Raw genomic sequence first — 111,821 nt, 5'->3', positions numbered from 1 at the left:
TTCGGCAACGCGTAACGCGCCTGCGTGTGCGTCGTCGCGACGACGAGATGGCCGTTGTCCTGATCCGCGAACTGGCGCGCGACGCGCCGCAGATTCTCGGCATCGAGCAGCATGCGCTCGATCAGCTGATGCACTTCCTTGCCCGGCTCGGTCAGTCCCGTCAGACGCTTGCCGCGGCGGATGAAGATATCGACGCCGAGTTCGTCCTCGAGATCCTTGATCTGCTTCGACACGCCCGACTGCGACGTGTAAAGGACGTTGGCGACCTCCGTCAGATTCATGTTCTGACGCACGGCCTCGCGCACGAAGCGCAACTGCTGGAAGTTCATGTCAGCCTCTTTGATTTTTATGATGTCACTGCGCGGGAAACACTCGCAACGCGCGTGGAACGGCGGTCACGCCATCGCCGATATCGAGCCTGAGCGCGCGCCACGCCTCGCGATCCAGTTCTGCCTCGATCACGCCGCCCGCGTTGCCTTCGAGCTCGACGCGCACCGAGCCGCCCAGCGTCACGACGCGCCGCACGCCCACCACGATGCCGTCGCGATGCGTGCCGTCGGCGGGATACAGTGCGAGATCATGCGGACGCACGTACGCGAGCGCCCGCCCGCTGAAATGCGCCTGAGCCGCGATCGGGCTCGCGGCGCCATCGGCGATGAAGCCGTTCGCGTTCACTTCGCCCTGCAGCCGGTTCGCGGCGCCGAGAAACTCGTAGACGAAGGACGTCTGCGGATGATCGTACACGTCTTGCGGACTGCCCACCTGCTCCACGCGGCCATGATTCATCACGACGATGCGATCCGCCACTTCGAGCGCCTCTTCCTGGTCGTGCGTGACGAAGAGCGTCGAGATATGCAGATCGTCGTGCAGCCGGCGCAGCCAGCTGCGCAGTTCCTTGCGCACTTTGGCGTCGAGCGCGCCGAACGGCTCGTCGAGCAGCAGCACTTTCGGCTCGACGGCAAGCGCCCGCGCCAGCGCAATACGCTGCCGCTGTCCGCCTGACAGTTCCGACGGAAAACGCTCCGCGAGCCAGTCGAGTTGCACGAGCTTCAGCAGCTCATGCACTTTCTCGCGAATCTTCGCTTCGCTCGGACGCTCGCGGCGCGGCTTCACGCGCAAGCCGAACGCGACGTTCTCGAACACGGTCATGTGCCGGAACAGCGCGTAATGCTGGAACACGAAGCCGACCTGACGCTCGCGCGCGCCGACCGCCGCGACGTCTTCGCCGTGCAGCACGACCTGTCCCGCATCGGCGAATTCGAGACCCGCGATCACGCGCAAGAGCGTGGTCTTGCCGCAGCCCGAAGGCCCGAGCAGCGCGACGAGTTCGCCCGCCGGAAAGTCGAGCGACACGTTGTCGAGCGCGGTGAAATCGCCGAAGCGTTTTTGCAGATTGCGAACGATGATGCTCATGATGTTTATCGGCCTCTCAATTCTGTGCGGTGGCTTTTGCGGCGGTCAATGCTTGCGTCATGCGGCGCTCCGCGAGAAGTTTCAGCGCGAGCGTCACGAGCGCGAGCAGCGCCAGCAGCGACGCCACCGCGAACGCAGCCGAGAAGTTGTATTCGTTGTAGAGAATTTCGACGTGCAGCGGCATCGTGTCCGTCTGCCCGCGGATGTGCCCGGACACCACCGACACCGCGCCGAACTCGCCCATCGCGCGCGCGTTGCAGAGAATCACGCCGTAGAGCAGGCCCCACTTCACGTTGGGCAGCGTCACGCGCCGGAAGATCTGCCATCCCGATGCGCCGAGCACGTGCGCCGCTTCCTCTTCGTCGTTGCCTTGCGCCTGCATCAGCGGAATCAGTTCGCGCGCGACGAACGGAAACGTGACGAAGATCGTCGCGAGCACGATGCCGGGCACCGCGAAGATGATCTGCACGTCGTGCGCGGCGAGCCACGGGCTGAACCATCCTTGCGCGCCGAACATCAGCACGTAGACGAGACCCGAGATGACCGGCGACACCGAGAACGGCAAGTCGATGAGCGTCGTCAGGAGCGCCTTGCCGCGAAACTCGAACTTCGCGATCGCCCACGACGCCGCCAGTCCGAAGACGACATTCAGCGGCACGGCGATCGCGGCGGTGATCAGCGTGAGCTTGATCGCGGACCACGCGTCGGGATCCTTCAGCGACTCGAAGTAATAGTCGATGCCCTTGGCGAACGCCTGCACGAACACCGCGACGAGCGGCACGACGAGAAAGAACGCGAGAAACGCGAGTGCGATACCGGTCAGGAGCCATCGCACGGCGCGCGGCTCGGTGACGGGATTGAGGCCGTGCGCGTCGCGCTGTGTCGTCGTCTGCAATGGAAGCACCTTGCTCATGCCGTTTCTCCCGCTGCCAGGGAGACGTTGACCGGCGCCGCGCCCGTCTTGCTCGTGCGGCGCTGCAGCCACCATTGCAGCGTGTTGATCAACAGAAGCATGAGGAACGACACGCACAGCATCACGACGGCGAGCGCGGTCGCGCCGGCATAGTCGTACTGTTCGAGCTTCGTGATGATGAGCAGCGACGTGATCTCCGACTTCATCGGCACGTTGCCCGCGATGAAAATCACCGAGCCGTATTCGCCCAACGCGCGCGCGAACGCGAGTGCGAAGCCCGTCAGCAGCGCCGGAAAGAGCGACGGCAGCACGACGCGCCGGAACGTGAGCCAGCGCGTCGCGCCGAGGCACGCGGCGGCTTCTTCCTGCTCGCGCTCGAAGTCTTCGAGCACGGGCTGCACGGTACGCACGACGAACGGCAGGCCGATGAACGTCAGCGCGACGAGCACGCCGAGCGGCGTGAACGCGACCTTGATGCCGAGCGGCGCGAGATATTGCCCGATCCAGCCATTGCCCGCGTAGACCGCGGCGAGCGAAATGCCGGCGACCGACGTCGGCAGCGCGAACGGCAGGTCGACCATCGCATCGACGATGCGCTTGAACGGGAACGTGTAGCGCACGAGCACCCACGCGACGAGAAAACCGAACACCGCGTTGATGAGCGCGCCGCCGAGCGCCGCGCCGAACGTCAGCCGATACGATGCGAGCACGCGCGGCGACGTCACCGCGCGCACGAACTGCGCCCAGTCGAGCGTCGCCGTCTTAGCGAAGGTGGCGGCAAGCGGAATCAGCACCACGAGGCTCAGATAAGCCACCGTGATGCCGAGTGTCAGGCCGAAACCGGGTAGCGCGCTCGGTTTCCTGAATGTGAGAGTCGTCATCCTTGAATCATCCTTTTTGCGCGCGGGGTGGGCGCGCGTTGCTGCTTCGGGCGCGCGGCGTCTTGAACGCGCCGCGTCGCCGGTTGACGCTTATTGCGGCTGATAGATCGAATCGAACACGCCGCCATCCGCGAAATGCGTCTTCTGCGCCTTGGTCCAGCCGCCGAAGGTGTCGTCGATGGTATAGAGCTTCAGCTTCGGAAACTGCTTCGTCAGATCGGCGGGCACCTTGTCCGAACGCGGCCGATAGAAATTGCGCGCGGCGATCTGCTGCCCTTCGTCGCTATACAGATACTTGAGATACGCTTCGGCGAGCTTGCGCGTGCCGTGTTTGTCGACGACCTTGTCGACCACCGCGACCGGCGGCTCCGCCAGAATGCTCACGGACGGCACCACGATCTCGAACTTGTCCGGACCGAATTCCTTCAGGGACAGGAACGCCTCGTTTTCCCACGCGATGAGCACGTCGCCCTGACCGCGCTGCACGAAGCTCGTCGTCGCGCCGCGCGCGCCGGAATCCAGCACGCCGGCGTTCTTGTAGAGCTTCGTCACGAACTCCTTGGCGGTCTGCTCGTTGCCGCCCGGCTTGTGCTGCGCGTACGCCCACGCCGCGAGGTAGTTCCAGCGCGCGCCGCCCGATGTCTTCGGATTCGGCGTGACGATCGACACGCCCGGCTTCGTCAGATCGTCCCAGTCCTTGATGTGCTTCGGATTGCCCTTGCGCACGAGAAACACGATCGTCGACGTGTACGGCGATGCGTTGTCCGGCAGGCGCTTCTGCCAGTCCGCGCCGACGAGTCCCTTGCCCGCGAGCGCGTCGATGTCATAAGCGAGCGCGAGCGTAACGACGTCCGCCTGCAGTCCGTCGATGACCGCGCGCGCCTGGCCGCCCGACCCGCCATGCGACTGCTTGAAGGTTACGGTCTCGCCCGTCTCCGCCTTCCACTTTTTCGCGAAAGCCTGATTGAAGTCCTGATACAGCTCGCGGGTCGGGTCGTAGGAAACGTTCAGAAACGACGTATCCGCCTGCGCCGGCGCCGTCATGATCAAACCCGCCGCGCCAAGCGTCGCCGCAGCAAGAAGCCGTCGCAATCCCGTGTTGATGCTTTGCATTCCCCGTTCTCCGTCTTATCGAATTGACGGAATGAGTCTAACGAGGCCTCTATATGATTGAAAATAATCGTTATTCACTTTTTTATACGTAAAACTGCTAAGAACGATATTCCTGGATGGAAGAAGCGCCGGCGGGCGCGATTCGACGGTGCGGAGGCTTCGTGGCCGCGAACTTAAAGTAAAGCTTGAAAAGCGCCAAATACTGTATAAAAATACAGTCACCTGTCCATTCATACAGTGCATCAGGGGCTCGAGCCAGTGACCAAAACATCAAAACTTACCGCGCGGCAGCAGCAGGTGTTCGAACTCATCCAGCGCGCGATCGACCGCACGGGCTTTCCGCCCACGCGCGCCGAGATCGCGGCGGAGCTCGGCTTCAGTTCGGCCAATTCCGCCGAGGAGCACCTCAGGGCGCTGGCCCGCAAGGGCGTCATCGAGCTGGCGGCGGGTTCGTCGCGCGGCATCCGGCTGCTCGGCGATGCATCTCGCATCGATCGGTCCGAGGAGCTGCCGCATCAGTTCACGCTGCCGCATCAGAGCATCATGCAATTGTCTCTGCCGCTCGTCGGCCGGGTCGCGGCGGGGAGTCCTATCCTCGCGCAAGAGCACATCTCGCAGCACTATGCGTGTGACCCCGCGCTCTTCTCCAGCAAGCCGGACTATCTGTTGAAGGTGCGCGGCCTCTCGATGCGCGACGCAGGCATTCTCGACGGCGATCTTCTCGCCGTGCAAAAGCGCAACGAAGCGAAAGACGGACAGATCGTCGTCGCGCGTCTTGGCGACGACGTCACGGTCAAGCGCTGGAAACGGCGCGCGGACGGCGTCGAACTGATCGCCGAAAACCCCGAGTATGAAAACATCTTCGTGCGCGCCGGCAGCGGCGATTTCGCGCTTGAAGGCATTGCCGTCGGGCTGATCCGCTCCGGCGAGTTCTGATGTTGGCCCGCGAACGGGCAAGGCACGAAAGTCGAAGCACATTACTTTCGCACCGAGACACGAAATGTCTCATTGACATCGCAAGATAGCCTCACCAACCGCTTTCGACACCTGATTCAGGCGTCTCACAACACAACAAGCATGACGGCCACCGCGCGCGGTGCGCCGCGGTGCGTCCTATCGTCTGGAGAGTCATCATGGAACGTTTTGCCCGTCTGCTGCCCTTCCGTCAATTCGGCCGCCTGCGCCATCTGCGCACGCTGATCGCCTGCGGCATGCCGCGCGCCGAAGCCACGCCCGATCTCTTCAACGAAATGCCCGCGTTGCCGTCCCGTCAGCCGGCCTTCGCTCGCGTTTCCCTCAACAGCACGGTGCACGCCGAGGCCGAGCAGCGCGCGCCAGTGCGCGTGTATCGCGGGCAATCGCGCGTGATTCTGGTGGGCAAGATCGACGAGGTTTCGCGCATGATCGACCGCTGCATCGCCGAGGAAAATGCCGGGCTGGCCGGCGGAATCCTCGCCTGAATGGAACGCCATCGCACGCACGACGTGAATTCACGGGATTTAACCGGCGCCCGCGCGGTCAATCCGTAATTCACGTTTTGCAAGAGGCTTGGCCCAAGCATGTCCCGCACTACCCGTTCTATTGTCGTTACGCTCGTCGTCCTCGTTATCGTCGCGGTGCTCGGTTTCGTTTACGCATCGCCTTACATCGCACTCGATCGCGTGAAGCGCGCGGCCGATGCGCGCGATGCGCAAACCGTCAACGAATACGTCGATTTTCCGGCGTTGCGCGCGAGCCTCAAGGACCAGATCGCGGCGCTGCTCACGCGTCGCGTGGATATTCAAAAGAGCGGGAATCCGCTCGCGATCATCGGTGCGATGATCGGCGCGGCGCTCGTCGGTCCGCTGGTGGATTCGTATGCCACACCGGACGGCGTCGCGGCGATTCTGAACGGCATCCCGCCGCGCGGCGATCCGGGCGAGCGTCCGCCGCAAGCTGGCGACGGCGCACCAGCGAATGCGGGGAATGGGCCCGCGTCCGGCGTCACGACCGCACGGCAGCCGCCGAAAGAGCCACCTCAGACGACGGCGGGTTATCGAAGCCTGAACACGTTCGTCGTCACGTATCAACACGGCGCCGGCGATGCGCGATACTCCGCGATCTTCCACCGCAACGGGCTCGTGTCGTGGAAGCTCGTCGCGGTCGATCTCAACGGTTGACGCGTCAAGCGTCGCGGTTCACGCTTCGCACCGCATCACGCCCCGGCTTCGGCCTTGACGGGCTTCGCCGCGTACGCCGCTTCGTCTTCCGCTTCGGCCGATTCACCGGCCTGACAGACGGCAACCAGGATGCTGCACTTCACGCGATCCAGCAGCGGCGTGTTGCCCGCGCCCATCCACCAGCGCGCGAGGCCGCTGCGGCAGCGATGCCCGACGACGACGAGATCGACCTGAAGGCTGTCGGCGAGCGCCGCGATTTCGTCGATCGGATGGCCGAACGCGAAATGTCCCTGTGCCTGAAGGCCACGCTCGCGCAGCCATTCGACGCCCTCTTGCAGGATGTCGCGCGCGGCCTCTTCGAAGCGTCCGCAGGCCATGTCGGTTAGCAGTCCGGCGCTCTGCGCGATGCTCGAGCGCATATCCACCACCGCGAGCACATGCGTCTCCGCATTCAGGTCGAGCGCGAGATTGGCGCCCTGACGCAGTGCCTTGCGGCCTTCTCTGGAGCCGTCGTAGCACAGCAGGATTTTTCGGTAGCTCTCCATCTTGACCTCCCTGGCCAACGTGCCGTTGAGCGCGACTTGCCCGCGGCGTTGATTCATCATCGTGCGTCGTCCCATGGGAGACAACGCTGGAAAACGCTTACCGGCGCGAACACGCTAGCTCGCACCGTGCCAGAACCACAAAAACGTCGACGGACAAGCCTCTGGCACTTTCGGCCGGAACCGGTTCGACGCGCCCCGCACCGGTTTGACACGCGCGCGCAGCATGCGGTTGCACGCCAAGCGCCGCCTTGGTGCAATGGATTACACTAGCCCGCTGGATTTCCCTCATCCGGCTTTCCCTGCGCACAGATGCATGACTGATCAATCTTTGCAACAAAGCGCTACACGCGACGCCGATGGAAACCGCGCACCCGCCATCGAATTCAGCGAAGTAAGGAAGCACTACGGCGAGCGCACGGTCGTCGACGGCCTGTCGTTCGATGTGCGGCCCGGCGAATGCTTCGGACTGCTCGGACCGAACGGCGCGGGCAAGACGACGACGCTCAAGATGCTGCTCGGCATCACTTCGCCCGATAGCGGCGCGATCCGTCTCGTCGGCGAGCCGGTGCCCGCGCGCGCCCGATTCGCCCGCGAGCGTGTGGGCGTCGTACCGCAGTTCGACAATCTCGATCCCGATTTCACTGTCCGCGAAAATCTGACGGTGTTCGGCCGCTACTTCGGCCTGACGGGCGCGCGCATGGATGCGCTCGTACCGTCGCTCCTGGAGTTCGCGCGGCTGGAGAGCAAGGCCGATGCGCGCGTCGGCGAGTTGTCGGGCGGCATGAAGCGGCGTCTCACGCTCGCGCGCGCGCTCGTCAACGATCCCGATGTGCTCGTGATGGACGAACCGACCACCGGGCTCGATCCGCAAGCGCGGCATCTGATCTGGGAGCGTCTGCGCTCGCTGCTTGCGCGCGGCAAGACCATTCTGCTGACGACGCATTTCATGGAAGAAGCCGAGCGTCTCTGCGATCGCCTGTGCGTGATCGAGGAGGGCCGCAAGATCGCCGAAGGACGGCCGCGCGAGCTGATCGAATCGGTGATCGGCTCGGACGTGATCGAAATCTACGGACCCGATCCGCAAGCGCTCGCCGCCGAGCTTGCGCCGCTCGTCGCGCGCATGGAAGTGAGCGGCGAGACGCTCTTTTGCTACGTCGACGATCCGCAGCCCGTGCATGCGCGCGTGAAGGGCCGCGCGGACGTGCGCTATCTGCATCGTCCGGCGAATCTCGAAGATGTTTTCCTGCGTCTCACCGGACGTGAGATGGTGGACTGAGCCAATGGATACGCTCGAACGATCCCGCATCGACAAACAGCGCGAGCCGAAGCGCGCACAAAACCTCACGCCGCTTTCCAGCGCGTTGCCCGCGAACGCCACGCACTGGATGTCCGTGTGGCGGCGCAACTATCTCGTCTGGAAGAAACTCGCGATCGCCTCGATGATCGGCAATCTCGCCGATCCGATGATCTACCTCTTCGGCCTCGGCCTCGGTCTGGGCCTGATGGTCGGGCACGTCGACGGCGTGTCGTATATCGCGTTCCTCGCGGCGGGCACGGCGGCGTCGAGCGTGATGATGTCCGCGAGCTTCGAATCGATGTACTCCGGCTTCTCGCGCATGCACGTTCAGCGCACCTGGGAAGCGATCATGCACACGCCGCTCACGCTCGGCGATATCGTGCTTGGCGAGATCGTCTGGGCCGCGAGCAAGTCGGTGCTGTCGGGCGTGGCGATCATGATCGTCGCGGGCGCGCTCGGCTATGCGAGCTTTCCGTCGATGCTGATCGCGTTGCCGGTCATCGTGCTGACAGGACTCGCGTTCGCCAGCACGGCGATGGTCGTCACCGCGCTGGCGCCGAGCTACGACTTCTTCATGTTCTATCAGACGCTCGCGCTCACGCCGATGCTCCTGCTCTCCGGCGTCTTCTTTCCCATCGCGCAACTGCCCGCGATCGCGCAACACGTCACGCAGGTCTTGCCGCTGTATCACGCGGTGGAGCTGATCCGTCCGGCGATGCTCGGCCGCCCGTTCGACGGCTTCGCGCTGCATGCGCTCGTGCTCTGCGCGTATGCGGTCGTGCCGTTCTTCCTGTGCGCGTGGCTTTTCAGGCGGCGCATGATGAAATGAAAGACGGCGATGGACTTCGAAAGCCCATCGCCGTTTTGACATCGCCGAAAAGGAAAGCGCGCTACTTCACCGGAAACTCGTGATGCCCGCCGAAGCCGAAGCGCATCGCGGACAACATGCGTTCCGGGAACGATTCGGCATCGCGCGAACGGAACCGCGTGTACAGCGCCGCCGACAGCACTTGCGCCGGCACCGCTTCCTCGATTGCCGCTTCGATCGTCCATCGTCCTTCGCCGCTGTCCGCGACTTCGGTGGAATAGCGGTCGAGCGAGCCGTCGCCCGCGAGCGCGCCCGCGGTCAGATCGAGCAGCCACGACGACACCACGCTGCCGCGACGCCACACTTCCGCGATATCGGCGAGATCGAGCGAGTAACGCTCGTTCTCCGGCAGTTCCGTCGAGTCCTTGCGCTCGAGCACGTGAAAGCCTTCGGCATAGGCCTGCATCAGTCCGTATTCGATGCCGTTGTGCACCATCTTGACGAAATGCCCCGACCCGACCGGCCCGCAGTGCATGTAGCCGTTCTCGACGCGCGCATCGCGTCCTTCGCGGCCCGGCGTCGCGGGAATGTCGCCGCGTCCCGGCGCGAGCGTCGCGAGAATCGGATCGATGCGGCGCACGACCGGCTCGTCGCCGCCGATCATCATGCAGTAGCCGCGCGTCAGGCCCCACACGCCGCCCGACGTGCCGACGTCGACGTAATGGATGCCCTGCTCGCGCAACTGCGCGGCGCGGCGGATATCGTCCTTGTAGAAGCTGTTGCCGCCGTCGATGATCACGTCGTCCGCGCCGAGGATCTTGTGCAGATCGTTGAGCGTGTCTTCGGTGATTTTCCCCGCCGGCAGCATCAGCCAGACGACGCGCGGCGCGGTCAGTTTCGCGACGAGATCGCCGAGATCCTTCGCGCCCGTCGCGCCTTCGCTCGCGAGCGCTTCGGTGGCCTCCGGATTGTGGTCGTACACGACGCACGTATGTCCGCCGCGCATGAGCCGCCGCCCGATGTTGCCGCCCATGCGCCCCAGTCCCACGATGCCGATCTGCATGATGGTCACTCCTTCCCGTTGGATTTCACGCGTTCGATCTGCTTCTTCGCGGCGTCGTAGACCGCTTCGGGCGTGAAGCCGAACTTCGTCTTCAGCGCCTTCAATGGCGCGGATGCGCCGAACGTGTGCATGACGATCTGCGATCCGAGGCGGCCGACGTAGCGGTCCCACCCGAGCGTCGCGGCCTGCTCGACGCACACGCGCGCATGCACGTCCGGCGGCAGCACCGATTCCTTGTACGCGAGATCCTGCTTCTCGAAGATGTCCCACGACGGCATCGACACGACGCGCGCCGCGACGCCTTCGCTTGTCAGCTTCTCGTACGCCTCGACGCAAAGCGACACTTCGCTGCCCGTCGCGAGCAGCAGCACCTCGGGCTTCTTGCCGCCTTCGGTATCGGCGAGCACGTAGGCGCCGCGCTTCACGCCTTCGGCGGACGCGTATTTCTTGCGGTCGAACGTCGGCAGCGGCTGGCGCGTCAGCACGATGCACGACGGCTCCTTCGGATGCGTCAGCGCGACGCGCCACGCTTCTGCGACTTCGTTCGCGTCGGCGGGACGCAGCGTGCACAGGCCCGGCACGCCGCGCAGCGAGGCGAGCTGCTCGATCGGCTGATGCGTCGGACCGTCTTCGCCGACGCCGATCGAATCGTGCGTGAACACGTAGATCACCGGCACTTCCATGATCGCGGACAGGCGGATCGGCGGCTTCATGTAGTCGCTGAAAATCAGGAACGTCGATCCGTACGGACGCAAGCCCGACAGCGCGAGGCCGTTGCAGACCGCGCCCATGCCGTGCTCGCGAATGCCGAAGTGCAGATTGCGTCCGCCGTAGCTGTCGTGCTCGAAGCTGCCCGCGCCTTCGAACTTCAGATTCGTCTTCGTCGATGGTGACAGGTCTGCCGCGCCGCCGATCAGCCAAGGCACGCGCGGCGCAATCGCATTCAGCACCTTGCCGGACGAATCGCGCGTCGCGAGGCCCTTGGCGTCCGCCTCGAAGGTCGGGATGTCCGCGTCCCAGTTGTCGGGAAGCTTGCCTTCGAGCATCTGCCACGCTTCTTTCGCGAGTTCCGGATTGGCCTTCTCGTAGGCGTCGAAGCGCTGCTTCCACTCGGCGTGCAGCTTCTTGCCGCGCGCGCCCATGCCGTCGGCGAAGTGCTGCATGACGCCGTCGGGCACGTAGAACTGCTTGTCCTCCGGCCAGCCGTAGAACTTCTTCGCGAGCTTGACCTCTTCCTCCCCGAGCGCCTCGCCGTGCGCGCTCGCGGTGTTCTGCTTGTTCGGCGCGCCCCAGCCGATGATGCTTTTCACGACGATCAGCGTCGGCTTGTCGGTGTGCGACTTCGCCTTGTTGATGGCCGCTTCGAGCGCGTCCGCGTCGTTGGCGTCGTCGACGTGCAGCGTGTGCCAGTTGTAGCCGTGAAAGCGCGCTTCCACGTCGTCGCTGTAGGCGAGCTCCGTATGGCCTTCGATGGTGATGGTGTTGCTGTCGTAGATCCAGATGAGATTCGACAGCCGCAGATGCCCCGCGAGCGACGCCGCTTCGTGCGACACGCCTTCCATCATGTCGCCGTCGCCGCACAGTGCGTAGACGCGGTAATCGAAGAGCTTGTCGTCGCCCTTGTTGAAGCGGCTCTCCTTCCAGCGCGCGGCCATCGCCATGCCCACGCTGTTGCCGAGGCCCTGGCCGAGCGGTCCGGTCGTCGTCTCGACGCCCGTTGTCATGCGGTATTCCGGATGGCCCGGCGTCTTGCTGTCGAGCTGGCGGAACTGCTTGATATCGTCAATCGACACGGCGGGCTTGCCGGTCGGCTTGCCGTCGCCGTCGAACTCCTTCACGCCGGCAAGATGCAACAGCGAGTACAGCAGCATCGACGCATGCCCGACCGACAGCACGAAGCGGTCGCGATTCGGCCATAGCGGCGCGTCGGGATCGTAACGAAGATGGTTCTGCCACAGATGGAACGCGACCGGCGCGAGCGCCATCGGCGTGCCGGGGTGGCCGGAATTGGCCTTCTGCACGGCGTCCATCGAGAGCGTGCGGATGGTGTCGATCGTGAGGCGATCGAGATCTTTGGCCTGAGGTGTTGCTTGAGACATGAGCGACGACTCCTTTGCGAAGAGCGCGCTGTGGCGAGGGGCGCCGCAGCGGGCAACCAGGACCATCGAGCAAGTGCAGTGCCTTACGAAAAGTACCGCACCGCGAATGACACGGGAGCGCGCCGCGAATCCTCGGGTGCGGGATTCGGGCGGCGTTACGGCAGAGTACGGGCCAAAAATTAGGCCGGTATTACAGAGCGATAAACGACGGGCACGCGAACGTCAATGCTGACACATTCGCGGCAAAGGCATGCAATTCTTCGCCAAATGCTTGAGCCGGCGAAGGAAATCAGGGCGCCGGATTCGGCTGACGCTCGTGCAGCGCGTCGATTCCGGCCAGGATTTCGTCCGACAGTTCGATGTTCACGCTACCGATGTTCTCCTTCAACTGCGGCATCGACGTCGCGCCGATCAGCGTACTCGTCGTGAACGGGCGCGTGTTGACGTACGCGAGCGCGAGTTGCGTCGGCGTGAGTCCGTGGCGTTTCGCCAGTTCGACGTACGACGTGATCGCCGCGATCGCCTGCGGCTTGCTGTAGCGCTGGAAACGCTCGAACAGCGTGATGCGCGCGCCCGCCGGACGCGCCCCGCCCTCGTACTTGCCCGACAGCCAGCCGAACGCGAGCGGCGAATACGCGAGCAGCCCGACGCCTTCCTTGTGCGTGAACTCCGACAGCCCGAGCTCGTAAGTGCGATTCACGAGGCTGTACGGATTCTGAATGCTGACGATTTTCGGCAGCCCCGCCGTTTCGGCCGCGCGCAGGAATTGCGCGACACCCCACGGCGTTTCGTTCGACACGCCCACATGACGGATCTTGCCCGCCTTCACGAGATCGGCGAGCGCCGCGAGCGTTTCCTCGATCGGCACCGTGTATTCATCGTCGATATAGGGATAGCTGGATCGGCCGAACGTCATCGTGCTGCGATCGGGCCAATGCAGCTGATACAGATCGACGTAATCCGTTTGCAGGCGCTTCAGGCTGCCGTCGATGGCTTCGTTCAGATTCTTGCGATCGAACTGGTTGCCCGCGCCGCGGATATGCCGCGGATTGTGCGGCTGGCGCGCGGGCCCGGCGATTTTCGTCGCAAGGACGATATCGGCGCGCTTCGCCGGATGCTTCGCGAGCCACGTACCGATGTATTCCTCCGTGCGGCCCTGCGTCTCGGGGCGCGGCGGCACCGGATACATCTCGGCGGCGTCGATGAGATTCACGCCTTGGGCGAGCGCGTAATCGATCTGCTCGTGCGCTTCGCTTTCGGTGTTCTGCTCGCCCCAGGTCATGGTGCCGAGCCCGATCAGGCTGACGTCGATACCCGAATCGCCGAGTTTCCGAAACTTCATTGCTCATTCCTCTTGTTGACGAGTTGTTTGCGCGCTGTGGGGAGACCGTAGGCGCTTTGTCGGACAGGCTGCCTGGCTGATTTTCCGGCAATCGCAAAACCTACCATAGGCGCGAAAGCTCTGCTCTCGCGGCTAGAATGGCAAGCTTCCAACCCGTCAGGCAGGAGCACGCAACCGATGCCGTTAGCACGCGATCGCGAGACAAAAGGCTCGTCGCTCATCGTCATGCTCGTCGCGGCGACCTTCTTCATGGAGAACCTCGACGGCACGATCATCGCCACCGCCTTGCCGCAGATGGCGCGCTCGTTCAACGTGCATCCCGCCGACATGAGCCTCGGCATCACGGCGTATCTGCTGACGCTCGCCGTGTTCATCCCGATTTCCGGCTGGGCCGCCGACCGCTTCGGCCTGCGCACCGTGTTCGCGAGCGCGATCGCGGTGTTCACGGCCGCGTCCGTGCTGTGCGCGACGACCTCGACCTTGCCCGCGTTCGCCGCCGCGCGCGTGTTGCAGGGCATCGGCGGCGCGATGATGGTGCCCGTCGGGCGCCTGGCCGTCTTGCGCGCGACGCCCAAGGAGGGCCTGATGCGCGCCATCGCGATCATCACGTGGCCGGGTCTCGTCGCGCCGGTGATCGGCCCGCCGCTCGGCGGCTTCATCACGACGTATTCTTCGTGGCGCTGGATCTTCTATCTCAACGTGCCCCTCGGGCTGATCGGCTTGCTGCTGACGCTGCGCTACATCGGCAACGAACGCGAGGATGCGACGCGGCGCTTCGACTTGCCGGGCTTCGCGCTGTGCGGCATCGCGTGCACGACGCTGCTCTACGCGATGGAACTGATCGGACGCAGCGACGTGGACTGGCGCTTCGTCGGCGCGCTGGTGGCGGTAGGCGTCGTCGCGGGCATCGCGTCGTGGCGGCATCTGCGGCGCGCGGCGCATCCGGTCGTGGATCTGTCGGCGCTGAAGGTGAAGACCTTTGCCGTGGCGATGGGCGGCGGCTCGCTCTTTCGGATCGCGATCAGCGCCGCGCCGTTCCTGCTGCCGCTGATGTTCCAGGTCGGCTTCGGCATGAACGCGTTCGATTCGGGCCTGCTCACGCTCGCGGTGTTCGCGGGCAATCTGTCGATGAAGCTCGTCACGACGCCCGTGATGCGTCGGTTCGGCTTCCGGCCGGTGCTGATCGTAAACGGCGTGCTCGCCGCGCTCTCGCTTGCCGCGATGAGCCTGCTGACGCCCTCGACGCCCACGTTCGTGATCGTCGCCGTGCTGTTCGCGAGCGGCCTGTCGCGTTCGCTGCAGTTTACGGCGCTCAACACGCTGTCCTTCGCCGACGTGCCGAAAGCGCAGATGAGCGGCGCGTCGGCGCTATCGAGCACGCTCTTCCAGATGACGATGGGCATCGGCGTGGCGGCCGGCGCAATCGCGCTGCGCATCGGCGAATGGATCCACGGCCACGATGCCCATTCCATCGGACCGGAGGATTTCAGCGTCGCGTTTCTGATCGTCGGGTTCGTGGGGCTCGTCGGCGTCGTCGATCTGTTCGGGCTCGCGAAGGACGCCGGCGCGCTCGTTTCCGGGCATCGCAAGCCGAAGGCGTGAAGGTTTTATGACGGAAAGGCTCAAGCCTTCGCCGCGCCTGCCGTAATCCGCGGTATGAACTCGCACACGCTCGACGCCCTCTCCGCCCTGACCGAAACGGTTGCCGTCCTCCGCCACGCGCGCGGCCTGAAGAATCCGCACGATTTCCCCGACGGCACGCCCGAGCGGCAACTCACCGCCGACGCCTTCGCCGAAGATTTTCTCCGCGCCCTCGATGCCGAACCGAGCATCGGCGCGTGGTGGCGCATCTAATCGAAGCGTCACAACGGCAAGGTCGCGGCATCTATTACCGACGTCCGCGCGATCTGATTCCCCGAATCGGCAAATTCTGAGTCAAGTCTTCCTATTTGGCGAAACGTTTGCGCGCGGCTATCAAGTCGCGCCCGTGCGCGCCGACAACTCGCATATCGCCATGACCCAATCAGGAGATGCCAGTGAAGTGGGCAGCGTTACTTTTTGCCATCGCCGTCGCGCTCGCCGTGACCGGCTGCGCGCCGATGCCGGCCGCCAATACGGCTCAGATCGAAAAACCGGCGGCTTCCGCCGAGATCATCCGCTTCGAGATTCCCGCTGACGCGCTCGGCGCCCGCGACCCGCAACTCACGGCGATCCTCGCCAAAGCGGGCGCGCTCGCCGCCGCTCAAAAGCAGCCGACGACCATTCTCGTCACCGCGCTCGCGCAGGACTTTCCCTATCTCAATCAGGCGATCTGGAAAGGCATTCCCGCGCGACATGCGGTCAAGCTCAGTCTCGAAAACCTGACCGCCGGCGCGCGCCAGCCGTACAGCGTGTCCATCAAGCCGACGCAGGGAGGCTGACGCGATGCGCCCATTTCTCATCCTCGCGACTGCGCTGTTTTCGATGCACGCCGCCGCCGGTCCGTTCGACGTGAGCGCGCCCGCGTCCGTGCAAACGCTCGCGGCGCTCGGACCTGCCGCGCAGAAGGTCTATCCGCCGCTGCCGACGCTCGCGATGCTTCCGCCTTCCAGCGGCGAAGAAGACGATGCGCCTGCCAAATCCGCGAGCAAGAAAGCGAAGAAAACGCGCCGCGTCGCCGATTGCAAATGCAACGGACCCGAGCCGCGTCTCGTGGTGTCGGACGAGTCGCGCACGTATATGAAAGACGTCGAGCGTCGCATCGACATCGCGCTCGCGCCGTAATCGAAGGAGCCACGTTCCATGTTCCGTCCGATTTGCGCGGCGCTGGCCGCCTGCGCGCTGCTCGCCGCGTCGCTCGCGCCGCGCGCCGCTCACGCCGACGATTGCTTCGAACAGGCCGGCGCCTATCAGGGCGTCAATCCGCTTGTGCTGCGCGCGGTCGCCTGGCGCGAATCGAAAGGCGACGCCGCCGCGCTCAACCGCAACGCCAACGGCTCGATCGATATCGGCCAACTGCAGATCAACTCGATCCATTTTCCCGATCTCGCGCGTCAGGGCATTCCGCATCGCGCGCTCGCCGATCCGTGCGTCAACGTGTTCGTCGCCGCCTGGCTGCTCAAGCAGAAGATGGTGAAGCACGGCAACACATGGCGCGCGATCGGCGCGTATCACTCCGAATCGCCCAAACATCGCGACGCCTACGCGCGCAGCATCCAGCAGATTCTCGTCAACTGGGGCGAGTTGCAGCCCGAGATGCGTTGAGGGTGCAACTCGGCCATCGGCTCAAAGCTGGCTCATGCCGCCGTCGATGATGATCTCCGTGCCGACGATGAAACCCGATTCCGGCGACGCCAAATGCAGCACCGTCGCCGCCACTTCGCTCGACTTGCCGAAGCGGCCGAGCGGAATCTGGCTTTGAAGCTGCGCGGCGGCTTCATCGATGAGGCCGAGCTTGTCGTGGAGCGGCGTCGAGACCGGACCGGGACTCACGACGTTCACGCGCGCGCCGCGCGGCAGCAATTCCGCCGACAGCGTCTTTGCGAGCGACACGAGCGCCGCCTTGCTCGACGCATAGACCGATGACATCGGCATGCCGATATGCGCGTTGATCGAACCGTTCAGCACGATCGACGCGCCTTCGTTCAGCAAGGGCACGAGCGACTGGATCTGGAAGTACGGTCCTTTCACGTTGATCGCGAAGGTTTCGTCCCACGCTTTTTCGTCGATGTCCGTGAACGGCCCGAAGGTGGCGACGCCCGCGTTCACGAAGATCGCATCGAGCCGGATGTTCGCATCGGTCAATGCTTGCGCCAGTTCGCGCGCAGCGCTTACCGTGCCCGCCACGTTGCGGATCGCGATGGCGTTCGCGCCGAGCGACTCGCGTGCCGTCGCGAGCGCGCTTTCATCGCGGCCGGTGATGACGACGCGCGCGCCTTCCGCAGCAAATGCCTGCGCTGCCGCGAGACCGATGCCGCTGTTGCCGCCAGTGATCAGAACTGTCTTGCCTTCGAAGCGTTTCATGACGTTCTCCTTGTGAACGTTGCAGGGTGTGAAGGCATTATGGTCGGGCGTGCGCCCTTTTCCGTACGACGCGGCCGGCGCACTCGTTCGATATCGTCGAACGAGTTTTTTGTCTGAGTGAGGCGCCCCACAGATGCGCCTTGAAGCGAACGCGATCGCCTCCTAGAGTTACGCAGTTCCTTCCCGACAGGAGGCGCATCATGCAAGACGCGCAACGCGGCGCACAGCCCAATCCCGAGCGGCTGCTGCAAATGGGGATGGCGTTCTGGGCGTCGAAGACGCTGCTTTCGGCGGTCGAACTCGGTGTGTTCACGCAACTGGCGACCGGCCCGCGAACGGCCGACGATCTCGTGCAGGCGCTGGCACTGCATCCGCGCGGCGCGCTGGATTTCCTCGATACGCTCGTCGCGCTCAACCTGCTCTCGCGCGAGGGCGGCTTCTACGCGAACGCCGACGACGCCGATTTCTTCCTGGATCGCAACAAGCCTTCATATGTCGGCGGATTGCTGGAAATGGCGAACGCGCGCCTCTATCCGTTCTGGGGTTCGCTCACGGAGGCGCTGCGCACCGGCCTGCCGCAGAACGAATCGAAGCACGGTGGCAACGTCTTCGAGACGCTCTATAGCGACCCGGCACGTCTGCGCGGCTTTCTCCAGGCGATGAGCGGCGTCAGCATGGGCGCGGCGCACGCGATCGCGCGACAGTTCCCGTGGAGCGAGTACCGCACGTTCATCGATATCGGCGCGGCGCAGGGCGCGTTGCCGGTGCAGGTGGCGCTTGCGCATCCGCATCTGACGGGCGGCGGCTTCGATCTGCCGGTGGTGGGTCCGGTCTTCGACGCGTACGTCGCCGCGCACGGACTCCAAGACCGGCTGCGCTTTTATCCCGGCGATTTCTTCAAGGAGCCGTGCCCGTCGGCGGATGTGCTCGTGATGGGGCACATCCTGCACGACTGGGATCTGCCGCAGAAGCTCGAACTGCTCGCGAAGTGTCATGCGGCGTTGCCGGCGGGCGGCGCGTTGATCGTGTACGACGCGATCATCGACGATGAGCGCCGTCAGAATGCCTTCGGGCTTCTGATGAGCCTCAACATGCTGATCGAAACGCCCGGCGGCTTCGACTACACCGGCGCGCAATGCTGCGCGTGGATGCGGCAAGCGGGATTCGCGACGGCGCGCGTCGAACCGCTCGTCGGCGCGGAGTCGATGGTGATCGCGACGAAGTGAGCGGGCCGCGCGCCTGAACGCTTCGTCAGCGGTCGTTCGACATGCCTTTCAGGCGATCGTTGCCGGCGTCGCGGGCGGCGTCGGCGGTGGAGAAATTCTCTTCGGAAACCAGCGCGCGCTTGACCTCGCGCGCCGCGAAATCGACGAGCGTGATGACCCAGACGAAACCGCCCGCCTGCTCCGCGGTCTGCACGAATGCGCGCAGATCGCCTTCATTCGACGATGCCATACCGACCTCCTCGTTCAAGTTGATGCGCCCTGCCGGCCGCGCGAGACGCGTATCGACCGGCGATGCGATGCGTCGGCTGAACGGGCGCTAACGGGCGGCAGCCGGCCGCCTTCAGGCTTCGAAATCGAGACCGCCGAAGAGCACCGACGGTTCCGCCTGCGAGCGCGTCGCGAGATCGACCTCGCGCGCGCCCTGCCACGCGTCGAGCTTCGCGCCGATGGCGTCGAGATAACGCAGGAATCGAGCCTCGCCGCCCGCGCCCATCAGCCGTTCGATCTCGTCGTCGTCCCAGGTCAGAAATACGTTCAGCGGATACGGATAAACGCGCCGATGTTCATCGCCCTGTCGCGGTGCACGTTCGGCGCTGACATGCAGACGCGTCGGCACGGCCGGGCTCTCGTAGCCGAGAATGTCGACGCGCACGCCGTGATCGACGACGCGCGTCACACGTTCCACGATGCGCGGCATGAATTCGGTTTCGAACCGGAGCGCCTGTTGCCGGTTCAACGGGCTTCTCCGCGAGCGCTCGACTGCATCAACGGCATCGTCAGACGGCGGGCAAGTCTTCGAGCGATTTCTCGATCTGACCGTCCTGCACGCGCGCTTCGATGCCGATGTGTCCGTTCGTGTAAGGCAGCGCGCTGACTTTCGGGCCGAGGAAGGCGCGGCCGCCGAGTTTGAAGAGCGTGCGGACTTCCTTGCCGCTCTTGATGGCGTCCACGACCTGCTGGACATCCACGATGGTGGTGGGCGCGGCCCAGTCGTTCGTGGCCGGATCGAAACTGCCCCAGCGCACGCTGGTCACGCGGTCGTTGACCCAGCGCACACCGTCGATCGCCAAAGTAGCCATGTCTGCCTCCGATGCCGTCGTTGGGGTGATCTCGAAATCCTAGCATTGTTGGACGAAGGCGGCTGACGTTTGCGCGGGCGAAACGGTCAGCCGGCGCGAACAAACTGCCGCGCTGCGGTAAAATCGCGGATTCCCCTTGAAATTCAAGCGGTTCGCATGAAGGTGCGGCCGCCGTCGCCCATGTCAGCCGTATCGAAGATCAGTCCCCGCCGCGTCTCCGTCGCACCTATGATGGATTGGACCGACCGCCATTGCCGGTCCCTGCATCGGCTGGTATCGCGTCATACGTGGCTCTACACGGAGATGGTGACGACGGGCGCGCTGCTCTACGGCGATGTCGCGCGGCATCTCGCGTTCACACCCGCCGAAGCGCCCGTTGCGCTGCAGCTCGGCGGCAGCGAGCCGGCCGATCTCGCGAAAAGCGCGAAGCTCGGCGAGCAATGGGGCTACGACGAGATCAACCTGAATTGCGGCTGCCCTTCCGAGCGCGTGCAGCGCGGCGCGTTCGGCGCTTGTCTGATGAAGGAGCCGCAGCTCGTCGCGGATTGCGTGAAAGCGATGCGCGACGCGGTGTCGATTCCGGTAACGGTCAAGCATCGCATCGGCGTCGACACCGTCGAGGAATATGAGTTCGTGCGCGATTTCGTCGGCACGATCGCCGATGCCGGCTGCGAAGTGTTCATCGTGCACGCGCGCAACGCGATCCTCAAAGGCTTGAGCCCGAAGGAGAATCGCGAGATTCCGCCGCTCAAGTACGAATATGCGTATCGGTTGAAGCGCGACTTTCCGCAACTTGAGATTTCGATCAACGGCGGCATCAAGACGCTCGATGAAGTCGAGGAGCATCTCAAGCACGTCGACGGCGTGATGCTCGGGCGCGAGGCTTATCACAATCCGTACGTGCTCGCCGGCGTCGACACGCGCTTTTACGGTGCGAATACGCCGGTTCCGTCGCGCGAAGAAATCGAGGCGGGACTCATCGACTATGCACGCGGCGAACTGACGCGCGGCACGTATCTCGGCGCGGTGACGCGGCATGCGCTCGGGCTGTATCGCGGCGTGGCCGGCGCGCGCGGATGGCGTCGCGTACTGTCCGACAATCGCCGTCTCGCGAAGGGCGATCTGACGATTTTCGATGAAGCGCGGGCTCACCTACGCGAGGCGGTGGAAGCGCTCGATGCATGATGCGTGGCCGTCGGAAAAAGATGCTAAAAGGGACTAGGCAAGCGCAATCATTGTTCGTATAATCTCGCTTCTTGATTGCTGCAGCGGTTTTGAAGCAGTCGAGATCGCGGTAACAGTGGTGGCTGTAGCTCAGTTGGTAGAGTCCAGGATTGTGATTCCTGTCGTCGTGGGTTCGAGTCCCATCAGCCACCCCACCGAGAATTCATGCAAAAAGCCCAGTCGAATGACTGGGCTTTTTGCTTTGCGGCTTCTGATTCGGACGGCCCTCGGGCACGCGCCGTGCACATCGAAAGTCTCCCCTTGGCGGAGACTCATCATGTCCCGACATCACCTCGCAACAGCCGCCCTTCTCCTCGCCACGACCTTCGCGACCCAAGCCCAGACCGCGCGCCCCGACGAGAGTGCCTCAATGGTCAAGCCGCCGGGCGCACCCGGCGCGCCGTCCGCGAGCGCCACCCGCCCCGACAATCCCGACAACATGCCGGTGAAGCGCCCGAATCCGCCGCAGAACAGCGATCGCATGCTGCATCACAGCCCCGCGAGCGACGCGATCGCGAAATAACCCGCAACGGCCCCGAACCCGCGCTGGAAGCACGCGCGACGCCACTATAATGGCGCTCGTCACGATAATCGGAGCCTACCGCGTGCTCATGCTCCAAGCGGTCTAGCCAATGCAAAAAGTCATTCTGCCGTTCGTTTCCGGTTTTCTCGCCGCACTCTTTTTTCGCGAATCGACCCTGGCGCTGTTGCACGCAGCGGGTCTCGTCGATCCGGCCGGCTTTTCCACCGCACCGTTTGTTCCGCTCGGCATCCCGGAATTCATCGCGAATGCGCTGTGGAGTTCGATCTTCGGCGTGCTGATGGCGTGGCTGCTGCGCGTCGCGCCCGAGCGCAGCGCGCCCTGGATCGGCGCACTCGTGTTCGGCGGCATCGTGCTGACGGCCGTCGGCGTATTCGTCATCGATCCGGCCCGCGGCATCTGGCCGAGCGGCAACATGCTGCCGCGTCTCGCGCCGAACTTCATCGCCAATGCGATCTGGGGCTGGGGCGCGCTCGTCTTCATGCGCGCGTTCATGGCGGGTCACGAGCCGCACTGACCCGCCGCCGGAAACGAAAGCGGCCCGCGCGGGCCGCTTTTCACAGCGTCAGTCCTTCAACAGCCGCAGCGGATGCGCCGCGGGCGTCCACGCGCTTTCGAACATGCGATCGACATCGGCGGCGTTCACATCCTCGGCGCGCGCGATCTTCCAGCGCGGCTCGTTGTCCTTGTCCACGATGCGCGCGCGGATGCCTTCCAGCACATCGCCGCGCTCGAACATCGTGCGCGTCAGATCGAGATCGCGGCGCAGCGTCTCGGCCATCGTCGAGAATTTCGCGCGATCGACCTGCTGCAACGCTACATCGACGGACAGCGGCGAGCGCTCGCGCAGCTCGGCGGCCGTGCGTTTCGCCCAGTCGTTGCCGATGTCCGCCTCGCGTTCGAGCGACGCGAGGATCGACGCGCCGTTGCCCGCCGCGAAGTGCTTGTCGATCATCGTGCGCGCGGCGGCCAGTTCGCCCTTCTCGGGAATCGGCGCGACCTTGTACTTCGTCGTTTCGTTCTGCACGAAGCGCACGATCTCGACGCCATCGAGAAAACGCTGATGCCTGAGCGATTCGATGAGGCCCGGCAGCGCGCCGTCGTCGAGATAAGCGTCCGCCATGCGGGCGTACAGCGCGTCCGCGGCGGAAAGGCTCGCGCCCGTCGCCGCGAGATAACGGCCGATCGCCCCGGGCGCGCGCGCGAGGAACCAGCTCACGCCGACATCGGGAAAGAGACCGATGCGCGTCTCGGGCATCGCCATCTTCGTCGATTGCGTGACGACGCGCAGGCCGCCCGTGTGATGCGCGCCCTGCGAGATGCCCATGCCGCCGCCCATCACGACGCCGTTCACGACCGCGACATACGGCTTCGGGAACGTGAAGATCGCGTGATTGAGCTTGTATTCGTCGGTGAAGAACGCGTCGATCGCCGCCCGGTCGCCCGCCTGCGCGGACTCGTACAGAAAGCGGATATCGCCGCCCGCGCAAAACGCGCGCACGTGCGGGCTATAGACGATGACGGCGCGGATCGCCTGATCGTGGCGCCACGCGCGCAAAGCCTCGCTGATCGCGCGCAGCATCGGCGGGGTCAACGCGTTGAGTGCCTTCGGACGATCGAGCGCAATGAAGCCGATGCCGTTGGCGGTGTCGATACGGATGTCTTCGGTGGTCATCGTGTTGAAGTGTCGGGTCGATTCGCTGAGACGAATCGAGGTTCGGTTCGGTTGGCCGGCGCGAACCACGCGTCGAGCGACAACTCGACGAGCGTCGTGGCCGGCGTCTCGGGCAGCGCCGCGCCGGTCAGCTTCAGCGCGACGATGCCATGCAGATTCGCCCACAGGCCTTCCGCGCACGCGAGCGGCGCGGCGTGCGCGGGCAGCCGGTCGGCGGCACGCAATTCGGCGAACGCGTCCGCGATCAGCGAAAGCGTCGCCGCGCCTTGCTCCGCCGCGTGATCGTCGCCTTTACGCTGGGCCTCGGCGACTGCCTGCGCGGAATCCGTGTGCTCCATGAACATCAGCCGATACGTCTCGGGCTCGGCCAGCCCGAATTCGACATACGCGCGGCCCATCGCGTTCAGGCGCGCGGCCGGATCTGCAATCGATGTATGGGCGAGGAACGCGTCGCGCAGACTCGCGTGCCCTTCCACGCGCAACGCCCGCGCGATATCGCCACGGCTCTTGAAGTGAAGATAGAGCGCGGCGGGCGAATAATCGATCGCCTCGGCCAGCTTTCTCATCGATAGCGATGCAAAGCCTTCGCGCTTCACGATCTCGCGCGAGACCTCGAGTATGCGCTCGCGCAGCGCCTCGCGCTGCTCGCGTCTTTGCTCCGTGCGGCGCTCTTGCGAACCCATGCGAGGCATTGTCGGCACCGCCTCTTTCGAAGTCAAATTGCGACGCGCGGGCGCGCGCTCAGACGGTCATCTTGCCGTCGTCGTCCCGTCGCGAAGCCGCGCGATAAAGCGGCTCGTCCGAGTCGCGCAGCACGACCGACGCGAACACGATGCACAGCGCAAGAATCAGCACACCAACGGCTGCCCAGATGAGCCATAGCGCATTGGACTCGACAAGTGAGTGAAGAAAGGATTGAAGCATGACGACCCCGCGCGATTTTTATATTTGACCGCCCAAGCGCATGGCGTTGAGCAAGTAATGTGCCGAGCGAATCGCATCGCGTGCGGCGAATAGATGGATGGTACTCCGTTGCGCGATCACGCGGAAGGAGGCGCGGCGTGTCCCGCGCGAATAAAGAGGCGGCGCGATGCAGGTCTTACATCGCGCCGTGTAAGAGATGAACGAAGGTGCGTCAGACGGTGACGCGCCCCGGCGGAAAGTGTCCGCTTTTCAGGAGCACGGGCATGCCGTTGGTCACGCGCAGATGCTCCCGCGCGACCGCTTCGATGCGCGTGCGGCCCGCATCGAATGCGTCGATCCAGCCGGCGCTGTCATAGGTCTGCGCGCCGAAGTGATCTTCGAGCGCTTCGACCGAAATGGCGCACGGCACGCGCCGGCCATCTACGATTGCGGCGAACTCGACGGTCAGGTTGGAATCGCGGTAATCGGGCGCGTCCGGAAGGAATCGGATATTCATGATTGTCTCGTTGCTGAAGACGTTCAAGCGCTGAAATCACTTCTATCGCTGCGTTCGATGCGGGTCCGCTCGCGGCGCCGCGAACGATCGCACGAATCGATTCGGCGACTATGGTACTCGCGCTCGCGCCGCGCGGTCCAGCGCCGCGCCGCTCATGCCGCAAGCACGGATTCGTCGACATCGACGACGAGCAGCGAGCTTGCAAGCGGATCGGCATAGTTGAAGTCGAGCAGCCGGCTCATTTCGCGCACGCGGTCGCACACGCGTTGACGCGCATCCAGCGACAGATGCGGATAGTCGCGCAACACTTGCGCGTCGAATCGGTAATGCACGCCCCACGCGACATTGCCCGGATGATTCGCGACGCCGCCCGTGCGCCAGCTCACGAAAAGCGCCGGCGTCGGCTCCGCGCCGATTTCCGCGACGTCCGCGCCGCTCGGAAACAGATCGATCAGGCTGTTCGCGACGTCGTACAGCACGGTATGTCGAAGATGAACGGGGCGCATTACGTCGATTGCAGCAAGCGGTCGATGTATTCGCGCGCGGCCTGCTCGACGTGTGCGAGCGCCTCGTCTTCGGTTGCGAAGCGCCGCTCGGGACCGAGATCGACGAGCGCTTCGAAACGATGGACATCGTCCGGGCCGCCGCGCGCGAGGCTCACCGAGCCGACATAGATCGGCGCTTCACCGTCGTTTTCGCCGTGCGACTGCACGAGCCGCGCCGAAGCGCTGATGTAATACCCACGATATGGCCCCGTGACTCGTTCTGCCATGGTTTTGCCTCCGTTCAATTGGCCGCGCATGCGCCGGTTTTCGCCGATATCGGCGGCAATTTCAACCGAAACGCCAGATGAATAAGGCGCGCGATCCGGAAAATAGTTCATCGGGCGGCTTGACGCGCATACGGGCGCTCTCACGGTTTGATCGCAAGCATCGCGCCCGCGCGGGTTGCGCTAACAACCGCTTACGTGTCGCGTAAGGCGCGTATGGGACAATGCGTCTCTCAAAAAACGCGCCCTCGCCGCGAAGCTCGAGGCACTGCGGCGCGCATCGCAATTCGCTCTCACGAGGTAAAGATGAAGGAATCCGGTCGGCGCTTGCGCCGTATCTCCGCACGCGTCGCGACGCTCGGCGCTGTCGTCGCGATCTCGGCTCTCGGCGCGTGCGCGTCGTCGAACGAAGCATCGCTCATCAATCTGCCCGATGGACAGACCGGCTACGCGGTCAACTGCAGCGGCGCCGACGCCGGATCGAGCTGGGCGAGCTGCTACGTGCTCGCCGGCAAGAAATGCGGCGCGACCGGTTACGACATCGTGTCGAAGGACAACGAGGAAGGCGGCCCGACCGGCGGCGGCATCAGCAACGTGGTCTCCGCGAACGTCAAGAACCGTTCGATGATCGTGCGTTGCAAGTAAAGCGCATCAATGCGCGCTCATCTTCGAGAAGGCGTTGAGCACGACCACGCCGGCGACGATGAGACCCATGCCGAGCATCGCGGGCAGATCGGGCGTCTGTTTGAAGAGCAGCGCTGCGACGAGCGTGATGAGCACGATGCCCGCGCCCGACCACACCGCATACACGATGCCGACCGGCAACGCGCGCAGCGTCAGCGACAGCAGATAGAACGACAACCCGTATCCGGCTACGACGATCGCAGCGGGCAGCGCGCGCGTGAAGCCATCGGAGGCGCGCAGCGCGGAAGTCGCGATGACTTCAGCGACGATCGCGATGGCGAGAAGCACATAAGCGGTTGAGCGCATCGGCGTCGGGGCTCTCTTTTAGTCGCGTCCGAGAGACAGGTCGCCGAAGTTCTGGCCGAGCACGGCGCATAGTGCTTCGACCACAAGCTGATGGTCGTCGCGCTGCGGAAGTCCCGACACCGCGACGGAACCGATCACGCCCGCGCCCTGCACGCGCAGCGGGAATGCGCCGCCGTGCGTCGCGAACGCTTTGGGATCGAGCGTGTACTTGTCCGCGAGCGTCGTGCCGGCCTGTTGCAGCGTGAGGCCGATCGCATACGAACTGCGGCGGAAATGCTCGACGGTGCGCGACTTGCGCTCGACCCAGCGCGCGTTGTCGGGTGTGGTGTTGTCGAGCGCTGCGTAGAAAAGCTGGCGCCCGAAGGTACGCACATCGATGACGATGGCCGCATCGCGCGCCAGCGCCATCTCGCGCAATTGCGAACCGATTTGCCACGCGTGTTCCGAGTGAAATTGCGGGAACACGAGCGTGTGCTCCTGATGCGCGACGGCTTGCAGAACGTGGGGAATGTCCATGGACGGGTCCTTTGGCGTGCTTGAAGCGAAGATGGTGGGTGTGGAGGAGATTTTCGCACGCGTGGGGGAAGGCGCGATGTCTGCGTTGGTCGTGAAGGAGTGGAAATGCGACTTGGGGTTTGGAAGTCGAGGACGACGTTGATGCGAAAAGCCTGACTGACCAGGCTGATTGCGACCCCTGAAACCGAACGCGACGGACACTGCCTGCGCGACAGCGAATGTGTCGTCTGCGAGCATTGCGGACACAGCGGGTTTCTCAGCCACCTACGACCGACGCCTTGTTTGTCTCGCGCAGCATCGTGACCATCAGTTCTTCCGTGAATCGGCTCTGCTTCATGACTTCCATATCTCGGTTGGAAGCCATTTCTCAGTTTCGGTTGGCCCAAACTCACCAGGCAAGGCAACGAAATCAGGTTATACGGTAATGCGATCAGGCTCACGTTTCGACAGCGGCTCGACATCGCTCAGAATCAGCGCCGGCATCGCTCACTTCATGAAGTTGCAATGCTCGCGCGTAGCGGGCTACAGCGGGCCAGCCGAATTCGTCTGCCTGAGCATGCAGTTGGCGAGTTAAGGATCACTCTTCCGAGAGGCGCTCCGAAAGTTGTCATTTCGAAAGCAACCCGCCGGCGCTCGTCGAGATCGAACTTGCGCTCGCCTTGGCGCTTGTGAGCGCGTCGGTTGCCGTGTTGACGCTCTGCGCCGCCGCTTTGCTCGCGGCGGCGGCTCCCGAGACACTCGACGCCGCCGACGCGGCAGCCGCCCCGGCGTTCGATACGGACTGCTGCGGCGCATCGCGTTTCACGGCTTTCGGATCCGCACCTTCGAGCACGAGCAGATTGCTCTGCACACTGATTCTCACCGGATCGGTGTCCTTCCACTGCTTCTTCGGAATCAACAGCTTCCACACGCCGTTGCTGCTCGGCGAGCGGAAGAACGCCACTACGCCAACGTGCTCGGCGTCCTTCTGCATCGGCTCGGCAACGCTCGCGCTCGCGCCCGGGCGCAGCACGACGTCCTTGGTGGCGACGAGATCCGTCTTGAGCAGTTCGAGATCGGCGTTCTGCAACTGGACGTATTCGAGTTGCGCGAAGGTCTTCGAATCCTTGAGCTGATAGAACCGCACCACCGTCGAAAGCGGCTGGCCGGTCGCGTTCTCGTTCAACGCGGCGCGACCGTTCAGTTCCACGTTCATCGACTTGACTTGCGTGGTGAAGAGCCACTCGGCTGCGCTTACCGTGCTGTCCTTCGTGGCCTGCCACGCGCCGCAGCCGGCGATCGAGAGCAGACTGGCCGTGGCGAGTGCGGTCGTTGCGCTTCGCATCAGGCGGCCCGTAATGGAAGCATTCGAGTTGTAGTGATGCATGGTCGGTCCTGCCCTGCTTGATTTATTCGGCTGCGCCATCCCAGCGCCCCAGATGCACGCGCGTAGTGCGCGCAGGCTCGTCCGTCGGGGCCGAGCGGTCGAACAGTTGCGTCGTCAATCCCAGACTGGTTTGCTTCGGCTTCAGCACCGGATCGGGCATCAATTCGGGCCGAACGTGCATCTCCAGATGCGCCTCGGCCTCGTAGCCCAGATAGAAGCGCAACAGCGCCATCACCTCCCGATGCGCATGCCCGCCTGGCGTCAGATCGAGCACCGTCTCGCGTGTATCCGGCGTGATGATCACGCGTACCGCGTTCGAGCGATCGTAGAACCCGCGCCCCAGCAGACACTGCTCGCCGAGGGCCGCCGGTTCATAGTCGTTGACCTCGCGCCAGACCGGATGGAACTCCTCGACCGCAATCGACGCGTCCGGCACCGCGTGCTGCAGCACGCCAGCGAGCCCTTCCGCCGTGCGTGTCTTCTGCGCGGTGATGCCCAGCATCGACATCAGCTTGCGCGGATCGATTCTTGATGGGACCGCATGCGGCTTCGCGCTGAATCCCAGCCCGGCGAAGCTCAAAAGACACCGCGACACCGCATCGCTGCCGCCCTCACGATAGCCGACCGGATAGCGATACTTGCGCCACACGCGATAGTGCTGCGTCAGAATGCGGTGGTGGAATAGATCCAGAAACGCCGAGAGCGGCTCGGCGCCATCGCGGTTCTGCGCCACCTCGTCGACGAAGTAAGACGGCATACGTGCGTCCACGCCGTAAAGGCCAAGGAAGGTCGTGCGTACGGTCGGCGGTGCATCAGGGTGGTCGTCGTCATATTCGACGCTATCGATCTCACGGCTCGGAAAACCAAGCCGTCCACGCGAACGGAACCGCACCGGCTCGGTCATCGGTGAATCGGTCGTACCGATGGGTGCGGCATCGGGTGCGGCCAGCTCGATCAGCTCGCAAAAACGATAGAAGTTCATCCGTGCCGCTTCATCGAGCAGCGTTTGCAGCAGCGTTCGCTCGGCCCCAGGATTCATTGCGCCAAATACCTTCTCCGGCGCGTTCAAAACGGCGCTCCTTCGCCCTTCGTCTCCGGCCACTCGATGCGCGCGCCCGACGGCTGGGAGATGACGACCAGCTTCGTATAGAGATTCAGCGTCGCGTAGAGCGCAAGGAAGCGATTCAGCATGCCGCCGAACATGTCCAGATCTCCGTCGCCCGCGAAGCGCGTGCTGTCGAGTGTCACGCTCACTTCGACCCCGCGCATCAGTCCACCCTTGACGAGCTTTCGTAGCGGACGATGGCGCACGTCCGTGATCGCATCGATACGCCGGCGATTGAGTTCGCCCTCGGTCCAGTCATAGAGCCCGAGCGAGCCACGCAGAATTTCCGCGTTGAGCAGCGAGAGGTAATTCGGCGCGAGATGCGACAGCACTCGCCACTGGAAGCGATCGCCTGTTGGCGGATACACCGGCAATGTCGGCGCAGTCAGGTTGCGCACCGCGCCCACGTTCGTAAAACCGCCACGCATGCGCGTGATACCCGCCTCGCGCAGCGCCTTGCGCGGCAGCATGCCGTTGGTGCCCGTCACCGTCACCGAAAGCGTCTCCTTCGGCAACGTCTGCGCTTTCTCCCAAGCCTGGCCGCCCAATACGAGCCACGTATCGAAGCGACCGGAGGGGCCGCGCCGCATGCGCGTGTGGAAATAGCGCTCCGGAAGCTCGTGCCGAAGCATCCCGCCGCGATGCTTGAACGCCGCGAACGGCGCATATTCGAAGCGCCGGCCCTTCTCGAAGCCTTCGACGGTATCGACTGAATAGATGTCGACGAGCGACCCATACTGCTCGCGCGCCCGTACGCGGTATTCCGTGTCGAATTGCGTGACCGTAACGGGGTCGGCCGCAATTGGAAACAGGTTGATGACCGGCGTGCAGTACAGCCGAACGTTCTCTTCGGTGAAGCGCATGTCGTCGGGATAGGGTTTGTCCAGCACCACTTCGACATCGAACGAGAATGCCGACTTCGGGATCGCCGCCATGTCGAGCCCCAGCAAATCGACGAACATGAACTTCTCGGGGAACGTGAAGTATTCGAGCAGCAGTTGATAGCCGCCAAACGCGTTATCGGCCTTCGGCCACAGGCGCTCGTCGGTGGCGAAGCCCGCTGGTGCAAGGCGCAAGCCTTCCATCGATTGGGGCATGCCCGGACGCTCTTCCGGGAACCCTGGCACGCGAAACTGCAAGGCGATCGGTTTCGCGGTCAACGCCGCATATAGCGCGTGCGCCACCGGGCGGTCCGCGTTCAGGTAGAAGCGCAGCCGTGGCACGCGCAGGCGGTCGCGCTGCGTTTGCGGCTGGATCGCGAAACGAAAGCGAATGACCGAGCGGCCATCCTCACGCGCATAGGCGCCGGCTTCTGAAAGCGTCAGCGGATATAGATCGACCGGCTGCGTGGTGCGATAGACGCATTCGATTTGCGCCTCGTCGGTCCCGTTCAGGCCGGTGGCGATCGGATCGGATGTCGCTTCGAGCCCAGCTTCGACGACTTCGTGCTTTTGCATCGCGCCCGCGTTTGGAGTGAGCTCCAAAATCGACAACGAAGGGATCATCCGAAGATAGTGCGGCCAAAGCATGCTGACCAAGCCTTCGGTGAGTTCCGGCAGTTCATCGTCGAGCTTGTGACGCAAGCGGCCCATCAGGAACGCGAAGCCTTCGAACAGGCGTTCGACGTGCGGATCGCGCTCGCCGATGCGGTCGATATCGAGTTCTCGTGCGCGATCGGGAAACGCCCGGGCGAATTCCTTGCCTGCCTCGCGCAGATAACGCATTTCCGCTTCGTAATAGCGCAGGATTTCGTTGTCCTTGGTCGGGGACGACATCGTGGTGATTTCCTTGTTCTTCTTAAGTCAGCGCCACCGCGCGGGCGCGTCGATTGTGGTCAGATCGGCAGTGAGGCTGTCGATGCGCCGACGACATCACTTTGTGGGCATCCTTGCGGTTGAAACGGCTCTTGGGAATGCGCAGCAGATGGTGTTTCGCTTCGAACGCCAGTGCCGGCTCCCAGCGGTTGATCTGGAAACGTTCGATGTCTGCATCGAGTGCGCCGAGCAGATGCAGCGCCGTGTCGGCGCGCTCCGCTCGCTCGCCGTATTCGACGACGTCGATGTCGCATCGTTCTCGGATGGTGACTCAATGCGACCTTCGAAACGCCCGAACAAAGGCGCGAGCACCGGACGCGCATCTTCCGGCCACGACTCGATGCGGTCGGTGATCAACGCCAGCGCCGACAGCGCGCGTTCGAGCAGCGGCCCGTTGAATCCCTGCACGGCATCGAGCCGATCGGCGAAGGTGCTGCCGCACAGCCATTCGAACGCCGCACGACGCGAACCGGCGCGCGCGGGCAAGAGCGTGTCGTCGAAACGCTCGACCAGCGCCGCGAGCATTTCGAAACCGGCGGCGAGGCCTTCCGCGCCCTCGCGGCGCAGACGGCCATAGACGTAATACACCGCGAACCGCACATCCTTCGCGCGGGACTTGATGAGCCACTCAGCCGCGTCGATGATCAGCGCGTCATCGACATTCGAGAGCTTGGCGACTTCATCCTTGATGGCGAGAAAATCGTCGTCGTAACCGGGGTAGTCACCGACGGGCGCATCGGCGCGAATCGGCAGGAGCCAGTCGTCCCATTGCGGCAGCGCTTCGATCGCGCGATCGGACGGCTTGCGTGCGCCGAACAGCGCGTTGAGTAGATGGGTGAACATAAGAAATCAATGTGTGGATTGACCGCTTTTGCCAAGCGTATCGGCGAATCAGCGTGGGGCCACCGGAGCAAGGTCCGGACGCTCGAATTTATAGCGTTCCTCGGCCATTGGGTAACGGCGTTTCAGCTTGCTTGGCCGCCTCGATCGCGGCCTTGGGCAGCGGCGGCGGGCCATCGGTCTTCGTATTGCGCCCGGCCGTCTCGCGCTTCACGAAGATGCGCGTGGGCAACGTGAAGCCGCGCAGATCCAGCAGCTCCAGCGGCCCCTTGCCCACATCCGTGCGCAGCATGTAGGTGAGCGGATACGCCATGTCGGCGGGCGCCGGTGCAGATGGGCCGTGCGCGTTGAGCGCGTCCTGATCGATTGCTTCGTTCGTCTTCGCAAACTTGGTGCGCGTGTCCTCGAATTGCGCCTTCGCCTGCCACGTCACCTGATACGTCGCCGTGTCGATCGGCTCGACATGCGCGCGCTCCAGCATTCGAACGAACGCCCAGCGACCGGCAAATTCGAAGCGCTTGTTGGTGCCCGCCGTTTCGGTTTGCCACTCCAGACGCGTGCCGGCGCTTTGCGGGTCGCTCGTCGGCCACGCCATGCCGCTCCACGTTTCCATCTGGTTGTAGTAATGCAGCTTTTGCGCGTCGATCGTGAGCAGCGTATCGGTGATGCCCGGGGTCGGCACTGGCTTCAGTTCGAACCGGTACGACGGCTCGCCCTGAGCGAGCAGATGGGCCGCGATGCGTTGCAGCGTATTGATCGCCTTCAGGAACGCCGGATCGACGGCGCGTGCGGCGCTGCTTGTACCGGTGGCGGCTGGCACCGGCACCCATTGGTCGCCCTGTAACTGGATCACGCCCGCGAGTTGCGTGGCGAGGAACGTGTCGATGAGCCCGCCTTGCGGACGCAGAAAACGCGCGAGTTCCGGCAGCGAGGCGTCGTTGACGGTACTCGCGAACGGATAGCGTCCCGCGAACGAGCGGTTCCAGTTTGCGACGATGGTGTCGTTCCACGCATCGTTCAGACTGGCCTGTGCCGGTTCGAGCACGGTTTGCGTCGCTTGCGACACGGGGCGCACGAATAACTCCGCGCCCATGCCAGCCCATTGCTCGCCGAGACTCGCAGCGATCAGTTGCGCGTAGGCGAGCGTGTCGGCCAGATCCGAACCCTTGCCGAGAAGGAGCGACTGCGCCACCTGTCGCGCCTGCTCGTCGGAGTCGGGGCTGTCGCTGATCTGTTGCAGCTTCAGGCGCAGGCTCGTGATGCGTTCGGTGAAGCGTTCCAGGCTCAGGTCGCTACGGGCACTTGCGCTAACGTTTGCGTTCGATTGCGCAACGAGGCGCAGCACCGGACCGAACGTTGAGCCCAAGGGTCCCGCCGGATCGGGTTTGGCGGCTTGCGGGGCGTCGTCCTTCTTGCCGAGGATGTTCTGCGCCTTGTTCACCAGCGTATCCGAGAGCGAGTCGCGCTGTGCGCCTGCCCCGCCCTGATAGTCGAGCGCCTTCATCAACGCGATCAGGGGCGACTGACGGGCATCGGCGATCAGCTTCAGTTGGCTGATGGCTGCGGGCAACGTCGTCGCCGAATCACAGCGCAGGCTGTTCATGAACGACTGCCAGTGCTCGGCGTAGTCGGCGAAATAACGGGCGCGCAAGGCGGTGCGCAGCGCTTCGGGCGTTTGCGCCGATGATGTCATGTTGCCCTGGCTGACATGGCCCAACACCCAATCGCCCGCCACGCCGTTGTGTTTGCGGTTGGGGTTTCGGGTTGTATGCGCCCTCGTGATCAATTCCGCTGAATCCAATGCATGCCTTCGCGAACCCCTTAGGCGCACTCCCAGACCGTACCGGCACCGTACCGTCGCCGTTGTCACACGCAGGCGCAATCTTGAATGTCTTGCGGACCGCAAAACTCGGCGACGACTTGGTACGGCCGGCCACGATTTCAATGGTGCCGATCCGGTCATCTGTTGCAGCCGATTTATCCATTGGATCGTACTGGTCGTCGTCAAGATAGGAATCCCCTCTTTTCCACAATGAAGGCTTGCGCGGACTGGTCCATTCCACGTCACCCCAAGTCTTGTGCTGCTTGTCGTCACCATAAAAGGCGTAGGTACAGCGGTGATAGCGCCGACTGATCGCAGTGTGAAACTCGCGAACGACTGAAGTTACAAGGGTGCAAAAACTGATCCAGTCCGTCTCGATGCTCTTCTTTGCGGTGTCGAGCGGATTGATGAGTTGATCATCGATCAGCCCCCACCACTCTCGACGCTTCAGGTAAATATCAGAATAAGGATCGCCAGACATGGGCAGCGATGGCACCGGGCGCCCGCCATCGCGAATCTTCAACCATCCGTTTCCATATTCCGGGCTAGGCAACAACTGCAGTGCGCCCGGTGACTGAGCAAACACTGCGGTGATTTCCTCAGCGGTCGCTCCGAGCACACGGCTCGAAATCGCGCCAACAACAGTGCCATCTGACTCCGTACCGGATTTCACTCGCTTGTAGGCAGTTGCCGAACCGGTCGCAGGCATGACGCCGTGAACGATGCCGAGAATTTTCTCGCTGTAACCGAAGAACTCGGAGCAATGACGAGCGACTAACCCGCCCATTGAGTGCGTCACAACTATAACCTTATCGCAACGCCCATGATCTCGATAGACTGCCATGATCCTGTCGATCGCATCTCCTAAAGCACGAGATGCAAGGTCATTCGACTTCAGCCAGTTGTAACCCACCGCATGCACAGGAAACCGGTACCGATATGAAAGTCCGATTTCGGCGTCGGTAAGTTTCTCCAGTCCTTGCGCGATAACCATGTCCCTGAGACTGGCGCGCAGTCCGCTCTGGCCATGATCGGTACCGGGATGACAATCATCCAGAGCGTTTTGAAGCCAGACGAGCCAATCACCATAGCTCTTCTTGGAGACCGTCCCCCATCCTCGCCTCTTCATCTCGACAGCAGAAAGTGAGGTACCCTCCGGAAGTTCGCCACCCTCGTACACCTGCGTTTGATTGGGATCGAGTTTCTGTTTGCGATACGATGCGTTCTTGTATGACCATGACACCATCGCTGCTGAGCTATTGACCACCCAGACCGGCTCCCCCTTAAGGTTGCACAGATTGCTTCCCATGATGCCGGGTACAAAAATCACCGGAATGATCCGATTCGGCACCATAACGCAAACTGCGATGCTATCGTCGGAGGGCGACGTGACCGATGCGTAGTGTACCGAGCCGTCGTCGGCAATCTTGGGCGGGATTATGCGTTCAACAGTTGTCATACGGACTCACTTTTTGCTTCTGTATGTTCATGATGTGGTTCGACTATTTCGTGGCAGTCGATCAATCCGGATCAATGCGTAATCGCATGCCATCCACGAAAAGACTTTTTTGCAAGCCGGTCTTACCCTCCGAATCCGTCACGCCCGATATCACGCTTCCATCTTCCCGAATGATGGAAAATTTCTGATTTTGAACTGGCTTATTGTCGAACGGCCACTTGAGCACGAACTGTTCGTCAAAGTTGGCGTGCTTCCACGCATTCATTGACTGTGCGAGCGATGATGGACCTTGGCGGCTGAATGCAGCGGATTTAATCGTTCTGTCACCGCGTGTGCCGTCCTCGATACCGGTCGATGACAACCGAATATATGAACCGCCACATTTGAGCAGTAGTTCCTGCTTGGCTTCGATAGTGACGCGACCTTTTATGCTCGTCACCGTCATGTCTTGGTCTGCACTTAGACGCATATCATCGCTCAACGCACTGATCTCGACCTTGCCACTGGCAGCAAACAGTTTTGCGCCAAGCTTTTGCGCGAATATAGATACCGCTTCTCCCGCGGCAACCGTGAAGCGCTTGAGCACGCTGAAATCTGCGTGCCCGCCCGCCGTGCCGATTAGGTTCTCAGCGGCGCTCATTTGCAAATCGGCGCCTGACGTTAACGCCATACCGGCGGGTGCGCTGACCAAGATTCCAGCCCGTTTGAGTGCCGTGAGAATGTTGTGCAGTAGCGCTTTCTGTCGATCATAGTCGGCGGCGATTGCTTGAGCAGCCGCTGCGACTGACGCCAGAGCTTCGCTTTGCTGCAGGGCCTCTTGAAGCAGACCCCGTGCGGCTTGCATATCGAGTTGTTGCCCACCCCCGCCCGGTTGGTCGTCCGCGCTGATGAACAAACCTTTACCCCCACGAATTGCGCCGTAGCCCGAGCTTCTAAGCTCAAACCCCTCCCCGCGCTTCTCGAGCTTTGAATCGACGAGATACCCCAGACTAAGCTGCGACTTGCCCGAGTGCTCGGTGCTGAGCTTGATGCCCTCCTCTCCAGCCCAGTCTTCCATCCGCAGCTTGTTATTGCTCTGCGTGCGGATGACATTGCGCGACAGCCATCTGCGGTCATTCGTGATGTGATCGACCGCCTGACTGTTGTGATGGAAGCCCAATAGCTCTGGCTTGTCCGGATCGCCGTCCCGGAAGCCGATTACCACCTCGGTATCGTCCAGCCCGGGAAAGTGAAACCCTGTCTGCAACGCGCCCGCGAACGGCTTGGCGAGACGCAACGGCACACTTTCACCGCCTTTGGGCCACTCGTCGAAATCCACATCGAAACGGACCGTGTAGTAGCCGGCGGCCGTCAAATACGCATATTTGTATTTGTCAGGACTTGTCACGCGACCGCTGAGCGTACCCGCAATCTTCGGCCACTTCGATTCGTCGATCTTCAAACGGAAACGTCGGCTAGCCGGAATCGCCTTGAAGGTATTGCTATACGCCTTGTCTCGCGCACCGCCATGCGTCACTTCGACGACCACTAGGCCGTCTTCCGCATCCGGCAACTCGGCATCCGTACGGAAGACACGTCCGCAGCGAAGCTCCTGCACATTGCTCCGGCCTTCGAATACCACCTGCCAGCAAATCGCTTCCTCGTGATACAACTGCGCCTTGCGCTGGGCTTCCGCCTGATCGAGATGCGCCGTGCCGTAGATATAGGGCTTGCCATACGTGGTCGGATCCTGTGGCGCTACGTTCTCCTCCGCCTTGAATCGTTCCCAGGCCTTGTCCGGGTTATAGTCTGCGACGACCATCGCTTGCGGCACGACGAATGTGCGGCACGCCAGTTCGTACACCGACTCAATCGACGCTTCCATACCCGCGTTCTCCCGATACGGGACAGCGCGATCGGGATCGTAAATGTAGTGATCGATGTCATCCGCAAAGACGATTCGATCGCCGTACTCAGTTTCCTCTACATACAAGTAGATGCCCCACTTCGTCATGAGCATCTGGAGGTACGCCAGGTCATCCTGAGCATACTGAAAGCGGAACAGCGTCTGTGGATACACGCCCCGCAACCGAAAAAGGTACTGGTGCGGTTTGAACTTGTGACGAACCAAGATCGCCTCGAGGATTTGAGGGATCGTCTTGTGCTGATAGATTTTGGTGTCGCGAATGCCCTGCAGGCGCGCGAGATGAGATTTGACAACAATCTCATAGCTCACGAAGTCGTTTGTCGTCTTGATCTTTGAGAATGACGAGATGAACCCAGACCACTTACGCGTGGTACCGTCATCGGCGGTCAGCGAAAAGCTCGCCTCCTGGTTCAGATAGTCGCGACGGGAAATGGCACGGGGGTGGGAGACGAGGACCGTCAAGACCACTGGCTCGCCCATCTTCTCCGAGATATGATGCGCCGTCACTGACAGGAGCGCCGCACTGTCTGCGCTCGGCACTTCAAGGTGCTGCGACTGACGCCCCGTCACCAGGCTCGTGATCCGCTCTGCTGCGTCCAATAAGCTGGACATGGTCATACACTCCTTTCTCTGCAATGCTATCGATGCTTGCCAGAAAGCAAGCGGTGATCAGTCTTCGCATGGATGCGCCATTGGCATCGGACCATAGCTCATTGGCAATCGATCTGTAAGGAGGAAATGTCTTAGTTATCCGTATTCCTGATCTTTCTCAAAGCGCGATAGCTTCTCACGTTCGGACGTGATATACGTTGCCGCCTCATCGAATTAACGGCACGCGGTCTCGCCTCTAGGGCGATTGCTCTCGTTACCGCGCTTAAAGCATATTCAAGCATGTTGGTGCATATTCCGTCCGATTCTCGACACCTCACTTCGCACGCGGTCATTGACGCGTCCGATCGATCTGCCTCCGCGCCGCAGCGATCATCCGAATTGCACATCGACATGGAGATCGCGAGTGTCGATCAACGGCTCGGCGATCAACTCGATGCGATCCTGCATCACCCCGACTTCCAGCGGCTCGAAGCGGCCTGGCGGGGCTTGAAGTTTCTGGTCGACCACACAGACTTTCGCAAGAATGTGCACATCGAAGTGCTCGACGTCGACAAGGAAACGCTGCGGCGGGATTTCGAAGACGCACCCGACGTCGTTCAGAGCGGCCTGTTCCGACACACCTACACCGAGGAATACGACACACCGGGGGGCCAGCCGATCGCTGCTCTGATCTCAAACTACGCATTCGATCGCAGCCCGCAGGATATGGCGCTGTTGCGCGACATTTCGAAAGTGTCCGCCGCCGCACACATGCCGTTCATCGGCGGGGTGTCGCCTGAATTCTTCGGCAAGGCATCAATGGAAGATGTCGTCGCAATTCGCGACCTGCGCGGCCATTTCGAACGCGCCGAATATTTTCGATGGAACAGTCTGCGCAAGACGGACGATGCGCGTTATCTGGGTCTGACGCTGCCGCGCTTTCTGGCGCGTCTTCCGTACGGTGCTGATACGACACCGGTGCGCTCATTCAACTACACCGAGGCGGTGAACCATTCGAATGGCGCCGGATATCTCTGGGCGAACGCGTCGTTCGCTTTCGCCACCAATCTCGTGCGAAGCTTCGTGCGCAACGGCTGGTGCATCCAGATCCGCGGGCCGCGCGCGGGCGGGATCGTCGAGAACCTGCCCACGCAACTGTACGCGCTCGGCGCCGGCAATCTCGCCAAGATTCGCACCGATGCACTCGTGCCCGAGACGCGTGAGTTCGAGTTCGCTCATATCGGTCTGATCGCGCTGTCGCATTTCCAAAATCACGATGACGCGTGCTTCTACTCCGCGCACTCCGTTCAGAAGCCCGAGGACTTCGACACCAAGGAAGCGAGCGCCAACAGCCGCGTCAATGCCCGCTTGCCTTACATCTTTCTGCTCTCGCGAATCGCGCATCATCTGAAGATGATCCAGCGCGAGAACATCGGTACGACCAAGGACCGGCGGCTGCTGGAGCTCGAGCTCAACACCTGGGTCAAGACGCTCGTCACCGAAATGACCGCGCCTGGCGACGACTTGCAGGCCTCGCACCCGCTGCGCGAGGCGCGCGTGGAGGTGGAAGACATCGAGGACAACCCGGGGTTCTTTCGCATGAAGCTCTTTATCGTGCCGCATTTCCAGATCGAGGGCATGGACATCGGTCTCTCGCTCACTTCGCAGATGCCCAGGGCGAAGAATTGAACCCGTTCAATCCGGCGGAAGCGTGTCGAAACGCGCTCCCGGCGACAACAAGACCTTCAACCTTATGAAAATAACGAGACCCCTATGGGCACAAGGCGTCTTTATGACGCCGCAGCACTTCCAGCAACAAGCGTTGTGGGAGCAGTTCGCGAACGCGCGCATCGCCGAGATGGCGAGCCCCGATCCTTGGGGCGTGATCGACGTGGCAGTCGACAAACAGGCGCTGGGCATCGATCGTGTGCAGTTCACCAAGCTGGTACTGCGCTTGCCCGATGGGACGCTCATCGACAGCGAGACGTCCGACTGGCTCCCGGCCGCGCGCAGTCTCGATGACGTCGGCTCGCAATACGATGCGATAACGGTGCTCGCGGGTGTGGCGCTCGTCGATGCGCAAGGCGGCAACTGCATCGAGCCTGGGGCGAAACCCGCCCGGCCACGCCGGTTCGTGCGGGAGTATCTGCACGTCGCTGATTTGTACGGCGAAGGTAAGGAAGAAATCAGCGTCGAACGCCACGCCGTCTCGTTGCTGTTCGATTTCGAGGCGGGCGGCGATTACGTGACGTGCCCGGTTGCGCGCTTTATCCGCAATGCGCAGGGACGCTTCGAACTCGATGCGGCCTTCGTGCCGCCGTGCCTGTTCTTGTCGGCCAATACGATGTTGACGACACGCATGAAGCGCCTGTCGGAAATCCTCAGCGCGAAGAGCGCGAGCCTGGCGGTGCGCCGGCGCGAACGTTCGGACCAGATCGCCGACTACGCGGTCGCCGACGTCTCGCTCTTCTGGCTGCTGCACAGCGTGAACTCGTCCTGGCCGGAACTCGCGCGGCTGGTGCAGGCACCGAATCAGCATCCGGAGCGGCTCTATGCGCTGCTTTCGCGGCTGGCGGGTTCGCTTCTGACTTTCTCCACGACGGAGACGTTGCAGGCGCTCCCCGCCTACGACCATCGCGCACCGGAGCCCGTGTTCGCGGAGTTGGAGTCGCTCATTCGCAATTTGCTCGATACGGTCATCCCATCGCGCGTGGTGCCGATCGCACTAGAGCGCGTGCGCGGCACGGTCTGGACCGGCCAGATCGAAGACGAGCGGCTCGTCGAGGATGCGGATTACTACCTCTCGGTGCAGGCCGCGCTGCCCGCTCATGCACTCATCGAGCAGTTCCCGAGACTCTGCAAGGCGGGCGCGCCCGATGAAGTCGAACAGATCGTCAATTCGGCGCTCTCCGGCATTCCGATCAAACCTATGGCGCGTCTGCCCGCGGCGATTCCGGTACGCATCGAGAACCAGTACTTCGCGCTCGATGCATCGCACCCGGCTTTCAAACGCATGATCGATGCGCGCGCGTGTCGGTTCTACGTCCCCGCCTCAATTCCCGATGTTTCGCTCGAACTTTATGCGGTGCTACCGACGTGAACAGCATGACATTGAATGTCGACATCGATCTGCTGCCGGTGGCGCTGCGCGACACGGCGCTCACGGTCGCGGATTTTGCCGACGAAAGCATAGAGAAGTCTGCGGACGATTTGAAAACGACGTGCAAAGCTCAAATCGATGCCCTGACTGCCGAACTCAAAGCACGAGGGTATCCGCAAGACGTGATCGAGGACGCCCGATACGCCCAGTGCGCGCTGCTCGACGAAGCGGCCTTGAACAGTCTAAGAGGCGATGAACGCGAGGACTGGGAACGCCGACCGTTGCAGTTGGAGAAGTTCGAGACCAACGATGCCGGCGAAGAACTCGTGCGGCGAATCCGAGAGCGGCTGCGAGACCCCAGGCCGGTGCTTGCGCTGCTCGCGATCTTCGGCGCGGTGCTGGATCTCGGTTTCACGGGGAGACTCGCCCTCGAAGGCGACGACGCGAAAATTCGCCTCCGACGGGCCATCGATGCTCAGCTTCGTGTCGAGCAGAGGCAGCAGAAGGATGATGGCTCCGTCATCGTCAAAGCGCCAATTATGCGTGCGTGGACGCAGCGAATCTCTCCGCTCGCCGGCATCGCAGTCGCTTGCGTAGTGGTCGGGCTGATCTGGTTTGGAATCAATGCGTGGCTGGATGCGTCCGTTGCCCGCATGACGCAATGAAAGGAGCGCAGGCATGAAACACGAGGTCAAACGATGATGCGCGCGGGACCCGGCCTCTTCGAGCGGATCACCGGACACTTCGCGGACGGAACGGCGATCATCGATCACTCGCCCGAAGAGCAGACTTTCTATTCGGTGCGGGACAACATCCAGCGGATTCTCAACAGCCGTCGCAAGGCGCTCGCGCATTTGCCCGGGTATGGGCTCGACGATCTGTCCGAGATATACCGGCACTTGCCGGCTTCCGCGCATAAGTTGAAAACCGAGATCGAGTCGACGTTGCTCGAGTACGAGCCACGCCTGAGGGCGATCGACATCGAGATCAACAAGCCCGAGCCGGGCATGCTATTGAGCTTCACGATGGCGTGTCACCTACGACGCGAGGGGCTTGTGCGCTTCGGCACGGACTTCATGCCGGATGGCAGGACGCGGTTGAGGATGCTTCAGCAGGCGCGCGATGAATGAGCGTTCGACTGAGGTTCCCCTCGAATCGATGTCGTGGCTTCCGCAAGGAGCGATTCATTTCTCATCGCGCGTCCGAGCGCTGCACGCATCAGGCCTTTAGTTGGCGAACGGGTGGTAGAAGCCGCAGGCCTTTCGCTGATCCTTGATGCGACTCGGGCGCGCACGAGCGCGGTTCTGGCCGCGCGATTGACAAGGCATATTTGCATTGAAAAGACAGACAACAAAAAACCCGCTCAAAGGCGGGTTTGATGGTGTGACGGCTTGCCGATATTGGTTGCGGGGGTAGGATTTGAACCTACGACCTTCGGGTTATGAGCCCGACGAGCTGCCAGACTGCTCCACCCCGCGTCCGTCGAAGAAAAGATTATATGTCATCGCTTACTTTGCCGCAACACCCTATTTTCTAAAACAATCAATCGATGCGTCCCATCCCTCGCGAAGCGCCTACAAACGCGCATGGCATAATCGCTCGTTCATCATCGTCCATGTATCGGCATGCATCACTTGCGTCGGGGCATCATCGGGAAGATCGGCGGGTTCGCTGCGATATGCGCGATCCTGCTGCTCTCGCTCGCGCCCGTCGCATCGCAAACGCTCGAACATGCGCGCATCGAATCGTTGCTCGCGTCCGTGTGCGCAACCGATGCCCAGTCATCGCGCGACACGCATCCGCAAAAGCATGACACCGTCGATCATCTGCAGGCCTGCGCTTATTGCGATCTCATCGCGCACGCGCCCACGCCGACCGTATCGCCGCATCGCGCGGCCGCCCTTCTCCCGCCGCGCGAAACCTTCGTCGCAAATCATCGCACCGACGCGCCTCGCCGAGCATCGCTCACCGCCGCACAACCGCGCGCCCCGCCCGCCTTCGCCTGATTCGCATCGGCAAACACAGACTTCGTTCATCGCCTGAACCCCCAACGGTTTCGGGCACGCAAGGACACATCATGCTTTCATCATCGTTGATGCGCAGCGCACTCGCGCTCGCGTTCATCGGCTCCGCGCAACTCGCATTCGCGCATGCATTGCCGAAGCTGCAACAACCCGGCCCCGGCGCGACCGTCAGCGCCCCGCACGAAGTTGCGATCGACTTCGGCGAAGCGCTCGAACCGACCTTCAGCAAGCTCATCGTCACCAATGCGCAGGGCACGCAAGTCAACACCGAGAAATCCACAGTCGATGCACGCGACAAAAAGCACATGAGCGTCGCGCTCCCCGATCTCGCGCCGGGCGTCTACAAGGTCCAATGGAGCGCGTTCGCGGCCGACGGGCATCGCACGCAAGGCCACTACAACTTCACCGTCAAGTGAGGACACAATGAAAAAAATCGCTGTACTCGCGAGCGCGCTCGTCTGCGCATCGTTCGCTCAGGCCGCGACGCTCGAGGCCCGCGATTGCTGGGTTCGTGCGATGCCGCCGAACCTGCCGTCATCGGGCTACTTCACCGTCGCCAACAACGGCGACAAACCCGCGACCCTCACGGCCGCGGAAACGCCCGCGTTCGGCATGACGATGATGCACAAGTCGGAGAGCAAGAACGGCACGGCGACGATGTCGGCGGTCGATTCCGTCGATGTCCCCGCGCACGGCACCTTGAACTTCGCGCCGAAGGGCTATCACCTGATGCTCGAAGAGCCCGGCAAGCCGCTCAAGGTCGGCTCGACGATTCCGCTCACGCTATCGTTCGCGGACAAGTCGACGCTCAAGGTGAACTGTGACGTGAAGTCGGCAGCGACGGTCGGCCACTGAGTTTCGCGCCCCCCAAAGAAAAGCGCGCCGGATTGTGAAGTCCGGCGCGTTTTTTCATCGCTAGTGCTTGCTGAACAGATCCATGATCTGCTTGCGCTCGTCGGTCGTAACCTGCGGCGCGGGCGGCGCCTGCATGCCCGCCGGACCCACGCCGCCCATCGTGGTGGCATCGCCCGCCATCGGATTGGCGTTATCCAGCCCGATGCTCGCGACGAATCCCGCGCCCGGCGTCCGGTCGGCGTAAAAGAGTTCGCCATCGACCGTGGTGATGCCGTCCGGCCGCTCCATCTGCTCCTGCGGAATGCCACGCAGCGCGCGTCCCATGTACTCGACCCAGATCGGCAATGCGAGCTGCGCGCCGAACTCGCGGCTGCCGAGCGTCTTCGGCTGGTCGTAGCCCATCCACGCGACCGCGACGAGCTGCTTCTGATAGCCCGCGAACCAGCCATCCTTTGCGTCGTTGGTCGTGCCGGTCTTGCCTTGCAGATCGTTGCGCTTCAACACGTTGGTGCCCGAGCCCGTGCCCTGCGTCGCGACGGTATGCAGCAGGCTGTTCATGATGTACGCGTTGCGCGGCTCGAGCGTCTGCGGCGCGTTGCTCCCCGCGATCAGCGGATTGGCGCGCGAGATCACGGTGCCGCGCGCATCGGAGACCTCGGCGATCAGATACGGATTAATGCGATAGCCGCCGTTCGCGAACACCGAGTACGCACCGCTCAACTGCAACGGCGTGACGAGACCCGCGCCGAGCGCGAGCGGCAGATAAGGCGGCGTCTTGTCCTTGTCGAAGCCGAACTTCTGCGTGACGAAGTCCTGCGCGTAGCCCGTGCCGATATACGAGAGGATGCGGATCGACACGAGGTTCTTCGACTTCTGCAGGCCGACGCGCATCGACATCGGGCCGTCGGGCTGGTCATCGTCCTTCGGCTCCCACGCATCGCCGCCGCCCGCCGCGGGAAAATACAGCGGCGCGTCGTTGATGATGGTCGCCGGTCCGAGACCCTTGTCGAGCGCCGCCGAATAGATGAACGGCTTGAAGCTTGAACCCGGCTGACGCCATGCCTGCGTAACGTGATTGAACTTGTTCTTGTTGAAGTCGAAGCCGCCGACGAGCGCGCGGATCGCGCCGTCCTGCGGCGTCATCGAAACCAGTGCGCCTTCGACCTGCGGCAACTGCGTGATCTGCCAGTTGCCCTTGCCGTCCTTCGTGAGACGCACGATCGAGCCCGGCTTGATCGCGAGCGCCTTCGATGCGTTGTTGCGCAGCGCCGCCGCCACGAAGCGCAGGCCGTCGCCCGCGATCGTCGCAGTATCGCCGCCGACGAACTGTGCGCTCACCTGCTTCGGGCTCGCGGCCGTGACCACCGCCGCGACGAGCTCGCCGTTGTCCGGATGATCGACGAGCGCGTCTTCGATCGCCTCGGCGCGGTCATCCGCGTTCGACGGCAGATTGACATTGCCCTCCGGCCCGCGATAGCCATGCCGGCGCTCATAGTCCATCACGCCCTTGCGCACGGCTTTATACGCGGCGTCCTGATCGGCGGAATCGATGGTCGTCGTCACCGTGAGGCCGCGCGTGTAGGTCTCTTCCTTGTATTGGGCGTACATCATCTGCCGGACCATTTCCGCGACGTATTCCGCATGCACGCCGTATTCGGTGCCCGAGGACTTCGTGTGAATTTCCTCGGCGCTCGCCTGAGCGAACTGTTCGCGCGTGATGAAGTTCAAATCGAGCATGCGCTTCAGGATGTACTGCTGACGCACCTTCGCGCGCTTCGGATTGACGACCGGGTTATACGCCGACGGCGCTTTCGGCAGGCCCGCGAGCATCGCCGCTTCGGCAAGCGTGATGTCCTTCAGGTCCTTGCCGAAGTACACGCGCGCAGCAGCCGAAAAACCGTACGCGCGCTCGCCCAGATAGATCTGGTTCATGTACAGCTCGAGAATCTGATCCTTCGTGAGCGCGCTCTCGATCTTGTACGCGAGCAGCATCTCGTAGATCTTGCGCGTATAGGTTTTCTCGCTCGACAGGAAGAAGTTGCGCGCGACCTGCATCGTGATCGTGCTCGCGCCTTGCGATGCGCCGCCGTGCATCAGATCGGTCACGCCCGCGCGCAGGATGCCGACGAAGTCGACGCCGCCGTGATCGTAGAAGCGGTAATCCTCGATTGCGAGCACCGCCTTCTTCATCTGATCGGGAATGTCCTGAAAGCGCACGAGGCTGCGGCGCTCCTCGCCGAACTCGCCGATCAGCACGTGATCGGCCGTATAGACGCGCAGCGGCACCTTCGGACGATAGTCGATGAGCGCATTGAGCGACGGCAGATTCGGCCCCATGACGACGAGCGCATAACCGACGATGAGCGCGCCGATCACCACGCCGATGGCCGCGAGTCCCGCGAACCAGAGCGCGATGCGTGCGAGCGGAGAGCGGCCCCGGCCGCCGCGGTCATTGCGATCGTTGCGGTCATTGCGGCCGCCACCGCCGTTGCGCCCGCCGCCGTCGCGGCCGCCCGAGTCATTGCGTGAGTCGTTGCGAGAGTCGTTCCAGCGGGGTTCGCGATCGTAGCGCGAGGAATTCGAGGAGTCGGGTCGTTTGATGATAGGCATGACTGGGTTCGTTCGGCGCGCCATGAAGCGCGCCCGCTGCCGCGCTGCGATGCGCCGAAAAACGACGCGACTGCCAAGACGGGACGAGCGAATGTGCAGGCCGGATCCGGCCGGAGGTAACAGCGCATTTTAAAGAATTCGCGCGGGCCACCACAAAATGCGCAGGATTTTTTTGTAAGTAAATTGCCGCGAGCCCGCCAGATGCGCGCCAATGTTGTGTTACCCACAAAAAGTGTTGAGAGCCTTGTGGACAACCGTATGAGAAAATGCACAAGTCGTTGATCGCGCGCCGTTTTTGCGCAACGCTCATCGCGTGTGATGCGAGGCCATTCACACGCACGGCCGCGCGCAAACCGATATGATGGATGAATGGATCGCGGGTTCCCGAAACGGCTCTCGCGAGCCTGCAATAACGATGTCGTGCAGTTTGATGAACCGAAGCCGCGGTCGTCCCCTTAGTCCGGTTACGATCGCCTTACTGTTTGTGAGCCGCCCATGACGACCAAACCCAGCGAACGCATCGTTGTTTTCGTGACTCCCGCGCAGAAGCTGGCCATCAGCAATACAGCGGACTCCCTCGGCATCAGCGTGAGCGAGCTCATGCGGCGCGCCGTGCTGAACTTCAACGCGACGAGCGAGCAGATCAAGGTCGCGGGCATCGTCGATCGCCTGCGCGCGCCCAAAGCGCCCGATGCGCTCAACGCCGCGCTGAAAAGCGTCGCTGCGAAAGCCGCCGCACGCGAAGCCCGCGATGCCGCCGCAAGCGCGACCAAGCGCGCAGCGCAGGCGCGCACGCTTGCACAGGCGCATCCCGAGCCCCCCGCATCCGAAGACGCACTCGAGCATGACGCCGATGAGGGCGACGACGCCTCGCTGACCGACGACACGCACACCGAGCGCTAGCCACCGGCGCCCTGCCTGCCTTTTCCGGCAAGGCGCGCCGTTACACTCCTTAACCTTCCGTTAAGTCCCGGTTAAGCCGCGGCATGATCTAATGAGCGGGTAAACCCGGCGTGCACGCGAAGCTCGCGTGCGCTTGCAATCCCGCGCATTGCGCCTCACATTCGAGCCGCGCGGCGCGTGGATCGAGTGAACGCCGCCGTCTTCCTCCAGGAGAAATACATGTCGCTTTTCGATTCCATCACGCGCACGGTCAAAGGCCTCTTGAACGACGCCGCCGACACCATGCAGGACCCTTCGCGCGACGCTCGCCAGATCGTGCGCGAACTCGACGACAGCATCGCGAAGGCGGAAAACTCGCTCATCGAGATCGAAGCGCAGGTCGCGACGCAGCAAAGCAAGCGCGACGCCGCCGCCGACAAGGCGAAGAAGTACGAAGACGGCGCGAAGCGCGCGCTGCAGTCCGGCGATGAAGGCCTCGCGCGCGAAGCCCTCGCGGCGCAGGCGAACGCCGAAACCGAACGCGACGCGCTCGCCGCGGAACTGCAGACGCTGGTGCCTTCGGTCGATCATCTGAAGCAGCAGATCACGGACATGCGTCAGCGCCGCAACGATCTGAACGCGCGCTCGAACATCCTTCAGGCGAAGCAGCAGATCGCGCAGGCGAAGGACACCGCGGCGACGGCGCTGGGCGGCATCGGCGGAAAGAATCTTTCGGAGGACTTTCAGAAGCTCGAAGACAAGGTTCAGCTCGCCAACGCCCGCTCGGATGCGCGCCTGAATTCGGCGGACCAGAAGTCCGGCAAGGCGCTCGATGACAAGCTCGCCGCGCTCAATCGCGGGCCTTCCGTCGAAGACCGTCTCGAAGCGCTGAAGAAGCAGTTGAATCCGCCGGCGCAATAAGTGCTGGCGAGTGCATGCGTGGCGAGCCGCCGGGCAAGCCACGCGTCGCACGAATATGCGTTACCTTGAGCAGTACACGATTGCATCGACAGGAGACGGACGTTCATCGCGTCCGGCCCGCATCATGAAAAAGTTCTTGACGGCTCTGGCGTTGTCGCTGTCGCTCGCATCCCCGCTCGCGTTCGCGTTGCCGACCGCGCAGCAGGTCGAGCAGTCGATGACGCAGGGCAACTGGCAAAAGGCCGACTCGCAACTGAGCGAAGTGCTTGAGGCGCATCCGAAGAACGCGCACGCGCATTATCTCTACGCGCAGGTTCTCGACCGCGAAGGCCGTTACAGCGACGCCCTTTCGCATCTGCAACAAGCGAAATCGCTCGATCCCGCATTGAGCTTCACCGATCCGTCGCGCTTCGCGGCCACGCAGGCCCGCATTCAGGCCGATGCGACGCGCGCGAGCATCTCGCCGCGATCGGACAACGGCGCGACTACGTCGAGCGCGCAGAATCCCTTCAATCAGCAACAAGCCGCGCCCGTGCCGCAGACGCACGGCATCGGCATGGGCGCGTGGATCGGTTTGGCGATCCTGATCGCGGCGATCGCGCTCGTGCTGCGCTGGGGATTGCGCCGTGCGCGCTCACGCGACGACGGTCAGGCCGAGAACGATCGCCGTTCGCAGATCAAGCGCGCAACCGAACTGCTCAACGAAGTGCGCACGCTCAAACTAGACGTGCGGCTCTCCACCGCGCCGGGCCATGAAGCGCTGCTGAAGGACGTCGAAGGCGCGGAAACGCAGTTGCGCGAGATGGTCGAATCGCTGTCGAACTCGAAGAATCCGGTACCGCCGTATGCGATCGAAGATCTGGAGAATCAGGTTGCAAGCCTGAAGGCGCGCGCCGAAGGCCGGCCCGATCCGAACGCGAACAACTATGCGCAAGCCGGCGCACCGAACGGCTCGCCATATGCGCAGGAAGCCGAGCGTTTCGGACGCGGCCAGCCGCAGTATCCGCAGCAAGGGCCGTATCCGCCGCAGCAAGGGCAGCAGCCGCCCGTCATCATCCAGCAAGGCGGCGGCGGGTTCGGCGGCGGCATGGGCGGATTGCTTACCGGCGTGCTGCTGGGCGAGGCGCTCTCGCATGGGCGCGATCGCGTGATCGAGCGCGAAGTCCCCGTCGATCGTCCGCCGCAGAACGATAACGGCGGTCTCGACTTCGGCAACGACAACGGCGGCGGCCTCGATTTCGGCAACGGCTCCAACGACTGGAACGATGGCGGCGGGGGCGGAAACCTCGACCTCGGCAGCAACGACGACAGCTGGCGCGATTCCTGATCTGCTCGCGTACGAAAAACAAGGGCTCCGTTTCGCGGAGCCCTTTTGGTTTCGTCGTGAAGATCAGCGCATCAACCGCCGCCGAGAAAGCGCAGCAGGCCCCAGAGAAACTTGAAGAAGCCGACGATGAATTCCCAGATGCGCTCGAGCTGATCCCAGCTCGCGACGCGCAGGATGGCATGCAGGATCATGCCGTCGGCGCCACGCGGCCTTGAAGAGGCGCGCGTTCATGCGTGAAAGATACGGCCATCGTGGAAAAAAGAAGGCGGCTCCCGCCGCCTACTGTCGCTATCGCAAAAACCAGATGATAACCGCTCGCGCGCCGGACCCCGCCGACGCGAGCCTCAACTCGCCTCGCCTTCAGGCGGGACTTCGTCCGTCAGCGCTTCTTCCAGCCGCTTGAAAATGCGCTTCGTCGCGCCGCGCGGCTGAAGCGCAAACAGGAGCAGCGAGCGGCCCGTCACCTGATACACATCGTCCGCGCCGAACTCCGGCAATTCCTCGCGAATCGGCGCGTTGGTGTCGATGAGACAAATCCACTCGTCGGGGCCCGGAATGTCGGGCAGCGTGAAATCGACCACGTCGTGATACGCGTTGACGATGAGCAGCAGCGTCGCATCCGATGCCGGCTTGCGGATGCCCGTCGCCTGCGCGCGCCCGTCCATCACCACGCCGAAGCAGCGCATGTTCGGATCGTCCCATTGCTCCTGCGTGAGTTCGTCGCCGGTCGTGCCGAGCCACCGGACGTCGGCGACCTGCAGGTCCTCGTTGTATTCGCCGGTCAGGAAGCGCTGGCGCCTGAGCACCGGCAGCGTGTGACGCAGCGTCGTCAGCTTGCGCACGAATTCCGTGAGCGCGCGGCCATCGTCGTCGATGTCCCAGTTCACCCAGCTGATGTCGTTGTCCTGGCAATACGCGTTGTTGTTGCCCTTCTGCGTGCGGCCGAATTCGTCGCCGGCGAGCAGCATCGGCGTGCCTTGCGAAAACAGCAGCGTCGCGAGCATGTTGCGCTTCTGGCGCTCGCGCAGCGCGCGGATCTCGGGGTCGTCGGTCGGACCTTCGACGCCGCAGTTCCACGATTTGTTGTCCGAATGGCCGTCCTTGTTGTCCTCGCCGTTCGCCTCGTTGTGCTTCTCGTTGTACGAGACGAGATCGTTCAGCGTGAAGCCGTCGTGCGCGGTAATGAAGTTCACGCTCGCCCACGGACGGCGCCCGCGCTTGTTGAACTTGTCGCCCGATGCGGTGATGCGCTTGCCGAGCTCAGGCGACACGCCTTCGTCGCCCTTCCAGAATTCGCGCACGGTGTCCCGGTAACGATCGTTCCATTCCGCCCAGCCCGGCGGAAAGCCGCCCACCTGATAGCCGCCCGGACCGCAATCCCACGGTTCCGCGATGAGCTTCACGCTCGAGAGAATCGGGTCTTGCCGGCAACTGTCGAGGAAGCCGCCGCCCTCGTCGAAGCCGTAGGGCTCGCGGCCGAGAATCGTCGCGAGATCGAAGCGAAAGCCATCGACGTTCATCTCCGTCACCCAGTAGCGCAGGCTGTCGGTGACCATCTGCAGGACGCGCGGATGCGACAGGTTGAGCGTATTGCCGGTGCCGGTATCGTTGATGTAATAGCGCGATTCCTCGGGCATCAGCCGGTAGTACGACGCATTGTCGATGCCGCGAAACGACAGCGTCGGCCCGCGTTCGTTGCCTTCGGCGGTGTGGTTGTACACGACGTCGAGGATGACTTCGAGGCCGGCCTCGTGCAGCCGGTCGACCATTTCCTTGAACTCGGCGACGACGCCCGGCCCGCGCGCGAAGTAGCGCGGATCGGCGGCGAAAAAGCCGATCGTGTTGTAACCCCAGTAATTCGTGAGGCCCTTGTCGAGCAGATAACTGTCGTTGACGAACGCGTGGATCGGCAAAAGCTCGACCGACGTCACGCCCAGGCTCTTGATGTAATCGACCACTTCCTTCTGTCCGAGCCCCTCGAAAGTGCCGCGCATGTGCTCCGGAATCGCCGGATGCAGCTTCGTGTAGCCGCGCACGTGCGTCTCGTAGAAGATCGTGTGCTCCCACGGCACGCGCACGCGCGTCGCATGCGTCCACGAGAAGTCCTGATCGACGACCTGGCACTTCTGCATGAAGGGCGCGCTGTCGCGTTCGTCGAAGGTGAGATCGTCGCCTTCGGCGTTGAGCGTATAGCCGAACACGGCCGGGTCCCACTTCAGTTCGCCGACGTGCGCCTTCGCGTACGGATCGAGCAGCAGCTTGTTGGGATTGAAGCGATGTCCGGCTTCGGGCTCGTACGGTCCATGCACGCGATAGCCATAGACCGCGCCGGGTTGCAGGCCGTGAACGTAGACGTGCCAGACTTCATCGGTGTATTCGGGCAGTTCGATGCGCTGCGTTTCCTTTTCGCCCCTCTCATCGAAGAGACACAGCTCGACTTTGGTCGCGTTCGCGGAAAACAGCGCGAAATTCACGCCCTGTCCGTCCCAGGTTGCGCCGAGCGGAAACGGGGAGCCTTCGGCAATGCGGATTTCGTTGGGCATGAGATGATGTGTTCGAAAGATTGACGCGAAGTGCGTCGGGATCGTGCGTTGGCATTGCGCGGCTTCAAGCCGATCGTAAAGAGCATATCCCGTGCCCGTGGCCCGGCCCGGCGTGCAGCTTGCTTCATGCGGTTCGCGCCATCGAGACGCACCCGCGTCATGCGCTGCGCGTGTAAAACCTTCCCGCCGGGAGCGCCGAATGCTCTGCGTTCGACGAACGCTCGACACGCCCTTTTATCGCCGAAGGAGAACGCGCCTTGTCCACCCGCCCTGGTTCCGCTTCGACGAATACACCCATCAACGGCGCGGCCGAGCAAAGCCGCGCCATGGGCCGTTCACTGCGCGACGCGGTACCGTTCGACGCGCACGGCGCCTGGTCGCCCGAGCCGGACCGGCCCGATCCCGTGGAACGCGTGCTCGCGGGCAACGCGGGCCGGCAGGAGCGGCTCATTCCGCTGCGGATGCAGCGCATGGCCGAGTCGCCGTTCGCGTTCCTGCGCGGCTCCGCGACGGTGATGGCGTGGGATCTGGCGAAGTCGCCTTCGATCGGCCACAACGTCATCATCGACGGCGACGCGCACGTCAATAATTTCGGCCTTTTTCGCACGCCGCGCCAGGACGTCGTGTTCGATCTGAACGATTTCGACGAAACGCTCGTCGGCCCGTGGGAATGGGACTTGAAGCGTCTGACCGCGAGCATCAACGTCGCGGCGCGCGAAAATGGCGTCGATGCCGCCGGGCGCGAAAGCGCCGTGCGTTCGGCATGCGCCGCGTATCGCACGACGATGGCCGGACTCTGGCAAGTAAGCCCCTACGATCTCTGGCAGATGCGCTCCTACGCGAGCGCGCTGCACATGGACGCGCCCACGAAGCTCGATTCCGACGAGAAGGCGACCATAGAGAAAACCGTTGAACGCGCGATGAAGCGCTCGCACGCGACGATGCTCGCGAAAGTCGCGGAGCCCGTCGGCAAAAGCTATCGCTTCAAGGCCGATCCGCCGATCCTGACCGCGCTCGACGCCGCCGAGAAAAATCATGTGATCGATGGCCTGAAGGCTTATCTGGAAACGCTCGCCGGCGAATGGCGCATGATGCTCGAACGCTACGACGTCGTGGATGTCGCGCATCGCGTCGTCGGCGTGGGCAGCGTCGGCACGCGCGCGTATCTCGTGCTGATGCTCGGCCGCGCGCTCGGCGATCCGCTCTTCATTCAGGTGAAGGAAGGCATCGTGCCGGCCGCCGCGCCGTTCGTGCCGCCGCTCCCGGAGCCGTATCGCCATCAGGGACGGCGGGTCGTGCACGGTCAGCGTCTGATGCAGAGTTCATCGGATGCGCTGCTCGGCTGGACGACCATTTCCGGCCGCGACTTCTACGTGCGCCAGATGAAGCAGATCCGCGGCTCGATTCCCGTCGACTGGCTGCACGGCGCGACCTTCGACTTTTACGCGTGGTGCCTCGGCCTCCTGCTCGCTCGCGCCCACGCGCGCACCGGCGATGCCGCGCTCATCGCCGGGTATTGCGGCAACTCCGACCGGCTCGACGCCGCCTACGCGATGTGGGCCGAGCGCTATGGCGCGCAGACGGTCGCGGATCACGCGGCTTTTTGCGCGGCGATCAGCGTGGGGCGCGTGCCGTCGGCCTGAACGAATTCCGGCGCCCCGCGCGAGCCGCAATCGAATTGACTATCATTGTCGGTGCCCGCAACGAAACGCGCCGCGCCCGGCGTTTCGCGCGGGTTCCAACGGCATAGCCCTTGCTGCCGCCTTGGCCCGCACAACCGTCTAACGCACACTGGAGGAAGCCGCGCATGAGCATGATCGAAGAATTCAAGAACTTCGCCCTGAAGGGCAACGTCATGGACCTCGCGGTCGGCGTCATCATCGGCGGCGCATTCTCGACGATCGTCAATTCCGTCGTCAAAGATCTGATCATGCCGGTGGTCGGCCTCGCCACCGGCGGCCTGGACTTTTCGAACCTGTTCGTCCGGCTCGGGCCGATACCGCCAACGTTCAAAGGCAATCCCGATTCGTACAAGGACTTGCAGACCGCGGGCGTCGCCGTATTCGGCTATGGCTCGTTCATCACCACGCTGATCAACTTCATCATTCTCGCGTTCATCATCTTTCTGATGGTCAAGTTCATCAACAATCTGCGCAAGCCGGCCGAAGCCGCGCCGCCGCCCGCGACGCCCGAAGACGTGCTGCTGCTGCGCGAGATTCGCGACGAACTCAAGAACGCACCGCGCGTCTAGCCGGGCAAACCCGCTCGCATCGCAGCGGAACCCGCGCGGCGCGGGCGGGTCTGCCTGATTGGCCACCCTATCCCCTTGGTGCGCCCACCCGCTTTTTTCTTCATGAAAGCTGTTCGCGTGGGGTGCAGCAGGACTATTATTGAGATAGATGCTCTGAGGGAAGCCAAGCGGGCCGCCAAACGGTCGTCGGCACGAATCGTGCGCCAGGAAGGAGCAGCGGCTCTTGCCGTTGCTAAAAACGAATGGCCCGATTCACCGTGACCTAATCACATCGATGCGCTATAAAAGATCGACGTGCGGCGCGCAAGACGGGAGTGGCCGCATGAGGACGCTGCGTTTCTTGCAATTCTTTTTCAGGCGAGTTTTTATGTCCTTCCCGAAAAAGCGTAAGCGCGTGAAGGCTGATGGCGACGAGTCTTTTCTCGCCGTGCTTCGGCATTTCAAGCCATTTGGTCAGCTAGACACCAAGATCGCCAGGGCTCGCGCCCAGGATGAACCGGTGCTGTACGCACATGTGTTGCCGGGACTCGATGTCCTTCTGTGCAGCGTGCGAGGCGCCCAGCCGCCCTACCCGGCGATCGACGAGCTGCACAGGCGTTGTGTCGAATCCATCACCAACGCGCTCGAACAGCCGCTCGACGGACTCGAGAACGGCGGTTACTGGTACGAGGGGAACGGTTTCGGTTTCCTTGTATTCGCGAGCCGCGCCCGCGCCCAGATCCTGAGCGAATTCGGCGCGACGGTTTCGGCGCGCAGGCGTCGCGGCACGCGCCGTCAGGACGCAGGCGACGCCGCTTCGCGACCGCTGCGCTGATCCTGCGCGGACCTTCCTGGTTTCTGCCGATGCACGCGGGCCTCGCTGACGAGGCTCGTGCGCCGAGCGCGCTTCGCGCAAACCCCGACTACTCCCGCACGCGTTCCTGTCCTTTAATGGAAGCCACGCGCGAAAGCGTGATGGCGCGTGCCTTGCTGCATCGGTATTCGAAGCATCTTGCGACGCCACGCGTCGCATCGCTCTGACCGATCCACCACACTACAAGGAGAACACCATGTCGGAACACGTCTACAAGCAGATCGAACTGACCGGCTCGTCGCCGCAGTCGAGCGATGACGCCGTGCGCGTCGCGCTCGAGAAGGCGTCGAAAACGCTGCGCAACATGCACTGGTTCGAAGTGGTGGAAACGCGCGGGCACATCGAGGACGGCAAGATCCTGCACTGGCAGGTGACGATCAAGGTGGGACTGCGTATCGATTGATGCGCGTGGCTCATCGCATGAAAAAACCGCGCTTCGTTTTGCAACGAAGCGCGGTTTTACATTGCGGCGAGCGAACGATGCGCGCTTACTTCGGCAGCGAGCCGTCCACGCCTTCGACGTACCAGTTGATGCGCTGCAGTTCCGGGTCGGTCAGCGTCTTGCCGGCCGGCACCTTCTCCGCGCCCGACTGATCCTTGATCGGACCGCTGAACACATCCCACTTGCCTGCGTGCAACTCGTCACGCTTCGCGGAGATCGCCTGCACTGCCTTCGCGGGAATCGCGCCGGTATTCAGGTCTTCGAGATCCACGGCCTTCTGCGGAATGCCGAGCCATACCGGATCGTTCTTCCACTTGCCGTCGATCACCTTCTGGATCACGTCGTTGTAATACACGCCCCAATGCGCGACGACCGAGCCCAAATGCGCGCTCGGGCCGAACTTCTTCATGTTCGAATCCCAGCCGAACGCGAAGACTTTCTTCTCGGCGGCGGTGTTGAGCGTCGCGTTCGAATCGGTGTTCTGCAGCAGGACGTCGGCACCCTGGCCGATCAGCGTTTCGGCTGCCTGCTTTTCCTTGCCCGGATCGAACCAGCTATTGATCCAGATGACCTTCGTGTGGACCTTCGGGTTCACGGAGCGCGCGCCCATTGTGTACGCGTTGATGTTGCGCACCACTTCCGGGATCGGCACCGACGCGACGAAGCCGAGCGTGTTCGTCTTCGTCACGTAGCCCGCGGCGACGCCCGCGAGATACGCGCCCTGATACATGCGCACGTCATACGTGCCGAAGTTCTTCGCCTTCTTGAAGCCGGTGGCCGTCAGGAAGATGGTGTCCGGAAAATCCTTCGCGACCTTCAGCGCGAAATCCTGATAGCCGAAGCTCGTCGCGAAGATGACCTTGTTGCCCTTGTTCGCGAGATCGCGGAACACGCGTTCCGAGTCCGCCGATTCCGGCACGTTCTCGACGCGCGTGATCTTGATCTTGCTGCCGTACTTCGCTTCGGCCTCCTTGCTGCCGGCGTCGTGCGCGAAGGTCCAGCCTGCATCGCCCGGATTGCCGAGATAGACGAACGCGACGCCCGGCGCATCCGCCGCCTGCGCGCTCAAGGCCGCGACGGTGGCGGACAGTGCGACCGTAGCGGTGATCGCCTTCAGCCATGGTTTATTCATTGTGATTCTCCTGGTCGATGTTGTGTGTCAAACGAATTGCTTTGGCCCGCATCAGTGTGGTCGGTCAAAAATGAGAACGGAACCGCGATGCTGCGCGCGAACAACAGCGGCATCAGCTCGCCGCGAAGAACGGCTTGCCGAGCGATGCGGGCGCGTTGAGCCTGATCGTGTTCGGGTTACGCGAGATGAGCACGAGCACGACGATCGTCGCGATATACGGCAGCATCGCGAGAAATTGCGTCGGCACCGGGACGCCGATCGCCTGCGCGTAGAACTGCAGCGCCATCACCGCGCCGAAGAGCAACGCGCCGATGAGCAGCCGGCCCGGGCGCCACGTCGCGAACACGACGAGCGCGAGCGCGATCCAGCCGCGCCCCGACGTCAGTTGCTCCTGCCAGACGTGCAGATAGACGATCGAGTAATAGCCGCCCGCGATGCCGGCCATCGCGCCGCCGAAGAGCGTCGCGCCGTAGCGCACGCCGACGACCGGAAAGCCGACCGAATGCGCGACCGCCGGCGATTCGCCGACCGAGCGCAGCACGAGCCCCGCCCGCGTCTTGTAGAGGAACCAGCCGATCACCGCGAACATGATGAACGCGAGATAGCCGAGCGGCGTGAGCGAGAAGATCGCCGGGCCGAGCACCGGAATGCTCGACAGCCCGGGAATCGGCATCACGTCGATGGTCGAGCGCACCGCCGCCGACGTATAGGGCTTGCCGACATACGCCGAAAAGCCGATGCCGAAGATGGTCAGCGAGAGGCCCGTCGCGACCTGATTCGCGAGCATCGTGATGGTGAGAAAGCCGAAGAGCAGCGCCATCGCGAGCCCGGCGAACACCGACGCGACGATGCCGAGCCACGGGCTGCCCGTGATCGCGGTGACGGCGTAGCCGGTGACGGCGCCCATCAGCATCATGCCTTCGACGCCGAGATTCAGTACGCCGGATTTTTCCGCGACGAGTTCGCCCGCGCCCGCGTACATCAGCGGGATGGCGGCGATCACGGCGCTCGAAGCGAGATTGCTGGCTTGATTGATGTCCATGTTTTTCTCGACCTCGTTAAGCGGCGTGATGTGCAGGCGTCCTGCGCTTGATGCGGAAATTCACGAACAGATCGCAACCGAGCAGGCAGAACAGCAGCAAGCCCTGAAACACGCCCGCGAGCGCTTGCGGCAATTGCAGCGACGTCTGCACCGCTTCGCCGCCGAGATAAAGCAGCGCCATCAGCAGACTGGCGAGCACGATGCCGACCGGATGCAGACGCCCCACGAACACGACGATGATCGCCGTGAAGCCGTAGCCCGGCGACCAGCCCGCCTGAAGCTGGCCGATCGGACCGGCCACTTCGCCCATGCCCGCGAGACCCGCGAGGCCGCCGGAAAGCAGGAGCGAGGTCCAGATCGTCTTCTTGTCGGAGAACCCGGCGTAGCGCGCGGCGAGCGGCGCGAGACCGCCGACGTTCATCCGGAAGCCCGCGAAGCTCTTGCGCATGAAGAGCCACACGCAGGGAATCGCGATCGCCGTCAGAAACACCGACGCGTTGATGCGCGTGCCCTTCAGCCATGTCCAGTGCCAGTCGCCGTAGAGACGCGGGAAGAGCGCGTCGTCGCCGAACATCGCCGAGATCGGGAAGTTCATGCCTTCCGGATCGCGCCACGGACCGCTCACGAGATAGATGAGCAACTGCGTCGCGACGTAGGTGAGCATCAGGCTCGTCAGGATTTCGTTCGTGTTGAAGCGGCTCTTGAGCAGCGCGGGAATGCCCGCCCACACCATTCCGCCGACGATGCCGCCCACCATCATCAGCGGCAGCGTCCACCAGCCGGAAGCATCGCCGACATGGACCGCGATGCCGCCCGCGACGATGCCGCCGAGCAGCATCTGCCCTTCCGCGCCGATGTTCCACACGTTCGCGCGATAGCCGACCGCGAGCCCGAGCCCGATCAGGCACAGCGGCGACGCCTTGAGCACGAGCTCCGACCAGCCGTTGATGCTGGAGAGCGGCTCGATGAAGAACGCATGCATCGCGCGCAGCGGATCCTGTCCGACGAGGCTGAAAATCAGAAAGCCGATGACGAGCGTCGCGACGGCGGCGACCACCGGCACCGCGAGCTGCATGACGCGCGAGGGCGCCGGACGCGCTTCGAGTCGATAAGGGAAGATCATCGTTCTTTTAGTGCTTCTGAAGAGAGTCGGATTCGACGGCGGGCGCGGGCTTGCCTTCGAAGAGGCCGGCCATGAAGAGGCCGATCTCCTCCGCATTGGTTTCGCTCGTCTTGCGCACCGGCGAGAGCTTGCCGCGCGCGATGACGGCGAGCCGGTCGCAGATATCGAAGAGTTCTTCCAGTTCTTCCGAAATCACGAGAATCGCGACGCCGCGCGCGGACAGATCGAGCAGTTGCTGGCGGATGAAACCCGCCGCGCCGACATCGACGCCCCAAGTCGGCTGCGCGACCACGAGCACTTTCGGCTCCTGAAGAATCTCGCGTCCGACGATGAATTTCTGCAAGTTGCCGCCGGAGAGACTTTGCGCGAGCGCATCGCTGCCGCCGCAACGCACGTCGAACGACTTGATGCAGCGTTCCGCGAATGCCTTGACCGTGCCCGCCTTGATCCAGCCGCCGCGCACCATGTTTTCGCGATGCGCGGTCAGCAGGCCGTTATCGGCGAGCGACATCGCCGGGACCGCGCCGCGGCCGAGCCGCTCCTCCGGCACGAACGCGAAGCCGAGCCGCCGGCGGCCGCCCGCGGTGAGACGCGCGGCGGGCTTGCCGCAGATCGACACGGCATCGGCGGCGACGTGTTTATCGCGGATTTCGCCCGATAGCGCCGCGAGCAACTCCGCCTGTCCGTTCCCCGACACGCCCGCGATCCCGAAAATTTCGCCCGCGTGCACCCCGAACGAGACGTTGTCGAGCGACGTGCCGAACGGGTCCGGACTCGCGACCGACAGATTTTTCACCGCAAGGCGCACGTCGCCGGGATTGTGTTCGCGGCGCGTGTAGTCGGGCAGCGAATGGCCCACCATCAGTTGCGCGAGCGACGCATGCGTCTCCTTGCGCGGATCGACGTTGCCGGTCACGCGACCGCCGCGCATCACGGTGGCGTTTTCGCACAGCGACTGGATTTCGTCGAGCTTGTGACTGATATAGAGAATGCTGCAGCCCTCGGACGCGAGGCGGCGCAGCACCTTGAAAAGCTTCTGCACGGCTTGCGGCGTAAGGACGGACGTCGGCTCGTCCATGATGAGCAGCCGCGGATTCTGCAGCAGGCATCGCACGATCTCGACGCGCTGCCGTTCGCCGACGGTCAGGCTGTGGACGTGGCGCTGCGGATCGACATCGAGGCCATAGTCCTTCGACACATCGCGGATGCGCTTGCCGAGCGCCTTCATGTCGAACTTTTCGTCGAGCGCGAGCGCGATGTTTTCGGCGACGGTCAGCGTCTCGAACAGCGAAAAGTGCTGAAAGACCATGCCGATGCCGAGCTTGCGCGCGGCGGCCGGGCTGCCGATCTCGACCGCCTCGCCCTGCCAGCGGATCTCGCCTTCATCCGGGCGCACCGCGCCGTAGATGATTTTCATCAGCGTGGATTTGCCCGCGCCGTTCTCGCCGAGCACGGCGTGGATTTCGCCCGGCATGACGACGAGATTCACGCCGTCGTTCGCCTTGACCGACGGATACTGCTTGCTGATACCGGACAACGCCAGGCGCGGTGGCGTCGTCGACGTGGAGATGGCGTCGCCCATTGAGATCCAGAGATGCGCCCGGCCACCGAGCAGGCCGGGCTGGAAAAAGTTACCGCTCGAGAGCGCAAGACAGCGTGATGTCGCACGAACTCATATCGCGGGCAGAATTTACAGAAATCGAGACGCTAAGTCGATAACTCAAAATTATGTGTTGCGCCCCGCAAACCCAGGCATCGCGGGTAACTCACATCTTGACGAATTTTTTGCAACATATTAAAAACGATATGTCGCACCCCTGCGTCGATCAGCCAGAACATATAGTGGAGATAACATGAGTCAGCAACGCGAGGCGATCGATACTTACTTATTGCGCGTCTTGCATACCCTCCTGATGGAACGCAGCGTGACGCGTGCGGCCGTCAAGCTCAATCAGTCGCAACCCGCCATCAGCGCTGCCTTGCGGCGCTTGCGCGACATCACGGGCGACCCGCTTCTCGTGCGCGGCAAGTCCGGCATGGTGCCGACCGAATATGGCCTGCGCCTGCTCGAGCCGACGCAGAACGCGCTGCGTGAAATCGAGCGCATCAAGGTTCAGCAGCATAATTTCGACCCGTCCACTTCGGTGCGGTGCTATCGGATCGGCTGTCCGGATTATCTGAACGTGCTGTTCGTGCCGACTGTCGTCGAGCGCTTCAGGCAGGCCGCGCCCAACGCCACGCTCGAATTTCATTCGCTCGGTCCGGCGTTCGATTACGAACTCGCGCTGGAGGACGGCAAACTCGATATCGTCGTCGGCAACTGGCCGGAGCCGCCCGAGCAGTTGCATCTTTCCAATCTGTTCGTCGACAAGATCGTGTGTCTCGTCAGCAATACGCATCCTTTCGCGAAGCGCGGCGGGCTTACGCTCGATCAGTACCTGAACGCGCCGCATCTCGCGCCGACGCCCTATTCCGTCGGGCAGCGCGGCGCGATCGACGTGCATCTCGCGCGGGAACGGTTGAAGCGTCATGTCGTCGTTACGTTGCCGTACTTCAATCTCGCGCCTTACGTGTTGATCAAGTCGGATCTCGTGTTTACGACGACGCGGCTGTTCGCGGACCATTACGCGCGGTTCTTGCCGCTGGCAGTCGTGCCCGCGCCGCTCGATTTTCCGCCGATGCAGTATTACCAGTTGTGGCATGAGCGGTGTCATTATTCGGATGAAGTGCGATGGTTGCGGGGGCTCGTCGCCGAGGCGACGCGGTCGTTGATCGATCAGCCTTAACGCTTTCCTTGCTCGTTCGTGAAACCTGTGTTCGCGTCGGTCTATTAGCGTTGCCCCGGTGCGAAAAGACCGACGCGAACACAGGTTTCACGCAACGCCCCCAAGAAAGATCAAGAGCCCGAAGAAGCAGCCTGAACCAAGTCCCGCGCCAGACGATTGTGGCGCTCCACGACCGCGCCTAGATCCACCGTCGCAAGCACCCCATCCTTCACCACGATCTTCCCGTCGATAACACTGGTCGACACCTGCGACGGAGCACAGAACACCAACGCAGCGACAGGATCAGAAAGCCCCCCGGCAAACGCGACCTGCGAGAGGTCGAAGGACACAAAATCCGCCGCCATGCCCGGCGCAAGCGCCCCGATATCATCGCGATTGAGCACCCTCGCGCCCCCGAGCGTCGCAATTTCCAGCGCCTCACGCGCAGTCATCGCATCCGGCCCGAACCCAACGCGTTGCAGGAGCAACGCCTGCCGCACTTCCGCGACCATCTGCGCGCCATCGTTCGACGCCGACCCATCCACGCCGATACCCACCGGCACGCCCGCATCGCGCATCGCGCGAATCGGCGCGATCCCGGACGCGAGCCGCATGTTCGAGCACGGGCAATGCGCGACACCCGTCCCTGTGCGCGCAAAAAGCTCGATGCCCGCCTTGTCGAGCTGCACGCAGTGCGCGTGCCACACGTCATGCCCGACCCAGCCGAGATCCTCCGCATATTCCGCCGGCGTCATGCCGAATTTCTCGCGGCTATACGCGACATCGTTCACGTTCTCGGCCAGATGCGTGTGCAGCGATACGCCGTATTCGCGCGCGAGCAGCGCCGCATCGCGCATCAATTCGCGGCTCACCGAAAACGGCGAACAAGGCGCGACGACCACGCGCAGCATCGCGTAACGGCCTTCCTCGTGATACGTCTCGATCAGGCGTTGCGAATCCTTCAGAATCGCATCCTCCTTTTCGACGACCGAATCGGGCGGCAAGCCGCCATCCTTTTGTCCGACGCTCATGCTCCCGCGCGCCGCGTGAAACCGCATGCCGATCTCGCGCGCCGCCGCGATGCTGTCGTCGAGCCGGCTGCCGTTCGGATAGATATACAAGTGATCGCTCGACGTCGTGCAACCGGACAGCAGCAGTTCGGCCATCGCGGTCTGGGTCGAGACATGGATCATTTCGGGCGTCAGATGCGCCCAGATCCTGTAGAGATTCGTGAGCCAGCCGAAAAGCTCGGCGTTCTGCGCGGCGGGAATCGCGCGCGTGAGGCTCTGATACATGTGATGGTGCGTGTTGACGAGGCCCGGAATCACGAGATGACCGCGCATGTCGAGTACGTCGTCGGCGGATTGCGGAAGTTCGCTCGTCGGCCCGACCTGCACGATGCGATTGCCCTCGATATACATGCCGCCATCGGCGATTTCGCGGCGCGCTTCGTCCATCGTGACGAGCATGTGGGCGTTCTTGACCAGAAGACTGCGTGGCATAAGCTAACTCTCTCCAGAGACAGTTGGGAAACCAGTGAAAAGCCCCGGTTACCCAGCGTCTGCCGCCGTCTTCGGGACGCGGCAAATATCCATGGATATTGCGCGCACCGCTACTGTCCGCAGCCAAAAAATCGGACGCAATCAAGCGACAGTCATAGTCATCTTCACGGCGGCAATATATTCCCGATTATTGGCGCGGGTAGCATCGGCAAAAAGCGATTCCGAGCGCGTGCGTCTTGCTTACGCGACGCTGTCATGCGTCAGGCATTATCTTTCCTATCGCGGCCGCACAGCGCGTCTCGAATTCCTACAATGCTGTACACGGCGCGCATCTGAAACGCCGACGGGTATGTAGCCACTGACGTGGAGCCTCGATCCGCCGCAGACGCACCTCGAGTAATCAGGTGCCGAATTTCGGATCGATGCGCAAAGCCGGATCTCGCACAACTCAAGGAAACTGCGAATGGGCAAGCTCACTACCCACGTCCTCGACACCGCGCACGGCCGCCCGGGCGCGAACCTCAAAGTCGAGCTGTTCGCGCTCAACGGCGACGCCCGCCGCGCGATCAAGACCATCCACACGAACGACGACGGCCGCGCCGATGCGCCGCTGCTCGAAGGCGCCGACTTCGAAACCGGCGAATACGAACTCGTGTTCCACGCAGGCGATTACTTCGCCGCGCTCGGCGTGAAAGTGCCCGAGCCGCGCTTCGTCGATCGCGTCGTGCTGCGCTTCGGCATCGCGGATGCTTCGTCGCACTATCACGTTCCGCTGCTCGTGTCGCCGTGGGCGTACAGCACCTATCGCGGAAGCTGAGCGGCAGCCAAAACATCGCTTGAACCCCACAAGCACATAACGAATCGGTAGTGGAGGAGTACATGGAAGGCTTTGTCACCGACTGGCTCAATCTCGTATTGCGCTGTCTGCACGTCATCGTCGCGATCGCGTGGATCGGCGAATCGTTCTATTTCGTCGCGCTGGACAACAGTTTGAAACCGCCAACCGACCCGAACGCGCGCCGACGCGGCGTGTTCGGCGATTTCTGGCACGTTCACGGCGGCGGTTTCTATCACATGCAGAAGTATTCCGTCGCGCCGCAGGACATGCCGGAAAACCTGCACTGGTCGTTCTGGCCGTCGTACACGACGTGGATGTCGGGCTTCGGCCTCTTCTTCGTGCTGTATCTGATGGCGCCGAGCACGTATCTCATCGACAAGAGCGTGCTCGACATGGGTCCGGTGGTCGCCGTATCGGCCGCGCTCGGCTTTTTGATGGCCGGCTGGATCGTGTACGACACGCTGTGCCGCGTGCTCGGCACCAACGACAAGCTGCTCGGCATCTGCGTCGGCATCTATGTGCTGATCGCTGCGTTCATCGCGTGCCATGTGTTCGCGGGCCGCGCGGCGTATCTGATCACCGGCGCGATGATCGCGACGATCATGTCGGCGAACGTGTTCTTCGTCATCATTCCGGGCCAGCGCAAGATGGTCGCCGCGATGCTCAAGGGCGAAACGCCGAACGCGATCTACGGCAAGCGCGGCAAGCAGCGCTCCGTGCACAACACGTACTTCACGTTGCCGGTGGTGTTCGCGATGCTGTCGAACCACTACGCGATGACCTACACGCACAAGTACAACTGGCTGATCCTCGTGCTCATCATGCTGGCGGGCGCGCTGATTCGCCAGTTCTTCGTGATGCGCCATCGCGGCCAGGTGCTGTGGTACATGCCGGTCGCGGGTCTCGTGCTGGTGCTCGGCGCGTTCGCATGGACGATGCCCGCACCTTCGGTGCCCGTCGCCCAGGCCGCAGGCGCGCCGACGATCAAGGTCTCCGACATTCAGCCGATCATCCAGCAGCGTTGCGCGACGTGCCACTCCGCGCATCCGACGATGATGGGCAGCGCACCCGCCGGCGTCCTGCTCGATACGCCCGCGGAAATCAAGCAGAATGCGCAGCGCGTGCATCAGCAGGCCGTGACGCTGAAGGCGATGCCGCTCGGCAACGTCACGCAAATGACGGATGCGGAGCGTCAGAAGGTGGCGGCGTGGTTTGCAGGCGGCGCTGTCGAATAAGCTTGCCGCTGCGCGCAATGAAATGCCCCGCTTCGTTCGGAAGCGGGGCATTTTTCATTCGACCTTCAACGTGCGAAGTAATCCTTCACCGCGCGAACGACCGTGTCGATATCGGCGCGCGACACATCGCGATGCGTGACGAAGCGCGACGCATAGAGCATCTGCGTGAGGATGCCGCGCTCCTTCAGAAAGGCTTCGAGCCGCGCGCAATGCGCCTCGGGAATCTGCGCGAAGACCATGTTCGTCGCGTGCGACTGAATCTTGATGCCATCGATCTGTGCGAGGCCGGCGGCGAGATGCGCGGCGTTGTCGTGGTCTTGCGCGAGGCCATCGACGTGATGATCGAGCGCATACAGACACGCCGCCGCCAGCACGCCCGACTGGCGCATGCCGCCGCCGAGCACCTTGCGCCAGCGGCTCGCGACATCGATCAATGCCTTCGATCCGACCAGCACCGAACCGACCGGCGCGCCCAGCCCCTTCGAGAAGCAGACGGAAACCGAGTCGAACGGCGCGCACAGTTCGCCGACTGGTTTGTCCGATGCCACCGCCGCATTGAATACGCGCGCGCCGTCGAGATGCGTCGACAGACCGCGACTGCGCGCGAGTTGCGTCGCCCCCGCGACATAAGACGCCGGCAGCACCTTCCCGCCGATGGTGTTTTCGAGCGCGAGCAGACGCGTGCGCGCGAAGTGATTGTCGATCGGCTTGATCGCCGCCGCGATCTTGTCGAGCGGCAAGGCGCCGTCGGGCGCGTTTTCGATCGGCTGCGGCTGGATGCTGCCGAGCACCGCCGCGCCGCCGCCTTCGTACTTGTACGTGTGCGCCTGCTGGCCGACGATGTATTCGTCGCCGCGCGCGCAATGCGCCATCAACGCCGCGAGGTTGCTCTGCGTGCCGCTCGGAAAGAACAGGCCCGCTTCCTTGCCCGTGCGCTCCGCGAGCCTGCCTTGCAATTCGATGACGGTCGGATCGTCGCCCCAGACATCGTCGCCGACTTTGGCCGCGGTCATCGCGGCGAGCATCGGCTGACTGGGACGGGTGACGGTGTCGCTGCGAAGATCGATCATGCGTGGTTCCTTGTTTCAGGCTCGTCTGGGCCGACTATCTTAGCCGTTCGATAAAGAGCGCGCCCCGAAACGGGAAAGGCCGGCGCGCCCGCACCGGCCTTTCGATACGCGATAACGACGCGCCGCTTACGGTTCCACGACGTTGAAGTCGTTGTCGACCTGTTCGAGCGCGCCGAGCAGCGACTTGAACGCGTCGAGATCGCCCGTGACGCGGATCTGACCTTCGCGCAGTGCGCCCGCGAAGCCGGTTTCGCCGCAGAGGATCAGATTCAGCGTCTCGCGCGTCATGTCGATCTGCGCGTGCGGCGGCAACGCAGACGGCAGCGCGGACCACGTCAGCGCGCCGTGCTGCAGATTCACGGAGAAGCGCTTGTCGACATCGCTGAAACGCCAGTCGAAGCGCGCAGCCAGATTCTGTGCCTTCAGCCCGTCGATACGCACCGCCAGATAGTCGAAGAACATGTCTTCGGTGATCGCGCACACCATGTCGCGGCTGCGGCTCGCGAACTGCGTCGCCGCGCGATGCCCTTCCCGCAACTCGCGCGCACCCAGAAGGAACGCATTGCGCCACGTCGCCGATTCGGCCTGATAGCCCATCTGCTCCAGCGCCGCCGCGCCCAGTGCGCGCGCTTCGAGCAACTGCGGCTGCGCGAACACGAGATGATTCATCACCTGAGCGACCCAGCGATATTCGCCCTTGCCGAAATCCCGGCGCGCGCGTTCGAGCACGGCATCCGCGCCGCCCATGTACTCGACGTAGCGCGGCGCCGCCAGTTCCGGCGGCAGCGCGTGCAGATTCGACGGATTGCCGTCGTACCAGCTCAGATACTGCTGATAGATCGCCTTCACGTTGTGCGACACCGTGCCGTAATAGCCGCGCGCGTGCCACAGCGCGTGAAGCGAATCGGGAAGGTGCATGACCTCCGCGATCTCGGCCGCGTTCATGCCGCGATTCATCATGCGTACGGTCTGATCGTGCAGATACTTGTATAGATCGCGCTGTGCTTCGAGATATCCGGCGATACGCTCGCGGCCCCAAGTCGGCCAGTTGTGCTGCGCGAACACGACATCCGCGTGGCGTCCGAAGCGCTCCAGCGATTCGCCCAGATAGCGCGCCCAGCGTTGCGCATTGCGCACGTTCGCGCCGCGCAGCGGACACAGATTGTGCAGCGAGCGCGTGCCGTTCTCCGCGAGATTGAGCGCGCGCTCCTGCGGGAAGTAAAAATGCATTTCGGCGGGCGCTTCGCTTTCCGGCGTCAGCTGGAAAACGATCTCGACGCCGTCGATGACATGCGTCTCCAGCGGCTCGCGAATGAGCTGCGTCGGCGGAATCAGCGTGATCGTGCCGCGCGGCATGGTCTTGCCCATGCCGGCATCGATCTGGCAGCACGCGTTGCGCGCGAGCGTGTGGCCGAACTGGAACTGCGCGCGACGCGCCATCGCCGGGCCGGCCATCACGTTTTCCGACACCGCCTCTTCCATGAACCCGGCCGGCGCGATGATCGCCGTGCGCCCGGCCTGCACATCCGCGTCATTCGTGACGCCGCGCACGCCGCCGAAATGATCCGCGTGGCTATGGCTGTAGATGACGGCCACGACCGGACGCTTCGGCCGATGCGCGCAATAGAGCGCGAGCGCGGCCTCGGCGGTTTCCTTGCATGTCAGCGGATCGATGACGATGAGCCCGCTGTCGCCCTCGATGAACGTGACGTTCGAGACGTCGAAACCCCGCACCTGATAAATGCGCTCCGTCACCTTGAAAAGGCCGTGCAGCGAATTGATGCGGGCGTGACGCCACAGCGACGGATGCGCGGTGTCGGGCGCCTCGGGCTCGTTCAGAAACGCGTAGTCCGCGAGGCTCCAGACGAGCTGGCCATATGCGCCGCGCACCTCGGCGTCCGGCACCGTGCCGATGAATCCGCGCCGCGCGTCCGCTTCCTCGTCGGGATCGTCGGGAGGCAGTTCGTGCAGCGCGCGCTCGTGCGCCGCGCGCGTCGCCGCGGTCGCCGGCAGCGACGGCGGATAAGGTTTCGGCAGCGCCTGTGTGTCACCGTTTTGCATGCGATGTTCCCCGCTGAATTAGATTGCCTCGACGCGCGTCTCGGTGGAGACGGCGGCACGAATGAGATCCGCGGCCTTCTCCGCGATCATGATGGTCGGCGCGTTCGTGTTGCCGCCGATGATCGTCGGCATGACCGAGGCGTCGGCCACGCGCAGACCATCGATGCCGCGCACGCGCAGGTCGGGGTCGACGACCGCGAGTTCATCGACGCCCATCTTGCATGTCCCGACCGGATGAAAGAGCGTGTCCGCATGCTGGCGGATGTAAGCGCGAATGGCGCGCTCATCGCCCTCGCCGGGGCCGAAATCGTCGGTCATGAGCTCGCGCCCGCCCGCTTGCGCAAGCGCGGGCTGCGAGAAAATCCGGCGAATGAGCCGCACGCCGGTCACGAGGTTGTCCATGTCGGATTCCACGCTCAGATAGCGCGGATCGATGAGCGGCGCATCGCGCATGTCGCGCGACTTGAGGCGAAGCACGCCACGGCTTTTCGGGCGCAGGTTGGTCGCGTGACAGCTGTATCCCGGCGGCGCTTTCCTGCCCGCGCCGTCGCCACGGCTGCCCACGAGCGCGAGAATGAACGCGAACTGCAGATCGGGTTCCGCGAGCCCTTCGCGGCTGCGCGTGAAGCCGCCCGCCTCGATGATGTTCGATGCGAACATGCCTGTGCGGTCGCGCCTGTAGCGCATCAGCTCCGGAATCATGCGCGCGATGTTGCGCCACGAGTAGCCGTAGAGATCGGCGGTCGGCACGGCCTTCTTGATCGTGATGTCGATGTGATCCTGCAGGTTCTCGCCGACGCCCGGCAGATCGTGCACGACATCGATACCCATCTCGCGCACATGCGCGGCCGGGCCGATTCCCGATGCCAGAAGCAGTTGCGGCGAATTGAACGCGCCCGCGCACACGATGACCTCGCGACGCGCACGCAGGCTGCGCTCGACGCCATCGCGCACGACGCGCACGCCGGTCGCCCGCTTGCCGTCGAACTCGATGCGCAGCGCGATCGTGCCGGTCATCACCGAGAGCGAGTCGCGGCCGCCGCAGAGCGATGCATCGGCTGCGTCGCCGCGATGCAGATACGCGCGCGCGGTGTTCCAGCGCTCGCCGTTGTACTGCGTGACCTGATATAGCCCGACGCCTTCCTGATGCTGTCCGTTGAAATCGTGATTGAGCCGCATGCCCGCCTGCAACGCGGCGTCGATGAAGCGCTGGCTGAACGGATTGAGCGTGCGCTGATCGCAGACGTGCAGCGGGCCTTGCGCGCCGTGGAAGGCGTCGTCGAGACCATTGCGGATCCGGCCGTTCGACTCGGCCTTGCGGAAGTACGGAAGGACTTCTTCGTAGCTCCAGCCGCGGCATCCGAGTTGCGCCCATCGATCGTAATCGTTGCGATGACCGCGGACATACAGCATGCCGTTGATCGACGAGCTGCCGCCGAGTCCGCGGCCGCGCGGCTGAAACGACACCCGGTTGTTCAGCGACGGTTGCGGCAGCGTGTGATAACCGTAGTTGCGCACATTTTCCTTCACCGCCAGCTTCGCCACGCCGACGGGCGCCCACACCGTGTAGTGATGATCGTCCGGGCCGGTCTCCAGCAATGCGACCGTGACCCCTTGCTGGTCGGCAAGGCGGCTCGCGACCGCGCATCCCGCCGATCCTGCCCCGACCACTATGTAGTCATACTGATCGTTACCGTTTACGCTCGCGCGCCTCCTGGCCGAATCGCTCATGCTGTCTCCGTATTTATTAGTGCGGCACCGGACGGTCCCGAGGCGGACGCTGGCCGGATGCAAGCCGTCCGTCAAGGGTAAGGGGCGGGTCTGTCCCGTTCAACGGAGATTTCGGGTGGGAAGGCGGCGATATCGGGTGGTGTGGGCGGCGCTGTGACGAAAAAAAAGACCGGAGGTGCGTTCCGGTCTTTCGTCACTGCGCGGGTGCTGCTTTCGATGCGCCTATCGCAGCGCGTCTTCGGTCAGCCAGAGCGATTCCTTCAGATCCTGCTCGTTGAGGTTGTGCCCTTCGCCGCCGCCGCGATCGACGACGATGTAATCGCTCACCTTCCCCAGCGCGAGCAGCGGGTGATGCCACACGCCTTTCGCATAGTTCACACCCTGCCAGCCGCGCGTGACGAAGGCGCGGATCTTCGATTCGTCGAGATCGCCCGCGGGCGCGACGACGACGAGATACGGCCGGTCATCGAGCGGAATGAACGCCTGGCTGCCGAGCGGATGACGCTCCATCATCTTGCATTCGAACGGCAGCGTGCGCGGCTGGCCGCGAAACAGATTGACGATCGCGTGGCCGCCGCCGTCGGTCACGTCGACGTTGCACAGATCGTGGAAGCGGATCGTGGTGCCGAGGTTGATTGGAATCTGCTTGGCGCCATCGAGTTCGATGACATCGCCATAAGGCTTGAACGCTGCGCGCGTCAACGGTTCGATAGCGAGTTTCTTCATCATGCAAGGGTTCCGAGGAGACGAAGACGCGACACGCCGCCGTCAGGATAAATATTGAAGCGCACGTGCGTCACCGGGCCGAGCGCGGCGAGTTCGGATTCGAAAAAATGTTGCTTGTCCATCTGCAGTTTCTGTTCGCCGAGCAGCACCGGCCAGAACATCGCCTGCGTGACGAGCGAGCTGTCCGTGCCGCCCTTTACGTATGCCGCCTGAAGCGAGCAGCGGTCGGGGAAATTGCCCTTGAAGTGCGCGGTATCCACTTCGACCTTCTTGATGACGCCCGGCTGCGCCAGCGCGACGATACACCAGTCGTTGCCCGGCTCGCGACGCCGGCGCGTTTCCCAGCCGTCGCCCATGTTCACGCCGCGGCCCGGCATCAGCAAGGTCGATGCGAGACCGAAGTGCTGATTGTTCGTGCCGACCATGTACGCGCCGTTTTCCATCGCGGCGAGATCGACGAGCGCATGCTTGTCCGCGTTGCTCCAGTCGAGTTGCGGCTGGCCATAGACCCGCAGACGCGCGATGCCGCCATCCGGATAGATGTTCACGCGCAGATGCGTGAACGGCTGCTGGACCTCGACTTCGAGATAGTGATGGCTGTTGCCCTGCAGCGTCGTCGACGGGACGATTTCCGTCCATTGCGTCGACTGATTCGGTGCGCCGTCGGCGACATGCGCCCCTTCGATCGACGCCGCCGGCGGGAAGTTGCCGGTGAAGTGGCTCGTGTCGACATCGATGCCCTTGATGACGCCCGGACGCGCGAGCTTGACGATGCACCAGTCATAGCCCGTCGTGCGCTTGCGGCGCGTTTCCCAGCCGTCCATCCACTTGCCGTGATCGTCGTACTTGCCGGGAATGAACACCGCCGGCTCGGGATTCAGCATGCGTTCCTTCGGCGCGAAGAAATCGTCGCTCGCCTCGAGTGCCTGCGCGCCCAGACGCGGGTCCGCCAGGTTCACATAGCGGCGCGTGAAGTCGGGCGCATTGGAATCGAGTGTCGGGATTGCCATTTGTTTCTGTCCTTCTTTTCGTTCGTTTACGGTTGTTTGCGGATTACGCCGCTTGAATCAGGTCGTTCAACCTGAAGCCCGCGATCCGGTAAATCTGGTCGAGACTCGTGCGCAATTCTTCGGCGCGGTCGTGATTCACGCGCGCTTCGAAGTTCGCGATGATGCCGTGACGGTCATAGCCGCGCACCGCGAGAATGAACGGAAACCCGAATTTCTCGCGATACTGCGCGTTCAGCGACTGAAGCCTGTCGAACTCTTCCTGCGTGCACAGATTCAGGCCCGCGCCGCTTTGTTCGCGCGTCGATTCGGCGGTCAGCTCGCCGCGCACCGCCGCTTTGCCCGCGAGCTCCGGGTGCGCGTTGATGAGCGCGAGCTGCCTGTCTTCGCCGGCCTCTTCGACGATCTGCGACATCGCGCGATGCAGCGCGTCGATGTCCTTGAACGGGCGCTGTTGCGCCGCTCTTTCCGGCACCCACGGCGAGTGCTCGAAAATGCCCGCGAGCACCGTCACGAACGTGTCGGCGGGCATGGTGTTGAGTTGGTCGAGTGTGTAGTGCATCGCCTTCATGCCGCCGTCCCGTTGTTAGCTTTTTCGAAAGGATGTTGCTCGCGCCAGTGACGCGCGATGTCGACACGCCGCGTAACCCACACGCGATCATGCTTCTCGATGTGATCGAGGAATTTCTGCAGGCCACGAAAGCGCCCCGGCCGGCCGAGCAAGCGGCAGTGCATGCCGATGGACAGCATCTTCGGCGCGTCGTCGCCTTCTTCGTAGAGCACGTCGAACGCGTCTTTCAGGTACGTGAAGAAGTGATCGCCCGTGTTGAAGCCTTGCGGCGTCGCGAAGCGCATGTCGTTGGTGTCGAGCGTGTACGGCACGATCAGATGCGGCTTCTTCTCGCCGCCCGTCACTTCGACTTCGGTCCAGAACGGCAGGTCGTCGCCGTAATAGTCCGAGTCGTAGAGGAAACCGCCGTATTCCGCGACCAGCCGATGCGTATTCGGGCTATCGCGTCCGGTATACCAGCCGAGCGGCCGCACGCCCGTCACGCGCTCGATCGCTTCCATGCCGAGGCGCATGTGTTCGGCTTCCTTCTCCGGCGACATGTCCTGATAGTGAATCCACCGATAGCCGTGACACGCGATTTCATGCCCCAGTTCGACGAACGCCTTCGCCACTTCGGGATGCCGCTCGATCGCCATGCCGACGCCGAAGATCGTCAGCGGCATGCCGCGCTTCTCGAACTCGCGCAGGATGCGCCACACGCCCGCGCGCGAACCGTATTCGTAGATCGACTCCATGCTCATGTGACGCGACGGATACGCCGCCGCGCCCACGATCTCCGACAGGAACTGCTCGGAGCCCGGATCGCCGTGCAGCACGCAATTCTCGCCGCCTTCTTCGTAATTGAGCACGAATTGCACGGCGACGCGCGCCCGTCCCGGCCAGTTCGCCTGCACCGGGTGGCGGCCGTAGCCGATCAAATCGCGTGGGTAGTTCGGATCGAGTGACATGGCTGGCGTTCTGCTCAAGCGTTGAAAAAACGGGATTGTCGACGATTCAGTGTAGCTAAAAGACCCGGACGCGCCCATACATCAGGGCGCATAATCCGGGTCACGTCATCGGTATGTGTCCGGCGAAAAGGCTATCGGCGCGGGCTGAAATCCGACAGCACGCCGTCGTACCGTTTCGCGAGCGGGCGCGCGTAGTCGCCGCGTTTCGCCGTGTGCAGCTTCAGCGCGATGAGCGCCTCCGCCCATTTCACCGCGGCCGTCACGCCCTCAACCACCGGCGCGCCGATCGCGTCCTCCACTTCGCGGCAGAACTCCGCCATGCCCGCGCAGCCGAGCACGATGGCGTCCGAGCCGTCTTCGTCGAGCGCGCGCCTGCATTCGTCGATGATCGTCCGACGCGCCGGCGACCCCGGCACATCCAGTTCGAGCACGGGGACGTCTGTCGCGCGGACGTTCTTGCAGAAGCGCTCCATGCCGTAGCGCTCCGCCAGATGCCAAGCCATGCCGACGGTACGCTGCAACGTCGTGACGACGGAAAATCCCGGCGCGATGACGCTCGCCGCATGCATCGCCGCCTCCGCGATGCCGATCACCGGGCCGCGCGCCAGTTCGCGTGCGGCGTAAAGGGCCGGATCGCCGAAGCACGCGATCACATAGCCGTCGAAGCCCTGCTTTTCGCCCGCTTCCACTTCGGCGAGCAGACCGAGCGACGCGACCGCCTCGTCGTAATAGCCTTCGATGGACGGCGGGCCCATCGTCGGGCTGACGGCGACGATCTCCGTACCGGGCGCGGCGACCTCGCGGGCGCAGCGGCCCATCGAGTCGGTCATGCGCTGCGTGGTGTTGGGGTTGATCAGTTTGATGCGCATTGCTGTCTCCACACTGCCTTCGGAAATTCTCTCAGGTTCCAGCTATCGTTTTAGACTCCGCGCTTGCGATCCGCGAGGAAGTAATAGAACACCGCGCCGAGTCCCGCACCGATGAACCACGAGAAGTTCGCAGCGGCTTCGAGCGCCGGCACCATCACGCAGAGCGTCGCGAGCACGGCGGCCGGCACGAGCGCCATCACCGCGCGGCGGTTCACGCCCTTCGTGTACCAGTATTTGCCCTGTTCCGACACCGTGTAGAGATCGTAGACCACCAGCTTGCCGCGTTTCACGAGATAGAAGTCGAGGATCAGCACGCCATACAGCGGTCCGATGAAGCTGCCGAGAATATCCAGCGTGTAGTGGATCACGGCCGGGTTGTTGAACAGGTTCCACGGCGTGATGAAGATCGACGCGACCGCCGCCATCATGCCGCCCATGCGCCAGCTGATGAGCTTCGGCGCGACGTTCGAGAAGTCGAAGGCCGGCGACACGAAGTTCGCGACGATGTTGATGCCGATGGTCGCGATCGTGAAGGTCAGCGCGCCGAGAATCACAGCAGACGGATGGTCGATGCGGCCGACGGTTTCCACCGGATCCGTGATGAGCTGGCCGAAGACCGGCAGCGTCGCCGCAGTCGTGATGACGGTCACGACCGAGAACGCCAGGAAGTTGACCGGCAGGCCCCAGAAATTGCCGCGCTTCACGCTGCGAAAGCTCTTGCCGTAGCGCGAGAAGTCGCCGAAGTTGAGCATCGGGCCGGAGAAGTACGAAACGACGAGCGCGATCGCGGTGATCATCACGGGAATCACTTCCGTGCCGTGATACTTCACGCCGCCGAGATTCAGGCCGATATTGTCGATGCCCGCGCGCCACACCATATAGCCGGCGAGAATGAACATCACGACGTAGACGGCGGGACCGGCGAAGTCGATGAACTTCTTGATCATCTCCATGCCGCGCCAGAACACGACGGCCTGCAGCACCCAAAGCAGCATGAAGCCCGCCCAGCCGAGCGCCGAAAGCCCGACGAAGCCGTACTTGTGGACGTCGGCATAAGGCATCAGCGACGGCACGAACTTCAGCACGACGATGACGAGCGCGCTCGACGCCAGATATGTCTGAATGCCGTACCACGCCACCGCAATGAGCCCGCGGATCACGGCCGGAATGTTCGCGCCGAGCACGCCGAACGTGGCGCGGCACGCGACGGGATATGGCACGCCCGCCACCTGGCTCGGTTTAGCGATCAGATTGCACAGCACGTTCACGAGCCCAATGCCGATCAGCAGCGATACCAGCACCTGCCAGCTCGTCAGGCCGAGCGCGAAGAGACTTCCGGCGAACACATAACCGCCGACGCTGTGCACGTCCGACATCCAGAACGCGAAGATGTTGTACGCGCCCCAGGTCTGATTCTTGAGCGGGGCGAGGTCCTCGTTGTAAAGCCGGTCGCTGTAACCGGCGGGCAGATGTTGCTCTTCATACTCGTTGTCGAGCGGCGGCAGGGTTGAGCTGCCGGATGCACTGAACTGGGCCATGACGTCTCCTTCATTGGCTGCTTGCGTGATGAGAAAACTGCAAATGCTCGGGGTTCAAGCTTCGATCGGATGCCTTCGCTGACGTGTCGGATGTCTCCATCCCGCGCGGCATTCTTCGGATTTGCGTTTTCGCCTTCGGGCATGAGGCCGAGAGCGCGCGAGGCATCGGCCCGGCACGCCCGCCCTGCGGCGGCTTTCATTTCACGCTCACACGAGCGTCCTGTTCGGTGCGATACACGCTACGGATTTTCAAAGCGTGCGACTCTCCACGCGCCTTCGCGCGAAGCGCGAGGCACGGTCTCCAGTTATTTAGTCCTGCTTGATTCAGCCGATGGCAGATAGTCCGATCTGCCGTCTGTCTGCCTTACATATCGAGCGCTCGTTCGCGCTCGGCGGGCTTCATGAACACTTCCTTCAGATCGACCGCGCCGCGTGCCGGCCGCTCCAGCATCTTCAGTTCGACGTCGCGCAGATGTTGCGCCATCAACACGCCGGCTTTCGCTGCATCGCCTGCATCGAGCGCGGCGAGAATCGCTTCGTGATCTTCGAACGAGCACGAACTCTTGCCGAGCGATTCATACAGCGCCGAGATCAGCGTCGAACGCGCGACGAGTCCCGACAGGCATTCGCACAGCACCGTGTTGCCGGTAAGCGCCGCGAGTTCGGTGTGAAACTCGCCGGAGAGCCGGATCCACGACGAAAAATCGTGGCTTTCGAAAGCGCGGCGCTCTTTTCCGATCGTCGCGCTGATCGACTTCAGCCGACGCACGCCGTGCCCTTGCGCAATTCGGTCCACCACGGCCAATTCGATGATGCGGCGCATTTCGAACACTTCATGCACTTCCTGCAACGACGGACTCGCGACGAACGCCCCGCGATTCGGCTCCAGATCGACGAGCCGTTCGTTCGACAGTTGCGCGAGCGCCTGGCGGACGGTGCCGCGCTTCACGGCGAACACCTCGCATAACTGCGCTTCGGTCAGCTTCGCGCCCGGCGCCAGCCGATGCTCGAGGATCGCGGCGCGGATGTTCTCGGCGATCGACTCGGCGTTCGCCCCGTTGGGAGCGGAATCTGCAGCGTTCGGTGCAGCACTACGCTTGGTGTCGGACATGATGTGCTCGCTTGCATGTTAAGCATCTTAGAATCGACATAAAGATTGTCAACAATTCATTTTTAAAATTATCGGTTACCGCGCGTTTTTCGAGTACCGCGTTTTGCTGAGGCCCAATATTGGCGGGCATCGCAGCAGATTCCACAAGTTTTTGTCAGCATTGTCGGCTCTTTTTTGTCGACAATTCTAGCGCCGCCGTGGTGCACGCAGTTGTCGCGGACGGTGCATGAACCGACAGTTAGTTGCAGGGACAAGCTAAAAATAAGGCGCTCGCTTGAGCGCCTTGCCACGCGGACTCAAGCCAGATGCGGGTAGTCGGAAAGTTTCAGCGTGAAGCCCCGCTCGCTCGCGATAAGGTGCGCCGCCGCACCGAAGGGCAGCGTCAGCAGATTTTCGACGTGCCCGAACTGCAATCCCGTCACCACCGGAATGCCCGTCACCGACCTCACCTGCTCGATCATCGCGTCGAGCGAATAGCCGTTGTCGTAGTCCGACAGACGGCCGCCGGAGAACTCCCCCATCACGATCGCCTGCTGACGACCGAGCACGCCCGCCTGATACAGCTGATAAATCATCCGCTCGATGCGAAACGGATGCTCGTTGACATCCTCGATGTACAGGATTCCGCCCTCGACCGGCGGCAGATACGGCGTGCCGACGAGCGACGCCAGAATCGCGAGATTGCCGCCCCACAGCATGCCGGTCGCGTCGACGGTCTGTTGCTGCGGCGTATGGCTCGTGATGGTGAAACTCGGTCGCGAGATCGCGTTCCAGAAGTGCTGCATCGTGAACGAACTGACCTGCTCGGCGCCGAAATCGCCCGCGAACATCGGTCCGCCGAAGCTTTTCACACCGGCGTGCGCGAACAGCGCGCACTGAATCGCGGTGAAATCGCTGTGGCCGACGATCGCCACCGGCTGATCCGCGAGCCTGCGCAGCCCGGTGTAGTCGAGGCCGTGCAGGATGCGCGACGCGCCGTATCCGCCCCGCACGGCAAGTACGATGTCAGGTAACGGGCGCGATGCATCCGCAAGACGATTGAGATCGGCGGCGCGTTCCGCATCGGTGCCGCCGAAGCGCTGGAAGCGTCGGCGCGTCGCGTCGACGTTTTCGAGCCGATGCCCTTCCCTGCGCAACCGTCCGATGCCGCGCTCGACGGCCGCCGGATCGTGTGGATAGCCAGAGGGCGCAACGAGGTCGATGGTGCGTGATTTCACGATGTTGTTAGTCGATCAGATGAATCGGCGGCGGGTTGCCCGGCTTCGCGCGCGCGGCGCGCATCGCGTTCGTCGCGCGCGAGGCGGCGGCGCTCGGCGAAGAAATTCTTGAGCGCATGCCCGCATTCATCCGCGAGCACGCCGCCCGTCACGGTGGTGTGGTGATTGAGCTGCGCATTCGCGAACATGTCGACGACACTGCCGCACGCGCCCGTTTTCGGGTCCGTGGCGCCGTAGACGACGCGCGAGATGCGCGCGTGCATGATCGCGCCCGCGCACATCAGGCAAGGTTCGAGCGTCACGTAGAGCTCGCAGCCCGGCAAGCGGTAGTTCTGGAGCGATTGGGCGGCGGCGCGCAGCGCGGCCATCTCGGCATGCGCGGACGGATCGTGTCCGCGAATCGGATAATTGAAGCCGGTGGCGATGACTTCGTCGCCGAGCACGATGACCGCGCCGACGGGCACTTCGCCCGCGCGACGGGCTTCGTCGGCGGCGCGTTGCGCGAGCGCCATGAAGCGGCGATCGCGTTCGCTGGCAGGATCGGCGATTTGAGCGTTGGGCGCGGGATCGGCCGCATCCGGCAGGCCGGTCACTTGACGTCCACCGCCACGCGCGACTGCGCGCGCTCGGACAAACGCTCCGCGATGCGCCGGCGATATTCATGCGGCACGCAGCCGCCGCCGCGCAGCGACTCGAGCGCCATGTCGAGCGCGAGCATCTTGGCTTGCAGCTGGCAACGGGCCGCGGGGTCCGTCACCTTGTCGAACTCTTCCTGAAGCCCGCGCAGCGCGCGAAGCTGTTCGACTGCCGGCGGGACGAAGCCCGCATTCTTGAGGATTCGATTGGCGACGCGCACTTCCTCGGGCACGAGGGTGTCGTCGTCGAAGTGAAGCGGTGCGCCCGCGCCCGGCAGGTTGTTGAACTCGCCACGCGCAGCGGCTTCGTTGATCCGCTGTTCGACCAAAGCATCTAGCAATTTCATCGGGGATTACGACCGGTTTTCACCCGCGAACGGGCGCGGTCTGTCACGATTTCCGTTGGTTAGCTCGAAGTCGGAAGGCAGCCGGAAAACCACGCTCGCGCGTTGTTCGGCACGTCTCGACAATCCAGCGCACATTCTATCAGCGGCGGCGGCACCGGTTTCGTCGAAGACAAGCCGGCCCGCCGCGCGTCGTCGTATACCGGGCTTATCGCCGTGCTTATGCGTCGTTCGCGCAACATCCATTGACCGCGTCATGACGATTGTGCTTGTACGACGACTACGCGTTCTGTCGCGTGTAGCCTTCTGTCGCGAGCAGAAGCCGGCGCGTGTACTCGTGCGTAACGTCGCGCGAACGCACGGCATCGACGCCCAGTTGCTCGACGATTTCGCCGTTGCGCATGACCGCGACGCGCTGGCAAAGAAAGCCGATCACGGCGAGATTGTGGCTCACGAGGATCATCGTCAGCTTGCGTTCGCGATGCAGGCGGCGCAGCAGGTTCAGGATTTCCGCCTGGACGGAGACATCGAGCGCGGAGGTCGGCTCGTCGAGCAGCAGCACGCGCGGCTCGACGATCAACGCGCGCGCGATCGACACGCGCTGGCGCTGCCCGCCCGACAACTGATGCGGATAGCGGAATCGATACGCCGGACCGAGCCCGACTTCGGCGAGCGCGGCGAGAATGCGCGTGTCTTCGTCGCCGATGCCGTTGATCGCGAGCGGCTCGCGCAAGGTCTTGTCGACGGTGAAGCGCGGATGCAGCGCGCCGTACGGGTCCTGGAACACCATCTGCACGTCGCGGCTTCCAGGGCGCGATCCGATGCTTATCCTGCCGCCCGACAGCGGCGTCAGCCCGGCGAGCGCGCGCAACAACGTCGACTTGCCGCTGCCCGATTCGCCGACGAGTCCGAAAACCTCGCCCTCTTCCACGCGCAGCGAAACGTCGCGCACGGCGTCGACGTGACCGCTCTTCGTCTTGAAGCGGATGAGCGCGCGCTCGATTTCGATCATCGCGCGATGCCTTCATCGAGCCACGCGCGGTCGCGGCGCAGCGCCGGCAACTCGTCGGGCGGATTCACGAGCGGCGGATTCGCTTCGAGCAGCCCGCGCGTGTACGGATGCGTCGCGTGAACGAGATCGCGCGCCGCGCACGTCTCGACGACGCGACCGCCGTACATCACCGCGACGCGGTCGCAGAACGACATCACGAGCGGCAAATCGTGACTGATGAACACGAGGCCGGTATCGTGGCGCGCGATCATCTCGTCGAGCACGGCAAGCACCTGCATCGATACGAGGACATCGAGCGCGCTCGTGGGTTCGTCGGCGATCAGAAGGCGCGGGCCGGCCGAGACCATCATCGCGATCATGACGCGCTGGCCCATGCCGCCGGACAGTTCGTGCGGATACGCATCCGCGACACGCTGCGGATCGCGGATATGCACCGCTTCCAGCGCTGCGACGATGCGCTCGCGCAACGCGCGCCGGCCTTCTTTCACGCCCTGCCGCACAAAGGTTTCGCGCATCTGCTGCGCGACGGTCATCACCGGGTTCAGCGAGAACTTCGGATCCTGCAGGATCATGCTCATGCGCGTGCCGCACAGGCGGCGGCGCGCTTTCGGGCGCATCGCGAGCAGGTCCTGTCCTTCCAAACGCAGCGCCTTAGCCGACCATTTTGCCTCGGGCGGCAGCAGTCCGAGCAGCGCGCGCCCCGTCAGCGATTTTCCCGATCCCGATTCGCCGACGATGCCGAGCCGCTCGCCGCGCCGCACCGTCAGCGATACGCCGCGCACGGCGGGCATGAGCACGCCGTCATGGCTCGCGAAGGCCACGTCCAGTCCGTCGATTTCAGCCAGCGCATCGGGCATGTCAGCCTCCGTGACGCGGATCGAAGACGTCGCGCAGACCGTCGCCGAGCAGGTTGAAGGCGAGGCTCACCGCGAGGATCGCGAGGCCGGGAATCGTCGCGACCCACCACGCGTCGAGCAGCACGTTGCGGCCCGCCGCGACCATGTAACCCCATTCCGGGCTCGGCGGCTGCGCGCCCAGTCCGAGAAAGCCGAGACCGGCGACGGCGAGAATGATGCCGGCCATGTCGAGCGTCGCGCGCACGATCACCGACGACGAGCACAGCGGCACGATATACCGCAGCAGAATGCGCAGATGCGAAGCGCCTTGCAGACGCGCCACATGGATGTAATCGGCCTGCGCGAGCCGCAGCGACTCCGCGCGCGCGAGACGCGCATACGGCGGCCACGCGGTGATCGACAGCGCGATCACCGCATTGAGCACGCCCGGCCCGAGCGCGGCGGCGAACGCGAGCGCGAGCACGATCTTCGGAAATGCGAGCGCGACGTCGGTCAAGCGCATCAGCAGGGTATCGACGATGCCGCCGCAATAACCCGCCACCGTGCCCATCAAAAGCCCGACCGGCACCACGAGCACGACGACGAGCATCGCGATCGCGAGCGTCAGGCGCGAGCCGTGCACGAGCCGCGAAAGGATGTCGCGGCCGAGTTGATCGGTGCCGAACCAGTGCGCCGCGCCGGGCGGCGTCAGACGTTCGGCGAGCACCTGCTGCAACGGATCCTGCGTGACGAGCATCGGCCCGAACGCCGCGACTACGATCAGCAGCAGCAGGATCGCGAGTCCGAGCATGCTCAACGGATTCGACGAGAACCGCCGCCAGCGCCGATACGCGCGCCCGAGCGCGGCTTGACGCGGCGACGCGGGCGTATCGGTCAGGAGCCACGCGCGCAAGCCCGTTCGCGGCTGTTTCATCTGCGCAAGATCCTCCATGTCAGCGCGCACGCGGATCGAACACGCGATACAGCGCGTCGGTCAACAGATTGAGCGCGATGAACGTCGCGCCGATCACGAGCGTGCTGCCGAGCACGGCGTTCATGTCGGCGTTCAACAGCGCGCCCGTCAGATACGAGCCGATGCCCGGCCACGCGAACACGATCTCCGTCAGCACCGAGCCTTCGAGCAGATAGCTGTATGCGAGCGCGATCACCGTCAGCAGCGGCACCGCAATATTGCCGAACGCGTGCCGCCAGATCACGCGGCGCTCGGGCAGCCCTTTCGCGCGCGCGGTCGTCACGTATTCCTGGCTCAGTTGTTCGAGCATGAACGAGCGCGTCATCCGCGACAGATACGCGATCGAATAGAACGCGAGCACGCTCGCCGGCAGCGCGATATGCGAGAACGCGTTCTCGAAGACATCCCATTCGCCGGCGATGAGCGAATCGATGAGCAAACTGCCCGTGCGGGTATCGACCATGCCGTCGTAAAGCGGATCGATGCGTCCCGGCCCGGACACCCAATGCAGCCGCGCGTAAAAGAGCAGCAGGCCCATCAGCGCGAGCCAGAACACCGGCACCGAGCTTCCGGCGAGCCCGATCACGCGCGCGATGTGATCGACGATGCGATTGTGCTTCACCGCCGCCGCGACGCCGAGCGGCACGCCGATCGCGATGCCGATGAAGGTCGAGAGCGTCGCGAGTTCGAGCGTCGCGGGAAAGACGCGCTTGATGTCGTCGATGACCGGATTTGCCGTCAACAGCGAAATGCCGAGATTGCCGTGCAGCACGTCGCGCGCGTAGATCAGGAATTGTTCGATGAGCGGCTTGTCGAGACCGAGCCGCAGACGCGCGGCGGCATAAGCCGTCGCGGACGCGCGATCGCCGAGAATCGCGAGCACCGGATCGATCGGAATCTTGCGGCCGATGAAAAACGTGATCGCGAGCAAGCCCGTGAACGTGATGGCGAGCATCGCGATCCAGCGCGCGAGCGCCAACGCGATGCGCGCGCCGCCGCGCCGCGAGCCGATGAGCGTGACCGTGTTCACTGCTTCTTGATGTTGCGATACGACACGAGATCGTTGATCGGCCCGACTTCGAGACCGGTCACGCCGGGCCGCGCCGCCACCTGCGACACCTTTTGGAACATGATGACGAACGGCGATTTCGCGAGCACTTCACGCTGCATCTTCTCGTACAGCTGCGCGCGCTTTTTCGTATCGCTTTCGGCGAGCGCCGCGTTGGTTTCCTTCGTCAGTTGTGGAATGTCCCACGCGTTGCGCCACGCGAGCATCTTGTAGCTCGATGCATCCGAGTTGTCCGGATTCCACACGAAGCCCTGCGCGTTACTGTGCGGATCGATGTAATCCGCCGACCACTCGCCGATGTAGATATCGTGGGCCCGCGCGCGATATCGTCCGAGCGTCTGCTTGTTGTCGCTCGGCACGAGTTGCACCTTGATGTTGGCGAGCGCGAGATTCGCCTGCACGGCTTGCGCGATCTCGCTGTACGGATAATCGTTGCGCACGTCCATCTTCACCGTGAAGCCGTTGGACAAGCCCGCTTTCGCGAGCAGCGCCTTCGCCTTCGCGACATCCTGGTGATACGGGTTTTCGTTCAGCGCGCCGAGAAAGCCTTCGGGGAGAAACGCTTCGTGAACCTTGTAGGTCGTGCGGATCACGTTCTTCTGAATGCCCTGATAGTCGATGAGCCACTTCATCGCTTCCCAGACTTCCGGCTTCGCGAGATTCGGATTCTTGTTGTTGAGGCCGAGATACATGAGTGTCGCTTGCGGCACGGCCGTCGCCTTGATGACGCCGTTCTTCGAGAGCGTGTCGAGATCGTCGGGCGAGAGGTCGCGCGCGACGTCGATGTCGCCGTTCTGGATCATCAGACGCTGGCTCGCCGCTTCCGTGACGTGACGCAGCACGATGCGCTTCATCGCGAGCGGAATGCGATAGCCGTCGAAGCGTTGCAGCACGATGCTGTCGTTGGCGGTCCATTTCACGAGCTTGTACGCGCCCGAACCGGCTTCGTTGGTCTTCAGCCACTCGTTGCCGTAGTCGTTGCCCTTCGCGTGCGATTCGACGAGCTTGCGATCCACCACCGACGCCGGCCACGAACCGAGCACGTTGAGCACGAAGGTCGGCGCATAGCGCTGATCCGTCGTGATCGAGACGGTCGTATCGTCGATCTTCTTCACGTTCTGCAACGCGTTCGCCTTCGTCAGCCCGATGCCCGCAAGCACCGCCGCCGCGCCCTTGTCGAGCAGCGCGGTGCGCTGGATCGACCACGCGACGTCATCGGCGGTGAGCGTATTGCCGGAATGGAACTTGAGTCCCGGCCGGATCTTGAACGTGAACGTGAGGCCGTCCTGACTCACCGTCCACGATTCGGCGACATCGCCATTGAATTTCGACGGATCCTTCAGATCGACGCGCACCAGACGGTCATACGTGTTCGCGACGTATTCCTCCGGCACCAGTTCGTAGATTTCGCCGGGATCGAGCGACGTGAATTCATCGAGCAACGTGGCCATGACGAACATGTCTTTCGGCGTCGCGGCGCTTGCCGGCGGCGCGCTCATCAACGTGAGCATCAGCGCCGTGATCAGTGCAGTCAGTTTCATGTCGAATCCCCGATTACATGAGCCGCAGCGGGCCGCATTCTTCGTTGTCGATCAGAGCAAGTTCGCGCGAGCCGGGCAATTCGTAATGCCACCACTCGCTTTTGATGTGCGTGAAGCCCGCGCCGTGCATGACGCCCAGCAGCAGCGTGCGGTTGCGCTGCACATGCTCCGGCAAGCCGAAGTGAAAGTGCTCGGATTCGGCGACCATCGCATCGAAACCGGTGCCCATGTCGAGCTCGTTGCCGTCACGATCGACGAGCGTCAGGTCCACCGCCGTGCCGCGGCTATGGTTCGAGCCGCGTCCGAGTTCGGCGATGAAGGTCGGATCGGGCAGGAAATCCCACAGCACTTTCTGCGCTTGCGGCGGACGATAGGCGTCGAAGATCCTGAGCGTCATGCCGATGCTCGTCGCGATATCGACGGCTTTACGCAATGCCGCTTCGGCGGGCTCGAGCAGCAGGCAGTGCTGCGCCTTGTAGATGGGCTTGCCGGTGAAATTGCGATCGGTCGCGTAGACGAGATCGATCTGGACGTGGTGGGTGTCGGGCGTGATGTGCAGCAGGCGGGATCGGGTCATGTAAGCGCTTCGTCTCGATTCATTCCGATACCCGCACCTTAACGCGTTAGAAAAATCCGCGAAACCTTTTATTGCGCGTGGTTCCGCCGATTCACGGCACGAGCGGCCAGCGCGCGAGGACTTCGTGTTGCGATTTGCCGAGCCGGCTGCGCACGAGCGCGAACTCACGCACGGTCCATGCGATGGGTTCGATGCGCTCACGCGCGACGCGGTGTTCGTCGTAGAGCAAGGTCACATGAGGCGTGAAATGGGGATGCCGCTTCAGTGCGATGCCTGCCGCCTCCAGCGCCGCGCCGAGCGTTCGCTCGAGCGCGTCGAGCGGCTCGGTGACATCGCCGGAAACGACGAGCGGGCGTCTCGCGCGACGGCCGGAAAAGCTTTCGATACGGTCGAGCGTCACATCGACGGGCGGCAACGCGATTCGGGATGCTGCGGCGCAAGCGTGCGCGGCCACATCGGCGGGAACGCCTGCGAAGGCGCCGAGATAATGCAGGGTGACGTGAAGGCGATCGGCGCGAATCGCCCTCGCCTTCAGCGTGTGCTCGATACGCAGCCGCGCCGCCAGTTCGGCGATGCGCGCGGCGGCGACTGCGTCCGGATAGATCGCGAAGAAGAGCGAGTCGGTGGGGCGATCGGACGCGGAATCAGTCATGCCCCCTCGCAATCAGACGCGGCTCACTCCCACTCGATCGTCGCAGGCGGCTTGCCGGAGATGTCATACACCACCCGATTGATCCCGCGCACTTCGTTGATGATGCGATTGGAAACATGCCCGAGCAGATCATGCGGCAGATGCGCCCAATGCGCGGTCATGAAGTCGAGCGTCTGCACGGCGCGCAGCGCGACGACGTATTCATAGGTGCGCCCGTCGCCCATCACGCCGACGCTCTTGACCGGCAGGAACACCGCGAACGCCTGGCTCGTCAGGTCGTACCACGACTTGCCCGTTTCCTTGTCGATGGTGTTGCGCAGCGTCTCGATAAAAATGGCATCGGCGCGGCGCAGCAGGTCCGCGAATTCGCGCTTCACTTCGCCGAGAATCCGCACGCCGAGACCCGGACCGGGGAACGGATGCCGATACACCATCGCGGGCGGCAGACCGAGCTTCACGCCGAGTTCGCGCACTTCGTCCTTGAAAAGCTCGCGCAGCGGTTCGAGCAGCTTCAAATTCAGCGTCTCCGGCAAACCGCCGACGTTGTGATGGCTCTTGATCGTATGCGCGCCCTTCTTGCCCTTGCCCGCCGATTCGATCACGTCCGGATAAATCGTGCCCTGCGCGAGCCATTTGGCATCGGTGAGCTTGTCCGATTCGTTGTGAAACACTTCGACGAACTCCGCGCCGATGATCTTGCGCTTCGCCTCCGGATCGGTCACGCCCGCAAGCTTCTGCAGGAATTCCTCGCTGGCATCGACGTGAATCACCTTCACGCCCAGGTGATCCGCGAACGTCGACATGACCTGCTCCGCCTCGTTCTGACGCAGCAAGCCGTGATCGACGAACACGCACGTCAGCTGGTCGCCGATCGCGCGATGCAAAAGCGCCGCCGCCACCGACGAATCCACGCCGCCCGACAAGCCGAGAATCACGTGCTCATTGCCGACCTGCGCGCGGATGTTCTCGACCGCCTCGTCGATGTAATGGCCCATCTCCCAATCGGCCTTCGCGCCGCACAGCTCCAGCACGAAACGGTCGAGCATCGCGCGGCCCTGCACCGTATGCGTGACTTCCGGATGCCATTGCAGGCCGTAGAAGCGCCGGTCGTCGTCGGCCATCGCGGCGATCGGGCACGACGGCGTCGAGGCCATCAGCTTGAAACCCGCCGGCAGATCGACGACCTTGTCGCCGTGGCTCATCCAAACCTTGAGCATCGACTCGCCCTTGTCGCTGGCGAAATCCTGAATGCCTTCCAGAAAGCCCGTGTGATTCAGCGCCTGCACTTCCGCATAGCCGAATTCGCGCACGTTGCCGAGTTCGACCTTGCCGCCGAGCTGATCGGCCATCGTCTGCATGCCGTAGCAGATGCCGAGCACCGGCACGCCGAGATCGAAGACGATCTGCGGGGCGCGCGGCGACTTCGCCTCGGTGACGGAGTTCGGGCCGCCGGACAGGATGATGCCCTTCGGCGCGAATTCGCGGATGAACGTCTCGTCGACGTCGTACGGATGGATTTCCGAGTAGACGTGCGACTCGCGGATGCGCCGCGCGATCAGCTGGGTGACTTGGGAGCCGAAATCGAGAATCAGGATTTTGTCGTGCATGGCTGCGGCCAAAGGCTAAGTGAACGAATGATGTCGGTGCTGCCGGAGCGCGGCCTCGCGCCCCGGTCTGCAAATAAATCGACGGCCGGCGCAAAGGCCGACCGTGCTTGTCCTGCGTGTTTCCGTTGCTGCGCGTGCGTGGCTCGTAGCATGCGCTTCACGCCTTCAGCGAGGCGCGCGGCCCGCGCCGGGCGCGAGCGGATCGGCTCTTCGACCCGTCGCCGGATCGATCTCGCCGCTGATGACGGGCTCGATGCGCTTGCCGGTGACCGGATCGACCGCGCGGCCCGTCAGCGGATCGAGCGTGCCGCCGGTGACGGGATCGACCGCGCCGTCCGGGTGCGCGCGAACCGCGCCGGCCGGCGAGACGGAATCGAGCGTGCGGCCCGATACCGGATCGATGGCCGTCGCGCCCGGTGCGCGCGCTGCGGGACGCGCCGCGAGATCGACCGATTCGGCGCGCGCCGACGATGCCGCGTTGCTCGCGGAAAACTCGTCACGCTTTTGCGCCGCCTTCTTTTCCGCGCGCTGCGCCGATACCGCGCCGGCCGCCGCCGCGCGCTCGCGCCGACGCACCGCCGACGACAGTCTCACGCTGCCCAGACCGAGCACCAGCAGCACGGCGCCCACGACGGCCGCGCTGATCTGCCCGAAGCCATCGATCTGAGGCGTATGCAGTCCGAGCAGCCAGACCAGCACCACCACCCCCGACAGCCACTGCACGTGTCCCGACACGCGCGCGGCGCGAGCCGTCAACGCGCCATCGACGGCTGCGTGAAACGCAAGCCACGACAGCCCGATGAGCGCGATACCGAGCAACTGCCCGGCGAACGCCGGCTGAACGCGGATCGAATCCAGTTGCAGCGCGCCGTACAGGCCCGCCCACGGCGTCAGCAGAAACAACAGGCCGAACGCCAGAAAAATCAGGGCATTGATGACGAGCACGACCCGCAGCAACGGTTTCATGATCAGTCCGCTCGATTAGTCGACGTGATAGTTGGGCGCTTCCTTCGTGATCTGCACGTCATGCACATGCGATTCGCGCATGCCGGCCGCCGTGATCTGAACGAATTCCGCCTTCTCGTGCAGCTCGGAAATCGTGCGGCAACCGCAGTAGCCCATGCTCGCGCGCACGCCGCCGACGATCTGGAACAGGATCGCGTTGACCGAGCCCTTGTAGGCCACACGGCCTTCGATACCTTCCGGCACGAGCTTGTCGATATTCGCCGAGTTGTCCTGGAAGTAGCGGTCCGCCGCGCCGTCCTTCATCGCGCCGACCGAACCCATGCCGCGGTACGACTTGTACTGGCGGCCCTGATACAGGAACACGTCGCCCGGCGATTCTTCGGTGCCCGCGAGCATGCTGCCCATCATGACGACGTTCGCGCCCGCCGCGAGCGCCTTCGACACGTCGCCCGAGAAGCGCACGCCGCCGTCCGCGATGACCGGCACGCCGGTGCCGCGCAGTGCTTCGGAAACATTCGCGATCGCCGTGATCTGCGGCACGCCGACGCCCGCCACGATCCGCGTCGTGCAGATCGAGCCCGGGCCGATACCGACCTTCACCGCGTCCGCGCCGTACTCGACGAGCGACTTGGCTGCCGCCGCCGTCGCGATATTGCCGCCGATGACCTGCACGTGCGGATAATTCTGCTTGACCCAGCGCACGCGCTCCAGCACGCCCTGGCTATGGCCGTGCGCGGTATCGACGACGATCACGTCGACGCCCGCCTGCGCGAGCAGCTCGACGCGCTCTTCATTGTCCGGACCGACGCCCACGGCCGCGCCCACACGCAGCTTGCCGTCTTCGTCCTTGCAGGCGTCCGGGTTTTCGGTCTGCTTGGTGATGTCCTTCACCGTCATCAGGCCGCGCAGCTCGAACGCGTCGTTCACCACGAGCACGCGCTCCAGGCGATGGCTGTGCATCAGCGCCTTCGCCTCGGCGAGCGACGTGCCTTCCTTGACCGTCACGAGGCGTTCGCGCGGCGTCATGATGTTGCGCACCGGCTCATCGAGCCGTTCTTCGAAGCGCAGGTCGCGATTGGTGACGATGCCGATCAGTTGCGCGCCTTCGACCACCGGGAAACCCGAAATGCCGTGCTGCTGCGTCAGCGCGATGACGTCGCGCACGCGCATTTGCGGCGGAATCGTGATCGGATCGCGCACGACGCCCGATTCGAAGCGCTTCACTTTCGCGACTTCGCGGGCCTGTTCCTTGGCGGTGAGATTCTTGTGGACGATGCCGATGCCGCCCATCTGCGCCATCGCGATGGCGAGCCGGCCTTCGGTGACCGTGTCCATGGCGGCGGACACGAGAGGCATGTTCAGGGAAATATTGCGAGTCAGCTGGGATTTCAGGCTGGTGTCGCGCGGGAGAACGCTGGAGAAGGCGGGCACGAGGAGCACGTCATCGAACGTGAGTGCTTTCTGGATCAGACGCATGGCAAATCCTATGGGCGCAAAAGCAGATTATACCGATAGTTCCCTGCATTTTCACTGCCCGAACAGCAGCTTAGCCCATTCGGACGCAAATTCCGGACCGCTTTCGCCCGTCTGCCGGGCGCCCGCGTTGTTGCAGTTTTAGACAAGACGGCCGCCCGGGGCCACATGCTACGCTTCGCGCCGTCAGTTGAAATTTCGGCAGGAGTCGGACGATGCAGCGCGGTGTGATGTACGGAATGGCGGCGGGAGCGATCTGGGGTTTCATCTTTCTCGCGCCACGGCTCTTGCCGGATTTTTCGCCGCTGACGCTCTCCGTCGGGCGCTATCTGATGTACGGCGCGGTTTCGCTCGCCGTGGCGCTGCCGTTCGCCCGGCGCCTCGCGGCCAAGCTCACGCGCGCCGATTTCATCGCGCTCGCGAAGCTCGCGCTGGTCGGCAACCTGCTGTACTACATGCTGCTCGCGAGCGCGGTGCAGCTCGTGGGCGTCGCGCCTTCGTCGCTGATCGTCGGCATTCTCCCCGTGACCGTCACGCTCGCCGGACGGCGGGATCGCGGCGCGGTCGACCTGAAAAGGCTCATCGGGCCGCTCCTGCTCGTGCTGGCGGGCATCGCGTGCATCAATCTCGATGTATTCAGCGACGCCGATCACGCGACGAGCGTGCTCACGCGCCTCGCCGGACTCGGATGCGCGCTCGGGGCGCTCGCTTCTTGGACGTGGTACGCGGTCGTCAACGCGCGGTATCTGCAATCGAATCGCCATTTCGACGGCAACGAGTGGTCCATCCTGTGGGGCATCGTGACGGGTCTGCTCGGCGTCGCGCTCGGCGCGATCGTCTGGATGCTGCCCGCGGGCACGGTGCAGGCGAGCGTGCCCGCGTCGCGCTGGCATCTGTTCTGGATCGTTTCTTTTGCGCTGGCCACCGGCGGCTCGTGGCTCGGCAACATGCTGTGGAACGCGGCAGCGAAGCGCCTGCCGCTCACGCTGTCAGGGCAGATGATCGTGTTCGAGACGCTCTTCGCCCTGCTCTACGCCTTCGTCTACGACGGCCGCTGGCCGCGCTCGCCCGAAGTGCTCGCGATCGTGCTGCTGCTCGCCGGCGTAATCTGGTCGGTCAGGCAGCACACGCTGGAGCCGGCGCCCGCCGCGGCGAAAGAAGCGCCCGCGCATTGAATTCGCTCAGCGCGAATCCTTCGACTGCCACTTGCGCCCTTCGATCGATCCCGCCTTGCGCGCCTTGTCCACGCGGCGCTGGCGCGCGGCCTTCGGATCCACCTTCAGCGGCCGATAAATCTCGACGCGGTCGAAATCGGCGAGCGCCGCGTCGAGCGGCTTCGGCTTGCCGAACACGCCGACCTTCTGCGTCGTCAGATCGATGTCGCGATGCGCGAGCAGCACGCCGCTTGCGTCGATCGCATCGCGCACCGTCGCGCCCTCGGGCAGGTCGACGCGCTTCAGGAACGCGCCATCGGGCAGGCCGTAGCAGACATCGATATGCATCATGGCTTGCCGTAGCGCTGGTCCGCGCGCTTCACGAAGGAATCGACGAACGTGTTGGCGATATGGCTGAACACCGGCCCGATGATCTTCTCCAGAATCACGTTCGAGAATTCGTAATGCAGCGCGAATTCGATCTTGCAGGCGTCCGCGCGCAGCGGCGTAAAGTGCCAATATCCGGTGAATTTCTTGAAAGGGCCGCTCAGGAACTCCATATCGATATTGGTCGGACGCTTTTGCACATTGCGCGTCGCGAAATGCTGCTTGATGCCCTTGAAGCTGATGTCGATCTTCGCTTCCATGCCGTTCTCGTCGTGGCGGCCGATTTCGACGCCGCCGCACCAAGGCAGGAAATTGGGGTAGTCGGCGACATCGGTGACGAGGTCGAACATTTCTTCCGCTGAATGGCGGATCAATACGGTTTTCTGGACGTCTGCCATATAGGGCGCAGCGGTGGCTGAATTGGGCGGCAACGCGCAAGAGAACGAGGCATCGGATCGAACGCATGCCGGCGCGCTGCTAAAATCAGGATTTTAAACGAGTTGGGCACTTTCCATTCATGAGCATCATCGACAACAGAAAAGCCTTCTTCGATTACTTCGTCGAAGAGCGCTACGAGGCCGGTCTCGTGCTCGAGGGCTGGGAAGTCAAGGCGCTTCGCGCCGGGCGCGCGCAGATCAAGGAAGGCTACGTCGTGATCAAGAACGGCGAGCTCTTTCTGATCGGCACGCATATCAGCCCGCTGCCCGAAGCATCGAAATTCGCTAACCTCGATCCGGTGCGCACGCGCAAGCTGCTCCTCCACCGCGAACAGATCGACAAGCTCATCGGCAAGGTCGAGCAGCGCGGGCACACGCTCGTGCCGCTCAACTTCCACTACAAGGATGGCCGCGTGAAATGTGAAATCGGCCTCGCGAAGGGCAAGAAGTTGCACGACAAACGCGAGACCGAAAAGAAGCGCGACTGGGAACGCGAACGCGGGCGTCTGATGCGAACCGCCTCGCGTTAAACCGTGAAACGAATCGGGGGGGCTTTTTAGCGCCCCCGATTGCTTCAGCTCTTCCTGATTATGCCGCTGCCCTCGCCTTTCACGATCGACAACGCGGACGCGATCATCGTGCTCATGTCGGACATGTTGCCCGGCACGATCAGCGTGTTGCCCTGCTTCGCGAGATTGCCGAACGCGCCGACATACTGCTCCGCAACCTTCAGATTCACCGCTTCCATGCCGCCCGCTGTCTGAATTGCAGTGCCGATCTTCTCGATGGCTTGCGCGTTCGCTTCCGCCACCGCGAGAATCGCGGCGGCTTCGCCCTGCGCCTGATTGATCGCCGCCTGCCGTTCGCCTTCCGACTTCTGGATCGCGGCCTCGCGCGCGCCCGATGCCAGATTGATCTGCTCCTGCTTGCGCCCTTCGGACGCGGCGATCAGCGCGCGCTTCTCGCGCTCGGCGGTGATCTGCGCCTGCATCGCGTGAAGGATTTCCTTCGGCGGCGTGAGATCCTTGATTTCATAGCGCAGCACTTTCACGCCCCAGTTCGACGCGGCTTCGTCGAGCGCATTCACGATGCTCTGGTTGATGAAGTCGCGCTCCTCGAACGTCTTGTCGAGCTCCAGCTTGCCGATGACCGAACGCAACGTCGTCTGCGACAGTTGCGTGATCGCGAACACGAAGTTGCTCGATCCGTACGAAGCCTTCATCGCATCCGTGACCTGGAAGTACAGCACGCCATCGACTTGAAGCTGCGTGTTGTCGCGCGTGATACAGACTTGGCTCGGCACTTCGAGCGGAATCTCCTTCAGCATGTGCTTGTAGGAAATGCGATCGATGAACGGCAGCACGATGTTGAGGCCCGGCGTGAGCGTTGCATGATAGCGGCCGAGGCGTTCCATGATCCATGCGTGTTGCTGAGGGACGATCTTGACCGTTTTCGACACGATGACGATCGCGATGACGAGCACGATGAGCGCAAAGTACATTGACATTATTTTTCTCCTTATAGGACTACCGTTTGGCCGCTACGATCAGGCGATTGCCGTCGAGCGCCGTGATGCGATAAAGCTGTGCGCCCTCCGTTTCGCCCGGTGCGAGCTCGACATCCCACTGCGCGCCGCGATACATTGCGCGCGCGTGGCCGTGATGCCATTGATCGACTTCCAGGGTCGCGCCGATATCGAGATTCACGGCCGCATCGCGCGACGCGTCGTCACGCCGCTTCCAGCTGACGAAGCGCGAGCGCCGCAGCACCGCCACCGCGATCAGCGCGATGACCGCGGCCGCGCCCATCTGTACGTGCGGCAACGCGCCGAGCACATGAGCGACGCCGCCCGCGATCATCCCGAGCGCGATCATGAGCAGATAGAACGTTCCGGTAAACAATTCCGCGACGATCAGCGCGCCCGCAGCGACCCACCAGATCAACCCGCCCGTTTCCATCATCGGTCTCCAAACGAAAACACCCCGGAAAAGTCCGGGGTGTTTTTATATCACGCTGCACCAATCCGAAAGCAAGTGGAAAGGTGTGACATCGACTTATTTTGACAAGGTCTTCGCGAGCTGCTGCCACGTATCGATGATCGTGTCCGGATTAAGCGACATCGACTCGATGCCCTGCTTCGCGAGCCACTCGGCGAGATCAGGGTGGTCCGACGGGCCCTGACCGCAAATGCCGACGTACTTGTTCAGCTTCAGGCACGTCTCGATCGCGCGCTTCAGCATGAACTGCACCGCTTCGTCGCGCTCGTCGAAGTCCGCCGCGAGCAACTCCATGCCCGAGTCGCGATCGAGGCCCAGCGTCAACTGCGTCAGGTCGTTGGAACCGATCGAGAAGCCGTCGAAGCGCTCCAGGAACTGCTCGGCGAGAATCGCGTTGGACGGCACTTCGCACATCATCACGAGCTTCAGGTCGTTCTTGCCGCGTTCGAGACCGAACTTCTTCAGCAGCTCGACCACGCGATCCGCCTGCTTCAGCGTACGCACGAACGGCACCATGATCTGCACGTTGTCCAGGCCCATTTCCTCGCGGACCTTCTTCAGCGCGATGCATTCCATGTGGAACGCCTCGGCGAAGTCTTCCGCGATATAGCGCGACGCGCCACGGAAACCGAGCATCGGATTTTCTTCATCCGGCTCGTAGCGCGAACCGCCGATCAGCTTCTTGTACTCGTTCGACTTGAAGTCCGACAGACGCACGATGACGGGCTTCGGATAGAACGCCGCTGCAATCGTGGCGATGCCTTCGGTCAGCTTGTCGACGTAGAACGCTTTCGGCGATGCATGGCCGCGCGCGACGCTTTCAACCGCCTTCTTCAGATCGGCATCGACGTTCGGGTACTCCAGAATCGCCTTCGGATGCACGCCGATGTTGTTGTTGATGATGAACTCGAGTCGCGCCAGGCCGACGCCCGCGTTCGGCAACTGCGCGAAGTCGAACGCGAGTTGCGGATTGCCGACGTTCATCATGATCTTGACCGGGATCTTCGGCAGTTCGCCGCGCTGCACTTCGGTCACTTCGGTTTCGAGCAGGCCGTCGTAGATCTTGCCTTCGTCGCCTTCCGCGCACGACACCGTGACGAGCGCGCCGTCCTTCAGGATGTCCGTTGCGTCGCCGCAGCCGACGACCGCCGGCACGCCCAGCTCACGCGCGATGATCGCCGCGTGGCACGTACGGCCGCCGCGATTGGTCACGATGGCCGATGCGCGCTTCATCACCGGTTCCCAGTTAGGGTCCGTCATGTCGGCGACGAGCACGTCGCCCGGCTGCACGCGTTCCATTTCCGACGGATCGTGAATCACGCGCACGGGGCCCGCGCCGATCTTCTGGCCGATCGCGCGGCCGGTCGCCAGCACGTTCGACTGCCCCTTCAGCTTGAAGCGCATTTCGGCCTTGCCCGACGCCTGGCTCTTCACCGTCTCCGGGCGCGCCTGGAGGATGAACAGCTTGCCGTCGCGGCCGTCCTTGCCCCACTCGATGTCCATCGGACGCTGATAGTGCTTCTCGATGATGACCGCGTACTTCGCGAGCTCGATCACGTCTTCGTCGGTGATCGAGAAGCGGTTGCGCTGTTCGTGCGGCACGTCGACGGTCTTCACGCGGCCCGGCTCGCCCGGCTTCGTGAATTCCATCTTGATGAGCTTCGAGCCGATCGAGCGGCGGATGATCGGGTATTTGCCCTGTTCGAGCGTCGTTTTGAAGACGTGGAACTCGTCCGGATTCACCGCGCCTTGCACGACGGTTTCGCCCAGGCCGTAGCTCGACGTGATGAAGACGGTTTCCTTGAAGCCCGATTCGGTGTCGATGGTGAACATCACGCCGGCCGCGCCGACGTCGGAGCGCACCATGCGCTGCACGCCCGCCGACAACGCGACTTCCGCATGCGTGAAGCCCTTGTGGACGCGATAAGAAATGGCGCGGTCGTTATAAAGCGACGCAAACACGTGCTTCATGCGATCGAGCACGTCCTCGATGCCGACCACGTTCAGATAGCTTTCCTGCTGGCCCGCGAAGGATGCGTCCGGCAAGTCCTCGGCCGTCGCCGACGAGCGCACGGCAAACGAAAGCTCTTCGGGCGAGCTGGCTTGAAGGACTTCGAAACCGCGGCGGATTTCGTCTTCGAGGCGCGGCTGCATCGGCGCGTCGACGATCCACTGACGGATTTCCTTGCCGGCTTCGGCGAGCGCCTTGACGTCGTCGACATCGAGCGTCTCGAGACGATTGGCGATGCGGTCCGTCAGATTGTTGTGATGGAGGAAGTCGCGGAATGCGAGCGCAGTCGTGGCGAAACCCGTCGGCACGCGAACGCCGGCTTCGGAAAGCTGGCTGATCATTTCGCCGAGCGACGCATTCTTGCCGCCGACGATTTCCACGTCGGTCATTCGCAACTGCTCGAATGGAACTACATACGCCTGATCCTTTGCGACATCTTTCGCAACATTGACTGCGTTAGTCATACAAGCCCCTAAGGTGGATGGAATTCACGATCGCACGAGTGGGCTCATATGCGAGCGCGCTCATTGGAAGCGCGCACGCATCTCGTACAACCTGTTTGATAAACCTTCGGGGACACGCGCCCGCGAGAACCGGGGCACGTCAAAAAGAAGCGGGGTACGTCTGAAATCTGCTCGAAAACGTGGACTGACGTAACGAAATGCCACGAAACGACCGCGATTTGACGAAAATCCGATTCAATTTCTCCGCAATTGCTTATCGAACAGGTTGCCGCTATTCTACCTTGCCGTATTTCAAAATTGTTTCGGCCGGGCAGTCGTTCCACGGCAAAATCGAGGTCTTTAACGCCTGATCGTGGGCTCACCCACACCCCGGCGCTCACGCCCGGTTCACTGCCTGCCAGCGGTCAGCTACCTTAACACAGGTTTTTACGGCGTCCGTGCTTTCGCGCTAGCCACGGTTCAGCGTTTGAGCATCGTCGCCCCAACTCGTTCCCTCTTTCGCCGATGCCGCCTTCCGTATTCATCGTTTCCGACGGGACCGGGATCACTGCCGAAACCTTCGCGCATTCGATCCTCGCCCAGTTCGATCAAAAATTCCGGCTCGTGCGCGTGCCGTTTGTCGACTCGATCGACAAGGCCTACGCGACCGTCGAGAAGATCAACGAAGTCGTCGCGCTCGATGGCCGCCGGCCGATCGTGTTCACGACGCTCGTCGACAGCGCATCGAATGAAGTGGTCAAGGGCTGCAATGCGCTCGTGCTCGACATGTTCCAGACCTTCATCGAGCCGCTCGAGCACGAACTGGAAATGAAATCGACGCACGCGATGGGCCGCGTGCACCAGAACGCCGACACGGAGGAATACAAGAATCGCATCGAGGCGATCAATTTCTCGCTCGCCCACGACGACGGCCAGTCGAACCGCAATCTCGCCGACGCGGACGTCATTCTCGTCGGCGTATCGCGCAGCGGCAAAACGCCGACGAGCCTTTATCTCGCGATGCAGTACGGCGTGAAGGCGGCGAACTATCCGCTGATTCCCGAAGATTTCGAGCGCGGCAAGCTGCCGACGCCGCTGCTCGAGCATCGGACGAAGATGTTCGGTTTGTCGATCGATCCGCAGCGGCTGGCCGAGATCCGTAACGAACGCCGTCCGGGCAGCAAGTACGCCGCACTCGAAAACTGCCGCTACGAGATCAACGAGGCGGAAATGATGATGAAGCGCGAAGGCATCAAGTGGCTTTCGTCGACGCACAAGTCGATCGAGGAAATCGCCACGACGATCCTGCAGGAGGTCAAGCCGGAGCGGCCTTCCTACTATTGACGGCTGTCAGCGCTGCTGGCGGCACTGCTCGAAGAGACAGATCGCCGCCGCGGCCGCCACGTTCAGCGATTCCATGCCGCCCGGCTGCGGAATCGTCACGCGATGCGTCACCGCATCGCGCCAGATTTGCGACACGCCCGCGCCTTCGTTGCCGAACACCCAGGCGAGCGCGCCCGACAGGTCGCAATCGTAGAGCGCGACGGCACCGTGCGAATCGGTGATCGTCACGGGTGCGTCGAGTCGCGCGATGAGATCGGCCGGTTCGACGTCCTCGAAAATATCCAGCAGAAAATGCGCGCCCATGCCCGAGCGCAGCACTTTCGATGACCACGCGTATGCCGTGCCCGGCGCGCAGAATACGCGCGTGATGCCCGCCGCCGCCGCGCTGCGCAGAATCGAGCCGACATTGCCGGCGTCCTGAACGCCATCGAGAATCACGCAGGTTTGTGCGACGCGCGCGGGCAATTCTGCATCGATCTTTTCGACGAGCAACAGCATGCCCACGCCGTGAACGACGCTCGACAACTGCCCGAAAAGCGCATCCGGCAACACGACGACGCGCTTCTCTTCGATGCGCGCGACGATCTCGCGCGCTTCCTCGTGCGTGAGCGCGCCTTCGGTGACGACGCACGTTTCCGGCTGGCCCGCCGCGTCGAGATACGCTGACGCCAGATGCAGGCCTTCGAGCAGCGCGTGGCCGCTTCTGCGCTGCTGCGCCGTCGACCCGGCGAGCGCCTTCATGCGCTTGTAGAGCGGGTTGTCCCGCGAAGTGATGGATTTCACGTTGATTCGGTTGACGCTCAGAAGGCGAGCGCGTCGGGATCGTCTTCGATCGTCGATGCGACCTGAAGCACTTCGGGAGCGATCTCGGGCAACACCGAACCGAACACGAGCGCGTGCGCCTCGCGCACCGGCGCGAACGACCGCCGATGATGCTCGCACGGCCCATGTTCGCGCAGCGCCTTCAGATGCTGCGGCGTGCCGTAGCCGGAATGCGTGGCGAAGCCGTACATCGGAAAAAGTTCGTGCAGATCGACCAGCATGCGATCACGCGTGACCTTTGCGAGAATCGACGCCGCCGAGATCTGCTTGACGAGCGCATCGCCGCCGATCACGGCTTCGCTGCGGATGGACAAGGTCGGGCAGCGATTGCCATCGACTTTCACGAGCGTCGGCGCGACCGAGAGGCCTTCCACCGCGCGCTTCATCGCCAGCATGCTCGCGTGCAGGATGTTGATGGTGTCGATTTCCTCGACGCTCGCCGACGCGATGCAGTACGCGAGCGCGCGATCGACGATCTTCTCGTACAGCTCTTCGCGCCTTTTGGCAGAGAGCGCCTTCGAATCGTCGAGGCCGTTGATGCGAGGCTTCGCCGGATCGAAGATGACCGCCGCCGCCACGACCGGACCGGCCAGCGGCCCGCGCCCGGCCTCGTCGACGCCACAAACGACGTCGAACGGTGAGCTGAAATCGAGTCCGGCTTGCGCCGATCGTCTAGCGGCCATTACCGCGGCCTCCGCGTGTCGAGCACCCGCGCGACGGCCTCGGCCGCTTTCTGCGACGTATTCTGGCGCAGCGCGATGTGCATGTCGGTGAATATTTCCGTCAGGGTACGGCGGTTGGCGTCGTCGTTCAACTGTTTCAGCGTGGCGTCGGCGAGCGCTTCGGGCGTCGCGAAGTGCTGCAGGATTTCCGGCACGACGAAGCGGCCCGCCAGAATGTTCGGCAAGCCGACATACGGCAGATAACCCTGACGCTTCATGATCTGACCCGTCAGCCAAGGCACCTTGTACGAGATGACCATCGGCTTCTTGAGCAGCGCCGCTTCGAGCGTCACCGTGCCGCTTTTCACGAGGATCGCATCGGCGGCGGTCATCGCGCGCTGGGCGTTGCCGTCCGTGATCGTCAGCGACAGATGCGGATGCGCGTCCACGAGCGGCCGCAGCAGTTCGCGCAACGCCGGATTCGCCGCGGGCATCAGGAAGCGCACGTTGGGCTCGCGAAGCTGCATCAGTTCCATCGCGTCGAAGAAGGTCGGGCCGATCAGCGAAATCTCCGAGCGACGGCTGCCCGGCAGGACCGCGATCACCGGACCGCCTTCCGCGATGCCGAGTTCGCGGCGCGCGCCCGCGACGTCCGGCTCGAGCGGAATGTCATCGGCGAGCGGATGGCCGACGTAGCTCGCGGCGACGCCCGCCTTTTCCATCAGCGCCGTTTCGAACGGAAACACGCACAGCATGTGATCGACCGCTTTCACGATCTTCTTGATGCGGCCGCCGCGCCACGCCCAGATCGACGGACAGACGAAATGCACGGTCGGAATGCCCGCTTCGCGCAGCGGCTGCTCGAGGCCGAAGTTGAAATCGGGCGCGTCCACACCGATGAAAACCGACGGCGGCTCGGCAAGCAACTGACGCTTGATCTCGTTGCGGATGCCGAGAATCTCGGGAATGTGCTTCAGCGCTTCGACATAGCCGCGCACGGTCAGCTTGTCCATCGGCCAATGCGCTTCGAAGCCCTCGGCCGTCATGCGCGGACCGCCGATGCCGCTATAGCGCGTGCCTTCGGGCAGCGTGCGCCGCAGGCCTTTGAGCAGCGATGCCGCGAGCAGGTCGCCGGACGGCTCGCCCGCGACCATCGCGATGCGTGGCGGGTTGGTGATCAGGGTCATCGGACAGCGTGTCAGCGGATGATGCCGCGCTGCGACGCCGCGATGAAATCGGAGAATGCCTTGACGGGCGCATCGCCCTCGCCGCCTGCCGTGCTCAGCTCCTTCAGCTGCGCTTTCGCCTCTTCGAGCGACAGGCCGCTCTTGTAGACGATGCGATACGCGGAGCGCAGCGCCGAAATGGCGTCGGGCGTGAAGCCGCGGCGGCGGAGACCCTCGACGTTGATGCCGTGCGGCTCCGCCTTGTTGCCTGCCGCGATGACGAACGGCGGCACGTCCTGCACGAGCGCCGATGCGCCGCCCAGCATGGAATGCGCGCCGATGCGCACGAACTGATGCACGCCCGACATGCCGCCGACGATCGCGTGGTCTCCGACGATGACATGTCCCGCCAGTTGCGCGTTGCTCGACATGATGACGTTGTCGCCGAGCCGGCAGTCGTGACCGACGTGCACGTACGCCATGATCCAGCAGTCGCTGCCGATCGACGTGAGGCCCTGATCCTGCGCCGTGCCCGTGTGCAGCGTCGTGAATTCGCGGATGGTGTTGCGGTCGCCGATTTCGAGGCGCGTCGGCTCGCCCTTGTACTTCATGTCCTGCGGACGGCCGCCGATCGACGCGTAATGGCCGATGCGGTTATCGCGGCCGATCGTGGTGTGGCCCTCGATCACGCTGTGCGAGCCAATGGTCGTGCCCGCGCCGATCACGACGTGCGAACCGACGATCGCGTACGGCCCGACTTCGACGGACTCGTCGAGCTGAGCGCCCGGCTCGATGATCGCGGTTGGGTGAATCTTGCTCATGCGCTTTTCGCCTATGCTGTTCGTGCTGCTTGTTACGTTGAACGCGGTGTGAACGCGAAGGCGCTCAGGCGTCCGTGCTCTTGACGGTACACATGAGCTCGGCTTCGGCGGCGGTCACACCGTCCACTTCGGCGCGCGCCTTGAACTTCCAGATGCCCCGCATGTACCGCTCGAACGTGACGTTGAGAACGAGCTGATCGCCCGGCTCCACCACGCGCTTGAAGCGCGCGCCGTCGATGCCGACGAAGTAATAGAGCGTGTTGGACGGATCGTGCGGCTCTTCCGCGAACGTCAGAAGCGCGGCCGTCTGCGCGAGCGCTTCGAGAATCAGCACGCCGGGCATCACCGGGCGCGTCGGGAAGTGGCCCTGGAAATACGGCTCGTTGATCGTCACGTTCTTGATCGCTTTGATGCTCTTGTGCGGCTCGAGTTCGAGCACGCGGTCCACGAGCAGGATCGGATAGCGATGCGGCAGCAGCGTGAGAATCTTGTGGATGTCGAGATTGATTTTTTCTGTGCTCATGGTCGTTCTGCTCACGCGCGCGTCGGGCGCGGAAATTTGGATGGCGGGCCGTATCGGACGCCCGCCCGGGATTGCCAGCTCGCTTCGGCGGCTTGAACCGGCCCGCTCTTGCTTGTGGTTCGTTCTTCGTTCGAACGAGCCCGGCGCTTATGCGCCGCCGCTCGTCTCGTCGCGCTTGCCTGAATCGGCGAGCGCGGTCTCGAGCGCCTTGATGCGCTCGCGCATCTTGTCCAGATTGCGCATGATCGCCGCGCTCTTGTTCCAGTCTGCATGCGGCACGGCCGGAAACGCGCTCGTGTACATGCCGGGCTTCAGGAGCGACTTCGACACGCCGGATTGCGCGGTGACGATCACGTAGTCCGCGAGCGTCACGTGCCCCGCGATGCCCACCGCGCCGCCGATCATGCAATGCTTGCCGATGCTCGTGCTGCCCGCGATGCCCGCGCAGCCGGCGATGACCGTGTACGCGCCGATGCGGCAGTTGTGGCCGATCTGCACGAGATTATCGATCTTCACGCATTCCTCGATGACGGTGTCCGCCATCGCGCCGCGATCGATCGTCGTGTTGGCGCCGATTTCCACGTCGTCGGCGATATCCACCGCGCCAACCTGCGGAATCTTCACCCAGCTTCCGGTGCGCGCATCGCCCTCGCCGACGAAATCCGGAGCGAAGCCGAAACCGTCCGCACCGATCACCGCGCCCGCGTGCACGATCACGCGCGCGCCGAGCTTGCAGCCGTGATAAACGGTGACGTTCGGATACAGATGAACGTCGTCGCCTAACGTAACGCCGCGCCCGACGACTACGCCCGCATCCAGCTTCACGCGCTCGCCGACGACCGCGCCCGCCTCAACCGTCACGTGAGGGCCGATCACGGCGCTCGCCGCAACCTTCGCGTCCGGATCGATGTAGGCGCTCGGATGCACGCCAGGCTTGGCCTTGGGCGTCGCCAAGTCGATGAACGCCTGAGCCACGCGAGCGAAATAAGCGTAAGGATTCGGCGTGACGATGAAATTACTGCCCGCGCGATTCGTCACCTTGTCGAGGTCGGCCGGGGAAATCAGCACGGCGCCGGCGCGCGTCGTCTCGACTTGCGGCAGATACTTCTGATTCGCGAGAAACGCGAGCTGCGCGGGGCCCGCCTTGTCGAGCGGCGCGAGACTGCCGACCGCGTGCGCGCCGTCGCCGACCACCTCGCCGCCGAAGCGTTTCACCAGCTCGCCGAGGGTGACCGTCATGCCTGATGCCATCTCGTCTCAGTCCTCGTCAGTTCGGGTTCGTGAGCGAACCCGTGCCGGTCGCGCCCGCCGCCAGCGCCTTCAGCACCTGATCCGTAATGTCGATGCGCGGGCTCACGTACACCGCTTCCTGCACGATCAGGTCGTAGTGCTGCTGCTCGGCGATCTGCTTGATCACCTTGTTCGCGCGGTCCAGCACCGCCGCGAGTTCCTCGTTACGGCGCTGGTTCAGGTCCTCGCGGAACTCGCGCTGCTTGCGCTGGAAGTCCGCGTCGAGCTGCGCCAGATCGCGCTGACGGGCCGCGCGGTCGGTCGGCGACATCGAGGCACCGTTCTTGTCGATGTTGTCCGACATCGCCTTCAGGCGCTGCGCCATGTCCTGCAGCGCCTTGTCGCGCTTGGAGAATTCCTGCTCGAGCTTCGACTGGGCGGCCTTCGCCGCGGACGATTCGCGCAAGATGCGGTCCGAATTGACCGCCGCGATGCGCGCTTCCTGAGCACTGGCGGACATCGCCGTGCCCAGGCCGAGAACCATCGACAACGCAAGCGCCAGCGCCCTATGTTTCGAATGCTTACCGGTTCCCAAAGTGTTCCTCACGTTACGTCGAAAAAAATGAAGTTCGCGTTCATCGGCGGGCTGCTTAGAACGCCGTACCGATCTGGAACTGGAACTTCTGATACTGGTCGCCCTCATGCTTCTGCAGCGGGAAGCCGAGGCTCAGCTTGAGCGGGCCGATCGGCGAGATCCACGCGAGACCCAGACCGTAACCGTAGCGCAAGCCGTTTGCACCGCCGCTCGTACCGCCTTGACCCGGATCGCCCCAGACGTTACCGGCATCGAGGAAGGTGAACACGCGCAGCGTACGATCGTAGCCCGTTCCCGGCAGCGGGAACGTCAGCTCGATATTGCCGACCGCCATGCGCGAGCCGCCGATCGGGTCGTTGGTCTTCGCGTCGCGCGGACCCAGCGAGCTCGGCGAGTAACCGCGCACCGAACCGATACCACCCGCGTAGTAGTTCTTGAAGATCGGGTACGTCTGCCCTTGCAGGCCCTTGCCGTAGCCGCCCTGCAGATTGAAGCCGAGCACGAAACCGCGCGCGAACGAGTAGTAATACTGGAACTGCGCGTCGAACTTCGCGTACGTCGTGTTGCCGAGCGGCGTGCCGTATTCTGCGTTCGACTGGATGTAGTAGCCGCGGCTCGGGACGAGCGCGCTGTCGCGATTGTCTCGCGACCAGCCCGCGGTCAGCGGATAGTTGTTCACGACACGGCCGAACTCGTTCACGTAGTTCTTGTAGGACTGCGGCGTGTTGCTGTCCACGTCCATCGTGTTCTGTTCGGCTCCGACGCCGAAGAACACCGTGTCCTGCTCCGAGAACGGGATGCCGAACTTCGTGTCCGCGCCCATCGTGATGATCTTGAAGCTCGAATCCGTCGAGTAATACAGCGGCTGATACGTGCGGTAGTAAGCGTCGGTGATGCGCTTGATGCCGTCGATCGTGAAGTACGGATCGACCTGCGTCACGGTCAGCGTGCGATAGGTTTTCGCGGTGTTCACGTTGACCGCGAGACTCGTGCCCGAGCCGAACACGTTGTCCTGCGACACGCCCGCCGAGAGCACCACCTTGTCCGTCGACGAGAAGCCCGCGCCCAGCGTGATCGCGCCTGTCGGCTTTTCGGCCACCTTCACGTCGACGTCGACCTGGTCGTTCGTGCCTTCCACGGGCGTCGTAGTGACGTCCACGTCGGTGAAGTAGCCGAGACGGTTGATACGGTCCTTCGACAGCGCCAGGCGGCTCGAATCGAACCACGAGCTTTCGAGCTGGCGCATTTCGCGGCGCACCACTTCGTCGCGCGTGCGCGTATTGCCGACGATGTTCACGCGCCGCACATACACGCGACGGCTCGGATCGACTTGCAGCGTGAGCGCCACGGTGTGGTTCGCCTGATCGATCTGCGGCTGCGCGTTGACCTGCGCGAACGCGTAGCCGTATTCGCCGAGCTTGTCGACGATCGCCTTGGTGGTCGACTGCAGCTTTTCGGCCGAGAAGCGCTCGCCCGGTTTGATCTTGATGAGCTTGTTGAGCTCGGCCTGACGGTCGAGCAGATTGCCCGAAAGCGTGATGCTGCTGATCTTGTACGGCTCGCCTTCGTGCACGGCGATCGTCAGATACATGTCCTTCTTGTCCGGCGAGATCGACACCTGCGTGGAGTCGATCGCGAACTCGAGGTAGCCGCGGTTCAGATAGTACGAGCGCACGTTCTCGAGGTCGCCCGTGAGCTTTTCCTTCGCGTAGAGATCGCTCTTCGTGTACCACGAGAACCAGTTCGGCGTGGAAAGCTGCATTTCGCCGAGCAGCGTACTGGAACTGAACGCCTTGTTGCCGACGAAGTTGATCTGGCGAATCTTCGCGCTCGGACCTTCCGCGACGGAGAACAGAATCTGCACGCGATTGCGGTCGACCGGCGTCACGGTGGTCGTGACTTCCGCGGCGTAGTAGCCGCGCGTCAGGTATTGGCGCTTGAGCTCCTGCTCCGCCTTGTCGACGAGCGCCTTGTCGTACGAGCGGCCTTGCGACAGGCCGACGGAACGCAGCGCCTTCGTGAGGTTGTCCTTGTCGAACTCGTGCAGGCCCGCGAAATCGATGGCCGAAATCGCCGGGCGTTCCTGCACCTGAACGATCACCACGTTGCCTTCGGTGGCAATCTGAACGTCGTTGAAGAAACCCGTTGCGTAGAGTGCGCGAATCGCTTCGGATGCCTTGTCGTCGGTGAAGGTGTCGCCTTGCTTGATCGGCAGATAAGCGAACACGGAGCCAGGCTCGATGCGTTGGAGACCGTCGATCCGAATATCCTGCACGACGAACGGCGTGGTGGCGTGCGCCGCCATGCCCGTTGCGGCGAGCGCCGCGGCCACAGCCGTCTTAGGAACAAAGCGATGAGGTTTGAACAACGTGCTTCCCCAGTATTTAAAGCTGCATTCGTTCCGGCGGTCGCTCGAAAGACGCCGCCAGAAATTGTCAAAGTGGATCAAAAACGAATCAGACGCGCGAGGTCATTGAACAGCGCGATCATCGACAGAGCGACGATGCAGACCAGGCCCGCCCTTTGCAGAACAAGCTGCCAGCGATCGGATACTGCCTTGCCGGTAACAGCCTCAACCAAATAATATAACAGATGCCCACCGTCCAATACCGGAATCGGTAACAAGTTCAACACTCCGAGGCTGATGCTCACGAGTGCCAGAAACGAAATGAAGGCCGTCGCACCGAGCCTTGCGCTCTTGCCCGCGTAGTCGGCAATCGTGACCGGCCCTGACAGATTCTTGAGCGACGCCTCGCCGGTGATCATCCGCCCGAACATGCGCAGCGAGTACACGCTGATATCCCACGTGCGGTTCACGCCGAGGCGCAGACTTTCGAGCGGCCTGTAGCGCACATCCACCGTCGGCAGTTGATTCGCGAGCGCGGCGCCGATACGCCCGATGTCCTTGCCCGTCGACGCATCGCGCTTCACGTCCGGCACGATCTGCACGGAATCGCGCTGGCCGTTGCGCTCGACCACGAGCGTCACCGGCTTGCCGCCGTGCGCCTTCACGTAGTCGATGAAGCTCGTCGCGTTGTCGACGCTGCGGCCGTCGATCGCGCGCAGCATGTCGCCCGCCTTCAGCCCGCTCTTCTGCGCCGCGCTGCCCGCCTCGACGCCCGCGACCGTCAGCGTGCCGCCGCCCGGCGTGAAGCCGAGCTTGTCCATGAAATCCTGATCGGCTTCGGAATCGGTGATGCCCGTGACCGTCACCGGAAAGTCGAAGGTGCCGTCGTGCGTCTTCGCCGTCAGCACGATGCGCCGATGATCGAACGATGCGTCGAGCATCTTCCAGCGCAGGTCGGACCATGAGCGGATCGGATGCGTCTCGCCGCCTTCCGCGTCACGCATCGAGAGAATCGTTTCGCCGCCTTCGAAGCCCGCTTGCGCCGCCGCCGTATCGGAAGCGGGCTGCGAAACGATCGCCGCCGGCTCGGTCACGCCGCCCGCGAACACGGCGGAAAACAGCACGATTGCGAGCAGGAAATTGGCGATCGGCCCCGCCGCGACGATCGCGATGCGCTTGCCCACGTTCTGACGATTGAACGCGCGCGGCAGGTCTTCGGCGGGAATGGTCGTGCCGCTCTCGGGATCGACCTCGCGTTCGTCGAGCATCTTCACGTAGCCGCCGAGCGGCAGCGCGGCGATCGTCCATTCGACGCCCGTCTTCTTGCTGACCCATCGCACGAGCGGCTTGCCGAAGCCGACCGAGAACCGCAGCACTTTCACGCCGCACAGTCGCGCGACGCTGTAGTGACCGAATTCGTGGACGACGACGAGTACGCCTATCGCGACAACGAAGGCGACGATTTCGGTCAGAAAGTTCATGACGGCCTCAATGGGCGATGGGTTCGGCGCCCGGCGCGCTCGCGGTGAGCTCTGCGACGAAACGGGACGCCAGACGGCGCGCGTCGGCATCCGCGGCGAGAACGTCGGCCAAGGTCGCGGCGCTCGTATTCGGCAGCGCGTTCAGCACGCGATCCACCACGTCGCCGATCGCCATGAAGCCGATGCGGCGATCGAGGAACGCCTCGACGGCGATTTCATTGGCCGCGTTCAACGCCGCGCTCGCGATGCCGCCTGCTTCCAGCGCGGCAATCGCCAGCGCGAGACACGGGAAGCGCGCGAAGTCGGGTTTTTCGAATGTGAGCGTCGCGATCTGCGCGAGATCGAGCGGCGCGACGCCCGAATCGACACGCTCAGGATACGCCAGTGCATGCGCGATCGGCGTACGCATGTCCGGATTGCCGAGTTGCGCGAGCACCGAGCCGTCGGCATAGGACACCATCGAATGAATCACGCTCTGCGGATGGATCAGCACCTCGATGCGCGAGCCGGGCAGATTGAAGAGCCAGTGCGCCTCGATGACTTCGAGGCCCTTGTTCATCATCGTCGCGGAATCGACCGAGATCTTGCGGCCCATCGCCCAGTTCGGATGCTTCACGGCCTCTTCGGGCGTGACGTTCACGAGCGTCGCGGGCTCGCGCGTGCGGAAAGGACCGCCGGACGCCGTCAGGATGATCTTCGAGACGCCGCCGTGCAGCTTCGCTTCCTTGTCTGCGCAAGGCGGCAGGCACTGGAACACCGCGTTGTGCTCGCTGTCGACCGGCAGCAGGATCGCGCCGTTGTCGCGCACCGCATCCATGAAAATCTGGCCGGACATCACGAGCGCTTCCTTGTTCGCGAGAAGGATGCGCTTGCCGGCGCGTGCGGCGGCGAGCGTGGGCGCCAGGCCCGCCGCGCCGACGATGGCCGCGACGACCGTATCGCACTGCGCCGCGCGCGCGACTTCGACGAGCGCCTCCGGCCCGTGCGTCACTTCGGTCTTGCAACCCTGCGCGCGCAACGCAGCCGCGACGCGTACGGCGGTTTCGGCGTCGCCGACGACCGCCACTTCGGGCTGAAACTTCAGACATTGCGCGACGAGTTTGTCGCCGTTGCGGTGAGCGGTGAGCGCGTAGACCGAGAAACGGTCCGCATGCCGCGCCACGACGTCGAGCGTGCTATCGCCGATCGAGCCCGTGGAGCCGAGCAGTGTGAGACGTGTTTGCATAAATTCTTCTCTAGCCGATCAGCCAAGCATGAGCAATGCGATCGGCAATACAGGCAACAATGCGTCGATGCGGTCGAGGACGCCGCCGTGACCCGGCAGAAGGCCGCTCGAGTCCTTGACACCCGCCTGGCGCTTGAGCAGCGACTCGAACAGATCGCCGACGACGCTGAACGCGACCAGCACGGAAAGCGCGACGAACGCGCGATCCCAGCCGAGCTGTCCGACGAAGGCGGTGTATACGGTGGGCGCGTAAAAGCCGGTGGCGGCGGCGAGCGCGCCGATGACGATAACGGCGAGCCACCCGCCGATGGCGCCCTCCCAGGTCTTGCCCGGGCTGATCGACGGGGCGAGCTTATGGCGGCCGAGCGCTTTTCCGGCGAAGTATGCGCCTATATCAGCCAGCCAGACTACTAGCAGAAGCGATAGCACGAAGGATACGCCTCGCGTGCGCGCGTCGACGACCGCGTGCCAGCAGGCCAGAAACACGACGATTCCGGCGAAAAGCAGGAACGCGCGCCAGGCGTGCGCGGCCAGCGCGGGCTTGCGAAGCAATGCGTAAGGCCCCGCCAGCACCCAGAATATACCGGCCATCTGGTAGAGCGGCGTGGCTTTGATCCCGAGGAACGTGCTCAGAACGAGCGCGATGCCCGCGACGAGCGCGTAGGCGACCGGCCCCGCCCCGTTCAGCTTGAGGAGCCGTCCCCATTCCCACGCCGCGAACACGACGACGAACCCGATCAACGCTCCGAATGCGCCGATCGGCGCAAACAGCGTGATCGGCACGAGTACGGCGAGCAGGACGATTGCCGTGATGACACGGGTTCTTAGCATGAAAGGGTGTCGGCCTTCTGCGATTGGGAAGCGAGTTGCGCGCTGGTGCGCCCGAAGCGGCGTTCGCGGTCGCCGTAGGACGCGATCGCGCGGTCCAGGGCGTCGGCGTCGAAGTCGGGCCAGTAGGTGTCGGTGAAGTAGAACTCGGTGTAAGCGAGCTGCCACAGCAGGAAGTTGCTGATGCGCTGCTCGCCGCCCGTGCGGATGAACAGATCCGGCTCCGGCGCGTAGGCCATCGCGAGATGTTCGGCGAACGATTCGTCGTCCACGCGCGCGGGCACGCCCGACTCGAGAGACTCCGCGATGAGCTTCTTCGTCGCCTGCATGATGTCCCAGCGCCCGCCGTAATTGGCAGCGATGGTCAGCGTGAGTCGCGTATTGCGGGCTGTCTTGGTTTCGGCGCGTTGGATGAGCGCGCGGATGCGGTCGTCGAACATGGAAATGTCGCCGACGACGCGCAGACGAATGCCGTTCGCATGCAGCTTGCCGATCTCGCGTTCGAGCGCGGTCACGAACAGGCGCATCAGGAAGGACACTTCGTCGGTCGGACGGCGCCAGTTCTCGGAACTGAACGCGAAGAGCGTGACGAATTCGACGCCGCGCCGCGCGCAGCTTTCGACGGTCGCGCGGACCGCATCGACGCCGCGCGTATGACCGGCGACGCGCGGCAGACGCCGCTCGGTCGCCCATCGGCCATTGCCGTCCATGATGATCGCGACGTGACGCGGGACAGCCGCGACATCGGGCACGGCAACGGTGGAGCTGGTATAGGTCATGGCCGCTGAATCTGGGAATCTGAAGAAGTGAGAGCCAGCCCGGAGCTAGCACGTCCGGGCTTGGCAGGACCGTCTCTACGGCCTCACACCGTCATGATTTCGGATTCTTTGGTCTGAACGAGCTTGTCGATTTCGGCGACGAACTTGTCGGTGAACTTCTGCACTTCGTCGCTCGCACGGCGCTCGTCGTCTTCCGAAATCTCCTTGTCCTTCACGAGTTTCTTCAGTTGATCGTTCGCATCGCGGCGCAGATTGCGCACGGCGACCTTGGCGGTCTCGCCTTCGCTCTTCACGACCTTCGTGAGTTCGCGACGGCGCTCTTCGGTCAGCGCGGGCATCGGCACGCGGATCAGGTCGCCCTGCGTGGCAGGGTTCAGGCCGAGATCCGATTCGCGGATCGCCTTCTCGATCACCGCGACCATCTTCTTTTCCCACGGCTGCACGCCGATCGTACGGGCATCGACGAGCGTCATGTTCGCGACTTGCGAAATGGGCACGTTCGAACCGTAGTAGTCGACCTGGATGTGGTCGAGCAGCCCGGTGTGGGCGCGGCCCGTACGGATCTTGGCGAGATCGGCCTTGAACGCTTCGATCGACCGCTGCATCTTCTGGTCGACGCTCTTCTTGATGTCAGCCACACTCATTTTGAACCTCCAAACCTAAGTTTTACCGGCGATAGCGGCGCTCTGTCGCGCGAGGCTTGCCGCCCCGCTGCGCGGCGCCTGATACCGCGAGAGTTTACACGTGGACGAGCGTCCCTTCGTCGTCGCCCTGCACGATGCGCTTCAATGCGCCCGGCTTCGTGATCGAGAACACGCGAATCGGCAGCTTCTGGTCGCGGCACAGTGCGAACGCGGTGGCGTCCATCACCTGAAGATTCTTGCCGATCGCCTCGTCGAAGCTGATCGTGCTGTAACGCGTCGCATGCGGGTCCTTCTTCGGGTCGGCGGAGTATACGCCATCGACCTTCGTCGCCTTCAACACCACTTCGGCGCCGATTTCCGAGCCGCGCAGCGCGGCGGCCGTATCCGTCGTGAAGAACGGGTTGCCCGTGCCGGCCGCGAAGATCACGACCTTGCCCTCTTCCAGTTGACGGATCGCGCGGGGGCGGATGTACGGCTCGACCACCTGATCCATGCGCAACGCGGATTGCACGCGCGCTTCGATGCCCGCGTGGCGCATCGCGTCTTGCAGCGCGAGCGCGTTCATCATCGTGGCGAGCATCCCCATGTAGTCGGCCGTCGCCCGGTCCATGCCGGCCGCGCCGCCCGCGACACCGCGGAAGATGTTGCCGCCGCCGATCACGACGGCCAGTTGCGTCCCGATCCGCACCACCTCCGCGACATCCGCCACCATCCTTTCGATTGTTGCGCGATTGATGCCGAAAGCATCGTCGCCCATCAGGGCTTCGCCGGAGAGCTTGAGGAGTACGCGTTTGTAGGCTGTGGGCATATGAGGTTCCGATCGCGCCGAGGAGGGTTGCAACAACGTAGAACTGTAGGGGTGAAACATTACTTACCGCAAGCGGGCCGGATCGGGCGGCGGGGGGGGGGGGGGGGGGGGGGGGGGGGGGGGGGGGGGGGGGGGGGGGGGGGGGGGGGGGGGGGGGGGGG

General features: G+C 63.4%; 108 protein-coding genes, 2 tRNA genes and 4 pseudogenes (1 of these 114 running past the window's edge). 36 read left to right on the top strand and 78 right to left on the bottom strand.

Annotated elements, in window-relative coordinates; all coding sequences use genetic code 11:
* The 5 genes from NCS00_RS06745 to NCS00_RS06725 all read right to left on the bottom strand — a co-directional run.
* On the bottom strand, nt 1–329 hold the beginning of the coding sequence (locus tag NCS00_RS06745; protein WP_008349894.1) for a CysB family HTH-type transcriptional regulator. The gene continues 598 nt to the left of window position 1, outside the view; only the first 329 of its 927 coding nucleotides appear in the window; the start codon lies at nt 327–329; the stop codon falls past the left edge of the window.
* Between the two features lie 25 nt (nt 330–354).
* On the bottom strand, nt 355–1,413 hold the full coding sequence (locus NCS00_RS06740; protein WP_008349896.1) for a sulfate/molybdate ABC transporter ATP-binding protein: 1,059 nt from the start codon (nt 1,411–1,413) through the stop codon (nt 355–357).
* Nucleotides 1,414–1,429: 16 nt separating this feature from the next.
* Nucleotides 1,430–2,326 carry a sulfate ABC transporter permease subunit CysW gene (gene cysW, locus NCS00_RS06735; protein WP_250439660.1) on the bottom strand — a complete coding sequence of 299 codons (897 nt, stop codon included), beginning with the start codon at nt 2,324–2,326 and terminating at the stop codon, nt 1,430–1,432.
* The gene (gene cysT, locus NCS00_RS06730) at nt 2,323–3,207 is read right to left on the bottom strand and encodes a sulfate ABC transporter permease subunit CysT (protein ID WP_008349900.1); all 885 of its coding nucleotides are present in this window, start codon (nt 3,205–3,207) and stop codon (nt 2,323–2,325) included. Before cysT ends, cysW begins: the two co-directional genes overlap by 4 nt.
* Before the next feature lie 90 nt (nt 3,208–3,297).
* Nucleotides 3,298–4,320, bottom strand: coding sequence for a sulfate ABC transporter substrate-binding protein (locus NCS00_RS06725; protein ID WP_280519315.1), 1,023 nt, complete (start codon nt 4,318–4,320; stop codon nt 3,298–3,300).
* A gap of 258 nt (nt 4,321–4,578) precedes the next feature.
* Between NCS00_RS06725 and lexA the strand changes: the two genes are divergently transcribed.
* From lexA to NCS00_RS06710, 3 genes are all read left to right on the top strand, one after another.
* Nucleotides 4,579–5,256, top strand: a complete 678-nt coding sequence (gene lexA, locus NCS00_RS06720) for a transcriptional repressor LexA (RefSeq protein ID WP_008349903.1) — start codon at nt 4,579–4,581, stop codon at nt 5,254–5,256.
* 197 nt (nt 5,257–5,453) lie between these two features.
* Nucleotides 5,454–5,780 carry a hypothetical protein gene (locus NCS00_RS06715; protein WP_008349906.1) on the top strand — a complete coding sequence of 109 codons (327 nt, stop codon included), beginning with the start codon at nt 5,454–5,456 and terminating at the stop codon, nt 5,778–5,780.
* A 99-nt stretch (nt 5,781–5,879) separates the two neighbouring features.
* Nucleotides 5,880–6,479: a DUF2939 domain-containing protein gene (locus NCS00_RS06710; RefSeq protein WP_250439658.1), complete on the top strand. Its 600-nt coding sequence runs from the start codon at nt 5,880–5,882 to the stop codon at nt 6,477–6,479.
* Nucleotides 6,480–6,514: 35 nt separating this feature from the next.
* Here the strand turns inward: NCS00_RS06710 and NCS00_RS06705 are convergent, their stop codons facing one another.
* Complete coding sequence (locus NCS00_RS06705; RefSeq protein ID WP_033535751.1) at nt 6,515–7,024, bottom strand: universal stress protein; 510 nt, start codon at nt 7,022–7,024, stop codon at nt 6,515–6,517.
* A gap of 313 nt (nt 7,025–7,337) precedes the next feature.
* Here NCS00_RS06705 and nodI point away from each other — a divergent pair, with 313 nt between their 5' ends.
* Nucleotides 7,338–8,300: a nodulation factor ABC transporter ATP-binding protein NodI gene (gene nodI, locus NCS00_RS06700; protein WP_008349912.1), complete on the top strand. Its 963-nt coding sequence runs from the start codon at nt 7,338–7,340 to the stop codon at nt 8,298–8,300.
* Between the two features lie 4 nt (nt 8,301–8,304).
* Nucleotides 8,305–9,150: an ABC transporter permease gene (locus NCS00_RS06695; RefSeq protein WP_175980093.1), complete on the top strand. Its 846-nt coding sequence runs from the start codon at nt 8,305–8,307 to the stop codon at nt 9,148–9,150.
* Nucleotides 9,151–9,211: 61 nt separating this feature from the next.
* Here the strand turns inward: NCS00_RS06695 and gnd are convergent, their stop codons facing one another.
* The 3 genes from gnd to NCS00_RS06680 form a co-directional block, all read right to left on the bottom strand.
* Nucleotides 9,212–10,192 carry a phosphogluconate dehydrogenase (NAD(+)-dependent, decarboxylating) gene (gene gnd / locus NCS00_RS06690; RefSeq protein WP_244808049.1) on the bottom strand — a complete coding sequence of 327 codons (981 nt, stop codon included), beginning with the start codon at nt 10,190–10,192 and terminating at the stop codon, nt 9,212–9,214.
* A 5-nt stretch (nt 10,193–10,197) separates the two neighbouring features.
* Nucleotides 10,198–12,291, bottom strand: coding sequence for a transketolase (gene tkt, locus NCS00_RS06685; RefSeq protein WP_008349918.1), 2,094 nt, complete (start codon nt 12,289–12,291; stop codon nt 10,198–10,200).
* A gap of 289 nt (nt 12,292–12,580) precedes the next feature.
* A complete protein-coding gene (locus NCS00_RS06680; RefSeq protein ID WP_250439656.1) occupies nt 12,581–13,633 on the bottom strand; it encodes an NADP(H)-dependent aldo-keto reductase in 1,053 nt (350 codons plus the stop codon).
* Nucleotides 13,634–13,810: 177 nt separating this feature from the next.
* Here NCS00_RS06680 and NCS00_RS06675 point away from each other — a divergent pair, with 177 nt between their 5' ends.
* The 5 genes from NCS00_RS06675 (at nt 13,811) to NCS00_RS06655 (ending at nt 16,876) form a co-directional block, all read left to right on the top strand.
* Entirely contained in the window at nt 13,811–15,235 is a 1,425-nt protein-coding gene (locus NCS00_RS06675; RefSeq protein WP_008349921.1) for an MFS transporter, read from the top strand.
* 54 nt (nt 15,236–15,289) lie between these two features.
* The gene (locus NCS00_RS06670) at nt 15,290–15,487 is read left to right on the top strand and encodes a hypothetical protein (RefSeq protein ID WP_008349923.1); all 198 of its coding nucleotides are present in this window, start codon (nt 15,290–15,292) and stop codon (nt 15,485–15,487) included.
* A 176-nt stretch (nt 15,488–15,663) separates the two neighbouring features.
* Entirely contained in the window at nt 15,664–16,053 is a 390-nt protein-coding gene (locus NCS00_RS06665; RefSeq protein ID WP_175980089.1) for a hypothetical protein, read from the top strand.
* A 4-nt stretch (nt 16,054–16,057) separates the two neighbouring features.
* The gene (locus tag NCS00_RS06660) at nt 16,058–16,396 is read left to right on the top strand and encodes a hypothetical protein (RefSeq protein WP_175980088.1); all 339 of its coding nucleotides are present in this window, start codon (nt 16,058–16,060) and stop codon (nt 16,394–16,396) included.
* An 18-nt stretch (nt 16,397–16,414) separates the two neighbouring features.
* Nucleotides 16,415–16,876 carry a lytic transglycosylase domain-containing protein gene (locus tag NCS00_RS06655; protein WP_250439654.1) on the top strand — a complete coding sequence of 154 codons (462 nt, stop codon included), beginning with the start codon at nt 16,415–16,417 and terminating at the stop codon, nt 16,874–16,876.
* A gap of 21 nt (nt 16,877–16,897) precedes the next feature.
* Here NCS00_RS06655 and NCS00_RS06650 read toward each other — a convergent pair whose 3' ends face one another.
* A complete protein-coding gene (locus NCS00_RS06650) occupies nt 16,898–17,635 on the bottom strand; it encodes an SDR family oxidoreductase (protein ID WP_175980087.1) in 738 nt (245 codons plus the stop codon).
* Nucleotides 17,636–17,835: 200 nt separating this feature from the next.
* Between NCS00_RS06650 and NCS00_RS06645 the strand changes: the two genes are divergently transcribed.
* A complete protein-coding gene (locus tag NCS00_RS06645; protein WP_008349933.1) occupies nt 17,836–18,861 on the top strand; it encodes a methyltransferase in 1,026 nt (341 codons plus the stop codon).
* 25 nt (nt 18,862–18,886) lie between these two features.
* On the opposite strand, the gene NCS00_RS06640 is transcribed toward NCS00_RS06645, so the two are convergent.
* The 3 genes from NCS00_RS06640 to NCS00_RS06630 all read right to left on the bottom strand — a co-directional run bounded on the left by NCS00_RS06640 (nt 18,887) and on the right by NCS00_RS06630 (nt 19,940).
* Entirely contained in the window at nt 18,887–19,090 is a 204-nt protein-coding gene (locus NCS00_RS06640; RefSeq protein WP_008349934.1) for a hypothetical protein, read from the bottom strand.
* A 111-nt stretch (nt 19,091–19,201) separates the two neighbouring features.
* On the bottom strand, nt 19,202–19,597 hold the full coding sequence (locus tag NCS00_RS06635; RefSeq protein ID WP_008349935.1) for a DUF5594 family protein: 396 nt from the start codon (nt 19,595–19,597) through the stop codon (nt 19,202–19,204).
* 40 nt (nt 19,598–19,637) lie between these two features.
* Nucleotides 19,638–19,940, bottom strand: a complete 303-nt coding sequence (locus NCS00_RS06630) for a hypothetical protein (RefSeq protein WP_008349936.1) — start codon at nt 19,938–19,940, stop codon at nt 19,638–19,640.
* 180 nt (nt 19,941–20,120) lie between these two features.
* Between NCS00_RS06630 and dusA the strand changes: the two genes are divergently transcribed.
* The 4 genes from dusA (at nt 20,121) to NCS00_RS06610 (ending at nt 22,222) form a co-directional block, all read left to right on the top strand.
* Nucleotides 20,121–21,125, top strand: a complete 1,005-nt coding sequence (dusA, locus tag NCS00_RS06625) for a tRNA dihydrouridine(20/20a) synthase DusA (protein WP_244808042.1) — start codon at nt 20,121–20,123, stop codon at nt 21,123–21,125.
* Between the two features lie 118 nt (nt 21,126–21,243).
* Nucleotides 21,244–21,319, top strand: a tRNA-His gene (locus NCS00_RS06620).
* Between the two features lie 122 nt (nt 21,320–21,441).
* Nucleotides 21,442–21,687 (top strand): hypothetical protein, encoded by a 246-nt coding sequence (locus NCS00_RS06615; RefSeq protein ID WP_033535750.1) that lies wholly within the window; start codon nt 21,442–21,444, stop codon nt 21,685–21,687.
* 109 nt (nt 21,688–21,796) lie between these two features.
* Complete coding sequence (locus NCS00_RS06610; RefSeq protein WP_008349938.1) at nt 21,797–22,222, top strand: hypothetical protein; 426 nt, start codon at nt 21,797–21,799, stop codon at nt 22,220–22,222.
* Between the two features lie 48 nt (nt 22,223–22,270).
* Here the strand turns inward: NCS00_RS06610 and NCS00_RS06605 are convergent, their stop codons facing one another.
* The 6 genes from NCS00_RS06605 to NCS00_RS06580 all read right to left on the bottom strand — a co-directional run bounded on the left by NCS00_RS06605 (nt 22,271) and on the right by NCS00_RS06580 (nt 25,572).
* Complete coding sequence (locus tag NCS00_RS06605; protein ID WP_250439653.1) at nt 22,271–23,380, bottom strand: enoyl-CoA hydratase/isomerase family protein; 1,110 nt, start codon at nt 23,378–23,380, stop codon at nt 22,271–22,273.
* Complete coding sequence (locus tag NCS00_RS06600; protein WP_244808041.1) at nt 23,377–24,072, bottom strand: TetR/AcrR family transcriptional regulator; 696 nt, start codon at nt 24,070–24,072, stop codon at nt 23,377–23,379. Before NCS00_RS06600 ends, NCS00_RS06605 begins: the two co-directional genes overlap by 4 nt.
* Nucleotides 24,073–24,121: 49 nt before the next feature.
* Nucleotides 24,122–24,304 carry a hypothetical protein gene (locus tag NCS00_RS06595; RefSeq protein WP_008349944.1) on the bottom strand — a complete coding sequence of 61 codons (183 nt, stop codon included), beginning with the start codon at nt 24,302–24,304 and terminating at the stop codon, nt 24,122–24,124.
* A 211-nt stretch (nt 24,305–24,515) separates the two neighbouring features.
* Nucleotides 24,516–24,800, bottom strand: a complete 285-nt coding sequence (locus NCS00_RS06590; protein WP_008349946.1) for a DUF1488 family protein — start codon at nt 24,798–24,800, stop codon at nt 24,516–24,518.
* A gap of 152 nt (nt 24,801–24,952) precedes the next feature.
* A complete protein-coding gene (locus tag NCS00_RS06585) occupies nt 24,953–25,306 on the bottom strand; it encodes a hypothetical protein (protein ID WP_008349948.1) in 354 nt (117 codons plus the stop codon).
* Complete coding sequence (locus NCS00_RS06580) at nt 25,306–25,572, bottom strand: hypothetical protein (protein ID WP_033535792.1); 267 nt, start codon at nt 25,570–25,572, stop codon at nt 25,306–25,308. Before NCS00_RS06580 ends, NCS00_RS06585 begins: the two co-directional genes overlap by 1 nt.
* Nucleotides 25,573–25,875: 303 nt before the next feature.
* On the opposite strand from NCS00_RS06580, the gene NCS00_RS06575 reads away from it, so the two are divergent.
* The gene (locus NCS00_RS06575) at nt 25,876–26,214 is read left to right on the top strand and encodes a hypothetical protein (RefSeq protein WP_008349952.1); all 339 of its coding nucleotides are present in this window, start codon (nt 25,876–25,878) and stop codon (nt 26,212–26,214) included.
* Nucleotides 26,215–26,220: 6 nt separating this feature from the next.
* On the opposite strand, the gene NCS00_RS06570 is transcribed toward NCS00_RS06575, so the two are convergent.
* The 9 genes and pseudogenes from NCS00_RS06570 to NCS00_RS06530 all read right to left on the bottom strand — a co-directional run bounded on the left by NCS00_RS06570 (nt 26,221) and on the right by NCS00_RS06530 (nt 37,999).
* Nucleotides 26,221–26,559: a DMT family transporter gene (locus tag NCS00_RS06570; RefSeq protein WP_008349954.1), complete on the bottom strand. Its 339-nt coding sequence runs from the start codon at nt 26,557–26,559 to the stop codon at nt 26,221–26,223.
* Nucleotides 26,560–26,577: 18 nt separating this feature from the next.
* Complete coding sequence (locus NCS00_RS06565) at nt 26,578–27,075, bottom strand: heme-degrading domain-containing protein (protein WP_250439651.1); 498 nt, start codon at nt 27,073–27,075, stop codon at nt 26,578–26,580.
* A 607-nt stretch (nt 27,076–27,682) separates the two neighbouring features.
* Complete coding sequence (gene tssJ / locus NCS00_RS06560; RefSeq protein WP_372492521.1) at nt 27,683–28,441, bottom strand: type VI secretion system lipoprotein TssJ; 759 nt, start codon at nt 28,439–28,441, stop codon at nt 27,683–27,685.
* A 22-nt stretch (nt 28,442–28,463) separates the two neighbouring features.
* On the bottom strand, nt 28,464–29,480 hold the full coding sequence (gene tssG, locus NCS00_RS06555) for a type VI secretion system baseplate subunit TssG (protein ID WP_250439687.1): 1,017 nt from the start codon (nt 29,478–29,480) through the stop codon (nt 28,464–28,466).
* Nucleotides 29,481–29,506: 26 nt separating this feature from the next.
* Nucleotides 29,507–31,321, bottom strand: a complete 1,815-nt coding sequence (gene tssF, locus NCS00_RS06550) for a type VI secretion system baseplate subunit TssF (protein WP_175980011.1) — start codon at nt 31,319–31,321, stop codon at nt 29,507–29,509.
* A 273-nt stretch (nt 31,322–31,594) separates the two neighbouring features.
* Nucleotides 31,595–32,203: pseudogene (locus NCS00_RS33660) on the bottom strand (type VI secretion system protein TssA); the annotation flags it as partial.
* Nucleotides 32,204–32,291: 88 nt separating this feature from the next.
* Nucleotides 32,292–33,947, bottom strand: a pseudogene (locus tag NCS00_RS06540) (type VI secretion IcmF C-terminal domain-containing protein); the annotation flags it as partial.
* A gap of 667 nt (nt 33,948–34,614) precedes the next feature.
* A pseudogene (locus NCS00_RS06535) lies at nt 34,615–35,016 on the bottom strand (esterase/lipase family protein); the annotation flags it as partial.
* A 526-nt stretch (nt 35,017–35,542) separates the two neighbouring features.
* Nucleotides 35,543–37,999 (bottom strand): type VI secretion system Vgr family protein, encoded by a 2,457-nt coding sequence (locus tag NCS00_RS06530; RefSeq protein WP_250439649.1) that lies wholly within the window; start codon nt 37,997–37,999, stop codon nt 35,543–35,545.
* 279 nt (nt 38,000–38,278) lie between these two features.
* On the opposite strand from NCS00_RS06530, the gene tssC reads away from it, so the two are divergent.
* The 4 genes from tssC (at nt 38,279) to tssE (ending at nt 42,208) form a co-directional block, all read left to right on the top strand.
* Nucleotides 38,279–39,667 carry a type VI secretion system contractile sheath large subunit gene (tssC, locus tag NCS00_RS06525; RefSeq protein ID WP_051996679.1) on the top strand — a complete coding sequence of 463 codons (1,389 nt, stop codon included), beginning with the start codon at nt 38,279–38,281 and terminating at the stop codon, nt 39,665–39,667.
* Between the two features lie 64 nt (nt 39,668–39,731).
* Nucleotides 39,732–41,078: a type VI secretion system baseplate subunit TssK gene (gene tssK / locus NCS00_RS06520; protein ID WP_075644162.1), complete on the top strand. Its 1,347-nt coding sequence runs from the start codon at nt 39,732–39,734 to the stop codon at nt 41,076–41,078.
* 5 nt (nt 41,079–41,083) lie between these two features.
* A complete protein-coding gene (locus NCS00_RS06515) occupies nt 41,084–41,743 on the top strand; it encodes a DotU/TssL family secretion system protein (protein ID WP_244808039.1) in 660 nt (219 codons plus the stop codon).
* A gap of 36 nt (nt 41,744–41,779) precedes the next feature.
* A complete protein-coding gene (gene tssE, locus NCS00_RS06510; RefSeq protein ID WP_200889159.1) occupies nt 41,780–42,208 on the top strand; it encodes a type VI secretion system baseplate subunit TssE in 429 nt (142 codons plus the stop codon).
* A 271-nt stretch (nt 42,209–42,479) separates the two neighbouring features.
* On the opposite strand, the gene NCS00_RS06505 is transcribed toward tssE, so the two are convergent.
* Nucleotides 42,480–42,556 (bottom strand) — tRNA-Met (locus NCS00_RS06505).
* A gap of 147 nt (nt 42,557–42,703) precedes the next feature.
* Here NCS00_RS06505 and NCS00_RS06500 point away from each other — a divergent pair.
* From NCS00_RS06500 to NCS00_RS06490, 3 genes are all read left to right on the top strand, one after another.
* The gene (locus NCS00_RS06500; RefSeq protein WP_034473600.1) at nt 42,704–43,084 is read left to right on the top strand and encodes a DUF2946 domain-containing protein; all 381 of its coding nucleotides are present in this window, start codon (nt 42,704–42,706) and stop codon (nt 43,082–43,084) included.
* A gap of 71 nt (nt 43,085–43,155) precedes the next feature.
* Nucleotides 43,156–43,518, top strand: coding sequence for a copper resistance CopC family protein (locus tag NCS00_RS06495; RefSeq protein WP_008349969.1), 363 nt, complete (start codon nt 43,156–43,158; stop codon nt 43,516–43,518).
* Nucleotides 43,519–43,525: 7 nt separating this feature from the next.
* Entirely contained in the window at nt 43,526–43,957 is a 432-nt protein-coding gene (locus tag NCS00_RS06490; protein WP_008349971.1) for a copper chaperone PCu(A)C, read from the top strand.
* Between the two features lie 60 nt (nt 43,958–44,017).
* Here NCS00_RS06490 and NCS00_RS06485 read toward each other — a convergent pair whose 3' ends face one another.
* A complete protein-coding gene (locus tag NCS00_RS06485; protein WP_034473599.1) occupies nt 44,018–46,567 on the bottom strand; it encodes a penicillin-binding protein 1A in 2,550 nt (849 codons plus the stop codon).
* A gap of 495 nt (nt 46,568–47,062) precedes the next feature.
* On the opposite strand from NCS00_RS06485, the pseudogene NCS00_RS33655 reads away from it, so the two are divergent.
* The 3 genes and pseudogenes from NCS00_RS33655 to NCS00_RS06470 all read left to right on the top strand — a co-directional run.
* A pseudogene (locus tag NCS00_RS33655) lies at nt 47,063–47,290 on the top strand (plasmid mobilization protein); the annotation flags it as partial.
* Nucleotides 47,291–47,689: 399 nt separating this feature from the next.
* The gene (locus NCS00_RS06475) at nt 47,690–48,370 is read left to right on the top strand and encodes a PspA/IM30 family protein (protein ID WP_008349976.1); all 681 of its coding nucleotides are present in this window, start codon (nt 47,690–47,692) and stop codon (nt 48,368–48,370) included.
* 124 nt (nt 48,371–48,494) lie between these two features.
* Nucleotides 48,495–49,697 (top strand): tetratricopeptide repeat protein, encoded by a 1,203-nt coding sequence (locus tag NCS00_RS06470; protein ID WP_033537254.1) that lies wholly within the window; start codon nt 48,495–48,497, stop codon nt 49,695–49,697.
* Between the two features lie 344 nt (nt 49,698–50,041).
* On the opposite strand, the gene glgX is transcribed toward NCS00_RS06470, so the two are convergent.
* Entirely contained in the window at nt 50,042–52,240 is a 2,199-nt protein-coding gene (glgX, locus tag NCS00_RS06465; protein WP_250439648.1) for a glycogen debranching protein GlgX, read from the bottom strand.
* Nucleotides 52,241–52,497: 257 nt separating this feature from the next.
* On the opposite strand from glgX, the gene NCS00_RS06460 reads away from it, so the two are divergent.
* The 4 genes from NCS00_RS06460 (at nt 52,498) to NCS00_RS06445 (ending at nt 55,747) form a co-directional block, all read left to right on the top strand.
* Entirely contained in the window at nt 52,498–53,883 is a 1,386-nt protein-coding gene (locus tag NCS00_RS06460; protein ID WP_175980003.1) for a DUF2252 domain-containing protein, read from the top strand.
* Between the two features lie 164 nt (nt 53,884–54,047).
* Entirely contained in the window at nt 54,048–54,491 is a 444-nt protein-coding gene (gene mscL, locus NCS00_RS06455; RefSeq protein ID WP_008349984.1) for a large conductance mechanosensitive channel protein MscL, read from the top strand.
* A gap of 322 nt (nt 54,492–54,813) precedes the next feature.
* On the top strand, nt 54,814–55,305 hold the full coding sequence (locus tag NCS00_RS06450) for a hypothetical protein (RefSeq protein ID WP_008349986.1): 492 nt from the start codon (nt 54,814–54,816) through the stop codon (nt 55,303–55,305).
* 235 nt (nt 55,306–55,540) lie between these two features.
* Nucleotides 55,541–55,747: a dodecin gene (locus NCS00_RS06445; RefSeq protein ID WP_008349988.1), complete on the top strand. Its 207-nt coding sequence runs from the start codon at nt 55,541–55,543 to the stop codon at nt 55,745–55,747.
* 85 nt (nt 55,748–55,832) lie between these two features.
* On the opposite strand, the gene NCS00_RS06440 is transcribed toward NCS00_RS06445, so the two are convergent.
* From NCS00_RS06440 to NCS00_RS06425, 4 genes are all read right to left on the bottom strand, one after another.
* Entirely contained in the window at nt 55,833–56,918 is a 1,086-nt protein-coding gene (locus NCS00_RS06440; protein ID WP_008349990.1) for a BMP family ABC transporter substrate-binding protein, read from the bottom strand.
* Between the two features lie 112 nt (nt 56,919–57,030).
* Nucleotides 57,031–57,960, bottom strand: a complete 930-nt coding sequence (locus NCS00_RS06435; RefSeq protein WP_008349992.1) for an ABC transporter permease — start codon at nt 57,958–57,960, stop codon at nt 57,031–57,033.
* 16 nt (nt 57,961–57,976) lie between these two features.
* Entirely contained in the window at nt 57,977–59,083 is a 1,107-nt protein-coding gene (locus NCS00_RS06430; protein ID WP_008349994.1) for an ABC transporter permease, read from the bottom strand.
* A gap of 7 nt (nt 59,084–59,090) precedes the next feature.
* Nucleotides 59,091–60,665, bottom strand: coding sequence for an ABC transporter ATP-binding protein (locus NCS00_RS06425; RefSeq protein WP_008349995.1), 1,575 nt, complete (start codon nt 60,663–60,665; stop codon nt 59,091–59,093).
* A 271-nt stretch (nt 60,666–60,936) separates the two neighbouring features.
* Between NCS00_RS06425 and NCS00_RS06420 the strand changes: the two genes are divergently transcribed.
* Nucleotides 60,937–61,869, top strand: a complete 933-nt coding sequence (locus NCS00_RS06420; RefSeq protein ID WP_008349998.1) for a LysR substrate-binding domain-containing protein — start codon at nt 60,937–60,939, stop codon at nt 61,867–61,869.
* 110 nt (nt 61,870–61,979) lie between these two features.
* On the opposite strand, the gene NCS00_RS06415 is transcribed toward NCS00_RS06420, so the two are convergent.
* Nucleotides 61,980–63,350 (bottom strand): 8-oxoguanine deaminase, encoded by a 1,371-nt coding sequence (locus NCS00_RS06415; protein WP_250439646.1) that lies wholly within the window; start codon nt 63,348–63,350, stop codon nt 61,980–61,982.
* A gap of 463 nt (nt 63,351–63,813) precedes the next feature.
* On the opposite strand from NCS00_RS06415, the gene uraH reads away from it, so the two are divergent.
* Nucleotides 63,814–64,167, top strand: coding sequence for a hydroxyisourate hydrolase (gene uraH / locus NCS00_RS06410; RefSeq protein ID WP_008350002.1), 354 nt, complete (start codon nt 63,814–63,816; stop codon nt 64,165–64,167).
* A gap of 62 nt (nt 64,168–64,229) precedes the next feature.
* Complete coding sequence (locus NCS00_RS06405) at nt 64,230–65,423, top strand: urate hydroxylase PuuD (RefSeq protein WP_008350004.1); 1,194 nt, start codon at nt 64,230–64,232, stop codon at nt 65,421–65,423.
* A gap of 65 nt (nt 65,424–65,488) precedes the next feature.
* Here the strand turns inward: NCS00_RS06405 and ltaE are convergent, their stop codons facing one another.
* The 23 genes from ltaE to guaB all read right to left on the bottom strand — a co-directional run bounded on the left by ltaE (nt 65,489) and on the right by guaB (nt 89,959).
* Nucleotides 65,489–66,493 (bottom strand): low-specificity L-threonine aldolase, encoded by a 1,005-nt coding sequence (ltaE, locus tag NCS00_RS06400; RefSeq protein WP_250439643.1) that lies wholly within the window; start codon nt 66,491–66,493, stop codon nt 65,489–65,491.
* Between the two features lie 126 nt (nt 66,494–66,619).
* On the bottom strand, nt 66,620–68,554 hold the full coding sequence (locus NCS00_RS06395) for an alkyl/aryl-sulfatase (protein WP_250439641.1): 1,935 nt from the start codon (nt 68,552–68,554) through the stop codon (nt 66,620–66,622).
* Nucleotides 68,555–68,572: 18 nt separating this feature from the next.
* Nucleotides 68,573–70,285 carry a GMC family oxidoreductase gene (locus NCS00_RS06390; protein WP_250439639.1) on the bottom strand — a complete coding sequence of 571 codons (1,713 nt, stop codon included), beginning with the start codon at nt 70,283–70,285 and terminating at the stop codon, nt 68,573–68,575.
* A 222-nt stretch (nt 70,286–70,507) separates the two neighbouring features.
* Nucleotides 70,508–71,011: an ureidoglycolate lyase gene (locus NCS00_RS06385; RefSeq protein WP_033537260.1), complete on the bottom strand. Its 504-nt coding sequence runs from the start codon at nt 71,009–71,011 to the stop codon at nt 70,508–70,510.
* Nucleotides 71,011–72,021: an allantoicase gene (gene alc / locus NCS00_RS06380; protein ID WP_250439638.1), complete on the bottom strand. Its 1,011-nt coding sequence runs from the start codon at nt 72,019–72,021 to the stop codon at nt 71,011–71,013. Before alc ends, NCS00_RS06385 begins: the two co-directional genes overlap by 1 nt.
* A gap of 43 nt (nt 72,022–72,064) precedes the next feature.
* Nucleotides 72,065–72,589: a 2-oxo-4-hydroxy-4-carboxy-5-ureidoimidazoline decarboxylase gene (gene uraD / locus NCS00_RS06375; protein ID WP_008350016.1), complete on the bottom strand. Its 525-nt coding sequence runs from the start codon at nt 72,587–72,589 to the stop codon at nt 72,065–72,067.
* A complete protein-coding gene (gene puuE, locus NCS00_RS06370) occupies nt 72,586–73,536 on the bottom strand; it encodes an allantoinase PuuE (RefSeq protein WP_034473579.1) in 951 nt (316 codons plus the stop codon). Before puuE ends, uraD begins: the two co-directional genes overlap by 4 nt.
* Before the next feature lie 131 nt (nt 73,537–73,667).
* Nucleotides 73,668–74,405 (bottom strand): aspartate/glutamate racemase family protein, encoded by a 738-nt coding sequence (locus NCS00_RS06365; protein WP_008350020.1) that lies wholly within the window; start codon nt 74,403–74,405, stop codon nt 73,668–73,670.
* A 50-nt stretch (nt 74,406–74,455) separates the two neighbouring features.
* Nucleotides 74,456–75,943, bottom strand: coding sequence for an NCS1 family nucleobase:cation symporter-1 (locus NCS00_RS06360; RefSeq protein WP_250439636.1), 1,488 nt, complete (start codon nt 75,941–75,943; stop codon nt 74,456–74,458).
* Between the two features lie 364 nt (nt 75,944–76,307).
* On the bottom strand, nt 76,308–77,054 hold the full coding sequence (locus NCS00_RS06355; protein ID WP_008350025.1) for a GntR family transcriptional regulator: 747 nt from the start codon (nt 77,052–77,054) through the stop codon (nt 76,308–76,310).
* A 296-nt stretch (nt 77,055–77,350) separates the two neighbouring features.
* Nucleotides 77,351–78,274: a muramoyltetrapeptide carboxypeptidase gene (gene ldcA, locus NCS00_RS06350; RefSeq protein ID WP_174447754.1), complete on the bottom strand. Its 924-nt coding sequence runs from the start codon at nt 78,272–78,274 to the stop codon at nt 77,351–77,353.
* The gene (tadA, locus tag NCS00_RS06345; RefSeq protein ID WP_502801574.1) at nt 78,268–78,864 is read right to left on the bottom strand and encodes a tRNA adenosine(34) deaminase TadA; all 597 of its coding nucleotides are present in this window, start codon (nt 78,862–78,864) and stop codon (nt 78,268–78,270) included. Before tadA ends, ldcA begins: the two co-directional genes overlap by 7 nt.
* Nucleotides 78,861–79,253: a DnaJ family domain-containing protein gene (locus NCS00_RS06340; protein WP_033537251.1), complete on the bottom strand. Its 393-nt coding sequence runs from the start codon at nt 79,251–79,253 to the stop codon at nt 78,861–78,863. The genes tadA and NCS00_RS06340 overlap by 4 nt, the downstream gene beginning before the upstream one ends.
* A gap of 277 nt (nt 79,254–79,530) precedes the next feature.
* Entirely contained in the window at nt 79,531–80,262 is a 732-nt protein-coding gene (locus tag NCS00_RS06335) for an ABC transporter ATP-binding protein (RefSeq protein ID WP_008350032.1), read from the bottom strand.
* Entirely contained in the window at nt 80,259–81,119 is an 861-nt protein-coding gene (locus tag NCS00_RS06330) for an ABC transporter ATP-binding protein (RefSeq protein ID WP_250439634.1), read from the bottom strand. Before NCS00_RS06330 ends, NCS00_RS06335 begins: the two co-directional genes overlap by 4 nt.
* Nucleotide 81,120: 1 nt before the next feature.
* The gene (gene nikC, locus NCS00_RS06325; RefSeq protein ID WP_250439632.1) at nt 81,121–82,032 is read right to left on the bottom strand and encodes a nickel transporter permease; all 912 of its coding nucleotides are present in this window, start codon (nt 82,030–82,032) and stop codon (nt 81,121–81,123) included.
* 19 nt (nt 82,033–82,051) lie between these two features.
* Nucleotides 82,052–83,026: an ABC transporter permease gene (locus NCS00_RS06320; protein ID WP_235366356.1), complete on the bottom strand. Its 975-nt coding sequence runs from the start codon at nt 83,024–83,026 to the stop codon at nt 82,052–82,054.
* A gap of 71 nt (nt 83,027–83,097) precedes the next feature.
* Nucleotides 83,098–84,681 (bottom strand): ABC transporter substrate-binding protein, encoded by a 1,584-nt coding sequence (locus tag NCS00_RS06315; protein ID WP_008350038.1) that lies wholly within the window; start codon nt 84,679–84,681, stop codon nt 83,098–83,100.
* A gap of 13 nt (nt 84,682–84,694) precedes the next feature.
* Entirely contained in the window at nt 84,695–85,258 is a 564-nt protein-coding gene (ddpX, locus tag NCS00_RS06310; RefSeq protein ID WP_008350041.1) for a D-alanyl-D-alanine dipeptidase, read from the bottom strand.
* 91 nt (nt 85,259–85,349) lie between these two features.
* Nucleotides 85,350–85,910, bottom strand: coding sequence for an RNA 2',3'-cyclic phosphodiesterase (gene thpR / locus NCS00_RS06305; RefSeq protein WP_250439629.1), 561 nt, complete (start codon nt 85,908–85,910; stop codon nt 85,350–85,352).
* A 23-nt stretch (nt 85,911–85,933) separates the two neighbouring features.
* On the bottom strand, nt 85,934–87,517 hold the full coding sequence (guaA, locus tag NCS00_RS06300; RefSeq protein ID WP_008350045.1) for a glutamine-hydrolyzing GMP synthase: 1,584 nt from the start codon (nt 87,515–87,517) through the stop codon (nt 85,934–85,936).
* Nucleotides 87,518–87,682: 165 nt separating this feature from the next.
* Complete coding sequence (locus NCS00_RS06295; RefSeq protein ID WP_250439627.1) at nt 87,683–88,483, bottom strand: hypothetical protein; 801 nt, start codon at nt 88,481–88,483, stop codon at nt 87,683–87,685.
* Nucleotides 88,484–88,498: 15 nt separating this feature from the next.
* Nucleotides 88,499–89,959, bottom strand: a complete 1,461-nt coding sequence (gene guaB, locus NCS00_RS06290) for an IMP dehydrogenase (RefSeq protein ID WP_008350049.1) — start codon at nt 89,957–89,959, stop codon at nt 88,499–88,501.
* A gap of 212 nt (nt 89,960–90,171) precedes the next feature.
* Here guaB and NCS00_RS06285 point away from each other — a divergent pair, with 212 nt between their 5' ends.
* Nucleotides 90,172–91,131, top strand: a complete 960-nt coding sequence (locus NCS00_RS06285; RefSeq protein ID WP_034471975.1) for a DMT family transporter — start codon at nt 90,172–90,174, stop codon at nt 91,129–91,131.
* A gap of 6 nt (nt 91,132–91,137) precedes the next feature.
* On the opposite strand, the gene NCS00_RS06280 is transcribed toward NCS00_RS06285, so the two are convergent.
* Nucleotides 91,138–91,461, bottom strand: a complete 324-nt coding sequence (locus NCS00_RS06280; RefSeq protein WP_008350051.1) for an RnfH family protein — start codon at nt 91,459–91,461, stop codon at nt 91,138–91,140.
* Nucleotides 91,458–91,895 carry a type II toxin-antitoxin system RatA family toxin gene (locus tag NCS00_RS06275; protein WP_008350053.1) on the bottom strand — a complete coding sequence of 146 codons (438 nt, stop codon included), beginning with the start codon at nt 91,893–91,895 and terminating at the stop codon, nt 91,458–91,460. Before NCS00_RS06275 ends, NCS00_RS06280 begins: the two co-directional genes overlap by 4 nt.
* A 119-nt stretch (nt 91,896–92,014) precedes the next feature.
* Here NCS00_RS06275 and smpB point away from each other — a divergent pair, with 119 nt between their 5' ends.
* Nucleotides 92,015–92,464 (top strand): SsrA-binding protein SmpB, encoded by a 450-nt coding sequence (gene smpB / locus NCS00_RS06270; protein WP_008350055.1) that lies wholly within the window; start codon nt 92,015–92,017, stop codon nt 92,462–92,464.
* 44 nt (nt 92,465–92,508) lie between these two features.
* Here the strand turns inward: smpB and NCS00_RS06265 are convergent, their stop codons facing one another.
* From NCS00_RS06265 to ppsA, 3 genes are all read right to left on the bottom strand, one after another.
* A complete protein-coding gene (locus tag NCS00_RS06265) occupies nt 92,509–93,435 on the bottom strand; it encodes an SPFH domain-containing protein (protein WP_250439683.1) in 927 nt (308 codons plus the stop codon).
* A 25-nt stretch (nt 93,436–93,460) separates the two neighbouring features.
* On the bottom strand, nt 93,461–93,892 hold the full coding sequence (locus NCS00_RS06260) for an NfeD family protein (RefSeq protein ID WP_250439681.1): 432 nt from the start codon (nt 93,890–93,892) through the stop codon (nt 93,461–93,463).
* A gap of 96 nt (nt 93,893–93,988) precedes the next feature.
* Complete coding sequence (gene ppsA, locus NCS00_RS06255; protein WP_033537249.1) at nt 93,989–96,406, bottom strand: phosphoenolpyruvate synthase; 2,418 nt, start codon at nt 96,404–96,406, stop codon at nt 93,989–93,991.
* A gap of 504 nt (nt 96,407–96,910) precedes the next feature.
* Here ppsA and ppsR point away from each other — a divergent pair.
* Complete coding sequence (gene ppsR / locus NCS00_RS06250) at nt 96,911–97,729, top strand: posphoenolpyruvate synthetase regulatory kinase/phosphorylase PpsR (RefSeq protein WP_008350062.1); 819 nt, start codon at nt 96,911–96,913, stop codon at nt 97,727–97,729.
* Between the two features lie 6 nt (nt 97,730–97,735).
* On the opposite strand, the gene NCS00_RS06245 is transcribed toward ppsR, so the two are convergent.
* The 14 genes from NCS00_RS06245 to pyrH all read right to left on the bottom strand — a co-directional run bounded on the left by NCS00_RS06245 (nt 97,736) and on the right by pyrH (nt 111,660).
* Nucleotides 97,736–98,512 carry a TrmH family RNA methyltransferase gene (locus tag NCS00_RS06245; RefSeq protein ID WP_008350064.1) on the bottom strand — a complete coding sequence of 259 codons (777 nt, stop codon included), beginning with the start codon at nt 98,510–98,512 and terminating at the stop codon, nt 97,736–97,738.
* Between the two features lie 17 nt (nt 98,513–98,529).
* A complete protein-coding gene (gene rnhB / locus NCS00_RS06240) occupies nt 98,530–99,234 on the bottom strand; it encodes a ribonuclease HII (protein ID WP_008350066.1) in 705 nt (234 codons plus the stop codon).
* Entirely contained in the window at nt 99,234–100,400 is a 1,167-nt protein-coding gene (gene lpxB, locus NCS00_RS06235) for a lipid-A-disaccharide synthase (protein WP_008350067.1), read from the bottom strand. The genes rnhB and lpxB overlap by 1 nt, the downstream gene beginning before the upstream one ends.
* 11 nt (nt 100,401–100,411) lie before the next feature.
* A complete protein-coding gene (gene lpxA, locus NCS00_RS06230; RefSeq protein WP_008350069.1) occupies nt 100,412–101,200 on the bottom strand; it encodes an acyl-ACP--UDP-N-acetylglucosamine O-acyltransferase in 789 nt (262 codons plus the stop codon).
* A 64-nt stretch (nt 101,201–101,264) separates the two neighbouring features.
* The gene (gene fabZ / locus NCS00_RS06225) at nt 101,265–101,723 is read right to left on the bottom strand and encodes a 3-hydroxyacyl-ACP dehydratase FabZ (RefSeq protein WP_008350071.1); all 459 of its coding nucleotides are present in this window, start codon (nt 101,721–101,723) and stop codon (nt 101,265–101,267) included.
* A gap of 147 nt (nt 101,724–101,870) precedes the next feature.
* A complete protein-coding gene (gene lpxD, locus NCS00_RS06220) occupies nt 101,871–102,962 on the bottom strand; it encodes a UDP-3-O-(3-hydroxymyristoyl)glucosamine N-acyltransferase (protein ID WP_034472149.1) in 1,092 nt (363 codons plus the stop codon).
* Between the two features lie 28 nt (nt 102,963–102,990).
* Nucleotides 102,991–103,497, bottom strand: coding sequence for an OmpH/Skp family outer membrane protein (locus NCS00_RS06215; RefSeq protein ID WP_008350075.1), 507 nt, complete (start codon nt 103,495–103,497; stop codon nt 102,991–102,993).
* Nucleotides 103,498–103,603: 106 nt separating this feature from the next.
* The gene (bamA, locus tag NCS00_RS06210) at nt 103,604–105,916 is read right to left on the bottom strand and encodes an outer membrane protein assembly factor BamA (protein WP_008350077.1); all 2,313 of its coding nucleotides are present in this window, start codon (nt 105,914–105,916) and stop codon (nt 103,604–103,606) included.
* A gap of 77 nt (nt 105,917–105,993) precedes the next feature.
* A complete protein-coding gene (rseP, locus tag NCS00_RS06205) occupies nt 105,994–107,376 on the bottom strand; it encodes an RIP metalloprotease RseP (RefSeq protein WP_250439625.1) in 1,383 nt (460 codons plus the stop codon).
* A gap of 7 nt (nt 107,377–107,383) precedes the next feature.
* A complete protein-coding gene (locus NCS00_RS06200; RefSeq protein WP_008350081.1) occupies nt 107,384–108,601 on the bottom strand; it encodes a 1-deoxy-D-xylulose-5-phosphate reductoisomerase in 1,218 nt (405 codons plus the stop codon).
* 18 nt (nt 108,602–108,619) lie between these two features.
* The gene (locus NCS00_RS06195; protein WP_250439623.1) at nt 108,620–109,432 is read right to left on the bottom strand and encodes a phosphatidate cytidylyltransferase; all 813 of its coding nucleotides are present in this window, start codon (nt 109,430–109,432) and stop codon (nt 108,620–108,622) included.
* Entirely contained in the window at nt 109,426–110,208 is a 783-nt protein-coding gene (gene uppS / locus NCS00_RS06190) for a polyprenyl diphosphate synthase (protein WP_034471985.1), read from the bottom strand. The genes NCS00_RS06195 and uppS overlap by 7 nt, the downstream gene beginning before the upstream one ends.
* Before the next feature lie 83 nt (nt 110,209–110,291).
* Nucleotides 110,292–110,852 (bottom strand): ribosome recycling factor, encoded by a 561-nt coding sequence (gene frr / locus NCS00_RS06185; protein ID WP_008350085.1) that lies wholly within the window; start codon nt 110,850–110,852, stop codon nt 110,292–110,294.
* Between the two features lie 94 nt (nt 110,853–110,946).
* A complete protein-coding gene (gene pyrH, locus NCS00_RS06180) occupies nt 110,947–111,660 on the bottom strand; it encodes a UMP kinase (protein WP_008350086.1) in 714 nt (237 codons plus the stop codon).
* Between the last annotated feature and the right edge of the window lie 161 nt (nt 111,661–111,821).

This window comes from Caballeronia sp. AZ1_KS37, assembly GCF_023631165.1.
GTDB lineage: Bacteria > Pseudomonadota > Gammaproteobacteria > Burkholderiales > Burkholderiaceae > Caballeronia > Caballeronia zhejiangensis.
This window is presented reverse-complemented; position numbering and strand designations above follow the sequence as displayed.

Excerpts from the sequence above, each read along its gene's own strand:
- NCS00_RS06435 (WP_008349992.1), bottom strand. The coding sequence starts at position 57,960 with ATGGACATCAATCAAGCCAGCAATCTCGCTTCGAGCGCCGTGATCGCC.
- NCS00_RS06280 (WP_008350051.1), bottom strand. The coding sequence starts at position 91,461 with ATGATGCATATCGATGTCTGCTACGGCCTGCCCGATGGCGCGTTCCTG.
- NCS00_RS06315 (WP_008350038.1), bottom strand. The coding sequence starts at position 84,681 with ATGAAACTGACTGCACTGATCACGGCGCTGATGCTCACGTTGATGAGC.
- thpR (WP_250439629.1), bottom strand. The coding sequence starts at position 85,910 with ATGACTGATTCCGCGTCCGATCGCCCCACCGACTCGCTCTTCTTCGCG.
- tssK (WP_075644162.1), top strand. The coding sequence starts at position 39,732 with ATGAAAATAACGAGACCCCTATGGGCACAAGGCGTCTTTATGACGCCG.
- dusA (WP_244808042.1), top strand. The coding sequence starts at position 20,121 with ATGTCAGCCGTATCGAAGATCAGTCCCCGCCGCGTCTCCGTCGCACCT.
- NCS00_RS06425 (WP_008349995.1), bottom strand. The coding sequence starts at position 60,665 with ATGGGCGACGCCATCTCCACGTCGACGACGCCACCGCGCCTGGCGTTG.
- NCS00_RS06665 (WP_175980089.1), top strand. The coding sequence starts at position 15,664 with ATGCCAGTGAAGTGGGCAGCGTTACTTTTTGCCATCGCCGTCGCGCTC.
- NCS00_RS06725 (WP_280519315.1), bottom strand. The coding sequence starts at position 4,320 with ATGCAAAGCATCAACACGGGATTGCGACGGCTTCTTGCTGCGGCGACG.
- lpxB (WP_008350067.1), bottom strand. The coding sequence starts at position 100,400 with ATGACCCTGATCACCAACCCGCCACGCATCGCGATGGTCGCGGGCGAG.
- NCS00_RS06335 (WP_008350032.1), bottom strand. The coding sequence starts at position 80,262 with ATGATCGAAATCGAGCGCGCGCTCATCCGCTTCAAGACGAAGAGCGGT.
- NCS00_RS06680 (WP_250439656.1), bottom strand. The coding sequence starts at position 13,633 with ATGAAGTTTCGGAAACTCGGCGATTCGGGTATCGACGTCAGCCTGATC.
- NCS00_RS06440 (WP_008349990.1), bottom strand. The coding sequence starts at position 56,918 with ATGAATAAACCATGGCTGAAGGCGATCACCGCTACGGTCGCACTGTCC.
- pyrH (WP_008350086.1), bottom strand. The coding sequence starts at position 111,660 with ATGCCCACAGCCTACAAACGCGTACTCCTCAAGCTCTCCGGCGAAGCC.
- NCS00_RS06740 (WP_008349896.1), bottom strand. The coding sequence starts at position 1,413 with ATGAGCATCATCGTTCGCAATCTGCAAAAACGCTTCGGCGATTTCACC.
- cysW (WP_250439660.1), bottom strand. The coding sequence starts at position 2,326 with ATGAGCAAGGTGCTTCCATTGCAGACGACGACACAGCGCGACGCGCAC.
- NCS00_RS06705 (WP_033535751.1), bottom strand. The coding sequence starts at position 7,024 with ATGGAGAGCTACCGAAAAATCCTGCTGTGCTACGACGGCTCCAGAGAA.
- guaB (WP_008350049.1), bottom strand. The coding sequence starts at position 89,959 with ATGCGTCTGATCCAGAAAGCACTCACGTTCGATGACGTGCTCCTCGTG.
- NCS00_RS06500 (WP_034473600.1), top strand. The coding sequence starts at position 42,704 with ATGCATCACTTGCGTCGGGGCATCATCGGGAAGATCGGCGGGTTCGCT.
- NCS00_RS06590 (WP_008349946.1), bottom strand. The coding sequence starts at position 24,800 with ATGAATATCCGATTCCTTCCGGACGCGCCCGATTACCGCGATTCCAAC.
- NCS00_RS06415 (WP_250439646.1), bottom strand. The coding sequence starts at position 63,350 with ATGCCACGCAGTCTTCTGGTCAAGAACGCCCACATGCTCGTCACGATG.
- alc (WP_250439638.1), bottom strand. The coding sequence starts at position 72,021 with ATGGCAATCCCGACACTCGATTCCAATGCGCCCGACTTCACGCGCCGC.
- NCS00_RS06650 (WP_175980087.1), bottom strand. The coding sequence starts at position 17,635 with ATGAAACGCTTCGAAGGCAAGACAGTTCTGATCACTGGCGGCAACAGC.
- NCS00_RS06320 (WP_235366356.1), bottom strand. The coding sequence starts at position 83,026 with ATGCTCGCCATCACGTTCACGGGCTTGCTCGCGATCACGTTTTTCATC.
- lpxD (WP_034472149.1), bottom strand. The coding sequence starts at position 102,962 with ATGACGGTCACCCTCGGCGAGCTGGTGAAACGCTTCGGCGGCGAGGTG.
- ddpX (WP_008350041.1), bottom strand. The coding sequence starts at position 85,258 with ATGACCCGATCCCGCCTGCTGCACATCACGCCCGACACCCACCACGTC.
- ppsA (WP_033537249.1), bottom strand. The coding sequence starts at position 96,406 with ATGACTAACGCAGTCAATGTTGCGAAAGATGTCGCAAAGGATCAGGCG.
- tkt (WP_008349918.1), bottom strand. The coding sequence starts at position 12,291 with ATGTCTCAAGCAACACCTCAGGCCAAAGATCTCGATCGCCTCACGATC.
- NCS00_RS06630 (WP_008349936.1), bottom strand. The coding sequence starts at position 19,940 with ATGGCTACTTTGGCGATCGACGGTGTGCGCTGGGTCAACGACCGCGTG.
- NCS00_RS06640 (WP_008349934.1), bottom strand. The coding sequence starts at position 19,090 with ATGGCATCGTCGAATGAAGGCGATCTGCGCGCATTCGTGCAGACCGCG.
- NCS00_RS06600 (WP_244808041.1), bottom strand. The coding sequence starts at position 24,072 with ATGCCTCGCATGGGTTCGCAAGAGCGCCGCACGGAGCAAAGACGCGAG.
- NCS00_RS06670 (WP_008349923.1), top strand. The coding sequence starts at position 15,290 with ATGAACTCGCACACGCTCGACGCCCTCTCCGCCCTGACCGAAACGGTT.
- gnd (WP_244808049.1), bottom strand. The coding sequence starts at position 10,192 with ATGCAGATCGGCATCGTGGGACTGGGGCGCATGGGCGGCAACATCGGG.
- NCS00_RS06490 (WP_008349971.1), top strand. The coding sequence starts at position 43,526 with ATGAAAAAAATCGCTGTACTCGCGAGCGCGCTCGTCTGCGCATCGTTC.
- NCS00_RS06615 (WP_033535750.1), top strand. The coding sequence starts at position 21,442 with ATGTCCCGACATCACCTCGCAACAGCCGCCCTTCTCCTCGCCACGACC.
- NCS00_RS06195 (WP_250439623.1), bottom strand. The coding sequence starts at position 109,432 with ATGCTAAGAACCCGTGTCATCACGGCAATCGTCCTGCTCGCCGTACTC.
- puuE (WP_034473579.1), bottom strand. The coding sequence starts at position 73,536 with ATGTCACTCGATCCGAACTACCCACGCGATTTGATCGGCTACGGCCGC.
- NCS00_RS06475 (WP_008349976.1), top strand. The coding sequence starts at position 47,690 with ATGTCGCTTTTCGATTCCATCACGCGCACGGTCAAAGGCCTCTTGAAC.
- NCS00_RS06515 (WP_244808039.1), top strand. The coding sequence starts at position 41,084 with ATGACATTGAATGTCGACATCGATCTGCTGCCGGTGGCGCTGCGCGAC.
- NCS00_RS06360 (WP_250439636.1), bottom strand. The coding sequence starts at position 75,943 with ATGGCCCAGTTCAGTGCATCCGGCAGCTCAACCCTGCCGCCGCTCGAC.
- lpxA (WP_008350069.1), bottom strand. The coding sequence starts at position 101,200 with ATGAGCAAGATTCACCCAACCGCGATCATCGAGCCGGGCGCTCAGCTC.
- NCS00_RS06675 (WP_008349921.1), top strand. The coding sequence starts at position 13,811 with ATGCCGTTAGCACGCGATCGCGAGACAAAAGGCTCGTCGCTCATCGTC.
- NCS00_RS06450 (WP_008349986.1), top strand. The coding sequence starts at position 54,814 with ATGAGGACGCTGCGTTTCTTGCAATTCTTTTTCAGGCGAGTTTTTATG.
- NCS00_RS06385 (WP_033537260.1), bottom strand. The coding sequence starts at position 71,011 with ATGAAGAAACTCGCTATCGAACCGTTGACGCGCGCAGCGTTCAAGCCT.
- NCS00_RS06390 (WP_250439639.1), bottom strand. The coding sequence starts at position 70,285 with ATGAGCGATTCGGCCAGGAGGCGCGCGAGCGTAAACGGTAACGATCAG.
- NCS00_RS06710 (WP_250439658.1), top strand. The coding sequence starts at position 5,880 with ATGTCCCGCACTACCCGTTCTATTGTCGTTACGCTCGTCGTCCTCGTT.
- NCS00_RS06495 (WP_008349969.1), top strand. The coding sequence starts at position 43,156 with ATGCTTTCATCATCGTTGATGCGCAGCGCACTCGCGCTCGCGTTCATC.
- rnhB (WP_008350066.1), bottom strand. The coding sequence starts at position 99,234 with ATGGCCGCTAGACGATCGGCGCAAGCCGGACTCGATTTCAGCTCACCG.
- NCS00_RS06695 (WP_175980093.1), top strand. The coding sequence starts at position 8,305 with ATGGATACGCTCGAACGATCCCGCATCGACAAACAGCGCGAGCCGAAG.
- NCS00_RS06430 (WP_008349994.1), bottom strand. The coding sequence starts at position 59,083 with ATGATCTTCCCTTATCGACTCGAAGCGCGTCCGGCGCCCTCGCGCGTC.
- NCS00_RS06595 (WP_008349944.1), bottom strand. The coding sequence starts at position 24,304 with ATGCTTCAATCCTTTCTTCACTCACTTGTCGAGTCCAATGCGCTATGG.
- NCS00_RS06585 (WP_008349948.1), bottom strand. The coding sequence starts at position 25,306 with ATGCGCCCCGTTCATCTTCGACATACCGTGCTGTACGACGTCGCGAAC.
- NCS00_RS06530 (WP_250439649.1), bottom strand. The coding sequence starts at position 37,999 with ATGTCCAGCTTATTGGACGCAGCAGAGCGGATCACGAGCCTGGTGACG.
- NCS00_RS06355 (WP_008350025.1), bottom strand. The coding sequence starts at position 77,054 with ATGTCCGACACCAAGCGTAGTGCTGCACCGAACGCTGCAGATTCCGCT.
- uraH (WP_008350002.1), top strand. The coding sequence starts at position 63,814 with ATGGGCAAGCTCACTACCCACGTCCTCGACACCGCGCACGGCCGCCCG.
- NCS00_RS06265 (WP_250439683.1), bottom strand. The coding sequence starts at position 93,435 with ATGTACTTTGCGCTCATCGTGCTCGTCATCGCGATCGTCATCGTGTCG.
- NCS00_RS06285 (WP_034471975.1), top strand. The coding sequence starts at position 90,172 with ATGCAGCGCGGTGTGATGTACGGAATGGCGGCGGGAGCGATCTGGGGT.
- tssE (WP_200889159.1), top strand. The coding sequence starts at position 41,780 with ATGCGCGCGGGACCCGGCCTCTTCGAGCGGATCACCGGACACTTCGCG.
- tssG (WP_250439687.1), bottom strand. The coding sequence starts at position 29,480 with ATGAATCCTGGGGCCGAGCGAACGCTGCTGCAAACGCTGCTCGATGAA.
- NCS00_RS06645 (WP_008349933.1), top strand. The coding sequence starts at position 17,836 with ATGCAAGACGCGCAACGCGGCGCACAGCCCAATCCCGAGCGGCTGCTG.
- NCS00_RS06565 (WP_250439651.1), bottom strand. The coding sequence starts at position 27,075 with ATGGACATTCCCCACGTTCTGCAAGCCGTCGCGCATCAGGAGCACACG.
- NCS00_RS06485 (WP_034473599.1), bottom strand. The coding sequence starts at position 46,567 with ATGCCTATCATCAAACGACCCGACTCCTCGAATTCCTCGCGCTACGAT.
- NCS00_RS06575 (WP_008349952.1), top strand. The coding sequence starts at position 25,876 with ATGAAGGAATCCGGTCGGCGCTTGCGCCGTATCTCCGCACGCGTCGCG.
- NCS00_RS06445 (WP_008349988.1), top strand. The coding sequence starts at position 55,541 with ATGTCGGAACACGTCTACAAGCAGATCGAACTGACCGGCTCGTCGCCG.
- uppS (WP_034471985.1), bottom strand. The coding sequence starts at position 110,208 with ATGACCTATACCAGCTCCACCGTTGCCGTGCCCGATGTCGCGGCTGTC.
- NCS00_RS06215 (WP_008350075.1), bottom strand. The coding sequence starts at position 103,497 with ATGGTTCTCGGCCTGGGCACGGCGATGTCCGCCAGTGCTCAGGAAGCG.
- ltaE (WP_250439643.1), bottom strand. The coding sequence starts at position 66,493 with ATGATCGATCTTCGCAGCGACACCGTCACCCGTCCCAGTCAGCCGATG.
- NCS00_RS06330 (WP_250439634.1), bottom strand. The coding sequence starts at position 81,119 with ATGCCCGATGCGCTGGCTGAAATCGACGGACTGGACGTGGCCTTCGCG.
- guaA (WP_008350045.1), bottom strand. The coding sequence starts at position 87,517 with ATGCACGACAAAATCCTGATTCTCGATTTCGGCTCCCAAGTCACCCAG.
- NCS00_RS06260 (WP_250439681.1), bottom strand. The coding sequence starts at position 93,892 with ATGGAAACGGGCGGGTTGATCTGGTGGGTCGCTGCGGGCGCGCTGATC.
- NCS00_RS06470 (WP_033537254.1), top strand. The coding sequence starts at position 48,495 with ATGAAAAAGTTCTTGACGGCTCTGGCGTTGTCGCTGTCGCTCGCATCC.
- nodI (WP_008349912.1), top strand. The coding sequence starts at position 7,338 with ATGACTGATCAATCTTTGCAACAAAGCGCTACACGCGACGCCGATGGA.
- NCS00_RS06605 (WP_250439653.1), bottom strand. The coding sequence starts at position 23,380 with ATGACCACCGAAGACATCCGTATCGACACCGCCAACGGCATCGGCTTC.
- tssC (WP_051996679.1), top strand. The coding sequence starts at position 38,279 with ATGTTGGTGCATATTCCGTCCGATTCTCGACACCTCACTTCGCACGCG.
- NCS00_RS06580 (WP_033535792.1), bottom strand. The coding sequence starts at position 25,572 with ATGGCAGAACGAGTCACGGGGCCATATCGTGGGTATTACATCAGCGCT.
- NCS00_RS06420 (WP_008349998.1), top strand. The coding sequence starts at position 60,937 with ATGAGTCAGCAACGCGAGGCGATCGATACTTACTTATTGCGCGTCTTG.
- NCS00_RS06395 (WP_250439641.1), bottom strand. The coding sequence starts at position 68,554 with ATGCAAAACGGTGACACACAGGCGCTGCCGAAACCTTATCCGCCGTCG.
- NCS00_RS06570 (WP_008349954.1), bottom strand. The coding sequence starts at position 26,559 with ATGCGCTCAACCGCTTATGTGCTTCTCGCCATCGCGATCGTCGCTGAA.
- tssJ (WP_372492521.1), bottom strand. The coding sequence starts at position 28,441 with ATGCATCACTACAACTCGAATGCTTCCATTACGGGCCGCCTGATGCGA.
- uraD (WP_008350016.1), bottom strand. The coding sequence starts at position 72,589 with ATGAAGGCGATGCACTACACACTCGACCAACTCAACACCATGCCCGCC.
- NCS00_RS06340 (WP_033537251.1), bottom strand. The coding sequence starts at position 79,253 with ATGAAATTGCTAGATGCTTTGGTCGAACAGCGGATCAACGAAGCCGCT.
- ppsR (WP_008350062.1), top strand. The coding sequence starts at position 96,911 with ATGCCGCCTTCCGTATTCATCGTTTCCGACGGGACCGGGATCACTGCC.
- frr (WP_008350085.1), bottom strand. The coding sequence starts at position 110,852 with ATGAGTGTGGCTGACATCAAGAAGAGCGTCGACCAGAAGATGCAGCGG.
- NCS00_RS06660 (WP_175980088.1), top strand. The coding sequence starts at position 16,058 with ATGCGCCCATTTCTCATCCTCGCGACTGCGCTGTTTTCGATGCACGCC.
- NCS00_RS06365 (WP_008350020.1), bottom strand. The coding sequence starts at position 74,405 with ATGCGCATCAAACTGATCAACCCCAACACCACGCAGCGCATGACCGAC.
- NCS00_RS06610 (WP_008349938.1), top strand. The coding sequence starts at position 21,797 with ATGCAAAAAGTCATTCTGCCGTTCGTTTCCGGTTTTCTCGCCGCACTC.
- smpB (WP_008350055.1), top strand. The coding sequence starts at position 92,015 with ATGAGCATCATCGACAACAGAAAAGCCTTCTTCGATTACTTCGTCGAA.
- fabZ (WP_008350071.1), bottom strand. The coding sequence starts at position 101,723 with ATGAGCACAGAAAAAATCAATCTCGACATCCACAAGATTCTCACGCTG.
- NCS00_RS06405 (WP_008350004.1), top strand. The coding sequence starts at position 64,230 with ATGGAAGGCTTTGTCACCGACTGGCTCAATCTCGTATTGCGCTGTCTG.
- NCS00_RS06715 (WP_008349906.1), top strand. The coding sequence starts at position 5,454 with ATGGAACGTTTTGCCCGTCTGCTGCCCTTCCGTCAATTCGGCCGCCTG.
- mscL (WP_008349984.1), top strand. The coding sequence starts at position 54,048 with ATGAGCATGATCGAAGAATTCAAGAACTTCGCCCTGAAGGGCAACGTC.
- NCS00_RS06275 (WP_008350053.1), bottom strand. The coding sequence starts at position 91,895 with ATGGCAGACGTCCAGAAAACCGTATTGATCCGCCATTCAGCGGAAGAA.
- tssF (WP_175980011.1), bottom strand. The coding sequence starts at position 31,321 with ATGTCGTCCCCGACCAAGGACAACGAAATCCTGCGCTATTACGAAGCG.
- NCS00_RS06295 (WP_250439627.1), bottom strand. The coding sequence starts at position 88,483 with ATGAAACCGTTGCTGCGGGTCGTGCTCGTCATCAATGCCCTGATTTTT.
- cysT (WP_008349900.1), bottom strand. The coding sequence starts at position 3,207 with ATGACGACTCTCACATTCAGGAAACCGAGCGCGCTACCCGGTTTCGGC.
- NCS00_RS06200 (WP_008350081.1), bottom strand. The coding sequence starts at position 108,601 with ATGCAAACACGTCTCACACTGCTCGGCTCCACGGGCTCGATCGGCGAT.
- nikC (WP_250439632.1), bottom strand. The coding sequence starts at position 82,032 with ATGAAACAGCCGCGAACGGGCTTGCGCGCGTGGCTCCTGACCGATACG.
- rseP (WP_250439625.1), bottom strand. The coding sequence starts at position 107,376 with ATGAACTTTCTGACCGAAATCGTCGCCTTCGTTGTCGCGATAGGCGTA.
- glgX (WP_250439648.1), bottom strand. The coding sequence starts at position 52,240 with ATGCCCAACGAAATCCGCATTGCCGAAGGCTCCCCGTTTCCGCTCGGC.
- NCS00_RS06655 (WP_250439654.1), top strand. The coding sequence starts at position 16,415 with ATGTTCCGTCCGATTTGCGCGGCGCTGGCCGCCTGCGCGCTGCTCGCC.